Annotated in this window: 80 protein-coding genes; 7 read left to right on the top strand and 73 right to left on the bottom strand. The window is 71.0% G+C overall.

All coding sequences use genetic code 11. From position 1 onward, the window contains the following. A partial coding sequence (locus BIU90_RS13310) for a glycine C-acetyltransferase (protein ID WP_071300678.1) occupies nucleotides 1-1,181 on the bottom strand: 1,181 nt, incomplete at its 3' end. Further along, entirely contained in the window at nucleotides 1,182-2,243 is a 1,062-nt protein-coding gene (gene tdh, locus BIU90_RS13305; protein WP_071300677.1) for an L-threonine 3-dehydrogenase, read from the bottom strand. A gap of 103 nt (nucleotides 2,244-2,346) precedes the next feature. Between tdh and BIU90_RS13300 the strand changes: the two genes are divergently transcribed. After that, nucleotides 2,347-2,796, top strand: a complete 450-nt coding sequence (locus tag BIU90_RS13300) for a DUF4383 domain-containing protein (protein WP_071300676.1) — start codon at nucleotides 2,347-2,349, stop codon at nucleotides 2,794-2,796. Nucleotides 2,797-2,856: 60 nt separating this feature from the next. On the opposite strand, the gene BIU90_RS13295 is transcribed toward BIU90_RS13300, so the two are convergent. From BIU90_RS13295 to BIU90_RS13225, 15 genes are all read right to left on the bottom strand, one after another. Next, a complete protein-coding gene (locus BIU90_RS13295) occupies nucleotides 2,857-6,099 on the bottom strand; it encodes a hypothetical protein (RefSeq protein ID WP_071300675.1) in 3,243 nt (1,080 codons plus the stop codon). A 46-nt stretch (nucleotides 6,100-6,145) separates the two neighbouring features. Beyond that, entirely contained in the window at nucleotides 6,146-8,140 is a 1,995-nt protein-coding gene (locus BIU90_RS13290; RefSeq protein WP_071300674.1) for a hypothetical protein, read from the bottom strand. A gap of 9 nt (nucleotides 8,141-8,149) precedes the next feature. Continuing rightward, nucleotides 8,150-9,364: a methionine adenosyltransferase gene (gene metK / locus BIU90_RS13285; RefSeq protein WP_071300673.1), complete on the bottom strand. Its 1,215-nt coding sequence runs from the start codon at nucleotides 9,362-9,364 to the stop codon at nucleotides 8,150-8,152. A gap of 5 nt (nucleotides 9,365-9,369) precedes the next feature. Then, nucleotides 9,370-9,636, bottom strand: coding sequence for a DNA-directed RNA polymerase subunit omega (rpoZ, locus tag BIU90_RS13280; protein WP_056124209.1), 267 nt, complete (start codon nucleotides 9,634-9,636; stop codon nucleotides 9,370-9,372). Between the two features lie 55 nt (nucleotides 9,637-9,691). Next, nucleotides 9,692-10,603 (bottom strand): guanylate kinase, encoded by a 912-nt coding sequence (gene gmk, locus BIU90_RS13275; protein WP_071300672.1) that lies wholly within the window; start codon nucleotides 10,601-10,603, stop codon nucleotides 9,692-9,694. Beyond that, a complete protein-coding gene (gene pyrF / locus BIU90_RS13270) occupies nucleotides 10,600-11,493 on the bottom strand; it encodes an orotidine-5'-phosphate decarboxylase (RefSeq protein ID WP_254787052.1) in 894 nt (297 codons plus the stop codon). Before pyrF ends, gmk begins: the two co-directional genes overlap by 4 nt. An 11-nt stretch (nucleotides 11,494-11,504) precedes the next feature. Further along, on the bottom strand, nucleotides 11,505-14,798 hold the full coding sequence (gene carB / locus BIU90_RS13265) for a carbamoyl-phosphate synthase large subunit (RefSeq protein WP_071300671.1): 3,294 nt from the start codon (nucleotides 14,796-14,798) through the stop codon (nucleotides 11,505-11,507). Further along, nucleotides 14,798-15,997: a glutamine-hydrolyzing carbamoyl-phosphate synthase small subunit gene (carA, locus tag BIU90_RS13260; protein ID WP_071300670.1), complete on the bottom strand. Its 1,200-nt coding sequence runs from the start codon at nucleotides 15,995-15,997 to the stop codon at nucleotides 14,798-14,800. The genes carB and carA overlap by 1 nt, the downstream gene beginning before the upstream one ends. After that, nucleotides 15,994-16,539 carry a hypothetical protein gene (locus BIU90_RS13255; protein ID WP_071300669.1) on the bottom strand — a complete coding sequence of 182 codons (546 nt, stop codon included), beginning with the start codon at nucleotides 16,537-16,539 and terminating at the stop codon, nucleotides 15,994-15,996. Before BIU90_RS13255 ends, carA begins: the two co-directional genes overlap by 4 nt. Then, complete coding sequence (locus BIU90_RS13250; RefSeq protein ID WP_071300668.1) at nucleotides 16,536-17,897, bottom strand: dihydroorotase; 1,362 nt, start codon at nucleotides 17,895-17,897, stop codon at nucleotides 16,536-16,538. Before BIU90_RS13250 ends, BIU90_RS13255 begins: the two co-directional genes overlap by 4 nt. Next, nucleotides 17,894-18,874: an aspartate carbamoyltransferase catalytic subunit gene (locus BIU90_RS13245; RefSeq protein WP_071300667.1), complete on the bottom strand. Its 981-nt coding sequence runs from the start codon at nucleotides 18,872-18,874 to the stop codon at nucleotides 17,894-17,896. Before BIU90_RS13245 ends, BIU90_RS13250 begins: the two co-directional genes overlap by 4 nt. Further along, nucleotides 18,871-19,488, bottom strand: a complete 618-nt coding sequence (gene pyrR / locus BIU90_RS13240; protein ID WP_139195274.1) for a bifunctional pyr operon transcriptional regulator/uracil phosphoribosyltransferase PyrR — start codon at nucleotides 19,486-19,488, stop codon at nucleotides 18,871-18,873. Before pyrR ends, BIU90_RS13245 begins: the two co-directional genes overlap by 4 nt. A gap of 58 nt (nucleotides 19,489-19,546) precedes the next feature. Continuing rightward, nucleotides 19,547-19,999 carry a transcription antitermination factor NusB gene (gene nusB / locus BIU90_RS13235; protein WP_071300665.1) on the bottom strand — a complete coding sequence of 151 codons (453 nt, stop codon included), beginning with the start codon at nucleotides 19,997-19,999 and terminating at the stop codon, nucleotides 19,547-19,549. Further along, a complete protein-coding gene (efp, locus tag BIU90_RS13230) occupies nucleotides 19,996-20,559 on the bottom strand; it encodes an elongation factor P (RefSeq protein WP_071300664.1) in 564 nt (187 codons plus the stop codon). The genes nusB and efp overlap by 4 nt, the downstream gene beginning before the upstream one ends. Nucleotides 20,560-20,720: 161 nt before the next feature. Then, complete coding sequence (locus tag BIU90_RS13225; RefSeq protein ID WP_071300663.1) at nucleotides 20,721-22,412, bottom strand: AarF/ABC1/UbiB kinase family protein; 1,692 nt, start codon at nucleotides 22,410-22,412, stop codon at nucleotides 20,721-20,723. A gap of 445 nt (nucleotides 22,413-22,857) precedes the next feature. On the opposite strand from BIU90_RS13225, the gene BIU90_RS18765 reads away from it, so the two are divergent. Further along, nucleotides 22,858-23,025, top strand: coding sequence for a hypothetical protein (locus BIU90_RS18765; protein WP_175470218.1), 168 nt, complete (start codon nucleotides 22,858-22,860; stop codon nucleotides 23,023-23,025). Between the two features lie 10 nt (nucleotides 23,026-23,035). On the opposite strand, the gene aroB is transcribed toward BIU90_RS18765, so the two are convergent. The 9 genes from aroB to BIU90_RS13180 all read right to left on the bottom strand — a co-directional run bounded on the left by aroB (nucleotide 23,036) and on the right by BIU90_RS13180 (nucleotide 33,333). Further along, entirely contained in the window at nucleotides 23,036-24,118 is a 1,083-nt protein-coding gene (aroB, locus tag BIU90_RS13220) for a 3-dehydroquinate synthase (protein WP_071301029.1), read from the bottom strand. Nucleotides 24,119-24,129: 11 nt separating this feature from the next. Beyond that, the gene (locus BIU90_RS13215; RefSeq protein ID WP_302847397.1) at nucleotides 24,130-24,648 is read right to left on the bottom strand and encodes a shikimate kinase; all 519 of its coding nucleotides are present in this window, start codon (nucleotides 24,646-24,648) and stop codon (nucleotides 24,130-24,132) included. A 53-nt stretch (nucleotides 24,649-24,701) separates the two neighbouring features. Next, a complete protein-coding gene (gene aroC, locus BIU90_RS13210; protein WP_071300662.1) occupies nucleotides 24,702-25,922 on the bottom strand; it encodes a chorismate synthase in 1,221 nt (406 codons plus the stop codon). Between the two features lie 57 nt (nucleotides 25,923-25,979). Beyond that, nucleotides 25,980-27,518, bottom strand: coding sequence for an endolytic transglycosylase MltG (gene mltG / locus BIU90_RS13205; RefSeq protein ID WP_139195273.1), 1,539 nt, complete (start codon nucleotides 27,516-27,518; stop codon nucleotides 25,980-25,982). A 70-nt stretch (nucleotides 27,519-27,588) separates the two neighbouring features. Next, nucleotides 27,589-28,035 (bottom strand): Holliday junction resolvase RuvX, encoded by a 447-nt coding sequence (gene ruvX, locus BIU90_RS13200; protein WP_071300661.1) that lies wholly within the window; start codon nucleotides 28,033-28,035, stop codon nucleotides 27,589-27,591. 8 nt (nucleotides 28,036-28,043) lie between these two features. After that, a complete protein-coding gene (alaS, locus tag BIU90_RS13195; RefSeq protein WP_071300660.1) occupies nucleotides 28,044-30,701 on the bottom strand; it encodes an alanine--tRNA ligase in 2,658 nt (885 codons plus the stop codon). Between the two features lie 39 nt (nucleotides 30,702-30,740). Continuing rightward, nucleotides 30,741-30,923 carry a hypothetical protein gene (locus tag BIU90_RS13190; RefSeq protein WP_071301026.1) on the bottom strand — a complete coding sequence of 61 codons (183 nt, stop codon included), beginning with the start codon at nucleotides 30,921-30,923 and terminating at the stop codon, nucleotides 30,741-30,743. A gap of 132 nt (nucleotides 30,924-31,055) precedes the next feature. Next, the gene (gene rpsD / locus BIU90_RS13185; protein WP_071300659.1) at nucleotides 31,056-31,685 is read right to left on the bottom strand and encodes a 30S ribosomal protein S4; all 630 of its coding nucleotides are present in this window, start codon (nucleotides 31,683-31,685) and stop codon (nucleotides 31,056-31,058) included. Nucleotides 31,686-31,935: 250 nt separating this feature from the next. After that, complete coding sequence (locus BIU90_RS13180) at nucleotides 31,936-33,333, bottom strand: replication-associated recombination protein A (protein WP_083403993.1); 1,398 nt, start codon at nucleotides 33,331-33,333, stop codon at nucleotides 31,936-31,938. Between the two features lie 147 nt (nucleotides 33,334-33,480). On the opposite strand from BIU90_RS13180, the gene BIU90_RS13175 reads away from it, so the two are divergent. Both BIU90_RS13175 and BIU90_RS13170 read left to right on the top strand, forming a co-directional pair. Then, nucleotides 33,481-34,305, top strand: a complete 825-nt coding sequence (locus BIU90_RS13175) for a peptidylprolyl isomerase (protein WP_071300658.1) — start codon at nucleotides 33,481-33,483, stop codon at nucleotides 34,303-34,305. 112 nt (nucleotides 34,306-34,417) lie between these two features. Further along, nucleotides 34,418-35,650, top strand: a complete 1,233-nt coding sequence (locus BIU90_RS13170; protein WP_175470217.1) for a DUF349 domain-containing protein — start codon at nucleotides 34,418-34,420, stop codon at nucleotides 35,648-35,650. A gap of 111 nt (nucleotides 35,651-35,761) precedes the next feature. Here BIU90_RS13170 and BIU90_RS13165 read toward each other — a convergent pair whose 3' ends face one another. From BIU90_RS13165 to BIU90_RS13145, 5 genes are read right to left on the bottom strand one after another with little or no spacing between them, the layout of a single operon-like run. After that, nucleotides 35,762-36,733: a bifunctional riboflavin kinase/FAD synthetase gene (locus BIU90_RS13165; RefSeq protein WP_071301023.1), complete on the bottom strand. Its 972-nt coding sequence runs from the start codon at nucleotides 36,731-36,733 to the stop codon at nucleotides 35,762-35,764. 11 nt (nucleotides 36,734-36,744) lie between these two features. Next, nucleotides 36,745-37,188: a hypothetical protein gene (locus BIU90_RS13160; protein WP_071300657.1), complete on the bottom strand. Its 444-nt coding sequence runs from the start codon at nucleotides 37,186-37,188 to the stop codon at nucleotides 36,745-36,747. Nucleotides 37,189-37,233: 45 nt separating this feature from the next. Continuing rightward, on the bottom strand, nucleotides 37,234-37,599 hold the full coding sequence (locus BIU90_RS13155; protein WP_071300656.1) for a hypothetical protein: 366 nt from the start codon (nucleotides 37,597-37,599) through the stop codon (nucleotides 37,234-37,236). Continuing rightward, entirely contained in the window at nucleotides 37,596-38,534 is a 939-nt protein-coding gene (truB, locus tag BIU90_RS13150; RefSeq protein WP_071300655.1) for a tRNA pseudouridine(55) synthase TruB, read from the bottom strand. Before truB ends, BIU90_RS13155 begins: the two co-directional genes overlap by 4 nt. A gap of 37 nt (nucleotides 38,535-38,571) precedes the next feature. Then, a complete protein-coding gene (locus BIU90_RS13145; RefSeq protein ID WP_139195272.1) occupies nucleotides 38,572-39,018 on the bottom strand; it encodes a hypothetical protein in 447 nt (148 codons plus the stop codon). Between the two features lie 97 nt (nucleotides 39,019-39,115). Between BIU90_RS13145 and BIU90_RS13140 the strand changes: the two genes are divergently transcribed. After that, nucleotides 39,116-39,976 carry an A/G-specific adenine glycosylase gene (locus BIU90_RS13140; RefSeq protein ID WP_254787073.1) on the top strand — a complete coding sequence of 287 codons (861 nt, stop codon included), beginning with the start codon at nucleotides 39,116-39,118 and terminating at the stop codon, nucleotides 39,974-39,976. On the opposite strand, the gene rbfA is transcribed toward BIU90_RS13140, so the two are convergent. From rbfA to BIU90_RS13080, 12 genes are all read right to left on the bottom strand, one after another. Next, the gene (rbfA, locus tag BIU90_RS13135; protein WP_071300652.1) at nucleotides 39,973-40,422 is read right to left on the bottom strand and encodes a 30S ribosome-binding factor RbfA; all 450 of its coding nucleotides are present in this window, start codon (nucleotides 40,420-40,422) and stop codon (nucleotides 39,973-39,975) included. The two genes, BIU90_RS13140 and rbfA, sit on opposite strands and share 4 nt — an antisense overlap. Nucleotides 40,423-40,514: 92 nt before the next feature. Continuing rightward, nucleotides 40,515-43,334: a translation initiation factor IF-2 gene (gene infB, locus BIU90_RS13130; RefSeq protein WP_071300651.1), complete on the bottom strand. Its 2,820-nt coding sequence runs from the start codon at nucleotides 43,332-43,334 to the stop codon at nucleotides 40,515-40,517. Between the two features lie 74 nt (nucleotides 43,335-43,408). Continuing rightward, a complete protein-coding gene (locus tag BIU90_RS13125; RefSeq protein ID WP_083403953.1) occupies nucleotides 43,409-43,747 on the bottom strand; it encodes a YlxR family protein in 339 nt (112 codons plus the stop codon). Nucleotides 43,748-43,896: 149 nt separating this feature from the next. Next, nucleotides 43,897-44,895 carry a transcription termination factor NusA gene (gene nusA, locus BIU90_RS13120; protein ID WP_071300650.1) on the bottom strand — a complete coding sequence of 333 codons (999 nt, stop codon included), beginning with the start codon at nucleotides 44,893-44,895 and terminating at the stop codon, nucleotides 43,897-43,899. 175 nt (nucleotides 44,896-45,070) lie between these two features. Next, nucleotides 45,071-46,822 (bottom strand): proline--tRNA ligase, encoded by a 1,752-nt coding sequence (locus tag BIU90_RS13115; protein WP_071300649.1) that lies wholly within the window; start codon nucleotides 46,820-46,822, stop codon nucleotides 45,071-45,073. A 92-nt stretch (nucleotides 46,823-46,914) separates the two neighbouring features. Then, entirely contained in the window at nucleotides 46,915-48,045 is a 1,131-nt protein-coding gene (ispG, locus tag BIU90_RS13110) for a flavodoxin-dependent (E)-4-hydroxy-3-methylbut-2-enyl-diphosphate synthase (protein WP_071300648.1), read from the bottom strand. 64 nt (nucleotides 48,046-48,109) lie between these two features. Beyond that, nucleotides 48,110-48,649: a cysteine hydrolase family protein gene (locus tag BIU90_RS13105; RefSeq protein ID WP_083403952.1), complete on the bottom strand. Its 540-nt coding sequence runs from the start codon at nucleotides 48,647-48,649 to the stop codon at nucleotides 48,110-48,112. After that, the gene (locus BIU90_RS13100; protein ID WP_071300647.1) at nucleotides 48,646-50,115 is read right to left on the bottom strand and encodes a cytosine permease; all 1,470 of its coding nucleotides are present in this window, start codon (nucleotides 50,113-50,115) and stop codon (nucleotides 48,646-48,648) included. The genes BIU90_RS13105 and BIU90_RS13100 overlap by 4 nt, the downstream gene beginning before the upstream one ends. Nucleotides 50,116-50,160: 45 nt before the next feature. Continuing rightward, the gene (locus BIU90_RS13095; protein ID WP_175470216.1) at nucleotides 50,161-51,489 is read right to left on the bottom strand and encodes an RIP metalloprotease; all 1,329 of its coding nucleotides are present in this window, start codon (nucleotides 51,487-51,489) and stop codon (nucleotides 50,161-50,163) included. A 77-nt stretch (nucleotides 51,490-51,566) separates the two neighbouring features. Continuing rightward, the gene (gene dxr, locus BIU90_RS13090; protein ID WP_071300646.1) at nucleotides 51,567-52,655 is read right to left on the bottom strand and encodes a 1-deoxy-D-xylulose-5-phosphate reductoisomerase; all 1,089 of its coding nucleotides are present in this window, start codon (nucleotides 52,653-52,655) and stop codon (nucleotides 51,567-51,569) included. 2 nt (nucleotides 52,656-52,657) lie between these two features. Further along, complete coding sequence (locus BIU90_RS13085; protein WP_071300645.1) at nucleotides 52,658-53,620, bottom strand: FKBP-type peptidyl-prolyl cis-trans isomerase; 963 nt, start codon at nucleotides 53,618-53,620, stop codon at nucleotides 52,658-52,660. 6 nt (nucleotides 53,621-53,626) lie between these two features. Then, nucleotides 53,627-54,148: an OsmC family protein gene (locus tag BIU90_RS13080; RefSeq protein WP_071300644.1), complete on the bottom strand. Its 522-nt coding sequence runs from the start codon at nucleotides 54,146-54,148 to the stop codon at nucleotides 53,627-53,629. A gap of 158 nt (nucleotides 54,149-54,306) precedes the next feature. Between BIU90_RS13080 and BIU90_RS13075 the strand changes: the two genes are divergently transcribed. Then, nucleotides 54,307-55,293, top strand: coding sequence for an asparaginase (locus tag BIU90_RS13075; protein WP_071300643.1), 987 nt, complete (start codon nucleotides 54,307-54,309; stop codon nucleotides 55,291-55,293). Between the two features lie 23 nt (nucleotides 55,294-55,316). Here the strand turns inward: BIU90_RS13075 and BIU90_RS13070 are convergent, their stop codons facing one another. The 22 genes from BIU90_RS13070 to BIU90_RS12965 form a co-directional block, all read right to left on the bottom strand. Next, complete coding sequence (locus BIU90_RS13070) at nucleotides 55,317-56,045, bottom strand: hypothetical protein (RefSeq protein WP_071300642.1); 729 nt, start codon at nucleotides 56,043-56,045, stop codon at nucleotides 55,317-55,319. Between the two features lie 92 nt (nucleotides 56,046-56,137). Then, a complete protein-coding gene (locus tag BIU90_RS18760) occupies nucleotides 56,138-57,988 on the bottom strand; it encodes a hypothetical protein (protein ID WP_071300641.1) in 1,851 nt (616 codons plus the stop codon). Nucleotides 57,989-58,056: 68 nt separating this feature from the next. Continuing rightward, nucleotides 58,057-60,468 (bottom strand): transglutaminase domain-containing protein, encoded by a 2,412-nt coding sequence (locus tag BIU90_RS13060; protein WP_071300640.1) that lies wholly within the window; start codon nucleotides 60,466-60,468, stop codon nucleotides 58,057-58,059. Nucleotides 60,469-60,536: 68 nt separating this feature from the next. Beyond that, the gene (locus tag BIU90_RS13055) at nucleotides 60,537-61,949 is read right to left on the bottom strand and encodes a DUF58 domain-containing protein (RefSeq protein ID WP_083403949.1); all 1,413 of its coding nucleotides are present in this window, start codon (nucleotides 61,947-61,949) and stop codon (nucleotides 60,537-60,539) included. After that, nucleotides 61,946-62,917, bottom strand: a complete 972-nt coding sequence (locus BIU90_RS13050; protein ID WP_071300639.1) for a MoxR family ATPase — start codon at nucleotides 62,915-62,917, stop codon at nucleotides 61,946-61,948. The genes BIU90_RS13055 and BIU90_RS13050 overlap by 4 nt, the downstream gene beginning before the upstream one ends. Before the next feature lie 71 nt (nucleotides 62,918-62,988). After that, the gene (locus BIU90_RS13045; protein WP_071300638.1) at nucleotides 62,989-68,805 is read right to left on the bottom strand and encodes an Ig-like domain-containing protein; all 5,817 of its coding nucleotides are present in this window, start codon (nucleotides 68,803-68,805) and stop codon (nucleotides 62,989-62,991) included. Next, nucleotides 68,778-70,190 carry a serine/threonine-protein kinase gene (locus BIU90_RS13040; RefSeq protein ID WP_071300637.1) on the bottom strand — a complete coding sequence of 471 codons (1,413 nt, stop codon included), beginning with the start codon at nucleotides 70,188-70,190 and terminating at the stop codon, nucleotides 68,778-68,780. The genes BIU90_RS13045 and BIU90_RS13040 overlap by 28 nt, the downstream gene beginning before the upstream one ends. Before the next feature lie 130 nt (nucleotides 70,191-70,320). Beyond that, nucleotides 70,321-71,142, bottom strand: a complete 822-nt coding sequence (locus BIU90_RS13035; RefSeq protein WP_071300636.1) for a PP2C family serine/threonine-protein phosphatase — start codon at nucleotides 71,140-71,142, stop codon at nucleotides 70,321-70,323. Nucleotides 71,143-71,145: 3 nt separating this feature from the next. Beyond that, nucleotides 71,146-71,898 (bottom strand): FHA domain-containing protein, encoded by a 753-nt coding sequence (locus tag BIU90_RS13030; protein WP_071300635.1) that lies wholly within the window; start codon nucleotides 71,896-71,898, stop codon nucleotides 71,146-71,148. A 55-nt stretch (nucleotides 71,899-71,953) separates the two neighbouring features. Continuing rightward, on the bottom strand, nucleotides 71,954-72,508 hold the full coding sequence (locus BIU90_RS18400; RefSeq protein ID WP_071300634.1) for a DUF4192 family protein: 555 nt from the start codon (nucleotides 72,506-72,508) through the stop codon (nucleotides 71,954-71,956). A gap of 95 nt (nucleotides 72,509-72,603) precedes the next feature. Then, entirely contained in the window at nucleotides 72,604-73,365 is a 762-nt protein-coding gene (locus BIU90_RS13020; RefSeq protein ID WP_071300633.1) for a YaaA family protein, read from the bottom strand. Nucleotides 73,366-73,370: 5 nt separating this feature from the next. After that, the gene (locus tag BIU90_RS13015; protein ID WP_056124084.1) at nucleotides 73,371-73,634 is read right to left on the bottom strand and encodes a F0F1 ATP synthase subunit epsilon; all 264 of its coding nucleotides are present in this window, start codon (nucleotides 73,632-73,634) and stop codon (nucleotides 73,371-73,373) included. Between the two features lies 1 nt (nucleotide 73,635). Continuing rightward, a complete protein-coding gene (atpD, locus tag BIU90_RS13010; protein WP_071300632.1) occupies nucleotides 73,636-75,090 on the bottom strand; it encodes a F0F1 ATP synthase subunit beta in 1,455 nt (484 codons plus the stop codon). A 47-nt stretch (nucleotides 75,091-75,137) separates the two neighbouring features. Next, a complete protein-coding gene (locus BIU90_RS13005) occupies nucleotides 75,138-76,040 on the bottom strand; it encodes a F0F1 ATP synthase subunit gamma (RefSeq protein WP_071300631.1) in 903 nt (300 codons plus the stop codon). Next, nucleotides 76,041-77,669, bottom strand: coding sequence for a F0F1 ATP synthase subunit alpha (gene atpA, locus BIU90_RS13000; RefSeq protein ID WP_071300630.1), 1,629 nt, complete (start codon nucleotides 77,667-77,669; stop codon nucleotides 76,041-76,043). It abuts the gene before it with no gap. Nucleotides 77,670-77,775: 106 nt separating this feature from the next. Then, nucleotides 77,776-78,570: a F0F1 ATP synthase subunit delta gene (locus tag BIU90_RS12995; protein WP_071300629.1), complete on the bottom strand. Its 795-nt coding sequence runs from the start codon at nucleotides 78,568-78,570 to the stop codon at nucleotides 77,776-77,778. Nucleotides 78,571-78,572: 2 nt separating this feature from the next. After that, nucleotides 78,573-79,169 (bottom strand): F0F1 ATP synthase subunit B, encoded by a 597-nt coding sequence (locus BIU90_RS12990; protein ID WP_071300628.1) that lies wholly within the window; start codon nucleotides 79,167-79,169, stop codon nucleotides 78,573-78,575. Between the two features lie 9 nt (nucleotides 79,170-79,178). Beyond that, on the bottom strand, nucleotides 79,179-79,415 hold the full coding sequence (atpE, locus tag BIU90_RS12985; protein WP_027465781.1) for an ATP synthase F0 subunit C: 237 nt from the start codon (nucleotides 79,413-79,415) through the stop codon (nucleotides 79,179-79,181). A 60-nt stretch (nucleotides 79,416-79,475) separates the two neighbouring features. After that, complete coding sequence (atpB, locus tag BIU90_RS12980) at nucleotides 79,476-80,336, bottom strand: F0F1 ATP synthase subunit A (RefSeq protein WP_254787051.1); 861 nt, start codon at nucleotides 80,334-80,336, stop codon at nucleotides 79,476-79,478. A 104-nt stretch (nucleotides 80,337-80,440) separates the two neighbouring features. Continuing rightward, nucleotides 80,441-80,917: a hypothetical protein gene (locus tag BIU90_RS12975; RefSeq protein WP_071300627.1), complete on the bottom strand. Its 477-nt coding sequence runs from the start codon at nucleotides 80,915-80,917 to the stop codon at nucleotides 80,441-80,443. Next, nucleotides 80,914-82,146 carry an MraY family glycosyltransferase gene (locus BIU90_RS12970; RefSeq protein ID WP_071300626.1) on the bottom strand — a complete coding sequence of 411 codons (1,233 nt, stop codon included), beginning with the start codon at nucleotides 82,144-82,146 and terminating at the stop codon, nucleotides 80,914-80,916. The genes BIU90_RS12975 and BIU90_RS12970 overlap by 4 nt, the downstream gene beginning before the upstream one ends. Beyond that, entirely contained in the window at nucleotides 82,143-82,817 is a 675-nt protein-coding gene (locus BIU90_RS12965; RefSeq protein WP_071301017.1) for an L-threonylcarbamoyladenylate synthase, read from the bottom strand. Before BIU90_RS12965 ends, BIU90_RS12970 begins: the two co-directional genes overlap by 4 nt. A gap of 38 nt (nucleotides 82,818-82,855) precedes the next feature. Between BIU90_RS12965 and BIU90_RS12960 the strand changes: the two genes are divergently transcribed. After that, nucleotides 82,856-83,548, top strand: coding sequence for an HAD family phosphatase (locus BIU90_RS12960; RefSeq protein WP_254787050.1), 693 nt, complete (start codon nucleotides 82,856-82,858; stop codon nucleotides 83,546-83,548). A 28-nt stretch (nucleotides 83,549-83,576) separates the two neighbouring features. Here BIU90_RS12960 and prmC read toward each other — a convergent pair whose 3' ends face one another. The 8 genes from prmC to BIU90_RS12920 form a co-directional block, all read right to left on the bottom strand. Then, nucleotides 83,577-84,377: a peptide chain release factor N(5)-glutamine methyltransferase gene (gene prmC / locus BIU90_RS12955; RefSeq protein ID WP_254787049.1), complete on the bottom strand. Its 801-nt coding sequence runs from the start codon at nucleotides 84,375-84,377 to the stop codon at nucleotides 83,577-83,579. A gap of 98 nt (nucleotides 84,378-84,475) precedes the next feature. Beyond that, nucleotides 84,476-85,558 carry a peptide chain release factor 1 gene (gene prfA / locus BIU90_RS12950; protein ID WP_071300624.1) on the bottom strand — a complete coding sequence of 361 codons (1,083 nt, stop codon included), beginning with the start codon at nucleotides 85,556-85,558 and terminating at the stop codon, nucleotides 84,476-84,478. A gap of 3 nt (nucleotides 85,559-85,561) precedes the next feature. Further along, nucleotides 85,562-87,874 (bottom strand): transcription termination factor Rho, encoded by a 2,313-nt coding sequence (gene rho, locus BIU90_RS12945; RefSeq protein WP_071300623.1) that lies wholly within the window; start codon nucleotides 87,872-87,874, stop codon nucleotides 85,562-85,564. A gap of 187 nt (nucleotides 87,875-88,061) precedes the next feature. Then, nucleotides 88,062-88,973, bottom strand: coding sequence for a homoserine kinase (gene thrB, locus BIU90_RS12940; protein ID WP_071300622.1), 912 nt, complete (start codon nucleotides 88,971-88,973; stop codon nucleotides 88,062-88,064). Between the two features lie 65 nt (nucleotides 88,974-89,038). After that, a complete protein-coding gene (gene thrC / locus BIU90_RS12935; RefSeq protein ID WP_071300621.1) occupies nucleotides 89,039-90,118 on the bottom strand; it encodes a threonine synthase in 1,080 nt (359 codons plus the stop codon). Between the two features lie 55 nt (nucleotides 90,119-90,173). Next, on the bottom strand, nucleotides 90,174-91,481 hold the full coding sequence (locus BIU90_RS12930) for a homoserine dehydrogenase (RefSeq protein WP_071300620.1): 1,308 nt from the start codon (nucleotides 91,479-91,481) through the stop codon (nucleotides 90,174-90,176). A gap of 29 nt (nucleotides 91,482-91,510) precedes the next feature. Then, entirely contained in the window at nucleotides 91,511-92,932 is a 1,422-nt protein-coding gene (gene lysA, locus BIU90_RS12925; protein ID WP_071300619.1) for a diaminopimelate decarboxylase, read from the bottom strand. Nucleotides 92,933-92,999: 67 nt separating this feature from the next. After that, the gene (locus tag BIU90_RS12920) at nucleotides 93,000-93,764 is read right to left on the bottom strand and encodes an LmeA family phospholipid-binding protein (RefSeq protein WP_071300618.1); all 765 of its coding nucleotides are present in this window, start codon (nucleotides 93,762-93,764) and stop codon (nucleotides 93,000-93,002) included. Nucleotides 93,765-94,031 lie beyond the last annotated feature (267 nt).

The following is a 94,031-nucleotide window of genomic DNA, read 5'->3' as shown; positions in this document are numbered from 1 at the left end:
GTCGTCGTCGCTGCCGCCCGTGCCTCGGTGAACGCCCGCACGCAGGCGTCGATCTGCTCGTCCGTGTGCGCCGCCGAGAGCTGGACCCGGATCCGGGCCCGGCCCTTCGGCACCACCGGGTAGCTGAACGCGGTGACGAACACGCCGCGCTCCTGCATCTCAGCGGCCACCCGGGCCGTCAGGGCGGCATCGTGGAACATCACCGGGACGATCGGGTGCTCGCCCGGGAGCAGGTCGAACCCGGCGTCGGTCATCAGGCTCCGGAAACGCTCGGCGTTCTGCACCAGTCGAGCTCGGGCGTCGTCGGAGCGCTCGATGAGGTCGAGCGCCGCGACGGTGCCGGCGGCGATCACCGGTGCCAGCGAGTTCGAGAACAGGTACGGGCGGGAGCGCTGCCGGAGCAGGTCGACGATCTCCTGTCGTGACGCGACGTAGCCACCCGAGGCCCCACCGAGTGCCTTGCCGAAGGTGCCCGTGTACACGTCCACCCGGTCGGCGACCCCGCACAGCTCGGGCGTGCCGCGGCCGTGCTCGCCGACGAAGCCGATGGCGTGCGAGTCGTCGACGATGACGAGGGCGTCGTAGCGGTCGGCCAGGTCGCAGATCGCGGCGAGCGGGGCGATCGACCCGTCCATCGAGAACACCCCGTCCGTCACGATCGCGCGGAAGCGGGCGTCCCCGGCCGCCACGAGCTGCGCCTCGAGGTCCTGCACGTCGCGGTTGCGGTACCGGAAGCGCTGGGCCTTGCTGAGCCGGATGCCGTCGATGATCGAGGCGTGGTTGAGCTCGTCCGAGATGATCGCGTCCTCGGGCCCGAGCAGGACCTCGAACAGGCCGCCGTTCGCGTCGAAGCACGACGAGTACAGGATGGTGTCCTCGGTCCCGAGGAACGCCGACACCCGTCGCTCGAGGTCGAGGTGCAGGTCCTGCGTGCCGCAGATGAACCGCACGCTGGCCATGCCGTAGCCCCAGCGGTCGAGGGCGTCCTTGGCGGCGTCGACCAGGTCGGTCGAGTCCGCCAGGCCCAGGTAGTTGTTCGCGCAGAAGTTGAGCAGCCGGGCACCGTCAGCCTGGATCGACGCCCGCTGCGGCCCGGTGATGCCGCGCTCGTGCTTGGTCAGTCCTGCTGTCTCGATGCCCGCGAGCTCGCCCGCGAGGTGGTCCTTGATCGAGCCGTACATCTACATCTCCGTCCAGTCGATGACGACCTTGCCGCCGTCTGCGCTGCCTGCTGCGTCGAATGCCTGCTCCCAGTCGCGCGCCGGGTAGCGCGCCGTGACCAGCGACCCGATGCGGTCGCGGAGCGTGCTGCTCGTGGCGAGCATCGAGCTCATCGCCTGCCAGGTCTCGAACATCTCGCGGCCGTAGATGCCCTTCACCGTCAGCATGTGCGTGACGACGAGCGCCCAGTCCACCGCGATCGCGCTCGACGGCAGACCGAGCATCGCGATCCGGCCACCGTGGTTCATGTTCGCGACCATCGACGGCAGCGCGGTCGGGGCGCCGGACATCTCGAAGCCGACGTCGAAGCCCTCGCGCATGCCGAGGCCGTGCTGGGCGGCACGGATCGCGGCGGAGGCGGCGTCCGTGTCACCGCCGACGTCGACAGCCAGGTCGGCGCCCATGTCGGTCGCCATCGCCAGACGGTTCGTGCTGACGTCGGTGCCCACCACGAACCGGGCTCCGGCGTGGCGCGCGACGGCGATCGCCATCAGGCCGATCGGGCCGCAGCCCGTGACCAGCACGTCCTCCCCCACGACCGGGAACGCCAGCGCGGTGTGCACGGCGTTGCCGAGAGGATCGAAGAGCGCCCCGACCTCGGGGTCGACGCTGCCGTGGTGCACCCACACGTTCGCCCCGGGCAGGGTCAACAGCTCGGCGAAGGCCCCGTCCCGCTGCACGCCGACCCCTCGGGTGCGGATGCACATCTGGCGGCGACCGGCGCGGCAGTTCCGGCAGGTCCCGCACACGACGTGCCCCTCGCCGGAGACCAGGTCCCCCACGGCGACGTCGCGGACCGCCGAGCCGACCTGGACGACCTCGCCGCAGAACTCGTGCCCCGGCACCAGCGGCGCGACCACGGCCGACGCCGCCCAGTCGTCCCACCGCCGGATGTGCAGGTCGGTGCCACAGATCCCGGTGCGCAGCACGCGGATCAGGACCTCGTCGTCGGTCGGCACCGGATCGGGTCGTTCGGTCATCACCAGGCCGGGTGCGGCCTCGGGCTTGTACAACGCGCGCATGCGTCCACCTCGTCGTGGGTCTGCTGGTGGGCGACTCGTGACCGCCCACCCCCACCCTTCCACATCGGAACGGGTGCCCGGACGCATGGGTACGTTCGCATGCATGGCAGACGTCCTCACCTCCACCACCCGGTTCGCCGGTTCCTCCATCCAGAAGGCCACGCTCGTCGTCGGCATCGTGTTCCTGCTCGTCGGCATCGCGGGGTTCGTCCCCGGGCTGACCACCGGGTCGCTCGCCGGAGCCGGGCACGGGTCGATGGCCATGCTGCTCGGGCTGTTCCAGGTCTCCGTGCTGCACAACGTCGTCCACCTGTTGTTCGGCGTGGTCGGGCTGGTCGCGGCCTCGCGGTCGACCGGATCGCGGATGTACCTGGTGATCGGCGGGATCGTCTACCTGGTGCTCTTCGTCTACGGGCTCTTCACCGCCGGGCACGACTCGGGCGCGAACTTCGTGCCGCTCAACACCGCCGACAACTGGCTGCACCTGTTGCTGTCGGGCGGCATGGTCGCGCTGGGCGTGTTCCTGCCCCGGGTCGGGGCGCGCCGGGCCTGAGCGGGCGCGCCGGCGGCGGCAGCCGGGCGCCGGCCGAGACCGCGCGATGACGAGCGAGTCTCACAGGGGCTGTGCTGCAGTGTGGCCTGCTGCAAGGGGCATCCGCATGACGGTCCCTCGGTCGAGGTCAGAGAACACGAGTACGGTGCACGTCGTTGGGCGCTCCGTCAGGAAGGAACCCAGCTGAGCGACGGACTCGACGACCGGCAGATCCGGTCCTGAGAACCAACCCGCAGAAGCGAGGGGGAGCCGGAGCAGCGCACGGCGCAGGCCGTCGTCGAGGACGATGTCGACCCCGTCCGCTCCCACTCGCCATGACGCCGACGCCTTCGTCAGTTCGGTCGCACGTCCGACCTCGTCAGCGGTCGTCCCCCGCGCCCCGATCCACAGTTCGTGGTCGTGCACGCCTCGCACCGCGTCCACCAGGAAGGCCGGGGCACCACCACAAGCCGAACGTGCGTCGATGAGCCGGCCGACCGTTGCGATCGTCCAGTGGTCGAAACGCACGTCACGCACGAGCCCGGTCGGGACGAGCGCGGAACGGTCGACGGCTTCGAGGGCAGCCGACACTCGCCCGACAGCTCCGCGATCAGCAGCGAGCGCTGTCCGGTACAGCACGAGTCTGGCGGCATCTTGCGGGAGCTCCACACCGACACCGTCGATCTCCCTCGCCAGGCTCTGCGCCGCGGCGCGGGCCTCGGGTTCGCCTCCTGTGAGCGTCGCGGTGGTGGCCAGCTGCAGGATCGTGATGCCCGTTGAGACGAGCGTGCCAGCCCCGAGGCCCGATTCCACAGCAGACACGATCGCGCCGACGATCGCATCGCGAGCCTCGATCCACCTCCCGAGGAGTGCCAACGCCTCTCCCCGACCGGCTCGGAGCTGGACGGCGATGTATGCAGGAGGAGCGGACCGCAGTCGTTCTTCGATGATCGTCAGGGCCGCAGAACCGTCGCCGCGGCGCAGGTGACCCTCGATCTCTGCCTGGCCGTGGTGATCGGGAGTTGCCGTGCCGGACCACCGGACGAGCGCCGCCCGCCAACGTCCGACGGTCGCGGCGGTCGGCGACGAGCTGCTCATGGAGATCGCATCGATCACTTGTCGGAGCTGGAACGTCAGCTGCTGGAGTTCGGCTCCCTCGAGCAGCGAACGAGCCCGCTCGACCTGCTCGACAGCATCGTCGACGACCGCGATCTGGTCATCGGTGTCCACTCCGAGATGCAGGAGGACGACGCAGCGCTTCACCTGGATCTTCGCGCGGAGTGAGGGTGCATCGATCGCGTTGCGATCCAGCGTGGCGAGTTCCATCGCGAAGTACGCTCCGGCTGCGCGGAACTCGCCCGCGACCGAGAAGAACTCAGCGATGTTCCCGATGGTGAGGAGACCCCGATCGATGAGCAGCGCTGCCTCCGAGCAGCGGTCGATCGCGACCATCACTGCCGGCAGCGCGGCGCGAACGGCCGCGTACTGTTCGCGTTCGCTGTGCGACCGGACGAAGTCGTCGACCACGATCTGCGCCGCGACGGCGAGGCGCTCGAAGGAGCGCTGGTCGAGCTGCATCCGGACCAGGTAGAGCACCACTTCGTTCGTGTGCAGACGGTCAGCGAGCGCTCCGGACGATGTCGACCGCCGAGCCAGTGCGGTCGCGTGGAGCGGTACGCACGCATCGTCGACGTCGATCGGGTCCGGCGTCTCCGGTACCGTCAGCGACGCTCGGGATGTCGCCGCGGTGGTTGCGACGAGACGCATCGACACGCTCTCCGGGAAGAACGTCGCGGCTTCGAGGAGCGCACGTCCGGTCAGCGGGAGGTTCGCGTCCTGGGACCGTTCGAGTTCCTCCAGGGCGATGCGCACGGCAGCCAGGAGACTCGGGTGGCTCGCGTAGTCAGGCGGGACCAGTGCGCGGTCATCGATGATGCGCTCGCGGAGACGATCCAGATAGCCGACGGAACCATCAAGACCGTGCCCCGAGCGAGCCAGGTGGGCCGCGCCGAGCTCGATCGCCAACGGCCAGCGGCCGAGGTGTCGCACGAGCCGCTCGGCAGACTCCTTCGAGCGCTCGTCGAGGTCACGCATCGCCAAACGGTCGAGCAGCAGATCGGTGGCCTCGTCGTCATCCATCTCGGTGGCGCCGACCGGGTGCCAACGACTCCACCTCGTCGAGTCCACGGAGGTCGCGATGGCATCCATCAGGGCGGAGTCCGGAACCCACTGGGCCAGCGCCTCCCGCCCGGTCGCCCCGTCGAACACGACCAGCCAGGAAGCCGTTGACTGCTCCACGACACTCCGGAACGCGGCCGCAGGATCACGGTCTCCGAGCGCGTCGCCGAGGAACCCGCGGACATCAGCTTCGATCGTGGCCGGCGAGGTTGCGTCGATCCAGAGCCGTACGTCGTAGCGTCCCGCGTTCGCGGCCTCGTATGCGCGAGCGAGCGCGCTCTTGCCGATCCCGGAGAGCCCGGTGATGACCAATCGCCGCGTGGCACGCTCGACCGGCGGCCATGTGAGATGAGCCTCGACCGCCTGCTGCAGCGCCGTCCGGGTGATCGTCGGAACCGGGGGCGGCGATCCGATCGGCTTTCCTCGCTCATGCCGTCCGAGCACTGACGCGAGGACTGTGTCCTCCAGCATCACCAGACGCGTCACCTGGTCGCGTGACATCGACCGGTCTTCTCGACGGGCTGAGAGGCGCAACATCTCGGTCACGAGGTACTTCGTCAGAACTGTCGAGGCCTGCACGCCGACCGCCGATGCATTGTTGCGGCGCATCGCCGCTACTCGACGAGCGATGACGGGTTCCCCGAGAGCGTCGGGTCCGATGTGCTCCACCACTTCCACGCGACGCAGGCGCGCTCGTGCATCCGGACCCAGGCCACGCAGGATCCGCACAACCGAAGCAGCGGATCCGTGGGGCAGCTTCCCGACGAGATCGACGGCCGACATCGGCTCCCGAGAGCCATCGAACAGCGCCACCAGAGGACCGCAGGACGGCCCCAGCCTTCGGTTGGTGACGACGCGGTACCGCTCGGAATCGATCGCCACGAGACGAGCGGCGATCTCCAACAACTCGGCCACACCGACCGTGGCTCCGTCCGCGCCGTCGACCGCTGCCTTTGCCTGAACGACGAGCAAGTGGTTGCCGTCCGGATCGCGGATGGCGAAGTCCACGACGTCATCCGCCTCGGACTCCGAGTCGAACAGGAAGTCCGTCGTCGTGTCGAGGGCGTCGAGCACCGCGTCGAGTGCGGCCAAGTACTGGAAGCGCAGACCCGCTGCGGTCGCGACCCCACCCGATGCCGTCCCCATCAGTCCCCCATCGACTCCGCCCGTGGTCACCGTAGCGCAGTCAGGGTCAGACCTCGGAGAACGGCTCGGCGTCGTCGAGCCGGACCCGGAGCGTCGGTGCGGCACGACGCCGGTTGCCCCCGGGCAGCACGCGTCTGGTCGAGGACCGACGGATCACCTCGGCCTTGAGGGTCGCTGTCACCTCGGCCCCGTGGGCGTACGGGAAGCGCACGATCGCCCGCACCGTGCCAGCGGTCGAGCCCGACACCGGGTCCTCGACCGGGACCGGTCCGAGCACCGGCCCGACCAGCGCCTCGCCGAGTGCCTCGACCGCCGCGGTGACCGCCTGCTCCGTGCCGGTCAGCGTCGCGACACGGACCGCTGGCGGGAACAACAGCTCACGTCGGTCGGCGAGTTCGTCGTGCGCGGGGACGTCGAGCTTCCAGAGCGCCATCGCCGTGGCGAGTCGGCCACCGATGCCGACCAGGTACGTCTCCGCTCCCGGAGCGCCCTTGGCCGCCGCGTTCGTCCAGAAGCGCAGCACTTCCTCCTGCACCCGGAGCCCTTCCCGCGCGAGCATCCGTTCGCCGTCGAGCAGCAGGACGCAGGCGTAGCCGCCCGGCGTCGAGGGCTCGGCGCCGCGGGTGGCGACCACGACGACCGGCTTCGTCGGGACCTCGTCCACCGGGCGGGACCCGTCCGCGACGATGATCTGCGTCCCCGGGAACGCCCGCCCCAGTTCGTCCGCGGTCCGCTGTGCCCCCTGCCCGACCGGTTTGACCTTGCCGCCACCGCAGGTCGGGCAGCGGTACCCGACCGCCAGCGCGCCGCAGAACCGGCACTGCGGCACGGCGCCGTGGGTCGGGCTGCCGAGCGGCCCACCGCACACGCGGCAGTGCGCACGCTCGCCGCAGTCGGCGCAGACCAGCCCGGTGCCGAACCCGGGGTTGGCGACCTGGACCAGGACGGGGCCGGTCCGGCTGGCCTCGCGGGCGGCACGCCAGGCGCTGCTCGGGATCCGCGCCTGGGCGGCGAAGCCCTCCGCGGAGACCTGCTGCAGCGTCGGGATGACCTTGGGGACGGCGGCGCGGAGCGGGGTCACGTCGTCGAGCCAGTGCAGCTCGACGAGCCGCTGGACGTCGGTGCTGCGCGCGTGCGCCAGGAACAGCAGCGCGGCCCCGGACTGCGCCGCACGGACCAGGGCGACGTCCCGGGTGTGCACGTACGGGGCGCGCGGTTCGATGAAGGACGCGTCGCCGTCATCCCACATCGCGATCAGGCCGAGGTCGTCCGCGGGGGCGTACATCGCGGTGCGGTTGCCGATCGCGACGACCGCGTGGGTCCGTGCGCGCAGCAACGCCTTCGCCCGTTGGCCGTTGGTCTGCTTGGCGTCGAACCGGACGACCCGGTCCGAGGGCAGCAGCGCGTGCAGCGCCCGCTCGAGGTCTGTGAGGTCGCGGAAGTCGGGGACCGCCAGCACCGCGGAGCGCTCCCCCGCCACCGTGCGAGCCGCTGCCTGGGCGAGGGTCGCCGCCCACCCGGGCACCCACACCGGGTCGCCGCCCTCGACCTCGAGCTGCACCGGATGCGGGATCGCGGACACCGCGGCGCGACCGTTCGCGGCCAGGGTGTCCTCGACGACCCCGGGGGCGTACCCGGTCACGGCCGGGGCGTCCACCGGGTCGGGGACGTGGGCGGGGTCGCGTGCGAGCCAGGCCTTCTCGACCCGGACCTGGCGGGTCGGCACGGCCAGGCGCAGCACGTCGGACGCCACACCCGCGGCTCGGTCGGCGACGGCACGGGCGAGCTTCCAGATCTCCGGCGCCAGGACCGGCACCGGGCTGACGAGCGTCTCGATCGCGCTGAGTTCGCCGGGCCAGTCCCCCTCGGACACGACCTCGATCACGTAGGCGTCGGACATCCGGGCCCCGGTCCGCAAGGGGACCTTGACCCGGACGCCCGGAACGCAGTCGTCCTCGAGCTCGGCCGGCACCCGGTAGTCGAACAACCGGTCGAGCTGCGGGAGCGGCGAGTCGAGGACGACGCGCGCGACGGTGGTCACGCGGCTGCCTCAGACGGCAGCGGCGACGAGTCCTGCGGCCTGGCGGAGTTCCTCGACGCGGTCGAGCTGCTCCCAGGTGAACCCGGGCAGCTCGCGGCCGAAGTGGCCGTACGTCGCGGTCTGGGCGTACCGGGGCACGAGCAGGTCGAGGTCGCGGATGATCGCGGCGGGACGCAGGTCGAACACCGCCGTGATGGCGGCTTCGATCGTGGCGTCGTCGACGTGGCCGGTCCCGAAGGACTCGACGTACAGCCCGACCGGCTTCGCGCGGCCGATCGCGTACGCGACCTGGACCTCGAGGCGGTCGGCCAGCCCGGCGGCGACGGCGTTCTTCGCGACCCAGCGCAGCGCGTACGCGGCGGAACGGTCGACCTTGGACGGGTCCTTGCCGCTGAACGCGCCACCACCGTGACGGGAGGCCCCGCCGTAGGTGTCGACGATGACCTTGCGTCCGGTGAGTCCGGCGTCGCCCTGCGGTCCGCCGATCTCGAACCGACCGGTCGGGTTCACGATGACGTCCACGTGCGAGGCGTCGAGGTCGACCAGGTCGAGGACCGGGCGGATGACGTGCTCGGTGATCGCCGCGGTGAGCTCGTCCAGCGTCACCTTCGGGGAGTGCTGCGTCGACACGACGACGGTCTCGACGGTCTTCGGCACGACGCCGTCGTACCCGACCGTGACCTGGGTCTTGCCGTCCGGGCGCAGGAAGGACAGCTCGCCCGACTTGCGCACGGCTGCCAGGCGCTCGGCCAGGCGGTGCGCGAGCCAGATCGCCACCGGCATGTACTCGGGGGTCTCGTTCGTGGCGAACCCGAACATGATGCCCTGGTCACCGGCGCCCTGGCGGTCGAGCGGGTCGACTCCGGCACCGGAGCGGGAGTCGAGCGACTCGTCGACGCCCTGCGCGATGTCCGGCGACTGCGCGCCGATCGAGACCTCGACGCCGCACGTGGCGCCGTCGAAGCTGACCTCGGACGAGTTGTACCCGATGCCCGTGATGACGTCACGGACGAGCTTGGGGATCTCGACGTAGCCCGAGGTCGTGACCTCGCCCGCGACGTGCACCAGCCCGGTGGTCACCATCGTCTCGACGGCGACACGGGCGTGCGGGTCGACGGCCAGCAGCGCGTCGAGGATGGTGTCCGAGATCTGGTCGCAGATCTTGTCGGGGTGGCCTTCCGTCACCGACTCGGACGTGAACAGGCGCAGGGTGCTGGACGTCACCGGGCTCAGACGGTGGGCTGCGGCTGCTGCTTGGTGACGGTGAGCTTGTCCTCGTTGATCTCGTGGAGGGCCACCGACAGCGGCTTGTCGTCGATCGTCGAGTCGACGAGCGGTCCGACGTTGTCGAAGAGCGAGCCCTCGTGCAGGTCGGCGTAGTAGTCGTTGATCTGGCGGGCGCGCTTGGACGCGAAGATGACGAGCGCGTACTTCGACTCCACCTTGGACAGCAGGTCGTCGATGGGCGGGTCGATGATGCCCTGGGGGTTGGCCATGGTGTCTCCAGTCGACAGAAGATGGTGTGTGCCCGGTGAGCACGGGCGCCCCCGGCTAGGGCGCAGTGAACAAGTCTACGACTTCCTGTGCCGCGGTGCCGACATCGGAGTTCACGATGCGCACGTCGAACTCGTCCTGCGCGGCCAGCTCCACCTTCGCGGTCTCGAGTCGACGGGCCTGTTCCGCGGCGGACTCGGTGCCGCGGCCGATGAGCCGACGGACCAGCTCGTCCCACGTGGGCGGCAGCAGGAACACCAGGACGGCCTCGGGCATGGCGTCCCGGACCTGGCGTGCGCCCTGCAGGTCGATCTCGAGCATCACCTTGTCGCCGGCGTCGAGCGCGCGGTCGATCGGCGGCCGCGGCGTGCCGTACCGGTAGGAGTTGTGGACGGTGGCCCACTCGAGCAGTTCGCGGTCGCGGACCATGCGGTCGAACTCGTCGTCGTCGACGAAGAAGTAGTGCACGCCGTCGACCTCGCCCGGACGGGGCTTCCGGGTCGTGGCGGAGACGCTGAGGTTGACGTCCGGGTACTGCTCGCGGATGTACGCGCTGACGGTCCCCTTGCCGACGGCGGTGGGACCGGCGAGCACCACGAGCTTCGACGTCCCCCGCTTGCGTCCCCGGGTGACGAGCCAGTCCGACAGGGCACCGCGCTGCCGCGAACCCAGGCCGCCGAGCCGCTTGGACGGCGCGATGCGCAGGGTCCCCATGATTGACTCCGCGCGTGCGGGGCCGATGCCGTTCAGGCTGGTCAACAGGTCGCGGACCCGCAGGGACTTCTCGGCGGGGGCCTCCGCGTCGGCCCAGGCCGTCCGCGCGACGTCGAGCGCCGAGCGCTCCCCCGAGGCGACCGCGGCCTTCACGGCTGCCCGGGCGCGTCGCGCGGCCACGGCAGCCCGTGCCGCGGCGGCCCGGTCGACCTCGGGCGGGTTGCGATGGGCGGGCAGGTCGGCGCGGTCGCTCATGCCGCGGACCCGGTGGTCGCCAGTGCGGCACGGATGCGGTCGGCGCGGTCGGCGACGAGCGCCGCCACACCGTCGGGACCGTCGCCGAGCAGCCCACGGGACTCGCTCACGAGCACCTGCTCGGCGCGCGAGCCGTACAGCGCGCGCAGGTCCTCGATCCGGGCACCCTGCGCCCCGAACCCGGGTGCGAGCACCGGCGACGAGCCGATCTCGTCCTCGGTGATGCCGAAGTCCGTCAGGTCGAGGGTGGCGCCGAGCACGAGCCCGACGTCCCCGATGGTCGTCGCGTCCACGCCCGGGTTGTCGTCTGCCACGTCCAGAACGATACCGGCCGCCACGGTCCGCCCCGCGCGCGGCCCCTCGGCGAGCACCGCCGTCTGCAGCACCCGGGCCTCGGGGTTGCTCGTCGCGGCGAGGACGAACACGCCGGCATCGTTCGCCCGGGCGACGTCGAGCGTCCCCCGCAGCGACCCGTAGCCGAGGTACGGCGACACGGTCATCGCATCGGCCGCGAACGGCCCGTCCCGGTCCAGCCACGCGGTCGCGTAGTCGTCACCGGTCGTCCCGATGTCGCCGCGCTTGACGTCCGCGACGACCAGGAGGCCCGCATCGCGCGCCCGACGGATCGTCGCGTCGAGCGCACGGTAGCCGGCCACCCCAGCCGCCTCGAAGAAGGCGACCTGCGGCTTCACGACGGCGGCGCGGCCCGCGGCCGCGTCCACCAGGACGCGGCCGAACGCCGTCAGACCCGCTTCGTCGCGGCCGAGCCCCCACGCCGCCAGGGTGGCGACGTGGGGGTCGATCCCGACGCAGAGTGCCGAACGCGACCCGATGGCGGCGGCGAGCCGTACACCGAACGGGGTGGGGCCTCCCGTCAGTGCCGTGTCCACGGAACCGGGCGTCACCAACCCGCGCGCTCCAGCGCGTAGTCCTGCAGGCTGCGGACGCTGAGTGGCGTGCCGATCGTCTCGATCGCCGCGACGGCCGCGCCGAGCTGCGCGATCGTCGTGAAGATCGGCTTGTCCGCGGCGACCGTCGCCGCACGGATCTCGTAGCCGTCCGCGCGACCGGACGCACCGCTCGGGGTGTTCACCACGATGTCGACCGCGTTGCGCGCGAGCAGGTCGACCACGCTCTCGCCGCCCTGGCTGTACTTGCCGACCACGTCGACCAGGATGCCGTTCCGGCGGAGCACCTCGGCGGTGCCCTCCGTCGCGATGATCGTGAAGCCGAGCTGCTGCAGGCGGTGCACGGGCAGCACGACCTGGCGCTTGTCGGTGTCCGCGACGCTCACGAAGACCGTGCCGCTCGTCGGGAGCCCGCCGTACGCGGCGTCCTGCGACTTGAGGAACGCCCGCGGGAAGTCGCGGTCGATGCCCATGACCTCTCCGGTGGAGCGCATCTCCGGGCTGAGGACGGAGTCGACGACCTGACCCTCGGCGGTGCGGAACCGACGGAAGGGCAGCACCGCTTCCTTCACGGCGACGGGCGCCTGCGGCGGGACGAACGCGCCGTCCCGTTCCGGCAGCAGCCCCTCGGCGACGAGTCCGTCGATCGTGGTGCCGGTCATGATGCGCGCAGCGGCCTTGGCGAGGGCGATGCCGAGCGCCTTCGAGACGAACGGGACCGTGCGGCTGGCGCGCGGATTGGCCTCGAGGACGTAGAGCACGCCGGCACCGATCGCGAACTGCACGTTCAGGAGCCCCTGCACGCCGATGCCGCGGGCGATCTTCTCGGTCGCGTCGACGACGGCCTGGATCTCGGCGCGACCGAGGCCGACCGGGGGCAGCGTGCACGCCGAGTCGCCGGAGTGGATGCCCGCTTCCTCGATGTGCTCCATGATGCCGCCGATGTACAGCCGCTCACCGTCGAACAGCGCGTCGACGTCGATCTCCACGGCGTCGTCGAGGAACCGGTCCACCAGCAGGGGCAGGTCCGGGCCGATGATCGCCTGATCGGCCATCCGGTCGAAGTAGTCGGCCATCGCGGCGGAGTCGTAGACGATCTCCATGCCGCGGCCGCCCAGCACGAACGACGGGCGGACCAGGACCGGGTACCCGATCTCCTCGGCGACGGCGGTCGCGCTGGCCAGGTCGTGCGCCGTGCCGTTGCGCGGTGCGAGCAGCCCGGCCTGCTCGAGGATGGCGGAGAACTGCCCACGCTCCTCGGCGGAGTCGATCGCTGTCGGGCTCGTGCCGAGGATCGGGATGCCGGCGGCCTCGAGCGGCTTCGCCAGCCCCAGCGCCGTCTGGCCGCCGAGCTGCACCACGACGCCGACGAGCTCGCCGGATGCGGCTTCGGCCTCGATGACCTCGAGGACGTCCTCGGTGGTCAGCGGCTCGAAGTACAGCCGGTCCGAGGTGTCGTAGTCGGTCGAGACGGTCTCGGGGTTGCAGTTGATCATGATCGTCTCGAACCCGGCGTCGCTCAGCGCGAAGGACGCGTGCACGCAGGAGTAGTCGAACTCGACGCCCTGACCGATGCGGTTCGGGCCGGAGCCGAGGATGACGACCTTCTTGCGCTCGCTCGGCGCGACCTCGGTCTCGGTGTCGTACGACGAGTAGTGGTACGGCGTCAGGGCCGGGAACTCGCCGGCGCAGGTGTCGACCGTCTTGAAGACCGGACGGATGCCCGCCGCGTGGCGCTGGTCTCGGACGTCCTGCTCGGTCACCGTCGTGTCGCCGGTGCTCCGCAACGACGCGATCTGCGCGTCGCTGAAGCCGTGCTCCTTCGCCCAGCGGATCGTGTCCGCGTCGAGCGTCGCTGCGTCGCGCACCTCGGCCGCGACCTCGTTGATGAGCTGGATCTGGTCGAGGTACCACGGGTCGATCGCGTTCGCGGCGAACACCTCTTCCACGGTGGCACCGGCGTACATCGCCTGCTGCACCGTGACGATGCGACCGTCGGTGGGCACCTTCGACTTCTCGAGCAGCGCGTCCTTGTCGAGCTCGGCGGCCGGGGTGTCCCAGTGGAAGCTCGAGCCGCGCTTCTCCAGCGACCGCAGCGACTTCTGCAGGGCGGTGGCGAAGTTCCGACCGATGGCCATCGCCTCGCCGACGCTCTTCATCGTCGTGGTCAGCGTGGCGTCGGCGGCCGGGAACTTCTCGAACGCGAAGCGCGGGGTCTTCACCACGACGTAGTCGAGCGTCGGCTCGAAGCTGGCCGGGGTGACGCGGGTGATGTCGTTCTGGATCTCGTCGAGCCGGTACCCGATGGCGAGCTTCGCGGCGATCTTGGCGATCGGGAAGCCGGTGGCCTTCGACGCCAGGGCGCTCGAGCGGGACACGCGGGGGTTCATCTCGATGACGATGAGCCGACCGTTCGACGGGTCCACGGCGAACTGGATGTTGCAGCCGCCGGTGTCGACCCCGACGCGGCGGATGATGTCGATGCCGATGTTCCGCATGTTCTGGTACTCGCGGTCGGTCAGGGTGAGTGCGGGCGCCACGGTGATCGAGTCACCGGTGTGCACGCCGACCGGGTCGACGTTCTCGATCGAGCAGACCACGACCGTGTTGTCGTGGTTGTCCCGCATCAGCTCGAGCTCGTACTCCTTCCAGCCGAGGATCGACTCCTCGAGCAGGACCTCGGTCGTCGGGCTCGACTGCAGGCCGTCGCCGACGAACCGGACGAGCTCGGCCTCGTTGTACGCGAACCCGGAGCCGAGCCCGCCCATCGTGAAGGACGGTCGGACGACGAGCGGGTAGCCGAGGTCCTTCGCGTACTCCTTCGCCTCTTCCAGCGTGTGGGCGATGTGGCTGCGGGCGACGTCGGCGCCGGACTCGAGCACGAGCTCCTTGAAGAGCTGCCGGTCCTCGCCGCGCTGGATCGCGTCGACCTTGGCGCCGATGAGCTCGACGCCGTGCTTCGCCAGGATGCCGGCCTCGTCGAGGGCGATGGCGGCGTTCAGGGCGGTCTGGCCACCGAGCGTGGGCAGGACGGCGTCCGGCTGCTCGATGCGGATGATCTCCTCGAGCGAGGCGTTCGTGATCGGCTCGATGTAGGTCGCGTCGGCGAAGTCGGGGTCGGTCATGATCGTCGCCGGGTTCGGGTTGACCAGGATCACGCGGATGCCCTCGGCGCGCAGCACACGGCACGCCTGGGTGCCGGAGTAGTCGAACTCGGCAGCCTGGCCGATGACGATCGGGCCGGAGCCGATGACGAGGACGGAGGAGATGTCGGAGCGCTTGGGCATCAGTTCGCTTCCTTGGTGGTGTCGGCTGCAGGGGTCGTGGCGTCGGCGGTGGCGGCGTCGAGCGGCGCACCGTCCCGACGCGCGACGACCATGTCCCGGAAGCGGTCGAACAGGTACATGCTGTCGTGCGGCCCCGCGGCGGCCTCGGGGTGGTACTGCACGCTGAACGCGGGGATGTCGAGCGCCCGGAGGCCCTCCACCACGTCGTCGTTGAGCGAGTGGTGCGAGACCTCGACGCGACCGAAGCCCGCCGGGGACTCGATGACCTGCCCGAGCGGGGCGTCGACCGCGAAGCCGTGGTTCTGGCTCGTGATCTCGACCTTGCCCGTCGTGGTGTCGAGCACCGGCTGGTTGATCCCGCGGTGGCCGAAGGGCAGCTTGTACGTGCCGAAGCCGAGCGCACGTCCGAGCAGCTGGTTGCCGAAGCAGATCCCGAAGAACGGTCGCCCGTCCCGCAGGCTCTCCTGCAGCAGCGCGACCTGCGCGTCGCTGGCGGCCGGGTCACCCGGGCCGTTCGAGTAGAACAGGGCGTCCGGTGCGAGCGCGCGGATCGCCTCGATGGTGACGTCCTGCGGCAGCACGTGCACCTCGAAGCCACGCTGCGCCAGGTAGCGGGTGGTCGACGCCTTCACGCCCAGGTCGAGCACGGCCAGCGTGCCGATCTGCTCGCCCACGGCGGGCACGACGTACTCGGCGTCGGTCGAGACGGCGGCGGACAGGCTCTGCCCGGCCATCGCTGCCTGCTCACGGACCAGGGTCAGCTGCTCGTCGGCGGGGAGCGTGGCGTCGGGACCGCTGAAGACGCCGCCCTTCATCGCCCCGGCGTCCCGGATGCGCCGGGTGAGCGCGCGGGTGTCGATCCCGGAGATGCCGACGATGCCGTCCCGGACCAGGTGGTCGTCGAGCGAGGCGGTCGCGCGGTGGTTCGACACCACGCGGCTGGGGTCGCGGACGACGTACCCGGCGACCCAGATGCGCCGGGACTCGGGGTCCTCGTCGTTGACGCCCGTGTTGCCGATGTGCGGCGCGGTCTGCACCACGATCTGCCCGGCGTACGAGGGGTCGGTCAGGGTCTCCTGGTACCCGGTCATGCCGGTCGCGAACACCACCTCGCCGAGGGAGCGCCCGCGGGCACCGTAGGCCCAGCCGTCGTACCGAGTGCCGTCCTCGAGGACCAGCACGGCCCGTTCGCGTGTCATGAGTTCGTCCCTTCGCCCGCGGTGTGCGGGTGGTTGTGCTTCGTCGACAGCTCCTGCAGGGCGACGAGCGCTGCCGCGTCGTCCTGCGGGAACCGGAAGTAGGTGTCGAGGTCCGTCGCACCTGCGGCGCCGGTCGCCGTCCATCGCAGACGGACCAGTCCCCCGGGCTCGACCACGCGGTCGATGGCCCACGTCGCGCGGTCGGCGCCGCGCAGTGCGTCGGCGGCGACCCAGCGGTCGTCGGCCCCGGCCAGGTGCAGCACGACGCCCTCCGTGTGCACGCTCAGCCCGCCGCGGCCGCGGAAGCCGAGCCCGCCGGCGGTGATGCGTTCGAGCGGCTGCTCCGCGCGGGTCGTCGCGACGGAGAACCCGTCCCACGACCCGACGAGCGTGCCGGGGTGGTCCGGGACACGGACGGGAGGCACGGCCTCCGCCTGCCTGCGCACCCGCGTCCGCCAGGTGCGTGCCATGGCGACGAACAGCGCCACCACCGCGAGCAGGATGACGCCGCCGAGCAGCCAGCGTGCGGCGTCGCCGCTCATGCGCCCACCTGCTGCCCCCGCGCGGCGCGGGCGTTCGCCGCGACCGTCTCGGCGTCCACGAGCACGCCGTCCAGGACGGTCGGCTGGCCGTGGTGGAAGGTGGCGACGACGCGGCCCGGCAGGCGCATCCCCAGGTAGGGCGAGTTCTGCGACTGCCCGGCCAGGTCGGTGACCGCGAAGTCGCGCACCGCGGTGGGGTCGTACAGCGTCAGTTCGGCCGGAGCACCCGCGGCGACGGCCTGGCCGTGGCCCTCGACCTGCCCGATGCTGGCCGGGGCGCTCGAGAGCACCCGGGCGACGTCGGCCCAGTCCAGCCGGCCGTCCTCGACCACCGCGGCGTGCACGACGCTCAGCGCGGACTCGAGACCGACCATGCCGTTCGCGGCGGCCGGCCACTCGCAGCACTTCGCCTCGGCCGTGTGCGGGGCGTGGTCGGTCGCGACGATGTCGATCGTGCCGTCGGCCAGCGCGGCACGGAGGGCGTCGACGTCCTCGCGAGCACGCAGCGGCGGGTTCACCTTGTACTTGGCGTCGTAGCCGGGCGCACCGTCCACCCCGGCGATGAGGTCCTCGGTGAGCACGAGGTGGTGCGGCGTGACCTCGGCCGTGACGTCGATGCCGCGGGACTTCGCCCAGCGGATCACCTCGACGCTGCCCGCGGTCGAGACGTGGCACACGTGCAGGCGTGCTCCGACGTGGTCGGCGAGCAGGACGTCCCGGGCGATGATCGCCTCTTCCGCGACGGCGGGCCAGCCGGCGAGCCCGAGCTCCGACGACAGCCGGCCCTCGTTCATCTGCGCGCCGATGGTCAGGCGGGGCTCCTGCGCGTGCTGCGCCAGGACACCGCCGAAGCCCTTGATGTACTCCAGCGCCCGACGCATCAGCAGCGGGTCCGACACGCACGAGCCGTCGTCCGAGAAGACGCGGACCTTCGCGCGCGAGGTCGCCATCGCACCGATCTCGGACAGGTGCGTGCCCTGCAGCCCCTGCGACACGGCGCCGATCGGGCGGACGGTGACGTAGCCCGCGTCGTCGCCGAGGGCCTGCACCTGCTCGACGACCCCGGCGGTGTCGGCGACCGGGCTCGAGTTGGCCATCGCGTTGACCGCGGTGAAGCCACCGACCGCAGCCGCGCGGGACCCGGACAGGACCGTCTCGGACTCCTCGGCGCCGGGCTCGCGCAGGTGCGTGTGCAGGTCCACGAGACCAGGCAGGGCGATCAGGCCGTCCGCGTCCACGGTGGTGGCACCGGCCGTGTCGAGACCGGACCCGACCGCGGTGATGCGTCCGCCCTCCAGACGGATGTCGGCACGGGTGCCGTCGACCAGCTGGGCTCCGCGGATCAGGTGGGCGCTCATGCGGCGGGCTCCTTCGTCGTGGTCGTGTGGGCGGCGTTGTCCGACCCGGTCAGCGCCAGGTACAGGACGGCCATGCGGACGCTGACGCCGTTGGCGACCTGCTCGACGACGGTCGAGCGGGGGTCGTCGGCGGCGACGCCCGCGATCTCGAGCCCGCGGTTCATCGGGCCCGGGTGCATGATCAGCGTGCGTTCGGGCAGCCGCGCAGCGCGCGGCGCGGTCAGGCCGAAGTGCCGGGTGTACTCGCGCTCGTTCGGGAAGAAGGCGTCGTGCATCCGCTCCTGCTGGATGCGGAGCATCATGACGACGTCCGGGTCCTCGGCCAGCGCGGCGTCCAGGTCGTGGTGCACCGCGGCGCCGAACGGGCGGTCGACCGCCGGCAGCAGCGTGGGCGGCGCGACGAAGGTGACGTGCGCGCCGAGCGTGCGGAGCAGCCAGGCGTTGCTGCGGGCGACGCGGCTGTGCAGGACGTCGCCGACGATCAGGACGCGGACCCCGTCGAGGGCCTGCCCGCGACTCGCGGCGCCGTGGATCCGACGACGCATCGTGAACGCGTCGAGCAGCGCCTGGGTGGGGTGCTCGTGGGTACCGTCCCCGGCGTTGACGACCGGCACGTCGATCCAGTCGGCGTCGGCGAGGACCCGCGGGGCCCCGGAGGCGCCGTGCCGCATCACGATGCCGTCGATCCCCATCGCGCCGAGGGTCTGCACGGTGTCCTTGAGGGACTCGCCCTTGGAGACGCTCGAGCCCTTGGCGGCGAAGTTGATGACGTCGGCGGAGAGGCGCTTGGCGGCGGCCTCGAACGAGATCCGCGTGCGGGTGGAGTCCTCGAAGAACAGGTTGACGACGGTCTTGCCGCGCAGGGCGGGCAGCCGCTTGACCTCGCGGGTGTTGACCTCGGCCATCTCCTCGGCGACGTCGAGGATGTGGACGGCGTCGGCGCGGGACAGGTCGGCGGTGGACAGCAGGTGCTTCACGCGCTGGCCTCCTGCGTCTCCGGCTGTTCGGGTGCCTCGGGCTGTGCGGGTGCCTCGGGCTGCTCGATGACGACCTCGTCGGTGCCGTCCGTCTCCGTGAGACGGAGCGTCACGCGCTCGTCGGACGCGGTCGGCAGGTTCTTGCCGACGTGGTCCGCCCGGATCGGCAGCTCGCGGTGCCCCCGGTCGACCAGGACCGCGAGCCGGACCGCCCGCGGCCGACCGATGCCCTGCAGCGCGTCGAGCGCTGCCCGGACCGTGCGGCCGGAGTACAGCACGTCGTCGACGAGCACGACGACCTTGCCGTCGATGCCGCCAGCGGGGATGGTCGTGCGGTGTGGCGCCCGACCCATGCCGCGGCCGAGGTCGTCCCGGTGCATCGTGACGTCGAGGGTGCCGACACGCTCGGTGCCGATCCCGCCGCGGGCCGACTCCCACTCGGGCTCGATGTCGGCCAGGACCCGGCCGAGGCGCTCGGCCAGGACTGCTCCCCGGGTCGGGATGCCCAGGAGCACCAGGTCCGAGCCACCGTGGTTGGCTTCGAGGACCTCGTGTGCGATGCGTGTCAGAGCACGCGTGATGTCGGGGTGTTGCAGGACCGTTCTGGTACCCACGCCGACCTCCTTCCCCGCCTCTCTGGACGGCATTTAAAGGATGCTGACGTGGTCAACCCTAGCGGGACTCCTGGTCTCCTGCGACCGTCCGACCGGACGGTGCACGGCCCCCGGCGACGGCTCCGAGCACGCCGTTGACGAACCCGGCGGACTCCTCGGTCGAGAGCGACTGCGCGAGCTCGACCGCCTCGGAGATGGCGACGGCGTCGGGCACGTCCGGGTTGAACCGGAGCTCCCAGACGCCCATCCGCAGGATGCAGCGGTCGAGGACGGGCATGCGCGGGATGGACCATCCCTGGGCGTGCTCGACGATGACCGCGTCGATCTCGGCTCGGGCCTCGTCGACGCCGGTCACGACCTGGCGTGCGTAGTCCCAGCTGGACGCGCGCTCGGGCTGGTCGAGGTGCCGAACGGTCTCGGTCGCCAGGACGTCGGCGATCGGGAGCTCACGCACCTCGGCCACGTAGAGCATGTCGAGGGCGCGCTTGCGGGCCTTGGAGCGTGCGCTCATTCGTTGACGCGGCCGAGGTAGTTGCCGTCGCGCGTGTCGATCTTGACCTTGGTGTCGGTCTCCAGGTACAGCGGGACCTGGATCTGGTACCCGGTGGCCTTGATCGTCGCGGGCTTGGTGCCGCCGGACGAACGGTCGCCCTGCAGGCCGGGCTCGGTCTCGATCTCGGTGACGATCGACGTCGGCAGCTCGATGTAGAGCGGGTTGCCCTCGTTCATCGCGATGGTGACCATCGCGGACTCGAGCAGGAAGTTCTTCGCGTCGCCCACGACGGTCGCCGGGACCGGGACCTGGTCGTAGGTGTCGGTGTCCATGAACACGTAGGAGTCGCCGTCCTCGTAGAGGAACTGGTAGTCGCGACGGTCGACCGTGGCGGTCTCGATCTTCGCGCCGGCGTTGAACGTGCGGTCGACGACCTTGCCGGAGACGACGTTCTTCAGCTTGGTGCGGACGAACGCACCACCCTTGCCGGGCTTGACGTGCTGGAACTCGACGACCGACCAGAGCTGCCCGTCGATGATGAGAACGGCGCCGTTCTTGATGTCAGTGGTACTGGCCATGGGTGTCGATGTCCAATTCGTGTTGAGGAAGGAAGATGCGGGGCCGCTGGGCCCCGGACGAGTGTAGCCGACGGGGTCGGTCACACCGTCGCGGGGCCGGGCGCTCCTGTCGTCCGCGGTCGGTCCCGCCGTCGCGGGGCCGGTCGCTCAGTGGTCGGCGGTCAGTCCCGCCGTCGTGTCCGCCAGGCGTCGATCGCCGCCCAGCCGAGCAGGAACACGGTCGTGCCGCCGAGCAGCCCGCCCGCCGCAGCGGTGCTCAGGACCGCGGTCGGACGGGACGGCATCGTCAGGTACACGATCGACAGGATGCCCGCGCCGGAACCCAACAGCACCAGCAGGATGCGTCGGATCATCCCCGAGACCGTCCGGCGGTCGCGCTGGTCGGCGAGCAGTCGGATGTTCACCGACAGGCGGTTCTGCTCGATCGCCTCGCCGATCCGGTCGACTCGTCGCGGCAGCCGCCGGACCGTGGACACGAGGCCGAACAGCTCGCGCGCCGCGACGTCACGCAGCACACTGGGGCGGAGCTGGTCGCGGATCTGTTCCCGCGCCAGGTTGCGCGACTCGTCGAGCAGGTCGAACGAGGGCAGCAGCGTCCGGAGCGTCCCCTCGAAGATGGCCAGTGCCCGTGCGGCAGCGACGAAGTCCGGCGGCGGCTTCAGTCGGTAGCGGCCGAACACCTCCACCGCGTCGTCGACCGTCTGCACCCCGATGCGCGCACCGGGGCCGAGCTCGTCCGCGACGAAGCGCGCGATGTCCCGCCGGAAGTCGGGCTCGTCCTCGGCACGACGCACCGGCGCCATCCGGAGCACGGCGTCGGCGATCCGCGAGGTGTCGTTCTGGATGTACGCCGCGACGAGCTCCTGGACGACGTCGCGCAGCCCCGGGTCGAGCCGACCGACGGACCCGAAGTCGATGAGCGCCGGGCGTCCGTCGGGCAGGAGCAGGACGTTCCCCGGGTGCAGGTCGCCGTGGTAGATCCCGTCGAACACGACCTGCCGCAGGAACGCCCGCAGGATCGCCCGCATCGGCTCGTCGAGGTCCCGGTCCGCGCGCGACGCACGGACCGCGCTGAGGGTGTCCCCCTCGAGGAACTCCATCACGAGCACCCGTCGTCCGGACAGTTCCGGGTACGACGCCGGGAACCGGACCTCGTCTGGGCGGGCGCTGCGCTCCTGTGCGGCACGCAGGGTCTCGAGGTTCCGCAACTCCGACCGGAAGTCCACCTGCCGGATCAGGTCGTCGGCGTACTGCTGCGCGACGTCCTGCACCCCGACCTGGCGTGCCTCGATCGACGTGCGCGCCATGAACCGCACCACCCGGAGCGCGATGTCGACGTCGCGTCGGACAGCGTCGTCGATGCCCGGACGCTGCACCTTGACGGCCACCGCGGTGCCGTCGTGCAGCCGGGCACGGTGGACCTGGGCGATGGACGCGGCGGCGACCGGGTTCGGGTCGAGCGACTGGAAGAGCTCACCGACCGGCGCGTGCAGCTCGGTCGCCAGCAGCGCGGCGACCTCGGCCGGGTCCGCCGGGGTGACGCTCCCCTGCAGCCCCACCAGGCCCTCGGTCCACTCGTCCGGCAGCAGGTCGTCGCGCGTCGACAGCAGCTGCCCCATCTTGACGAAGCCGCCACCGGCTTCCTCGAGCGCCAGGCGGAGGTGCTCGGCCTGGCTGCGACGCAGGTCGGCGGTGTCCGGGTCGCGGGAGAAGTCGAGGCGGCGGAAGGGCACGAGGCCGTGGCGGCGGGCGATGGAGAGCAGCTCGGCGAAGCGGCGTGCGCGGGTCCGGAGGGTCCCTGCGTCGACGGCCGGCCCGCCGCCGAGGTCACTCAGACGGGGTGGGTTGGGCACGTCATCAGCATGCTCCCCCGGGCTGGGGTTCCGCAGGTGGCTCCTCCACAAGCCGGGAGGCCCGGGTCGTCGCCCACAGATCGCCTGGCGTCCGCCACGCTCCGGTTCTGGCACGCCACGCTCGTCCCATGGACACAGCCCTCATCGCAGCAACCATCGCGGCCGGAGCGGCAGTCACCGCTGCCGTCGTGAGCTGGGTCGCCGCTCACCAGTCACGCCGCTCACCGGTCACGCCGCTCGAGTGACCGCACCCATGCCCGGGACCGGATCACCTGGGCGATCAGGGCCGAACCCGGCTCTCCGGAGTACGACATATCGACGAGTGTGCTCCGCCGACTTCACCGCCTACGGTGGGCTCCGAAGGACGATCGCAAGCTCGCGATGACACTGATCACCCGCCAGGCTGCCGATGCCGACGGCGACGGCGAGCAGAAGGAGACGGACCGTGCTGAAGCGGAAGCCACTCGTCGTACCGACGGACGAGTTCGAACGGGAAGCCTTCGACAACGGCGCCACGCCGGAAGAACGGGCAGAGTTCGACAGGACGAACATCATCACGCTCTCGATGCACGTCAAGTGGTGGTGGCGGCGCCTGGTGCAGGTGCTGCGGTGACCCGCTCGGGCTAGACGCCGACCTCTTGGTAGGCAGTGAAGAGCAGGTGGTCCTCTGGCCCCTCGAGCGTGACCGGCTTGCCGACACCGTCCAACACGATGAACCGCAGCATCCCCGCGCGGGCCTTCTTGTCGCGCCGCATCGTCGCCAGCAGCGACTGCCAGCGGCCGAGCGGGTACGTCGTCGGCAGCGACAGCGACTCCAGGATCGCGCGGTGCCGGTCGACGGTGGCGTCGTCCAGGTGCCCGGTCAACCGCGCGAGCTCGGCGGCGAAGACCATCCCGACGGACACCGCGGCGCCGTGCCGCCACTGGTAGCGCTCGGCGTGCTCGATGGCGTGGCCCAGCGTGTGTCCGTAGTTCAGGACCTCGCGCCGCCCCTGCTCGGTGAAGTCCTCCGACACCACGCGGGCCTTGAGCTCGATCGCCAGCTCGACGACCCGACGGAACTCTGGCGTCGTCCAGTCCGTTGCCCGGTCGACGTCGGCCTCGATCACGTCGAGGATCTCCGGCACCGCGATGAAGCCGGCCTTGACGATCTCGGCGAAGCCGGTCAGGACGTCGTTCCGCGGCAGGGTGGCCACCAGGTCGAGGTCGACGACGACCGCCCGCGGTGCCGCGAAGGCCCCGACGAGGTTCTTGCCCTCGTTCGTGTTGATGCCGGTCTTGCCGCCGACGCTGGCGTCCACCATGCCGAGCACGCTGGTCGGGATCCCGATGAACGGCACACCGCGCAACCAGGTCGCGGCGACGAACCCGGCCAGGTCGGTCACGGCGCCGCCGCCCAGGCCGATCACGGCGTCGGTCCGGGTGAAGTCGGACTGCCCCATCACCTGCCAGCAGAACGCAGCCACCTCGACGCGCTTGGCGGCCTCGGCGTCGGGCACCTCGGCGATGAGTGCCTCGAGCCCGGCCTCGACCAGGAGCTTCCGCAGGTCCTCCGCACGCGCGCCGAGCGTGGGGGCGTGCACGATGAGCACCTTCGCGACCCGCGGACCCAGCAGCGCGGGCACGGACCCGAGCAGCCCGTTGCCGACCGCCACGACGTAGCCGTCCTCACCGCCGACGCGGATCTCGGTGGTGCCCTCGGGCAGGATCGACTCGGTCACGGTGCTCCTTCGGTGGTTCCCCGCACCCAGGCCACGACGTCGTCGACGACGTGCGACATCGGGCGGCGGGAGGTGTCGACGACGACGTGCGCGAGTTCCGCGTAGGTCGCGGCCCGCTCGTCCAGGATGGTCTGCCAGGCGTCGATGCCGCCGGCTGCGAGCAGGGGGCGGTCGGACCCGCTGATGCGTTCGGCGACGGCTTCGGGCGAGACGGTGAGCAGGACGACGCGTGCGCCGACCAGGGCGTCACGCGTGGCCGCGTGGGTGACGGCTCCCCCACCGACGGCGACCACGCCGCCGGTCTCGAGCGCCTGGCGCACGGCGTCGGCCTCGAGCTGCCGGAACGCCGGTTCGCCTCGGTCGGCGAAGATCGCCGGGATCGGGCCGTGCTGACGGACGATCAGGCGGTCGGTGTCGGTGAACGGGACGCCCAGGCGCTTCGCGACGCGCTTGCCCACGGTGGACTTGCCCGCGCCCATCGGGCCGATCACGACGACCGGCGTCGTGTCCGGCAGGTCCGGGCCGGGCCGATCGTGCCCGGCCGAGCCGCCGTCCGTCCCCGCTCCGCTCACCAGGTCGCGGAGGGGGCTGCCGGCTCCGTGCGCCGCGACCGCAGCGTCTCCGGGATCGACGCGAGGTACGCCTCCAGGTTGCGCTTGGTCTCGACGACGTTGTCGCCCCCGAACTTCTCGAGCACGGCATCGGCGAGCGTCAGGGCCACCATCGCCTCGGCGACGACACCCGACGCCGGGACGGCGCAGACGTCGGACCGCTGGTGGTGCGCCGAGGCGTCCTCGCCGGTCGCGACGTCGATCGTGTGGAGTGCGTGCGGGATCGTCGCGATCGGCTTCATCGCGGCGCGGACGCGCAGCACGGTACCGGTGGACATGCCGCCCTCGGTCCCGCCGGCACGGTCGCTCGTCCGGATGATCTCGCCGTCCTCGCGGTACAGCTCGTCGTGCGCCGCGGAACCGCGACGACCGGCTGTCGCGAACCCGTCGCCGACCTCGACGCCCTTGATCGCCTGGATGCCCATGATCGCCGCTGCGAGCCGCGCGTCGAGGCGCCGGTCCCACTGCACGTGCGAGCCGAGCCCCGGCGGGACGCCGTAGAACAGCACCTCGACCACGCCACCGAGGGTGTCGCCGTCCTTCTTGGCGGCCTCGACCTCGGTCACCATGCGCGCGGAGGTGTCCGCGTCGAAGCAGCGCAGCTGGTCCTCGTCGAGGCGGTCGACGTCGTCGGGCTGCGGGAGCGCGGTGCCGTCCGGCACGCGGACCGTCCCGACCTGCAGCGTGTGCGCCACCGAGCGCATGCCGAGTTCGGCGAGGAAGGCCTTGGCGACGGCGCCGAGCGCCACGCGGGCAGCGGTCTCGCGGGCCGACGCACGCTCGAGGATCGGTCGGGCCTCGTCGAAGCCGTACTTCTGCATCCCCACCAGGTCGGCGTGACCGGGACGCGGGCGGGTCAGCGGCGCGCTGCGGCCGCGCGAGAGCTCGGTCTGCTCGACGGGCTCGGGGTTCATGACCTCGACCCACTTGGGCCACTCGGTGTTGCCGATGCGGATCGCGATCGGGCTGCCCAGGGAGTACCCGTGGCGCACACCGCCGGAGACGTGCAGTTCGTCCTGCTCGAACTTCATGCGGGAGCCACGACCGTAGCCGAGCTTGCGCCGCGCGAGGTCGGTACGGATGGACTCGAACGACACCGGGACGCCGGCGGGCAGGCCCTCGAGCATCGCGATCAGTTCGGGTCCGTGGGACTCACCAGCGGTCAACCAACGAAGCATGGTGCCCATCCTCCCACAGGCGCCGTCTGCGTTGCGCGCCCGTGGGAGGCCTGGCCGCTACTGGTACGACGGGTTCGCGCGGAGCCACGCCTGGAACTGCTTGACGGCGTCCTGGTGCTGCGCGTAGGTGTCGGAGAACACGGTCTCCCCGGTCTCCAGGTTCACCGTCACGAAGTACAGCCAGTTGCCGTCCGCCGGGTGGGTGACGGCCTGGATGGCGACGTCGCCCGGGTTCGAGATCGGTCCGGGCGGCAGCCCTTCGTGCACGTAGGTGTTGTAGGGGTTCGAGGCGTCGTTGCGTTCGGCGTCGGTGGTCGTCACGCGGTGCGTGTTGCCCGTGCCGTACGCCACGGTGGCGTCGGACTGCAGCTTCATGCCCTGGTCGAGACGGTTCTGGAAGACCCGGGCGACCTTCGGGTAGTCCGCGGCCAGTCCGGCCTCGCGCTGCACCAGGGACGCGAACACGATGACGCGCTCCTGGTCGGCCTCGGCGACGCCGGCAGTCGCAAGGTGCTGCTTCATCGTGTCGACCATCGACTGGAAGTACTGCTTCGCCGTCCAACCCGGGTTGATCGGGTAGGTCGCGGGGAACAACCAGCCCTCGAGCGAGGTGACGCCGCTCGGCAGCCCGTAGGCACCGACCTCCTTCGCCGCGGACGAGACCTGCTCCTCCGACAGACCCGCCTTCGAGACCATGCCGGCCTCGATGTCCTTGAGCGCCGTGCCCTCGGGGATGATGATCGACGCCGTGACCCGGTTCGCCTTGTCCTGCAGGGCCGCGAGGGCGGCCTTGGAGCTCATGTGCTTCTTCAGCGCGTACGAGCCCGGCTGGAACTGCACGTCGGCCGAGGACAACAGCAGCTTGTAGAACGCGGTCGAGGTCTTGACGACCCCGCTGCGCTGCAGGGTCTTCGCGACGTCCTCGCCGATGTCACCCTGCTTGATCGTGATGGTGACCTTCGAGGTCCCGGAACCGGTGTAGTCGTCGGACTCCTGCGAACCGGAGATGGCCCCGACGATCTGCCGCACCTTCGGCGCGGCGAACGCGTACGCGCCGACACCTGCGGCCAGCACGAGCGCGACGATGACGATCCCCGCGATCAGCCCCGCACGCGATCGGCGTCGTGGCTCGCGCGGCGGCCGGGAGGATCGCCCGCCTCCGCCACGACGACCACCGCGTCCGCCTCCCGCGGCTCCACCGCCACCGCCGACGACCGCCCCGCCGTCGGCAGCGACGCCGTCGGCAGCGACGCCGTCGGACAACAGTGCGTGCACCTCGGGGTGGAGCGCGTCCTCGCCGTGCGCCTGGGGCGCGTCGGCCCGCGCCTGTGGCGCGTCGTCCACCGCTGGCGGCGCGTCGTTCGGTCCCTGCGGCGTCTCGCTCCGTGCCTGCGGCACCTGGGCCGTGGTGTCTGCCGCGTCAGCCTGCGCTGCGGACCGGGCCCGCGCCTCCCGGCGGGACATCGGCTGGGGCGCACCCGCTGCTGCCGGGGCGTCGTCTCGGTCGTCGGATCGGCCGTCGACGGGCTGCTTGCCCGGTCGCTCGGCGTCGTTGCCGGAGGCGATGATCGCGTTCCAGTCCAGGTCGTCTGCCAACGGTCCTCGGTCTCTCGGTGGGGGCGACTCCTCGGTGACTCCGTCGCTTCGGTGACGACGGGAGGGCAGCCTACTCGCGGAGCGTGGCCCCCGGAGGGGCGCCTGACGAACGCTCGTGATCGAGCGCATGTTGCAGAATGATAACAGCGGCCGCTTGGTCGATCACGGCCCGCGAGTTCTTCGTGTTCCGACCAGCCTGGTGCAGCCCACGCTGCGCCGTGACCGTCGACATCCGCTCGTCGACCAGCCGGACCGGTCGATGCGCTGCCAGCCGGTCCGCGAACGCCCGCGCATCCGCGGTGGAGGCGGTGTCCTCCCCCGACATCGACAGGGGCAACCCCACGACGAACTCGAGCACCTCGTACTCGTCAGCGATCGCCACGATCCGCGCGACGTCGGACGCCGCGTGCCGACGGACCGTCTCGACCGGGGTGGCGATCAGACCGTCCCGGTCGCACACGGCGACCCCGATCCGGGCCCGACCGACGTCGATGCCGAGCCGGCGCCCGGACCGCATCACCGCGGTCAGCCCGCGAGCCGAGCGGTGACCGCCCGGAGCGCTGCCGGCAGCGCGGACGCGTCCGTACCGCCGCCCTGCGCCAGGTCCGGCTTGCCACCGCCGCCACCGCCGAGCACGCCGGCGGCCTCCTTCGCGAGGGGACCAGCCTGCACACCGGCCGCGCGGGCCGCGTCGTTCGTCGCGACGATCACCGCGGGCTTGCCACCGACGACGCCGCCCAGGACGACCACGGCAGCGCCGTCACCGAGCTGCGCGCGGACACCGGTCGCCAGGGAGCGCAGGTCGTCAGCGGACTTCACGCCGTCGACGGACTCGGCGACGACCGTGGTCGTGCCGACGGTGGTGGCGAGCCTCGCGATCGCGGGGACGCGCTGTGCCAGCCCTGCCGACTCGAACTCGGCGATCCGCTTCTGGGCGACACGCAGGTCCTCCATCAGGGACTGCACGCGGCCGGGCAGGTCGTTCCGCGGGGCCTTGAGGGCGCTCGAGAGCTGCGACACGATCGTCCGCTCGACCGCCAGCTCGCGGAAGCCCTCGAGTCCGACCAGTGCCTCGACGCGACGGTTCGTCGACCCGACGCTCGCTTCGCCGACCAGGTTCACCAGGCCGACCTGCGCGCTCGAGGCGACGTGCGTGCCACCGCAGAGCTCGCGCGACCACGGGCCGCCGATGTCGACCATGCGGACCTCGGCGCCGTACTTCTCTCCGAACAGCGCCTGGGCGCCGAGCTCCTTCGCGGTGTCGAGCGGCAGGACCCGCGTCGAGACCTGCAGGTCCGAACGGATCGCCGTGTTGACGACCTCTTCGATCTCCGAGCGCGTGCTGATCGAGATCGGCTGGCTCCACGAGAAGTCCAGCCGCATGTAGCCCGCCTTGTTGTACGAGCCGGCCTGCAGCGCTTCGGGGCCGAGGATGTCGCGCAGAGCCGCGTTCACCAGGTGGGTGGCGGAGTGCGCCTGCGTGGCGCCGCGGCGGTACTCGGCGTCGACGACCGTCGTGGCGGCTGCACCGACCGCGACCTCGCCGGAGCGCACCTGCACCGTGTGGCTCCAGAGTCCGGAGACCGGGCGCTGCACGTCGAGCACCTCGAGGTCGAAGCCGTTGCCGACGATCGAGCCCTGGTCGGCGTCCTGACCGCCGGACTCGGCGTAGAGCGAGGTCTCGCTGAGGACGACCTCGGCGATGTCGCCGACCACGGCACGGTCGACGCTCGCACCGTCGACGATGATGCCGAGCACGGTGGACTCGGCCTCGAGGGCGTCGTAGCCCAGGAAGGTCGTCTCGCCCGCCGCGCGGAACGCGCTGTAGACGCTGAGGTCGGCCAGCGCGGTCTTCTTGCTCTTGGCGTCGGCCTTGGCTCGCGCACGCTGCTCGGACATCAGCGTGTCGAAGGCGCCGCGGTCGACGTGGACGCCGGCTTCCTCGGCCATCTCCATCGTCAGGTCGATCGGGAAGCCGAAGGTGTCGTGCAGCAGGAACGCGGTGTCCCCACCGATCGCCGGCTGGTTGTCCTGCTTCGCGCGGTCGACGGCGACGTCGAGGATCGTCGTGCCCTGCGCCAGGGTGCGGAGGAAGGTCTCCTCTTCCGCGTAGGCGATGCGCGCGATGCGGTCGTAGTCGCTCGCGACCTCGGGGTAGGCGTCCGCCATCGCGTCGCGCGAGGCGGGGAAGAGCTCGGGGAAGGTCGCGCCCTCGACGCCGAGCAGTCGCATCGCACGGACGGTGCGTCGGAGCAGGCGACGGAGGATGTAGCCGCGGCCCTCGTTCGACGGCGACACACCGTCGGCGATGAGCATGAGGGCCGAGCGCACGTGGTCCGCGATGACGCGCATACGGACGTCGTCCTCGTGGACCGCGCCGTACCGACGGCCGGAGATCGCCGACGCGCGGTCGAGGACCGGACGCACCTGGTCGATCTCGTACATGTTGTCGACGCCCTGCTTGATGAAGGCGACGCGCTCGAGCCCCATGCCGGTGTCGATGTTCTTCTTCGGCAGCTCGCCAGTGATGTCGAAGTCGACCTTCGACCGCACGTTCTGGATCTGGTACTGCATGAACACGAGGTTCCAGATCTCGACGTAGCGGTCGTCGTCGGTCGCCGGACCGCCGTCGATGCCGTAGGCGGGACCACGGTCGAAGAAGATCTCGGAGCAGGGGCCCGCCGGGCCGGGCTGGCCGGTCGACCAGTAGTTGGTGTCCTTGCCGAGGCGCTGGATGCGCTCGTCCGGCAGCGAGGAGTGCTGCTTCCAGAAGGCGATCGCCTCGTCGTCGTCCTCGTACACGGTGACCCACAGGTCGTCCGGCGAGAACCCGAGGCCGCCGTCGGACTCGGGCGACGTCAGGAACTCCCAGGCGTACTGGATCGCCTGCTCCTTGAAGTAGTCGCCGAACGAGAAGTTGCCGTTCATCTGGAAGAACGTGCCGTGCCGCGGGGTCTTGCCGACTTCTTCGATGTCGTTCGTGCGGATGACCTTCTGCACGCTCGTCGCACGGGGGTACGGCGCGGGGATGAGGCCCGTCAGGTACGGGATGAAGGGCACCATGCCGGCGACCGTGAACAGCAGCGACGGGTCGTCCGAGACGAGCGAGGCGGACGGGACGACGGTGTGGCCTCGGTCGCCGAAGTACTGGAGCCAACGGCGGCGGATCTCTGCGGTCTGCATGGTGCTTCCTGGTGACGAGAGGGCGGACTGGAGGACGTGTCAGACGTCGGTGCGGAGCTCGGCTTCGCGGGAGCGGTACCCGTCGGCCACAGCACCCCGGAACGCCCTGGACCGGGCGTCCACCTCGGCGAGGAACGTCGCACCGCCCGGGGTCCTGCTGACCCGGTGGGCGACGAGGAACCCGATGACGACGCCGACGGCGACGAAGAACAGCTGCTTCACGGTGGCTCCCTCCAACGCACGCCCGGGCGCGCGTCCGACCAGCTTAGCCGTCGGTCCGCAGACGCCGAACGGCGGGCCGCCCGTTGTGGACGACCCGCCGTTCAGGGTGCGCTGTGGATCAGCTGGAGCTGATCAGCGAGCTGCGTAGTACTCGACGACGAGCTGCACTTCACAGGTCACGGGGACCTCGGCACGCTTCGGACGACGGACCAGGCGGGCCTGGAGCTTGTCGATCTCGACCTCGAGGTAGCCCGGCACCTTCGGGAGGACTTCCTGGTGACCACCGGCGGCGGCGACCTGGAAGGGCTCGAGCGACTCGGAGCGCTGCTTGACGTGGATCAGCTGGCCCTCCTTGACGCGGAAGGAGGGGCGGTCGACGAGCTTGCCGTCGACCAGGATGTGGCGGTGCACGATCAGCTGGCGCGCCTGCGAGGTCGTGCGGGCGAAGCCGGCACGGAGCACGAGGGCGTCGAGGCGCTGCTCGAGCAGCTCGACCAGGTTCTCACCGGTCAGGCCGTTCGTCTTGCGGGCCTCTTCGAAGACGATGCGGAGCTGCTTCTCGCGGATGCCGTACTGGGCGCGCAGACGCTGCTTCTCACGGAGGCGGACGGCGTAGTCGCTGTCCGCACGACGGCGGGTGCGGCCGTGCTCACCGGGCCCGTAGGGGCGCTTCTCGAGGTACCGAGCTGCCTTCGGCGTCAGCGGGATGCCGAGCGCACGGGACAGACGGGTCTTGCTGCGGGTACGTGACTTGGTAGACACAGGGTCCTTTTCTCATTGATGACTGAACGGATCGCGGGTCTCGGCACGCGCACGGACCGACGGACCCCGCGACGGGATCCAGAGGGATGAGCCTGTGGGATCGGACGGCTACAGTCCGAACCTCTGTCCCCGTGCTGCCAGTGCATGCTGCACTGCGCAACACTCTGTCCCCGAACGCAGCCGCACGCGGGAACCAGGACGTAGGCCCGTCAACTCTAGCAGGGTCCGGGCCGGATGCCGAGCACCGTGGTCACTCGCCGCGGGTGATCTTCCGGAGGCGCTCCAGCCGCGGGCCGACCTCGCGCTCGTAGCCGTTCGCCGTCGGCGTGTAGTACTCGGTCCCCTGCAGGGCGTCCGGCAGGTACTGCTGCTTCGCCACCCCGTGGTCGGCGTCGTGCGAGTAGACGTAGCCCTTGCCGTGCCCGAGCCGCTTGGCTCCGGCGTAGTGGGCGTCCCGCAGGTGGTTCGGCACGACGCCCATCCGCCCGGCCTTGACGTCCGCCATCGCCTGGTTCACGCCGGTGTAGGCGGCGTTCGACTTCGGCGCGGTGGCCAGGTAGACGACGGCCTCGGCCAACGGGATGCGCCCCTCGGGCATCCCGATGAGCTGGACGGCCTGGGCTGCGGCGACGGCGATGGGCAGGGCCTGCGGGTCGGCCATGCCGATGTCCTCGGACGCGGAGATGATGATGCGCCGCGCGATGAAGCGCGCGTCCTCGCCGGCTTCGATCATCCGCGCCAGGTAGTGGAGCGCAGCGTCGACGTCACTCCCCCGGACCGACTTGACGAACGCGCTGATCACGTCGTAGTGCTCGTCACCCTGGCGGTCGTACCGGAGCAGCGCGCGGTCGACGGCCGCCGCGACGGTCTCCGCGTCGATCACCGGGACGCGGCCGGCGTCCTGCGGGTCGTCGACGGCGTCGTGCTCATCGTCGTCGTCCCGCGCGTCGTGCTGCAGGGCTCCTGCGGACGCGGCCGCGGCCTCGAGCGCGGTGAGGGCCCGACGGGCGTCACCGGAGGCCAGGCGCACGATGGCGGCGCGGGCCTCGTCCCCCAGGACGACCGAGCCGCCCAGCCCGCGCGGGTCCTCGACCGCGCGGTCGACGAGCATGCCGAGGTCGGTGTCGGTGAGCGGCTTGAGCGTGAGCAGCAGCGAACGGGACAGCAGCGGGGAGATGACGGAGAACGAGGGGTTCTCGGTCGTGGCCGCGATGAGGATCACCCAGCCGTTCTCGACACCGGGCAACAGCGCGTCTTGCTGGGCCTTGCTGAAGCGGTGGATCTCGTCGAGGAACAGCACGGTCGTGGCGCCGTACAGGTCGCGGTGTGTGAGGGCCTTCTCCATCACCTCGCGCACGTCCTTCACCCCGGCGGTGACCGCGGACAGCTCGACGAACTCGCGCCCGGACTGGCGGGCGATCGCCTGCGCCAGGGTCGTCTTGCCGGTGCCGGGAGGACCCCACAGGATGACGGACACCCCGCCGGGGTTCTCCCGCGTCCCGGTGGCGAGCTGCACGAGGGGCGATCCGCGACCGAGCAGGTGCTGCTGGCCCGCGACCTCGTCGAGGCTGGTCGGGCGCATCCGGACGGCGAGGGGTACGGAACCCTGAGCGAGCCCCGCACGCCCGCCGGTCGTGGGCGCGTTCATCCCCGAGCGGTCCGATGCCATGCCGTCAATCGTAGGTGCCGACTCCGACACCGGCCGTGCGCCGGGAGCGCGGCGGCGGCACACCGGCCACGCGGACCCGGTCCGATACGCTCGTCGCACACTGCGACGAGAGGGCAGACCAGCACCGTGGCACCGAAGAACCAGGCGCGCGAGAACCGCGAGGCCCGCGAGCGGCTCCGACTGTACGAAGCCCGCCAGGGCCTGCACGACCGGCAGCGACGCCGTCGTCGTCGCGACGACCTGCTCGGCATCGGCGCCCTGGTCGTCGTCGCCGCGCTCGCCACCGGCTCGCAGCTCGCCTTCGCCGGGTCGAGGCCGGCGCCGGACGCCAGCGCGAGCGCCAGTGCCAGCGCCAGCGCCACGGGTGCCCCCACGCCGTCGGCGAGTGCCACGGCCGCGAACACCGGAGACGTGCCGAGCAAGACCATCGCGGCCGACAGCACCTGGACCGGCTCCCTCACGCTGAACAAGGACGTCCGCCTGGGCATCGAGCTCGACGGCAAGGCGGCACCGCAGGCGGCCAGCGTCGAGATCGACCTGATCCGCAAGCAGTTCTACGAGGGCACGAAGTGCCACCGGCTCGCTGACAGTGCTGACTTCAAGTTCCTGCAGTGCGGTTCCGCGAACGGCGACGGCACGGGCGACGCGGGCTTCCAGTACGGACCGATCGAGAACACGCCGAGCAACGACGTCTACCCCAAGGGCACGATCGCCATCGCCCGGAGCTCGTCGACCTCGTCGCAGTCCACGCAGTTCTTCATCGTCTACGGCGACACGACGCTCGACGGCTCGACGGGCGGCTACACGGTCGTCGGCAAGGTCACCAGCGGGCTCGACGACCTGCAGCGCGAGATCACGTCGAAGGGCATCGCGGACGCGGGCGACGACGGCACGGGGACCCCGAAGGTCGCCACCACGATCACCGGCGCGACGATCGAGCGCGAGCAGTAGTCCACAGTCTCGTCGACCCGCGGGCCGCGCAGCCCGCCCGTGCAATAGGGTGGCCTCCTGACCGTACCGACGGTGACGTCGGTGATGCACGACCACGATCGAGGCGAGACCTGTGGGATCTGACGAAGCAACGACCTGGGGGCGGGTCGACGATGCCGGCACCGTGTACGTCCGGTACCAGGACACCGAACGTGTCGTGGGCGAGTACCCGGACGCCACCGCTGAAGAAGCGCTCGCCTACTTCGCGCGGAAGTACGCCGACCTCGAAGGCCAGGTGAAGATCGCCGAGCAGCGTGTCCAGCGCGGCGCCTCCGCGAACGACGTCGCCCGCACGGTCGAGCACCTGAGCGCCTTGGTCGCCGAAGCCCGCGTGGTCGGTGACATCAAGTCCCTCGAAGACCGCGTCGGCGCCCTGTCCGAGCAGCTCGGCTCGCTCACCAAGGAGCAGGAAGAGCAGGCCAAGCAGGCCCTGGCCGAAGCCCTGGCCTTCCGCACCGGCCTGGTCGAGGAAGCCGAGGCCCTGGCCGCGGTGGACCCGGCACGTGCGCAGTGGAAGCAGATCACCGCGCAGCTGGACGACGTCTTCGCCCGGTGGCAGCAGCACCAACACGACGGTCCACGGATCCCCAAGAACGACGCCAACGAGCTCTGGAAACGCTTCCGGTCGGCGCGCTCGACCGTCGACCAGCACCGTCGTGCGTTCTACTCCGAACTCGACGCGCAGCACCGTGACGCCCGGACGCGCAAGCAGGAGCTCGTGCAGCAGGCCGAAGCGCTCGCACCCCGTGGCTCCGACGCCATCCCCACCTACCGCCAGCTCCTCGACGACTGGAAGCGTGCCGGACGTGCCGGCAAGCGCCACGACGACGCGCTGTGGGCCCGCTTCAAGGCCGCCGGCGACGTGCTCTTCGAACAGCGCCACGCCGAGAGCGCAGCCGAGGACGAGGAGTACACCGCCAACCTCGAGGTCAAGCAGGCGCTCCTGACCGAGGCCGAACCGCTCCTGCAGCAGCGCGACCGCGTCGCCGCTCGCAAGACCCTGACCGACATCCAGCGCCGCTGGGACGAGGTCGGCCGGGTCCCCCGGGCCGACGTCCGCCGCATCGAGGACCGCCTCCGCGCCGTGGAGGACCACGTCCGTGGGCTCGAGGACGCGCACTGGCGTGAGTCGAACCCGGAACGCAAGGCCCGCACCACCGGTCTCGCGAGCCAGCTCGAGGACGCGATCGGCAAGCTCGAGTCGGAACTCGAGTCCGCCAAGGCCTCGGGCGACTCGCGCAAGATCAAGGACGCACAGGAAGCTCTGGACGCCCGCAAGATCTGGCTCGACGCCCTGGGTAGCTGACATCCGAGTAGCTGACATCCGAGCAGCTGACACCTCGGGCAGCTGACCCCACCGGCACAGACGGCACGACGAAGCCCCCGCATCCGGCAGGACGCGGGGGCTTCGTCGTGGTCAGTTCGGCTGGACCTGCGTGGGCATCCCCAGCAGCAGGCGGATGTCGAGGTCGTCCTGTCGCATCTGGCTCGCGAGTTCGTCCATCGACGAGAACTTCACCATGCCACGGACGTAGGCCACGAACAGGACCGAGATCGTGTCGTCGTACAGGTCGAGGTCCACGTCGAGCAGGTGTGCCTCGATCTGCTTCGCCGGCACCCCCTCGAACGTCGGGTTGTTGCCGACCGAGACCGCCGCCGGGTAGGTCGTCCCGTGGTGCAGGACGCGCGCGGCGTAGACACCGTCAGCGGGCACGAACCCCTCGCACGACGGGTCGAGGTTCGCGGTCGGGTACCCCATGGCGCGACCGCGCTGGTTGCCGTGCACCACCGTGCTGCGGACGGCGTGCTCGCGTCCGAGCAGCCGCGCGGCCTCGGCGACACGTCCGTCCCCGAGCAGTTCACGGATCCAGGTGGACGAGACCCGTCGCTCGCCGTCGGGGCGGACGTCGTCGACCAGGTCGACGTCGTCGATGAGCTCGACCGCGAACCCGTGCTGCGCGCCGAGCACGCGGAGCAGCGCGACGTCGCCGACGCCCTTCGCACCGAAGCGGAAGTCGCTGCCGACGAACACGAGCTGCGCGTGCAGGGTGTCGACCAGGATGCGGCGCACGAATTCCTCGGGCGACCAGGACTGCAGCTCGGCATCGAAGCGCAACAGCAGCGTCGCGTCGACCCCGATGTCCGCCAGCAGTTCCCGCCGTTGGGCGATGCTGGTCAGCGCCGGCGGGACCTTGGCGGGGTCGATGACCGTCAGGGGGTGCCGGTCGAAGGTGACGACGGTGGAGACGAGCCCCTGACGCGCCGCGGCCTGTTCGAGGTGGGCGATCACGGCGCGGTGCCCGACGTGCACCCCGTCGAACTTGCCGATGGTGACCGCGCTCGGCCCGAACCCCTGTGCGACGTCTGCGGCGTCCTCGTAGTACTGCATGACCGTCCCCACTACTCGCCGGCCACGGCGGGCTCGGTGTCGGCGACGGGAGCGCCAGCGGTCCGGTGGTGCTTGCGCAGCCACCAGAGCCCGGCGATCGGCAGCACGAGCGGCGCGAACGCGTACCCCAGCCCGTAGTACGACCAGATCGTCAGGTCGGGGAACAGCGCCCGGTCGAACAACGACAGCGTGCCGATGACGAGCACCCCCGTCATCTCGAACACGATGGTGACGCAGGCCACGCGGTACCAGAACCGGCCGGGCACGATGAGCGCGATCATGGCGACGATGTAGACGACCGCAGCGACGGCGCTCAGCGTGTACGAGAACGGGGCGAAGGAGAACTTCTCGGCGATCTGCACGACGCTGCGGCCGGTCGCGGCGAGGGCCAGGATGCCGTACACGGCGATGAGGACGCGACCGATGCCGGTCGCGAGGGAGGACTTGGTCGCCATTGCACCGATTCTACCGATGCCCGGCGACACCACCGACCGTGCGGGTCAGTTCAGGGCGAACCAGATCTGGTACATCCGGTAGACCATGACCGCGACGGTGAACGCGCCGGCCCCGAGCACGACGGTGCTCCACCGGGTGCGGTCGACGAGCGCCCACACGATCGTCGCGGGCGGGACCAGGAGCACGGACACCGCGTAGACCCAGAACTCGAGCACGTTGCCCTTCGGCGGGTTGCCCACCGCCGGGGCGACCAGCGAGACCACGAGCTGGGCGACGAGCAACAGCTCCACCAGGACCAGGGACCCGACGGTGTAGTCGTTGGGCTTCCACCCGACGAAGCCGACCACGACGGCGAACAGACCGACGACGACGGCGAGCACGAGCTGCACCCACATGAACCACTCGATCACGCTGTGGCCCCGTTCGTCGGGAAGTTCGTGATGACCCGGAGCAGCCCCCGCCGTACCGAGACGAGCCCGACGAGCCGGTCGTCACGGGCGGTGACCGCTGCCACGGGTCCGTCCGTGTCCGGGTGGTCGGCACTGATCCGCTTGCCGTCGGCCAGGTCCTTCGCGGCGATCGCGTCGAGGGCGACGACCGGGAAGAGCGCCCGCGCGATGTCTGCGGGACGGGCGAGCGCCGCATGGACGTCGACGGTGTCGTCCTCGAGGTCGATCGCATCGGCCACCGAGAACGGCCCGACCAGGGTGCGCCGCAACGCCGTCAGGTGCGCGCCGGTACCGAGGGCCGCACCGACGTCGCGGGCAAGGGCACGGACGTAGGTGCCGGAGGAGCAGGCGACGACGACGTCGAGGTCGACGACGGCGGTCTCGACCCCGTCCACGCTGACGACGTGGTCGTTCCGCCCCGTGATGTCGAACTGCGACACGGTCACCGAACGTGCCTTGAGGGTCACTTCCTCGCCCTTGCGCGCCAGGTCGTAGGCACGCCGTCCGTCGACCTTGATCGCGCTGACGGTCGACGGCACCTGCGAGATCGGACCGCGCTGCGCCGCCACGGCAGCCTCGACGGCGTCGTCGGAGACGTCGGCCTGCGCCACCCCGACCGCGGCGACCGGTGCGCCGTCGGCGTCGTCGGAGTCGGTCGCGACCCCGAGGCGGATGGTCGCCGTGTAGGTCTTGTCGAGCCCGACCAGGTGCGTCAGCAGCCGGGTGGACGGACCAGCACCCAGGATGAGCAGCCCGGTCGCCATGGGGTCGAGCGTTCCGGCATGCCCGATCTTCTTCAGACCGAGCCGCCGCCGGGCGATCGACACTGCCCGATGGCTGGAGATCCCCTGCGGCTTGTCGACGAGGAGGATGCCGTCGGGAGCGGTTTCGAGCACCCGAGGAGCGTACCAGCGACGCTGAGGTGAGCGCTGCTCAGCAGGCGTCGTTCCATTCGCGCCGCGGGTGCTCCGGGTCGGTCACGTCGAGCACCGCGGAAGCAGCGATCTTGACGTCGGCACGACGCTCGAGCCGGCCGGACTCCTGCTCCACCCACATCGACCAGCGCCACAGACCGCGTGCGCCGGCACCGAGGACACCGTGTCCGTGCACCACGAGCACGCCGTCACCGGCCCCGGTCGTCCGGAACGGGGCAACGAGGTCACTCCGGAGTCGGTCCGCGTCGGTCGTCGGCGCTGCGGCGGCCATGGCCGTGACCCCGTGCTGCGCGAACCCGTCGACCAGCCCGGCGGCGACGCGCTCGAGGTCGACGCCGTCCTGCCCGTCGACGCCGATGACGGTGCGGTTCGTGCCGACCTGCGCGATCACCTCGTTCGCGATCGCGGCCATCGTGTCGGTTGCTTCAGGTGCCCAGCGTGCCATGCACCCACCGTAGGCTGTCGTGGTGAACGCGAGCAGGGCCTCCCGACGGTCTGTGGACAACTCGTCGGACGGATCCCGTCCCGACATCGCCACCCCGCTGATCGCCTGGTTCCGCGCCGAGGCGCGCGACCTGCCGTGGCGTCGGCCCGGGTTCCCGGCCTGGGGCACGCTGGTCAGCGAGATCATGCTGCAGCAGACCCAGGTCGCGCGGGTGGTCCCCCGCCTGGAGGCCTGGCTCACCCGGTGGCCGACACCTCGCGACCTCGCCGAGTCACCTCCTGCCGACGCGGTGCGTGCCTGGGACCGGCTCGGCTACCCGAGACGCGCGCTCGCGCTGCACGCCGCGGCCACGGCGATCGCCGACCGGCACGACAACGTCGTGCCGCGGGACGTCGACGCCCTGCTGGCACTGCCGGGGATCGGCGACTACACGGCGCGCGCGGTCGCGGTGTTCGCGTACGGCGACCGGCACCCCGTCGTCGACGTCAACGTGCGACGCGTGCTGGCGCGTGCACTCCTCGGCGAGGGGCAGCCCGGCCCCGCGAACGCCAAGCGCGACCTGCCCCTCATGGAGTCGGTCCTACCGGAGGACCGCGACGCCGCCGCAGCGACGAACGCCGCCGTGATGGAGCTCGGCGCGCTCGTGTGCGTGTCCCGCTCCCCCGCCTGCGACGCCTGTCCGATCGCCGACCGGTGCGCCTGGCGCGCCGCCGGGTACCCGGAGCACGACGGGCCGCGCGCGCCGAAGCAGGCGAAGTTCGCTGGCAGCGACCGCCAGGTGCGCGGGCTGGTGATGGCAGAACTGCGCGCCAGCGACGTCCCGGTCACGCCGTCCGAGATCCGCCTGGTGTGGCCGGACGACGCGCAGCGCGACCGGGCGCTCGCGTCGCTCCTGCGCGACGGACTGGCCGTCGGGGACGACGCGAGCGGGTACCGGCTGCCAGACGGGTCCGACTAGGCGCGCGCCTCGGCGGCGTCGTCGTCCTCGTCGTCGTGCTTGTACGGGTCGGCGTCACCGGCGTACGTCGCCCCGGCCGAAGCGCTCCGGACGGCCTCGTCACGCTGACGGGCCTGCACGAGCAGGTCCTCCATGTGCGCTGACGTGTCCGGCAGGGCGTCGGCGATGAACTCGAGCGACGGGGTGAGCCGCGCCGTGATGTTCTTGCCGACCTCGGTGCGGAGCATGCCGGTCGCGGCCTTGAGTGCTGCGGCGGAGTCGGCGCGCTCCTCGTCGGAGCCGTACACGGTGTAGAACACCGACGCGTGCTGCAGGTCGCCCGTGACCCGGACGTCCGTGATGGTCACGAAGCCGAGTCGCGGGTCGCGCAGGCCCTTGTCGAGGCGACGGGCGACGACCTCCTTGATGCGGTCCGCCATCTTGCGTGCGCGCTGCGGGTCAGCCATGGGGTGCCTCCTGGGGGCAGGGGTTCTTCTGGTGGAACGGGGTCGGGCCCCGGCCTCCTGTGCAGGAGGCCGGGGCCCAGGTGGTCGTGCGACTAGTCGCGCGGCTTCTCGACGAGCTCGGTGGTCTCGATCTCGTCACCGATCTGGATGTCGTTGAACTTGCCCAGACCGATACCGGCCTCGAAGTCCGTGCGGACCTCGGTGACGTCGTCCTTGAAGCGACGGAGCGACTCGATCGCCAGTCCGTCGGCCAGGACCACGCCGTCACGGATGACGCGCGCCTTGGCGTTGCGCGTGATCGTGCCGGAGCGGACGATGACACCTGCGATGTTGCCGAACTTCGAGGACCGGAAGACCTCGCGGATCTCGGCGACACCGGACTGCACCTCTTCGTACTCGGGCTTGAGCATGCCCTTGAGGGACTGCTCGATGTCCTCGAGTGCGTTGTAGATGACCGAGTAGAACCGGACGTCGATGCCTTCACGCGCCGCACGCTCACGGGCCTTGACGTCCGGACGGACGTTGAAGCCGATGACGATGGCGTTGTCGATCGTGGCGAGGTCGATGTCCGACTCGGTGATCGCACCCACACCGCGGTGCAGGATGCGCAGCTGGACGCTGTCGTCCACCTCGATGTCGAGGAGCGACTGCTCGAGTGCTTCGACAGCACCGGAGACGTCACCCTTGATGATGAGGTTGAGCGAGTCGACCTTGCCCTCTTCGAGTGCACGGGTGAAGTCCTCGAGCGAGATGCGCTTGCGGGCCTTGGCCAGCTGGGCGTTGCGCTCGGCCGCTTCACGCTTCTCAGCGATCTGACGGGCGGTCCGGTCTTCTTCCGTGACGAGGAACGTGTCACCGGCGCGGGGCACCGAGGACAGACCCTGCACCTGGACCGGACGACTCGGGGTCGCCGCGGTCACGGGGTTGCCGTCCTCGTCCGCCATCGCACGGACGCGGCCGTAGGCCGTGCCCGCCACGATCGCGTCGCCGACGTGCAGCGTGCCGGACTGGATGAGCACCGTGGCGACTGCACCGCGGCCCTTGTCCAGACGCGCCTCGATCGCGACACCGCGGGCGTCCTTGTCGGGGTTCGCACGCAGGTCGAGCCCGGCGTCGGCGGTGAGCAGCACGGCGTCCAGCAGTTCCTGGATGCCGATGTTCTGCCGCGCGGACACGTCGACGAACATGACGTCGCCGCCGTACTCCTCGGCCACCAGGTTGTACTCGGTGAGCTGCTGGCGGACCTTGGCGGGGTTGGCGCCGTCCTTGTCGATCTTGTTCACCGCGACCACGATCGGCACGTTGGCCGACTGCGCGTGGTTCAGCGCCTCGATCGTCTGGGGCATGATGCCGTCGTCCGCCGCGACCACGAGGATCGCGATGTCCGTCACCTGCGCACCACGGGCACGCATGGCGGTGAACGCCTCGTGGCCCGGGGTGTCGATGAACGTGATCGGACGCTCGATGCCCTCGTGCTCGGCGACGATCTGGTACGCACCGATGTGCTGCGTGATGCCGCCGGCTTCGCCCTCGACCACCTTGGAGTTGCGGATGGCGTCGAGCAGGCGGGTCTTGCCGTGGTCCACGTGACCCATGACGGTGACGACCGGGGGACGCTGCTGCAGGACGGAGTCGTCCTCGTCGGCGTACTCCTGGTCGATGTCGATGTCGAAGCCCTCGAGGAGCTCGCGGTCCTCGTCCTCGGGCGAGACGATCTGGATCTTGTAGCCGAGTTCTTCGCCGAGGACCTCGAAGGTCGCTTCGTCGAGGGACTCGGTCGCGGTCGCCATCTCACCGAGGTGGAACAGCACCGTCACCAGGTTGCCGGGGCTCGCGTCGATCTTGTCCGCGAAGTCCGAGATGCTCGCACCACGACGCAGACGGACGACCGTGTTGCCGTCGCCGCGCGGGACCTGCACACCGCCGAGCGACGGCGCCTGCCGCATCTCGTACTCGGCGCGCTTCGTCCGCTTCGACTTGCGGGCACGGCTCTTGCCGCCACCACGACCGAACGCACCAGCGGTACCACCGCCGGGTCCACGACCACGGCCGCCGCCACCGGCGGGACGCGGGCCGCTGAACGCCGGACGCGGGAAACCACCGGCACCGCCGCCGGCACCGGGACGTGCGCCACCGGGGCCGCCACGACCGCCGCCACCCTGGCCCGGGCGCTGCCCGAAGCCATTGGGACGGTTGGCCTGACCGGGCCCACCCGGACGCGGAGCGCCGGGACGGGGTGCACCGGGGCGCGGGGGCTGCGGACGCGGGATGCCCGCGCCACCGCCAGCACCACCAGCGGGACGCTGGCCCATGCCCTGGTTGGACGCGAACGGGTTGTTGCCGGGGCGCGGCGGGCGCGAGCCCATGCCCTGGTTCGACGCGTAGGGGTTGTTGCCCGGACGTGCACCGGGCTTGGGGCCACCGGGCTTCGGGCCGGCCGCGGAGGGCTTGGCGCTGCCGGGCTTGACGGCGTCGGTCTTCGGAGCGTCGTCGGACGACTCACCCGTCGATGCGGCGGCCTTCTCGGCTTCCTTGGCCTTGCGTGCCGCCTCGGCCTCGGCCTGTCGCTGCGCGACGGACTTCGGGGCCGGGGTGACGGGGACGTCCGACTCGGCCGCCTGGGGGGCGACCTCGGGCTCGGGCTCCGGCGCCGGACGCTTGGGTCCGGGCTTCGGGCCACCCGGCTTGGGGGCGGACGACTTCGCCGCCGCGGGTGCGGGGGCTGCTGCCGGCTTGGCGGACGCCGAAGCGCCCTCTGCCTGCAGGGCGGCACGGAGCTTCCGTGCCACGGGCGGCTCGACACTCGAGCTCGGTCCCTTGACGAACTCGCCGAGCTCCTTGAGCTTCTCGAGTGCGGTCTTGCTGTCGACGCCGAGCTCGCTTGCGATCTCGTGTACGCGTGGTTTCGCCACTGTTCTCCTTCACGGGTCCCACCCCGTCAAGGGGCAGGACTCACTGGATGATGGGTCTCATTTCGAGCCGCTCATCAGTTGTCCATAAGCCGTTCAGCCTGTTCTGTCGTGTCCGGGCGCTCGCCCGCGTCGATCCGCTCCGCGTGGTTGGGTTCCACGTCGGCCAGTCGCCGCAGGTGTTCGAGCACCGCAGACGTGTCCGGTTCACGATCCAGCCGCAGCGCCCGGCGGAAAGCCCGGCGCTTGACGGCCATCTCGTACGCTTCGACCGTCGGTGTGAGCCACGCTCCCCGGCCCGGCATGACTGCCTTCGGATCCGCCACCACACGGCCGTCGCTCTGGGCGACGACTCGGAGGAGGGAGGATCGGGTTGCGCGACGACGACTGCCGATGCACGTTCTGACGGCGACCACTCTACTCCTTGCCTCCGTTGACCGCGATCCGGCACGCCCGGATCCGCATCGCCACGGGCGAAACGCCGGGCGCCGGCGCGATGTCGGCGTCTCTGATCAGGACTCGTCGTCGTCCAGGATCGAGCCCTGACGACCTGACGGGATGTCGATCAGGACTCGTCGTCGTCCAGGATCGAGTCCGGTTGGATGTCGATCCGCGCTCCGGTGAGCTTGGCGGCCAGACGCGCGTTCTGCCCTTCCTTGCCGATGGCGAGCGAGAGCTGGTAGTCCGGCACGAGGGCACGGACGGCCTTGGTGGAGGCATCGAGCACGAACGCGCTCGTCACCTTCGCCGGCGACAGTGCGCTCGCGACGAAGGTCGCCAGGTCCGGCGACCAGTCCACGATGTCGATCTTCTCGGCGCCGAGCTCGGTCGTCACGGCACGGACACGCGCTCCGAGTTCGCCGATGCAGGCACCCTTCGCGTTCACGCCCGGCTCGTTCGCCTTGACCGCGAGCTTGGTGCGGTGCCCGGCCTCGCGCGCCAGCGACGTGATCTCGACGACACCGGAGGCGATCTCCGGGACCTCGAGCGCGAAGAGCTTGCGGACCAGGCCCGGGTGCGTCCGGGAGACCGTGATCTGCGGCCCCTTGTTGCCGCGGCCGACGCTCGTCACGTACACGCGGATGCGCGAACCGTGCGTGTAGCTCTCGCCCGGGACCTGCTCTTCCGGGGGCAGGATCGCCTCGACGGTGCCGAGGTCGACGTGCACCATCTTCGGGTTCGGGCCCTGCTGGACCACGCCCGCGACGATGTCGCCTTCCTTGCCGCGGAACTGGCCGAGGATCTTGTCGTCGCCGATGTCGCGCAGGCGCTGGTTGATGACCTGCTTCGCTGCGAACGCCGCGATGCGACCGAAGTCGCTCGGCTGGTCGACGGCTTCGCCGATGACGGTGCCTTCGTCGTCGCGCTCGGGCACGAAGACGCTGACCTCACCGGTCTTGCGGTCGAGCTCGACGCGGGACTGTGCGTCGGCCGGCTCGCCGTTCTCGTCGGTGTGCTTGTGGTAGGCCGTCAGGATGGCCGACTCGATGATCTGGACGAGTTCTTCGAACGGGATCTCCCGTTCGCGCTCCATGAGTCGCAGGACTGCGAGATCGATCTTCACCGCGTGGCCTTTCCTATTCAGCTGAGTCGCTCCGGCGCGCTGGTGCCGCGCAGAAGTCGGCGTCCAGACTACCGCACTGCGGGTCGCGGCCCGCGCCCGAGACGGACGGGAGGCCCGGTGCCAGCTGGCACCGGGCCTCCTGTCCGGTGGGTGGTCACGTCGTCGACGCGAGCCGCTAGATCGCGCGGACCGCCTGCAGCAGCTCGGCGACCGGCACCTCGGTCCGCTCACCGCTCGCGCGGTTCCAGAGCTCGACGATCCCGTCGGCAGCCCCGCGGCCGGCGACGACCACGATCGGCATGCCGAGCAGCTCGGCGTCACGCAGCTTCACGCCGGGCGACACCTTCGGACGGTCGTCGTAGAGCACCTCGTAGCGCTCGGACTCGAGCGACTCGACGATCGTGGTCGCGAGGTCGTACGCGGTGGTGTCCCTGCCGGTCGCGACGATGTGCACGTCGAACGGCGCGACGTGCTTGGGCCACGCCAGGCCCTTGTCGTCGTTGTGCGCCTCGGCGAGGATCGCCAGGATCCGGGTGACACCGATGCCGTACGAGCCCATGGTGACGGTGGCGAGCTTGCCGTTCTCGTCCTGCACCTTGAGGCCGAGCGCCTCGGCGTACTTGCGCCCGAGCTGGAACACGTGGCCGATCTCCATGCCACGCGCGGTCTCGAGCGGACCGGAGCCGTCCGGTGCGGGGTCACCCGCGCGGACGTCGGACACCTCGGCCACGCCGTCGGCGACGAAGTCACGGCCGGCGACCAGGCCGGAGACGTGCACGCCGCGCTCGTTGGCACCGGTCACCCACGCGGTGCCGTCGACGACGCGGGGGTCCACGACGTACCGGATGCCGCTCGCGCTGTCCGCGCCGAGGACCTGCGGGCCGATGTAGCCCTTGACCAGGACCGTGTGCTTGCGGAAGTCGTCGTCGCCGGCGGCTTCGACCTCGGCCGGGGCGAAGGCGACCTCGGCCCGCTTGAGGTCGACGTCGCGGTCGCCCGGCAGCCCGACGACCACGATCTCGCGCGTTCCGTCCAGGTGGGTGAGCGCGAGCACGACGTTCTTGAGCGTGTCGGCCGCGGTCCAGGGTGCGCCGCCACGCGGGGCGACCTGGTTGGCGTGGTCGACCAGGGTCTGGATCGTGGGGGTGTCGGCCGTGGGCAGCACGACGGGCTCGGGCTGGCCCTCGATCGGCAGGGCGTCCGGCACCGGCGTGACGTAGGCCTCGACGTTGGCGGCGTACCCAGCGGCGCTGCGGACGAAGGTGTCCTCGCCCACCGCGATCGGGTGGAGGAACTCCTCGGACTTGGAGCCGCCCATCGCGCCGGCGTCTGCCTTGACGATCGCGTACTCGAGGCCCAGCCGGGCGAAGATCCGCTCGTAGGCGTCGCGCATCGTCTGGTAGCTGACGTCGAGGCCCTCGTCCGTGACGTCGAACGAGTAGGCGTCCTTCATCGTGAACTCGCGTCCGCGCAGCAGCCCCGCGCGCGGGCGGGCTTCGTCGCGGTACTTGTCCTGGATCTGGAACAGCGTGACGGGGAGGTCCTTGTACGACGAGTACAGGTCCTTCACCAGCAGCGCGAAGAGTTCTTCGTGTGTGGGCGCGAGCAGGTAGTCGGCGTCCTTGCGGTCCTTGAGGCGGAAGATGCCGTCGCCGTACTCGGTCCAGCGGTTCGTCGCCTCGTACGGCTCACGCGGCACCAGGGCCGGCAGGAGGACCTCTTGTGCGCCGGCGGCTTCCATCTCCTGTCGGATGATGCCCTCGATCCGGGCGCGCACGCGCAGCCCGAGCGGCAGCCAGGCGAAGATGCCCGGGGCCTGGCGACGGATGTACCCGGCGCGGACGAGCAGCTTCGCGCTCGTCACCTCGGCGTCGGAGGGATCGTCGCGGAGCGTACGGAGGAACAGATGCGAGAGCCGTGTGACCACGCAGCAAGCCTAGCGGCGCCCCGGGGTCCGGTCGGGTCCGGTGCGCGGCCTGTGGAGAAGTCGGCCGTCGTGGACGGCCGGACCGACAGGGGCTACGACGTGACGACGAGCGGCTTGCCGGTGCCGGCCGCCGGGCCCATCTCGTCGGCCAGGCGGTTCGCCTCGTCGATGAGCGTCTGGACGATCTCGCTCTCGGGGACCGTCTTGATGACCTGCCCCTTCACGAAGATCTGGCCCTTGCCGTTGCCCGACGCGACGCCCAGGTCGGCCTCGCGCGCTTCGCCCGGCCCGTTCACGACGCAGCCCATCACGGCGACGCGGAGCGGGACGGTCATGCCCTCGAGTCCGCTGGTGACGTCGTTCGCGAGCTGGTAGACGTCGACCTGCGCGCGGCCGCAGCTGGGGCAGGAGACGATCTCGAGCTTGCGCTCGCGCAGGTTGAGCGACTGCAGGATCTGCAGGCCGACCTTCACCTCTTGCGCGGGGGGCGCCGAGAGCGAGACACGGATGGTGTCACCGATCCCCTCGCTGAGCAGGATGCCGAACGCCGTGGCGCTCTTGATCGTGCCCTGGAACTCGGGGCCCGCCTCGGTCACGCCGAGGTGCAGCGGCCAGTCGCCCCGCTCGGCGAGCTGCCGGTAGGCCTTCACCATGACGATCGGGTCGTTGTGCTTGACCGAGATCTTGAAGTCGTGGAAGTCGTGCTCCTCGAACAGACTGGCTTCCCAGACCGCGGACTCGACGAGCGCCTCGGGTGTGGCCTTGCCGTACTTCTGCAGCAGGCTCGGCTCGAGCGACCCGGCGTTGACGCCGATGCGCAGGCTGACGCCCGCGGCCTTGGCAGCGGCGGCGATGGCACCGACCTGGTCGTCGAACTTGCGGATGTTGCCCGGGTTCACCCGAACCGCCGCGCACCCGGCGTCGATGGCCTGGAAGACGTACTTGGGCTGGAAGTGGATGTCCGCGATCACCGGGATCTGCGACTTCTTCGCGATGATCGGCAGCGCGTCGGCGTCGTCCTGCGTCGGGACGGCGACGCGCACGATGTCGCAGCCGGAGGCGGTCAGTTCGGCGATCTGCTGCAGCGTCGCGTTGATGTTCGTCGTCGGCGTGGTGGTCATCGACTGCACGGAGACGGGCGCGTCCCCACCGACCAGCACCTTGCCGACCCGGATCTGCCGGGACTTGCGACGCGGGGCGAGGGTTTCCGGGGCCTTGGGCATACCGAGATTCACAGCGGGCACGTCATGGACTCTACGCGCTCGACTGGACACCGCCGCGCGCCGCTCACAGGGTGTCGACGACCGTGACCAGCGGACCGTACAGCCGCATCGCATCGAGGGCGCGCTCGTGGTCGGCGTCGCTCGCTCCGGCGCAGGCCGACGCGACGACGGTCACGCGGACGCCCGCATCGGCCGCCGCCAGGGCGGTCGACAGCACGCAGCAGTCGGTCGAGACGCCCGTCAGGACCAGGTGCGGGTGCTCCCCCACGACGGCCTGGAGGTCCGTCCCCCACTTGCCGAAGGACGTCGCGGTGACGACGGGGCCGTCCAGGGCCGCGAACGGCTCCGTCAGGTCGTACAGCGGGTCGTCGTCGGGCACGAGCGCGAACGGCCAGTCGCGGTAGTAGTCGACCCAGGCACCGGCGGGCTCGGTCGGTGCGACGAAGCGCGTCCGCACGGTGCGACCGGCGAAGCGCGGCAGGAGTTCGGCGATCGCCGCCGATGCCCGCTCGTAGCCGGGCGTCGACCACGGGCTGTCGACGGTGAAGACCCGTTGCATGTCGATCACGACCAGCCAGGCGTCCGTGGTGTCGGGCGCCGTCACTGCTGCGCCTCCTGACGACGGATCGAGCCGCGGATGGCCAGGGTCCCGACGAAGCCGACCACCAGCGCCACCAGCACGCCGAGGTTCGCGTACGCCCAGGCACCGGTCCGGCCACCGAGGCCGAACGGTTCGAGCAGGTAGCCCTGCCAGTTGAGCCACGCCGGCACGCCGTAGGTGTTCGTGACGAGGCCCCAGCCGAGCGCGGTCCCGACGAGGACGAGCGCGATCGCACTCCAGCGGACGTCGCCGTACCGCCCGCGCCGGTCGTGCAGCTCGTCCTCGGCGTAGGCCCGCCGGCGCAGCAGCACGTCGGCGACGAACACCCCGGCCCAGGCGGCGACCGGGACGCCGAGCGTGACGAGGAACGCCTGGAACGGCGAGATGAAGTCGCTCGCGAAGAAGACGACGTAGACCGCTCCGGCGACCATGAACACCCCGTCGACCCCGGCGGCGACCGGGCGCGGGATCCGCACGCCCGCGCTGAGCAGCGCCAACCCGGACGAGTAGATGTCGAGCACGGCGCCGCCGACCAGCCCGAGGATCGCCACGACCGCGAACGGGATGAGGAACCACACCGGCAGCAGGGTCGTGAGCGCACCGATCGGGTCGGCGGCGATGTCGGTGTTCAGCTGCTTGGACGACCCGGCGAGCAGGACCCCGATGACGACCAGGATCGCCGGGGCGAGCGCCCCACCGAAGGTCGTCCACCCGACGACACCCCGTGTGGAGGCCGTGCGTGGCAGGTAACGGGAGTAGTCCGCCGCCGCGTTCACCCACCCGAGGCCGAACCCCGTCATGACGAGCACGAGCGCGCCGATGACCTGCTGCGCGCTGCCCGCCGGCAGGGCGCGCAGCGCGGCGAGGTCGATCGACGGCGCGGCGAGGGCGATGTACACGACGGTGAGCACCGCGGTGACGACGGTGATCCCGGTCTGCAGTCGCATGATGACGTCGAACCCGGCGACCCCGGCACCGATGACCAGCGCCGCGACGACCACGAGTGCGACGAGCTTGGTCACGACGCCGTCGTCCCACCCGAGCTCGCGGAAGACCGTCGACGTCGCCAGGACGGCCAGCGACGCCAGCGCCGTCTCCCACCCCACGGTGAGGATCCAGCTGAGGAACGACGGCAGGCGGTTGCCACGGACGCCGAAGGCCGCGCGGCTCAGCACCATCGTCGGCGCCGACCCGCGCTTGCCCGCGATCGCGACGACGCCGCACAGCAGGAAGGAGAACACCACACCGACGACCGTGACGACTGTCGCCTGCAGCAGCGAGATGCCGAACCCGAGCACGAACGACCCGTAGCTCAGGCCGAGGACCGAGATGTTCGCGGCGAACCACGGCCAGAACAGGCCACGAGGGCGACCCTTGCGCTCGGACTCGGCGATGACGTCGGTGCCCTGCAGCTCGACGGTGCGACGCTCGGCCGGTGCTGCGGTCCGGGTCTCAGGGGCTGTGCTCATGCGCTGAGCGTAGTGCGCAGGGAGCGGGGCGTCGGGCCGGCCGCGCTACCCGAACAGATTGACCGGGCGCACGATGTCCGCGTAGATCAGGAGCGCACTCATCCCCGCGAGCAACACCACGACGACCATCGTCAACGGCATCGTCTTCGCCAGGTCGATCGGACCCGGGTCGGCCTTGCCGACGAGCTTGAAGCTGCGACGCTTGACCGCCTCCCACAGCGCCCCCGCGATGTGCCCGCCGTCGAGCGGGAGGAGCGGGACCATGTTCAGCACGAACAGCCCGATGTTGAGCGAGGCCAGCAGACCCAGGATCGTGTAGATCTTGTCGACCACCGGAACGCCGCTCATCGACGAGACCGTGCCGATCGCACGGCCGACGCCGACCACCGAGACCGGGCTGTCCGCCGACCGGGCCTGCGAGCCGAAGGCCGCGTTCCACACCGCGACCAGGCGCTGGGGCAGGTCGATGATGAGGTGCGCCGACGCACCGATCTGGGCGCCGGTCGCGGGCAGCACCGCCGCGGGCGACTGCCGCACGAGGGTCTGTCCGATCGAGACGCCCACGACGCCGACCTGTTGGGTCTTCGCGGTGCCGTCCGCCTGCTCGACGATCTTGCCGGACGCGTCGTACACGTCACGGGTGGCCAGAGCCGGCGTGACCTGCAGGGTCTTCCGCGCGCCGTCACGCTCGACCACGACGCTCACCTGCTTGCCCGCGGACTTCTGGAAGGCGTCCGAGACCTGTGTGATGGTGGGGTCGTCGATCCCGTCGACCGCGACCACGACGTCACCGGACCGGATGCCGGCCTCCTTCGCCGGCGAGACCGCGTCGCCCGGCGAGCACTCGGTCGACTGGGTCGTCGGCAGGACGCAGTCGACGCTCGACGTGAAGGTCGTCGTCGGGGCGCCGAAGCCGACCAGCAGCACGCCGAAGAGCACGATGCCGATCACCAGGTTCATGGCGGGACCGGCGACCATCACGATGATGCGTTTCCACGGCGTCAGGCGGTAGAACGCCCGGGAGTCGTCGCCACCGGACTCGGCGATCTGCTCGGCGCTGGCCTGGCGGGCATCCTGCACGAACGCGCTGTACATGCCCGTGTTCGTGATCGCCCGACCCGACGCGCGGGGCTTGAGCATGCCGACCATCGAGATGTAGCCACCGAGCAGGATCGGACGGAGGCCGTACTCGGTCTCACCCCGACGGAACGACCAGATGGTCTTGCCGAAGCCGAGCGAGTACTGCGTCACCTTGACGCGGAACAGCTTGGCGAACGCGAGGTGACCGAGCTCGTGGAGCCCGATCGAGATCAGCAGGCCGATGATGAACACGACCACGCCGAGGACGAAGAGGAGCACGGTTCCGACGGTCACCGGAGCAGCGTACGGGACGCTGGCGATGAAGGAGCCGAGCGTGTGCTGGGTGGTGGGTCGGGCCTCCCGTCAGCGTCTCAGCGTGCGAGCGCGCGGTCCGCCGCGTCGCGTGCCCAGCGCTCGGCCGCCAGGACGCCCTCGAGGGACGACTCCTCCGGCGTGTGGGACTCGACCACGCGCTCGACCGTGTCCACGATGTCGAGGAAGCCGATGGCGCCGGCGTGGAACGCCGCGACTGCCTGCTCGTTCGCGGCGTTGAACACGGCCGGGTACGTCGCCCCCAGCACGCCGACGCGCTTGGCGAGGGCGACCGCCCCGAACGCATCGGTGTCGAGCGGCTCGAACGTCCACGTGCTGGCGGTCGTCCAGTCGAGCGGGACGCCGACCTCGGGCACGCGGTCCGGCCAGGCCATGCCGAGCGCGATGGGCAGGCGCATGTCCGGGGGTGACGCCTGAGCGATCGTCGAGCCGTCGGTGAACTCGACCATCGAGTGCACGATCGACTGCGCGTGCACCGTGACGTCGATGCGGTCGTAGGGCACACCGAACAGCAGGTGGGCCTCGATCACCTCGAGCCCCTTGTTGACCAGGGTCGCGGAGTTGGTCGTGACGACGAGGCCCATGTCCCACGTCGGGTGCGCGAGCGCCTGCGCCGGAGTGACGTCGCGGAGTTCCTCGCGCGAGCGGCCGCGGAACGGACCGCCGCTCGCGGTCAGGACGAGCCGGCGGACCTCCGCTGCCGTCCCGGAACGCAGGGCCTGGGCGATCGCGGAGTGCTCGCTGTCGACCGGGACGATCTGCCCGGGTGCAGCGGCGGCCTGCACGAGCGGACCGCCGACGATCAGGCTCTCCTTGTTCGCCAGGGCGAGGGTCGCGCCGGTCTCGAGCGTCGCCAGGGTGGGACCGAGCCCGACCGAGCCGGTGATCCCGTTGAGGACCACGTCGGCCTCGACGTCCCGGACCAGGCGTTCGGCGTCGGCGGCGCCGAGCGCGGTGGACCGGACGCCGAACGCCGCGGCCTGGTCGGCCAGGAGATCGGCGTTGCTGCCGGCGGTCAGGCCGACGACCTCGAAGCGCTCCGGGTTGCGGCGGACGACGTCGAGCGCCTGGGTGCCGATCGAGCCGGTGCTGCCGAGGAGGACGACGCGGCGGCGCCCGGATGCCATGGTCAGCCCTTGGCCAGGATGTCGACGACGAAGACGAGGGTCGAGTTCGCCGGGATGTTCGAGCCCTCCGGCGGCGTCGCTCCGTAGCCGTCCTCGGGCGTGACGACGATCATGACCTGCGAGCCGATCTTCTGGCCGACCAGACCGGTGACGAAGCCCTTGATGAGCGACCCCTCGGCGATGGTGAACGTGGTCGGTGCGCCCTTCGACCACGACGAGTCGAACTCCTTGCCGCCCTTGTAGAGCACGCCCTTGTACTGCACGAGCGCGGTGTCACCCTCGGCGATGGTCGCACCATCGCCCTGCTTGATGACCTCGGCCGTGGTCGTGGTCGGCGCGTCGACGTCCGGGATCGTGATCTCCGGCTCGCCGTCGGCCTTGTCCTTCACGGTCGGCAGCTTCGGGTCCTGCGTCTGTGGCGTCCCCGTCGACTTGGTCGGCGTCTGCGCGATGACGTCGGCCACGACGACGATGTCGCCGCCGGTGTTGAAGCCGAGCGCGCTCGATGCACCGACGGTCGCGATGCGGTCGCCGACGTGGGCACACGAGAGCAGTGCGCCGAACCCGCTGCCGCCCACCGAGAGCACCTGCGGGTTGCCCTGGTCGAAGCCGACCGTGCCGAGCTTCTTGGCGTCGGATGCCTGGTACACGCTGTAGGCGACCTGTGCGAAGTCGCCCTTCTTCAGGTCGGAGCCGCTGCCCTTGGTCAGCGTGGTGGCCTGCGGCGGGGTCGCCTTGAGTCCCTTGTCGAAGGTCACGGTCGGCGCGGTGGTGCCGCCGAAGTCGCCGGAGACGTCGATCGCCGCCGAGGACTTCCCCGGCTTGGGGCAGCTCGTGATGGCTGCGCTCGAGGCGCTGGCGGACGGGGACGAGGATGCGTCACTGGACCCGGAACCGGAACAGGCGGCGAGGCCCAGGACGACGGCGGGCACGAGGGCGATCGGGAGCAGACGGAGACGCTTCACGGGGAGTCAGTCTGCCGTACGCGGTGAAGAGTCGGCTCCGAGTGTGTCTGCGGAGTCCGGCACACGCACCCGGACGACCGCCTCGTGGTGGACCGGGAACGCCACGGAGCGGGCGATGAAGCAGAGCGCGTTCGCCTCTGCGTGCGCGGCTTCGGCGTCGGCGGTCCGGTCGGCTTCGGCGATCGTCACGACGGGGTGGAGTGTGGCCTCGGTCAGCTCACCCGAACCGTCGCGGTTGAGGCTGAGGGAAGCGGTCGCGTGGTCCTCGTAGGCCAGCACGGTGAATCCCCGGGTGACGGCGACGTGCAGGTAGCTCAGCATGTGGCACTGGGCCAGGGCAGCGGTGAGGAGCTCCTCGGGGTTCCACCGGTCACGGTCGCCCCGGAAGGTGGGGTCCGCCGAGCCGGCGAGGTCGTGCTTGCCCTCGGCACGGACGACGTGGTCGCGACCGAAGTCGCGTGGTCCGGTGGTGCCGGTCCCCCGGGCGCCGGTCCACTCGACGGTGACCTGGTAGGTGTGGTCGCGCATGCGGGACTCCTCGGACGGGGCGGGGACCGGGCGGATCCGGTGGATCGGGAGGACGGGTGGATCGCGGGGACCCGACGGGTCGGGTTGATCGCGGGGACCCGACGGGTCGGGTTGGTCGCGGGGACCGGGCGGATCCGCCTGATCGGTACGATCGCAGGATGAGCACCGACGTCCGTACTGACCGCCATCCTCTCACCGCGGAGGGGTCGGTCGAACTGGCGGTCCTTGAGCGGTCCGGGTTCGACGAGAGCCGACACGTCGGCGCTGGGATCGTCGTCGATGCGTCCGGCACGGTCATCGACGCGGTGGGTGACGTCAGCGCCAGCATCTACCCGCGGTCGACGATGAAGCCCTTCCAGGCACTCGCGATCCGGCGCAGCGGAGCGGTCTTCCGCGAGGAGGAGCTCGTCCTGACCACCGCGAGCCACGCGGGTACCCCGTCGCACCAGGCGGTGGTCCAGCGGATGCTGCACGCGTTCGACCACGTCGAGGACGACCTCGGTTGCCCTCCGGACATGCCGTACGACCGAGCGACGGCACGCGGGATGACCGAACCCCGGCGACTCACCATGAACTGCTCCGGCAAGCACGCGGGCATGCTCGCCGCCTGCCGGGTGAACGGCTGGGACGAGGCGACCTACCTCGACATCGACCACCCGATGCAACGCGCTGTGCGTGCCACCGTCGAGGACGCCACCGGCGAGGAGGTCGACATCGTCGGCATCGACGGCTGCGGTGCGCCGGTGTTCCCGCTGACGTTCGGGGCGATGGCGCGGGGCATCGCCGAGGTCGTCCAGCGGCAGGATGCCGACACGGCAGCGCTGACCGACGCCGTGCTCGCACACCCCTGGGCCATCGACGGGGTGGGACGAGCGAACACGGTGACGATCGAGCGCCTCGGTCTGGTGGCGAAGCTCGGTGCCGAGGGCGTCATGGTGATGGCCGCACCCGGCGGCGCTGCCGTCGTCGTGAAGGTGCTCGACGGGGCACTGCGCGCCGGGACCCTGGCGGCGCTGACGTTGCTGCAGCGGAACGGGGTGGTCTCGGCCGACGGTGTCGCGGACGTCCTGGCCACCACCGGCGAGCGGGTGCTCGGTGGCGGCGTGCCCGTGGGCGAGGTGCGCGTGGGGGCCGGTCTGCGCTGAAGCGCTGCCGGCCTGCAGGGCGCTCATGCTGCTCCGGAGGCTTCGAGCAGCGGCAGCGCCGGCCTGATGCGCTGCCCCGAGCGTGACCGCGGGTCGGTCCGGGCCACACAGCCGTAGCGCGTCACGTCGACCGTCGGGCCGTCCCGACGCGGCGCCGCGCCCAGGTCCGGCACCAGGATCACCGATGCCAGCCGCGCGCCCCAGGCATCGACCACGGCGGCGACCGCGATGCCGACGTCGAGTGCGGTCCCGGAGCGACGAACCGAACCCGGCAGCGGGCCGAGGTGCGCGAGGTCGTCCGCAGTGGCGACCCGGAGCTCGTCCGGGTCCGTCACGCCCCGGCACAGCGCGGCGACCGCGGCGAGGAACACCGCCTCGGCCACGGCGCCGTGCCCGATCACCACCAGTCCGGAGCGGGCATCGAGGATGACGTCCACCCCGTCGTCGGCGCGGCCCACCAGGAGCTCGCCCGGCGATCGGGAGCGTTCGACGGCCGATGGGTCCGACGGGTCGAGGGCCGACGGGTCGACGGCCGATGGGTCCGACCACGTGGCAGGGTCGATGACGTCGACCGGGACGCTTCCCTCGGCGGCGTTCGGCGTCGGCGCGCCCCGGACCACTGCTGCGAGCACTGCGAGCACCACGGCACTCGCGAGCGCCGTGGTGCGTGCGAAACCGCTGGTCGTGCCCGTGCCGACCGTCAGCAGTGTCGCGCCTGCCACCAGGCAGGCCCGCAGGACCAGGAGCGTCATGCACCGATCTCATCGCATCCACACCGGCGCCGGGACGACATCGGCGCCCACGGTGCAGGACCGCGGGCGCCGAGTGGCCTGTGGAGGAACAGCTACTGCACGAGGAAGAACTGCTCGCCGATGTCGACCCGGGCGCCGCGTTCGACCCGGTAGCGGCGGCCCGGCTCACACCGACGGATCGAGCCGTCGATGTGGCGGATGACCGATCCGTTGCCGGAGAAGCGATCGGACACCCAGAGGTCGTCGCCGTCGCGTCCGATCTCCAGGTGGGTCTTCGACACCGACTTGCCCGGGTCGTGGATCGTCAGCAGGTCGTCGAACCGTTCGCCCGGCTGCGGCCGCGGCAACCTGCCCAGCAGCCCGGTGCCGTGGACGCCCAGCCGTTCCCCGGTGCTGCAGTGCAGCAGGAAAGGCGCACGCGTCGGTGTCCTCGAGACGATGCGCGTCTGGTCGACGTCCTCGTCATCGTCGCCGGATGCGTCGACGTCTGCGCCTGCGCCTGCGCCTTCGTCGAGCTGGGCTGTTTCGTCGGCGTCACCGCTCGACGGCACCGATGCGACGGTCGGCAGGGGCAACGCGGGTCCGGGCATGTCCGGGATCGGCGGCAGCGGGGCAGCGGTCGGGGCAGCTGGTTGCTCCGGCGCAACGTCGTCCAGTTCCCACGCGGTCGGCGCTCGATGCCCCGCGTCCGCATCGCCCAGTTCTTCAGAAGGCGTCTCGGACCCGGACGGATCAGGAGCGCCCGACTCGTCGTCAGACTCCACGAGGCCGTCAGACTCGACCACGTCGTCCGGCTCGACCACGTCTTCCGGCTCCACGTCATTCGGCTCGACGAGGTCGTCGTTGTCCGGCTCGACGACGTCGTCCGGTTCGTCGGCGGACGTCGTCTGCGCGGCCCAGTCAGGCCGTGCGACCGGCAGCGGCACGACGGGCCCGGTGAACGCGGCCGTGACGGCAGGTCGCACGGCGCCGCACTCGTTGCAGAAGATGTCGTCGGGTTCGAGCTGGTGACCGCAGACGTGGCACGTCGTCGGGTGTGTCCCGGGCTGCACGAGCGGCGCCGGACGAGGGGGCCGACGGTCGACGAGCGGTTCGACCACCGCGGTGTCACCCGCCCGCGGCGCCTCGGGTTCCGGAGGCTCAGAGGCCACGCGGGCGTCCGTCTGTCCCACCGAGGTCGCAGCTGCCGTCACCTCGCCCGGTGCAGTGTCCACGGCAGACCCGTCAGCGACCGGAGAACGGTCATCGGTCGGCGCATCGGTCGTCGGCTCAGTGGACCCGTCCGTCGGCGCAGGGACTCCGGACGCCGTCTCGCGCTCCGGCGAGCCCGCGGTGTCGTCGCCGGCGCGACCGATCCACCAGGACGGCGCACTCGGAGCGGGAGTCGGGGCCTCCGGTGCGGCGGCCCAGAACGGCGCCGCCGGTGCAGCCTGGTCCACCGGGGCCACCGGGGCCACCGGGTCCACCGGGGCCACCGGGGGCGCGGGCGTGGGAGCGGGAGCACCGCTCGACCGGGGCGCGAGCCGCGTGACCTCGGGGTCGTCCTCGGGTGCGACTGTCTGTGCCGGCTGCGCGTCGGGGTCGAGGCTCGGCTCCGCAGGGACCGATCGCTGCGACGCCGGGTCCTGCTCGGGTCGTCGGGCTCCGGGCGCACCGGCCCACCCGTCCAGCCCGCTGCCGGCACCGTGCACGTGCGTGGGCGCGGACCGGGGTGCGAACGAGTCCGGGGTCTGCACCGGGACGGGGGCGACCTCACCCGAACGGCGGCGGTCCTCGCCAGTGAGCCAGGCGCGCGTCGCGGGGTCGAGCGTCGACTCAGGCAGCCAGGCATCGGCTGCAGGATCGCGACGATGCCCGTGCTGGTCAGGCTGCTGCAGCGGCGGCGGGGTGGCACGGTCGGTGGGCTCCGCAGCGGCAGGGCGGCGGTTCGCGGAGGTGTTCACGGCCCGACCGCACTCACCACAGAAGATCGCTCCGTCTGGCAGCACCGATCCGCAGTGTTCGCATCTGATCACAGGTTGCCTCTGTCCTCATCCGGCCCGAGGTGTCGCTCGGCGGGCCTCCGGACATCGTAGCCACCGTCCGCTCCGTGTCCGGCGCGCGCCACGTCCGCGGGGCGCGGAACCAGGCCCCGGAGCCGCTCGGCCGCGTTCGGCACCCGGATCGTGCGGAGCGACCGCGTGGAGACCAGGGTGCGCAGCCGTTCACGACGGGTCCGTCCGGACCGCAGGTGCCCGATCGCACTGTCCGTGGCGTCCCACATCCGGTCGGCGGCGCGCTCGTCGGCATCGCTCGGCCCGAACACGGCGCGGTCCGCCAGTGCCGCGAGTCCGGCCCCGCCGTCGCCGGGTGCCGTGACCGCCACCTCGCGCCGGGTCGCAGCAACAGGGATGTCCTGGCCGCGGTCGAGCAGGGCGTCCCTGTACTCGTCCCAGGCGCCGATGATCCGACCCCGAGCGGTCGCGGCCCGTCGGCGCCGACGCCGGCGCACCCGCTTGATCGCCACGATGACGATGAACGGCAGCAGGACGAGGGCGATGAACCCGAGGGTCCCGAGCACCCACGGCAGCGCCGCGAGCAGGATCTGCAGCCAGAGCGGCGGCTGGTCCGGCGTGTTCCGGTCGCTCTGCGGCGGCGCCTGCTGGTCCTGGTCCTGCTGCTCGACCGGTGGCGGCGGCACGACGGTCTCGGGGCGTGTGACCGGCTTCGGCGTCTGGCGCTGCTCGTCCGGGATCTGCCGGACAGCGGGGTTCGGGTTGATCGTGACCCAGCCCCACTGCGCGGTGTCGACCTCGATGCGCGCCGTCACGTCCGACCCACGGAACGTCGTCGTGCGCGCCGTCCCCGTCGCTCCCGCACTGGAGCCCGCGTCACCACCGGCAGCGAAGCCCATCACGACCCGCGTCGGGAACCCGATCTCCTCGGACATCAGGGCTGCCGCGACCGCGTACTGCTCCTGGTCACCGATCATCAACGGCGACGTCAGCAGCTCCTGGATCCGGTCCGCGCCGTGCCCCGACCGACTCGCACGGTCGTCGCCGACGCCGTGGCTGACGTACCCCCTGCTCTTGAGCGCCTGGATCACCGCGACGAGCTTCGCTCCGTCCGAGTCGGCCGTTCCGGCGGTCGACTCCACGGTGTCGCGCACGGCGTCCGGCACGTTCGTCGGCGACGGCACGGTGGCGTCTCCGGGCCGAGCGCTTGCGAGTTGGTCCTCGGACGGCTGGTCGGGCACGACGGCACGGAGGTCGTACCGGGTGCCCGCCGGCACACCGCCGACGACGGCGCCCGTCGCGGTCGACGCGTTGTAGAAGAAGGAACTGCGCGCGCGGTCCGCACCGCTGCCGCGGAAGTCGATCTGTTCGAGGTCACCGACCGTGGGCAGCCAGACCCCGCTGTACCCGTCCACCGTGACCCCGACGTCGACCGTGCTCCCCCGGACACCGCGCACGTCGACGGCGGTCGGCACCCGCTCGAACGTGCCGGACGGCGAGGCGCCGTCGGTCCCGCCCACGCGGTAGGTCACGCCGTCGTAGGTGTCGAGGGTCGCGATCCGGACGAAGCCGTTGCGTGGCAGTCCGGAGACCCGCAGCTGGGTCGTGTCCGCCTCGGAGGACTCCTCGTACGCGCGGAAGCCGCTGAGCGGGCTGACGTAGTCGCGCGGGTCGAAGGGCTTGACGACGTCCGTCCGCGCGACGGTCCGCGCGGTCGTGGGCGGCGCGACGAGCCCGAGGCCGGTCGCGACGACCGCTGCCGCCAGGATGGTCGCGCTCCCGACCAACGCCGGACGGACCACTGACCTCCGCACCGCGACCGGAGCGCCGATCGTCCGCGCGACGGCACTGGCCCGCCGCGCGTGCCGCACGGTGAGCGCCCACACGAGCGCGACCCCCGTCAGCGCGACCGCCAGGGCGATCGACGTGTCGAGACGCGTGGGACCGACCACGACACCGACCGCGAGCAGCACCAGCGCCGGGATGCTCGCGAGTTCCTGCCGGGAGGCCCGGGTCGCGCAGCTCACGCCGGTCACCGTGGCGACGAGCAGGGTCACGAAGAACGGCACCAGCAACGCCTCGTAGGTCCCGACCGGCAGGCTGATGGTGACGAGCCGCTTCCACCCCAGCGCGACGCCGGAGAACAGGTCGAGCAGACCCGGCCCGGTGGGCAGCAGCCCAGCCGCCTCGTCCGGCACGGCGGCCGGTACGCCGGTCACGACGAAGGCCGCGATCGTCGCGACGGCCACGACCGCGGTCGACGACCGGAACACCGCACCGAGCAGGGCGACCAGCGACCCGGCGACGACAGCGGTCACCCCGGCGACGACCATCCCCTGGTCGCGGTAGACCGGCCACCAGGCGACGCTCGCGACGGCGAGCAGCAGCCAGACGACGAGCGTGCCACCCGCCAGTCGGGTTGGCGACACCCGTGCGTCCCGACGGGCCTGCCGACGCGTGTCTCGACGCGGACGTGACGGAGCGAGGGGCGGGGCGCTCACACGGCCGCCGATCGGTGCAGGGCGAGACGGAGGTCGTCCAGGTAGCCGATGGTCATGACCGTCAGGCCAGGGATCCGGACGAAGCGCGGGACGGACTCGGGCTCGCAGACCACCGCGACGACCTCGACCCCGATCGGGAAGCGGGTCGCTGCCAGACGCAGTGCCGGCAGTTCGACGGCGGACCCGACCACGAGGAAGGCCACCGAGATGCCGGCCGTGTCGGAGCCGACGATGCGCGCGACCTCCGCGACGGGCAGGCAGGCGTCCGCCAGCGCGACCGAGGCGAACTCGTCGAGCAGTCGGGTCGGGGTGACCGTGGGCAGGCGGTGCACCGCGTACACCGGCCGCCGCGCGAACTCGGGCGTCCGCTGGGACACGACGACCGTGACCTCCCGGCCGTCGCGGATCGCCCGCGTGCCGAGGGAGGCGGCGGCACTCACCGCGAGCTCGAACTCCTCGTCGTCGGCGAACTCGCTCCGCGCCAACCCGAGCGCGACGACGAGGTGCGACCGCCGCGTGTCCTCGAACTGCCGCACCATGAGCGCGCCGGTCTTCGCCGTCGACTTCCAGTGCACCGTGCGCGGGTCGTCCCCGGGCATGTACTCGCGGATCGCGTGGAACGAGATGTCGGCCGGCGACAGGTCCGTCGTCGCCTGCCCCTCGAGGTCCCGGACCAGACCCGTGCTGGTCGACGGGATCGCCACCGTGCGCGGGTGCACGATGACCTGTTCGCGCGCGGTCCAGACGATCTCGCGGCGCACCAACCCGACCGGGTCAGCGCGGACGCCGGTGACGGGTCCGACGTCCAGGACACCGCGTCGCACCGTGGGGACCGGCACCGCTCGTTCGAACGTCGTGCGCGGCGCGATGGTCGGGATCGCGACGTCCACCAGGCCGGACCCGACAGGGACCTCCACCGTGACCGGTACCGACGGCAGCCGGGAGGGGTTCTCGGCCGTGACCGTCACACCGGCAGCGTCCCCCACCGCCACGCGCCGAGCCGGCGGACTCATCCGGATGACCAGGCGCGAGTGCCCGATCAGGGCGATCGCTGCGACCACGACGAGCAGGATGCCGGCGAAGCCGACGACCACGACCTCGCGCAGGCCGAACCGGTAGCCGACGACCACCGCGACGACCGTCAGGACCGCCACCGTCCATCCCAGGCCGGTGACCACGGACGAGACCGCGTCCCAGGAACGCGCCACGCTCCTCCAGGCCGTGCGCCACAGACGGACCGCACCGACGACCGCTTCGGCCGCCACCCCCTGTCGTTCCCCGACCAGGCGGGTCCGGACGTTGGTCAGCCCGGCGACCGTCCCCGTGCGCTCGTAGGCCGTGCCCGGACGACGCGACCGCGTCGACGAGGGACGGCGCGAGCGCGTGGAGACCGGTCGCCGGTCCGTCACGACGTGACCCGGTCGGCCGGGGGCGGGGTCTCGACGAGCAGCTGGGAGACGACACTCGACGTGCTCACGCCGTCGAACTCCGCCTCGGCGTCGAGGACCATGCGGTGCGCCAGGACCGGTTCGGCCAGTGCCTTGACGTCGTCGGGCGTGACGTAGTGTCGACCGCTCAGCGCGGCGAACACCCGACTCGCGCGCATCAGGCCCATCGCGCCGCGGACGCTCACGCCCAGTCGGACCTCGTTCGCCGCGCGGGTCGCGTCCACGAGTCGCGCGACGTAGTCCGCGATCGTGGCGTCGACGTGCACCGTGCGGGCGAGGGCCGCCATCTCGGTGATGGTCGCGGCGGGGACGACACTCGCGAGCGGGACCGAGGATGCGGGCGCCGACGAGGTCTCGAGGATCTTCACCGTCGCGGCGTGGTCCGGGTAGCCGATCGAGGTCTTCATGAGGAAGCGGTCCAGCTGTGCCTCGGGCAGCCGGTAGGTGCCAGCCTGCTCGACGGGGTTCTGGGTGGCGATGACCATGAAGGGGGCGGCCAGTCGGTGGTTGACGCCGTCGACGGTGATCGCTGCTTCCTCCATCGCCTCGAGCAGGGCGGACTGCGTCTTCGGGCTGGCGCGGTTGATCTCGTCCGCGAGCACGATGTTCGCGAAGACCGGGCCGCGGTGGAACTCGAACTCCTGGTTGCGCTGGTCGTAGACGCTGATGCCCGTGATGTCGCCGGGCAGCAGGTCGGGCGTGAACTGGATCCGGTTCGTGGAGCCTTGCACGCTCTGCGCGAGTGCGCGGGCCATGCTGGTCTTGCCGGTGCCGGGGACGTCCTCGAGCAGCAGGTGGCCCTCGCTCAGCATCGCGGTCACGGCGAGCCGGATGACGAAGGTCTTCCCGAGGAGCACCTGCTCGACGTTGGTCACGATGCGGCCGGCGACGTCGGCGAACCAGGTGGCCTGCTCGGGGGACATGCTCATGCGGGGAGTTCTCCTCGTTCGTTCACGGCGGTTCGCCGCTGTCATTCTCGCTGGGTCGAGCGGCTGGAGCGTCAGCCGCCTGCTGTGTCGTTTCCAGTGATGCTTCGCTCGGCGTAGCTGGGATCCGTCTTTCCGTTGACGGTCTGCTTCACCTGGACCGTCGCGTACCCGGCAGGAACGTTCGCGTTGGCGGCCCACGCGTTCCCGCTCGGATCGGTCTTGTCGCAGTCGTCGAAGACCAGACCGGGCTTGCAGAACGCGATCTGCTGCGCGGGCGACCCGTATCCGTTGTTGCTGTCGTCGATGACGAGCGCTTGTCCGACGGTCGCGGTGGTGATCGTGGCGCGTGTCGTGAACGCCGTCGCGGCCTTCGCAGTCGTCTCGGAGCAGTACATGTCGGGGAGCGCACACGTGCTCACGACGACGACCGTCGAACTGCCGTAGCCGACCCCGGCACCGAGGTCCGCCGAGCCCTGGAACGGCACAGGCGTGTTCCCGTTGATCGAGTAGTAGGTGTACTTGCCAGAAGCGGAGGCAGTGAGCCCGAGGTCCCAATCCGGGCTGAGGATGCCGTTCTGGGCGACAGTCACTGTCGCCGTGGGCGCAGGCGGAGTCGAGAAGCCTTGCACACCGGCGGCGTCCGATGCCGTGCAGAAGAACCCGTTGTCTGCAAGGGCGACGTAGACGTAGTCACTAGCGATCGAGTCCTTCGCCGTGGCGGCGTCCCAGACGAACTCCGAACCGGACGTCGAGCATCCTGGGGGGATCGGCGTTCCCGCGCGGTACTTCGCGATGCGCATGGAAGTTCCCGCTCCTCCCCAGTCGGACTCTGCCGCGTTGAGCGTCACTGAGGTCTGGCCGCCGTCGGGCGTTCCGTCTGCGGTGATGACCGGCTTGGCTGGCGCTCCCACAGCAGTACCCGTCGCCTGCGCTGAGTTCCACTGGACGACCGTGTTGTCGCGATCGGCACCGTTCCGCGCCGAGACCGCCACGGTGTAGGGCAGACCACTCTGCGCGCCCTGGAACGACGTGCTGGTCGAGACCCCGGTGTTCCGGGTGGTGGAGAGGCCTGGCCCCTGGATGGTGACGACGTAGTCATCGACGGGCGTTCCGTTGTTCGGCGTTCCGACGGCGTTCCAGGTGACGTCGAGCTGGTTCGGCGTCGACTTGTCCGCCACCACGCTGATGCCCTGCGGCGCCGCGGGGACGAAGTCGGCGCTCATCGGCGCGGACTGCTGCGACGCGGCCGACTGTCCGACGGCGTTCACGGCGACCACGGCGAACCGGTAGGAGGCCTTGGGGTCGAGGCCAGCGATCGTGCAGACAGTGGCGAGACCGCAGTCCTTCGCGACCCCGTTGCTCCCGGTGACCAGGTAGTCGGTGATCGGCGAGTTGTTGGCCTGCGGCGTCGACCACGTCAGCGTGACCTGGCCGCCGTCGTACGAGCCTGTCCTGGTCGGGGCGCCCGGCGCGTCGGGGACGTCCTGCACCGAGATGGTGACGTCGCCCCAGACGTACCGGTCCGGGTCGTTCGTGGCGTCGGCAACCTGGTACTGCAGGTTCGTGTTGACCGGCTTCGCACCGGCAGCGACCGACACCTGCAGGCGGGACTTGTCCGCACTGGGCGTGATCGTGACGCCGGACGGCAGACCACCGGCGAGCCCGCGGATCGCGACGACGCGCAGGGGCTCGGCGGGGAACGGGTTCGTGGGCTGGTCGTTCGCGAGCACGTCGATCGTGGTCGACTGCCCGCGTTTCGCGACCGCGCTGTCGGCACCGGGTTGGACGAGTGGCCGGTTCGAGGCGACGATGCCGACCGTCACGGAGCCGGAGCGTCCGGCGTTCGTCGCGTCGGAGACACCGATGCCGATCGACGCGGTGGTGTTCTTGGTCGCGGTGTCGGCCACGGCGATGGTCAGGCGCTGCCCGGAGACCGTCGCGGTCGTCCCGGCGGCCGGCTGGCTGACGACGGAGTACTTGAGCTCCGGCAGGTCCTGCGGGTACGGGTAGTCGGTCAGTCGGGACAGGTCGATGGTCCGCGACTCACCCGGCTGCATCTCGACGGACGACCCGGTGAACGCGGGTGGCTGGTTCGACCGCGGCTCGACCTTGATCGGCAGGACGAGGGTCGCCACGCGGCCCTTGCCGCCGTTCGCGTCCGACCCATCGGTGACCTCGAACGAGATCGAGGCGTTGCCGTAGTACAGCTTCGCCGAGGTGAACTGCAGCGTCGACTGGTCGACGGTCAGGTCGTCGCCGTTGGCGTGGGTCGCCTTGACGGTTCCCGGGTCGGTGATCTTCGCGGTCTGCCCGTTGGCCGTGACCACGTACTTGGCGAGCGGGATGCGGACGGTCGCCTCGCTCTTGACCGTGATGGCGCCGACGGAGCGGTCGATCTGCGGCAGCGCGTCGTCGAACCCGGGGACGTGGATGAAGCCGTACGACACGACGTCGGGGCGGTCCTTGCGTGCAACGGAGAACGGGATCACCTGGGAGTCGTTCGTCAGCGTGACGAGGACGCGTCCGTCGGCGGTCGGTCGGGCGTCGCCCCCGTAGCCGTCGACCACGCCGACGGTCAGGTCGGAGGTGGACCCCTCGGCGAAGAACACGTTCTTCAGCACGTCGACGGTCACGTTCTGCCGGTGCAGGATGTCCTGCAGGTCGAGCACCGTGTCGTCCACTTCTGGTCGGAGCGGCTGCGCGTCCTTGTCGACCGTGACGGTGAGGAACGCCGTGCTGGCGCCCCCGTTCTCGTTCGCTGCGGTGTAGAGCACGGCGAAGTCGCCACTGGTCGCGGACGCCGGCGGGGTGACCCGGATCTCCTGGCCTCGCAGCACCTTCGCGCGCACACCCGCTGCCGTCGGCTCGGCCTTGGACACCCGGAGCTGGCCACCCTCGGGGTCGGAGTCGTTCTGCAGCACCCGCACGGTCACGGATCCCCCGGGCCGGATCGTGACGTGGTCGGCCTCGGCGACGGGGTTGGACGCCTGCTCGGCGCGCGGGGCGATCCCGACCCGGATGGTGCCCGTCGCCCGGGCCCCGAGGGCGTCGACGACGGTGTAGGTGAACTCGTCGGTGCCGGCGGAGTAGTCGCCCGCCTCGTACGTGAGGGAGTCCGTGCCGACGTCGCTGACCGAGCCCTTGTCCGGGTTCGACGCGACGCCCACCAGCTGGACCGAGTCGCCGTCGGGGTCGATGCCGTTGAGCGGCACCGAGATGCGGACCGCCTGCCCGGCGACCACGCGTGCGGTGACCGTCTGCGGGACGGGCGGGTTGTTCGTGGCGGAGTCCTTCTCGCGCACCGAGATGGAGACGGCAGCGTCGGAGGTCTGTCCGTCCGGCCCGGCGACCCGGTAGACCGCGGTGTAGTTGCCCGGGGTCTTCGGAGCGAGGTACCGCAGGTGGTCGCCCGAGACGAACAGCAGCCCGCCGTCGCCGGGGACGTTCTGCACGAGGTCGGGCGCGAGCGTCAGCGGTTCGCCTTCGGGCTGGGTGTCGTTGGCCAGGACGTCGATGTCCGCGACGTCGCCGACGCGCACGGTGGCGCTGTCCGGTTGGGCGACGGGCGGTTGGATGCGTTCCGGCTTCGGGATCTCGACCACCGTGACCGTGCCGGTCGAGGACGCGAGCCCGTTCGACTCGGTGTACGTGAAGGTCACCGGCCCGTCGAGGGGTGCCGTCAGGGTCGTCCGGACCGTGTGCTGGTCGAGGATGCTCGCCTGCACGCCGGCGCCGCGGGCCGGTCCGTCCAGCGCGGTGACGAGCAGGACGCCGCCTGCGGGGTCGATGTCGGTCGCGGTGACGTCGGTGTCCTTCGTCGACAGGGTCGTGACGAAGACGGTCTTCGGCGTCGTGATCGGCGCGGTGGAGGCGTCCGGCGGCGCGAGGACCGTGATGCGGACCACCCCGCTCGCGGTCTTGGTGCCGTCGGTGACCGTGTACTCGACCTGGTGGTCCCCCACTGCCGAGCTGTCGACCCGGAACGTGCCGGCGTCGTAGCTCGGCGTGATGGTGACCCCGCTGGTCGAGGACACACTGGTGAGGGTCACGGCACCGTTCCCGCCACGGACGTGCTCGAGCGGTGTGACCGAGAAGGACTTGCCGGCGTAGCCCTGCACGGGGAACGCGTCGGCGCGCAGCGGGACGCTCCCCTGGGCGGCGACGTGCACCGTCACCGACCCGCGGCCGTCAGCGCGTCCGTCGCTCACGACGAGTTGGACGCTGCGGTCGCCGGTCCGGCCGCTGGTGTTCCGGAAGTCGAGCAGTCCGTCGGGCGTCGTCGAGACCTGGTCACCGTCGGATGCGGACGCGGACTTCAGGTAGACCGGGTCGCCGTCGGGGTCCACCCAGTCGCCCAGCACGTCGCTGGAGACGTGGCCGTTGCGCACGACGTCGGCGCTGGTGTCGCGGACCTGCCGTGGTGCGCTGTTCTCGGACTCGGGTCGGACCGACACGCGGACCTCGGCGGTCGCGGAACCGCCGTTGCCGTCGGTGATCGTGTACGGGAAGGTCACGGTGCCGCTCGCGGCGGCGCTGAGCGTGATCTGCAGGCGCTGGCCGTCGTCGACGATCGCGACCGAGCCTTCGGCCCGGTCGACCGACCCGACCTCGCTGATCACGATCGGGTCGCCGTTGGGGTCGTAGTCGTTGAGCAGGACCGGGAGGCTCGTGGTGCGTCCGGGACGCGCGCCCAGGTCGTCGTCGACCGCCACCGGCGGCTTCTGGTCCTTCTCGACCTGGGGGTCGTCGTCGGACACCTGCTCCTGCTGCTGGTCGTCGTCCCGCTTGATCAGGTCCGACCAGTTGTCGATGAGCTGGCCGCTGCGGTCGATCGCCCAGGACCGTCCGGTGGCCGGGTCGTTGGCCACGACCGTGTCGCCGTTGTGCACGATCGCCAGGGCGGCACCGCCCGGCATGCTGTCCAACTGCTGGAGTGCACGACCGTCGCACGTGTCGACGGCCTGGCCTCCGCTCCACGCCCCGTACGTGCAGGAGCCGTCGACGTAGGGACGGGCGGCGCGTCCGGAGACCTGGAGGGGCGTCGCGGTCGCCGACCCCGAGGGGGTCACCCGGACCATGCCGGCAGCCCCCGCCACCACGACCGCGTCCCCGTCGACCGACGAGTGCTGCAGCGCGGGGTCGGCACCAACGCGGCTGCCGAGGTCGACCGTCGTCCCGTCGACGGCGAGTCGGCCGTCGGTGCGGTCGAGGACGGCGACGTGCGAACCCACGGCCGCCACCTGGAAGTCGTCGGCACGGTCCATCCTGACCGACCACTTCTCGGTGACCGACATCGTGGCGCCGAGCTGGACGAGCGACGCAGTGGCCGTGCGCGGCGAGTAAACCGCCACGTGGTCATCGGACGCGTCGAAGACGGCGTCGGCCCCGAGCGTCAGGTCGGCCTTGGTCGAGGCGTCGAACTCGTCGAGCCGCCCGGCCGGGGTCGACCAGAGCTCGCCGGTCTCCTGGTTGCCGATGACGGCGGTGTCACCGGCGAGGAACACCTGCGGCGACCCGGAGGGCAGACTGACGGCGTCACCGACCGTGGCGTCGGCCACGTCGACCTTGGCGACGGTGCCCTTGGTCGCGTCGACGGAGTAGACCGTCGCCCCGCGCTGCACCACCGACAGTGCGTCGGAGGATGCCTCGACCGCGGTGTTGAGCTGCAGCACCGCGGTGTTCGCCCGGCCGACGGCGCCGTACTGCGCCGAGGGCACCCAGACCGTGCCGTCGCCCAGGTCGACGCGCTGCGTGTGGTAGCCGCTGGAGGCGAGGGCAGCGCCGGCCACCAGCGCCGTGACCAGCACCGAGGCGCCGACCGTGACCGCGGCGGACCGGTGCTGCGCGATGAACCGACGGATCACGAGCCGCTGCCGATCGTCGCGCACCGCTCGGCGCTGGCGACCCCGGTCTTGCCGTCACGGTTCACCGCGACGGAGACGCACTCCTCGTCGCCCTTCGACCCGGTCACCACGAACGAGGTTCCGGACTGCTGGCTGGAGGCACCGCCCGACGAGATGACGTAGGTGTCCCCGGCCTGGAGCCCGGGGTCCGACCAGCGGAAGGTCACGGACTCGCCGGAGGTCGTCGCACGGACGTCGGACACGGTCGGGATCGCGCCCGTGCCGGCCCGGGTGACGGCGAGGACGGTGGTCACCGCGAGGGCCGCGACGACGACGGCTGCCGCGGTGGAGACCCAGGCGACCGTCCGACGCGAGCGTCGGCGTGCGACGGTCATCGACCCGGTTCGGTGCACGGTGCCCACGCTGCGGGACCCCGTCGCAGCGACTCCGCCCTGCACCGGGCGCCGGGTGCGCCGACGCCGACCGACGCGCGACGGCGGCTGGAGGTCGCGCACCATCGTCCGGTCGCCCTCGGGCGTCGGCATCGCGACGGCCCAGGCCTCGACCGCGACGTCCGCCGGCGTCTGCGGGAGACCGAGTTCGGCCTGCACCTGCTGGAACCCGCGCACGAGCTCCATCACGGTGGTCGGCCGCTGCTGGACCCTCCGCGACATCGCGGTCGCGAGCAGGCGCTCGAGGGACGGTGGCACGTCGGTGCGGCCGGTGGGCTTGACCCCGCCCTTGTCGATGCGGGCCATCAGGTCCGACGCGCCGTTCTTGCCACCGAGGACCTCGAAGGGGCTCCGGCCGGCCACCAGGGAGAAGACCGTGGCGGCGAGCGAGTAGACCTCGGACTGGATCGTTCCGCGGGAGTCGTCGATCAGGACCTCCGGCGCGGACCACGGGATCGACATGCCGATCGGCTCGTCCGGGTCGGCTTCGCCGATGGTCGCCGCGATCCCGAAGTCCGACAGCACGGGGTTGCCGTACGCCGTCAGCAGGATGTTCGAGGGCTTGATGTCGCGGTGCAGGACACCTTCGCGGTGCGCGGTCTCGAGGGCCGCGCCGATGCGGATCCCGATCGTCAGGACCTCGGACACCGGGACCGGGGAGCGGCGGTAGCGCTCGCTGAGCGAGGACGAGCAGAGCTCCATCACCAGGTAAGGCCGGCCGTCGGAGGCGACGCTCGCCTGCAGCACGGTCAGGATCGAGGGGTGGGTGCTGAGCCGCGCCATGAGGTTCGCCTCGGCCTGGAACATCTGGCGGACGCGGTCGTCCACCACCTCGTCGAGGAGCACCTTGACGGCGACCTGTCGGCGCGGCATGTCCTGCTCGTAGAGGAACACGTCGGCGAAGCCGCCCGAACCGAGCACGTGCACGGGCGTGAACCCCGCGATGACCGGAGGCGTGGACGGCAGGCGTCGCGCCATGGTGCCCTTCCTCCCCGGCCGGCAGGGCCAGTCGATCGTCGCGGCCTTCCAGTGTACGGAGCCGTCCTCCGGCGGGGCCTTCCGCACCGGTGCACGGACAGCCCCGTGGTCCCCCAGTTCGGGGGCCGTGTCAGTGACGAGGCAGTGTGTCCTCGAGGTCGGCGTCGGCAGGTGCCCCTTCGACCTGCAGGACGACGACGGTCACGTTGTCCCGACCGCCGGCGACGAGCGCATCGCCCACCAGCCGCTCGGCGAGCTCCTGCGGGTCCTGCACCTTGGCCGCGATGCGGCTGATGCCGACGTCGCCGATCTCCTTGGTGAGTCCGTCGGAGCAGATGATGTAGCGATCGCCCGTGCGCAGCGGCAGCGTCCACCAGTCCGGCTCCGGCGGTTCACCGAAGCCCACTGCACGGGTGATGACGTTGCTGTCGGGGTGCGCTTCGGCGTCCTCGGCACGGAGGACACCGGCATCGACCATCTCCTGCACGACCGAGTGGTCGACGGTGATGCGGCTGAGGGTGCCGTTCTCGACGCGGTAGGTCCGGGAGTCGCCGACGTTGAAGACCAGTGCCGCGGGTTGCCCCTCGGCCGCGACCAGCGCCAGCCCGGTGACGGTCGTCCCGGCACCGATCGCGTTGCCGCCGGCAGCGCGTTCGATGTCGGCGGTGGCCAGCAGCAGCGCGTGCTGGATGGACGCCCGCGAGCCGAACGGGCCGTCCACTGCGTCGCCGAGTCGACGGACGACGGCGTCGCTCGCGCGGTCTCCGGCGAGGTGTCCGCCCATGCCGTCGGCGACGACGAAGAACGGTGCCTCGACGATGTAGCTGTCCTCGTTGTGGTCACGACGACGACCGATGTCGGTCGCGGCACCCCAGGAGAGGGTGAGCGTGGCGCCGCCCGCTCCGGGGACGTCGATGGCGTGGGCTGCGGCGGCTCGGCCGAGTTCGGTCACGGGTCAGGATCGCTCTCTGGGGGTTCGGGGCGTGCCGGTCAACTGCGTCGTGGGTGGTGCGAGGGGCGATGGGAAGCCGTCCGCGGGTGGTGCCACCCTGAGGTGCGGCGACAGGACCTCGATGGCGACGCCGTCCCCGATCTCGACCACCGTACCCGTCAGCGCCACGATCGACGCACCCGCGGGCATCCGGTAGGGCGGCGCCCCCGCGGGCCGGACGACGGTGCCGTTGGTGGAGCGGAGGTCGTCGACGACGGCGGCTTCACCCTCGGCGTGCACGAGCAGGTGTGAGGACGAGACCTGGCCGAGCGGCGACGGCACCGTCAGCAGCTGCGGTTCGGGACCGCGGACGATCCGGGGCAGTGCCGGTCGGCGGCCGATCACGACGGGGCGGTCGAGCCGGAGCACGCGGTCACCGATGCGGATCGAGGGCACCCGCTCACGGGGCTGCTGCGGCACAGGCGGAAGACCGCTCGGCAGGCCGGGCGGTTGCTCGGGGACGGCAGCCGGCCGGTGCGCGGTGGGCGTGGGGGCTGCGACGCCCAGACGCACGACCGTGTCCCCGAACGGGTCGGCGTTCCGCGGCACCGCAGCCCGCACCACCGTGTCGTCGAGGTCAGCGTCGAGATCGAGCTCGACGCCGGGGTCCGGCTGGGGGTCGACTCCTGCCTGCCCCGCCGAGCGGCGCGACCGTGCACGCAGGACCGTGTCGTCGGTCGCGGCAGCGCGGTCGGTGCGGTCGTCGTCCTCGTGCACGCGGTGCCCCTTCCTGCCGAGTCCCGACGAGCGTAGACGATCCCGTGCACCCCGATCACCCGTGCCACGCCGGAGCGCTGTCTGCGAGCACCGACCGCAGCACGAGCGCTGCCATCGGGTCGTGCGGATCGGTCTCGAGCGCATGCTGAGCACGGACCTCGGCACGAGGGCCCGAACCGAGCGCCCAGGCACACCACGCCCCGAGTGCGAGGGCACCGGCGACGCCGATCCGTTCGTCGTCCGGAGCACCCTGGGCACGCCAGGCGCGCCAGGTCGCGGCGCACCGCTCCCCCGCGACCCGCAGAGCCTCGGCATCCGGAGCGGGTCCGGAGCCACGCAGTGCGAGCGGCGGACCTTCGTGGATCGGGTCGTACGGACGGATCCGACGCGGTTCCGGCGCGTTCGGATCGGCGAGGTGCCGGACGAGCGCGATCCGGGTCGCGAGGGCGCCGCACGCGGTGGTGATGGCGGCGGCACCCGCCGACGACACGGTCGGCGGCCCTGGAGCCGTCAGCGCGACGGCCGCGGCCGGGAGCGTGACCGCCGCCGCGATCTCGCGTGGATGCCGGATGTACGGGTCAGTGGTCGACTGGACTGCGCCTGGGTTCATACCGACATCGAAGCGCGATCCGGGCCTCCAGTCGGGCGGGTCCCATCGACCTGTGGACGGCTGACGTAACCGACCCCGTTGTGGAGGACGGACCGTCACGCCGCTGGCGCCACCAGGCTCTCGGCGACCAGCTCCCACGTGCCGTCCACCCGTTCGAGCACCACGTCGAACGCGTTCGCCCACGCGACCAGGTCCGCCATGGACGCGATCTGCGCGTCCGTCGCCCCGAGCAGCGCGACCAGCCGACCCTTCGCGGTCTTGTTCCAGTGGTTCAGCGCCTTGCGGCGTCCGCTGCCATCGACGCTCACGACGCGCAGCACCACGGCCTCCGGCACCGGACCGAGTGCTCGGTACCCCTCCGACCGCAGGTCCAAGACCAAGCCGTCGGTCCGTGTGGCCAACGCCCGGGCAGCCGGAGCCGGCCAGTGCGACGCGAGCCGCACCGTGCCGAGACGCGAGTCGTGCGACAGCCGGTACGCCGGGATCGGGTCGCCCCCGCCGATCGGTCCGAACATCGCCGACTGCACCACGACGTGCTCGGACCACCACCGGCGCGTCGTCGCCGTGGCGGACCCGGCGTCCAGCGGGTCGTAGAGCACGCCGGTGTACCGCTCGATGGCCGGCAACGTCGGAGACGACTCGAGCGACAGGTTGCGCAGGCGCTCCGCGATCGACTTCGGGCCCAGCTTCAGCGCCGTCCGCGCGGTGGACTCCTCGGAACTGACGGAGCGGGCCGCGGTGATCACCGCGGCCCGCTCTGGGACCAGTTCCGGGAACGAGAGCGCACCCAGGTCGAGGGTGGAACCCGTGTCCCCGCCCTCCCGCTTCGTCTCCGACGGCGGGAGGAGGACGGTCAGTCCGGTCAGGACGCGAGCGCGGCCTGGCGCGCCACGATCGTGACCGTGTCGTGCTCGACGGAGAGGAAGCCGTCCTCGGCGTCGACCGCGACGGTGGAACCGTCGGCCCGCGTGATGCGGACCTGTCCCTGCGCGAGGATCGCGAGCATCGGCTCGTGCCCCGCGAGGATGCCGATCTGGCCCTCCGTCGTGCGTGCGACGACCATGGTGGTGTCGCCCGTCCAGACCTCGCGGTCCGCCGAGACGACACTCACGGTGAGACCCGCCATGTCAGCGGTTCTCCTTCTGGATCTGTGCCCACTTCTCTTCCACGTCGTTGATGCCACCGACGTTGAAGAACGCCTGGGTCGCAACGTGGTCGAACTCGCCGTCGGCGATGGCGCGGAAGGACTCGATGGTGTCCTTGAGCGGCACCGTGGAGCCCTCGACGCCCGTGAACTTCTTCGCCATGTAGGTGTTCTGCGAGAGGAACTGCTGGATACGACGAGCGCGCTCGACCGTGATCTTGTCCTCTTCGGAGAGCTCGTCGACACCGAGGATGGCGATGATCTCCTGCAGTTCCTTGTTCTTCTGGAGGATCTGCTTGACGCGGGTGGCCGTCTCGTAGTGGTCGGCGCCCAGGTACCGGAGGTCCATGATCCGCGACGTGGAGGTCAGCGGGTCGATGGCCGGGTACAGGCCCTGCGACGCGATCTCGCGGGAGAGCTCGGTCGTCGCGTCGAGGTGCGCGAACGTGGTCGCCGGCGCCGGGTCGGTGTAGTCGTCGGCCGGCACGTAGATCGCCTGCAGCGAGGTGATCGAGTGACCACGCGTCGAGGTGATGCGCTCCTGGAGCACACCCATCTCGTCGGCGAGGTTCGGCTGGTAGCCCACCGCGGACGGCATTCGGCCGAGCAGCGTCGAGACCTCGGAACCGGCCTGCGTGAAGCGGAAGATGTTGTCGATGAAGAGGAGCACGTCCTGCTTCTGGACGTCGCGGAAGTACTCCGCCATCGTCAGCGCCGACAGCGCGACACGCAGACGCGTCCCCGGCGGCTCGTCCATCTGGCCGAACACCAAGGCGGTCTTGTCGAACACCCCGGCTTCTTCCATCTCACCGATGAGGTCGTTGCCCTCACGGGTGCGCTCGCCGACACCGGCGAACACCGACACACCACCGTGGTCCTGCGCGACGCGCTGGATCATCTCCTGGATGAGGACGGTCTTGCCGACGCCCGCACCCCCGAAGAGGCCGATCTTGCCACCCTGCACGTACGGGGTGAGGAGGTCGATCGACTTGATGCCGGTCTCGAACATCGAGGTCTTGGACTCGAGCTGGTCGAAGGCCGGGGCCTTGCGGTGGATCGGCCAGCGCTCGGTGATCTCGAGCTTCTCGTCGGTGTTGAGCACGTTGCCCAGCACGTCGAAGACCTTGCCCTTGGTGACGTCACCGACGGGGACCGAGATCGGAGCGCCCGAGTCACGGACCTCCTGGCCGCGGACGAGGCCGTCGGTCGGCTTCAGGGAGATGGCACGGACGAGGTCGTCGCCGAGGTGCTGCGCGACCTCGAGGCCGATCTCCTGCGACGACTCACCGATGGTGATGGTCGTGAACAGGAGGTTGTACATCTCCGGGATTGCGTCGTGGGGGAACTCGATGTCGACGACGGGGCCCGTGACACGGGCGATCCGGCCGACACCGGGCGCCGACGACGTCTCGACCGCGGTGGTTGCGGTGTCGGTCATGGCTGGTGCCTTCCTGAGGGTGGGTAGGTGTCCGCGAACGACGCGGACTACTTCTTCTTCGACGAGAGGGCGTCGGCGCCGCCGACGATCTCGGAGATCTGCTGCGTGATCTCCGCCTGACGCGCGTTGTTCGCGAGTCGGGTGAAGTCACGGATGAGCGAATCCGCGTTGTCGCTGGCCGCCTTCATGGCCTTCTGTCGGGCGGCGTGCTCGGAAGCAGCCGACTGCAGCATGGCGTTGAAGATGCGGCTCTCGATGTAGACCGGGAGCAGCGAGTCGAGCACCGCGTCGGCGTCCGGCTCGAACTCGTAGAGCGGGAGCGGCTCGTCGTTCGTGGGCTCGTCGATGCCGTCCACGACCTCGAGCGGCAGCAGGCGCACGACCTGCGGCTCCTGCGTCGCGAGGCTGAGGAACCGGTTGAAGACGATGTGGATCTCGTCCACGCCGCCCTCGGCCGTGTCCTGCAGGAACTTCGCGACGACCGCGTCGCCGATCTCCTTGGCCGTGGAGAACTCGGGCTGGTCGGTGTTGCCGACCCACTGCTGCTCGGACGAACGCTCACGGAACGCGAAGTACCCGACGGCCTTGCGACCGACCAGGTAGTACACGACGTCCTTGCCCTCACTGCGGAGCAGGGAGGCGAGCTCCTCGCCCTGCTTGAGGACGTTCGTGCTGAACGCACCGTTCAGGCCGCGGTCCGAGGTGAACAGCACCACGGCGGCACGGGTCGACGACTCGGGCTCGGTGGTCAGCACGTGGTCGACGTTCGAGAACGTCGCCACGGCCGACACGGCCCGCGTCACGGCCCGCGAGTACGGACCGGACGCGGCCATGCGGGCCTGGGCCTTCTGGATCCGCGACGCCGAGATCAGCTCCATCGCGCGGGTGACCTTCTTCGTGGTCTTCGCCGACTTGATCCGCTGGCGGTAGACCCGGACCTGCGCTGCCATCTAGCGACGACCCTTGACGATCTGCTCCTGGTCGACGTCCTCCGCGTCAGCGGCCTGGACGTTCTCGGAACCGAGGGTCTTGCCGTCGCTGGTCTGGAAGCTCTTGGAGAACTCGTCGATCTGCTTCGACATCTCGGCGACGGTGTCGTCGCTGAGCTGGTTCGTCTCGCGCAGGGTGGTCAGGACGTCCGAGTTGCGACGCAGGTGGTCGAGCAGCTCCGACTCGAAGCGCAGCACGTCGGACACCGGGACGGTGTCGAGCTTGCCGTTGGTGCCGGCCCAGATCGAGACGACCTGCTCCTCCACCGGGTACGGCGAGTACTGCGGCTGCTTGAGCAGCTCGGTGAGACGCGCACCGCGGTCCAGCTGACGACGCGACGCCTGGTCGAGGTCGGACGCGAACATCGCGAAGGCCTCGAGGGAGCGGTACTGCGCCAGCTCGAGCTTGAGCGTGCCGGAGACCTTCTTGATCGACTTCACCTGGGCGTCACCACCGACGCGGGACACCGAGATGCCCACGTCGACGGCCGGACGCTGGTTCGCGTTGAACAGGTCCGACTGCAGGAAGATCTGGCCGTCGGTGATCGAGATCACGTTGGTCGGGATGTACGCCGAGACGTCGTTCGCCTTGGTCTCGATGATGGGCAGACCCGTCATCGAACCGGCACCGAGCTCGTCGGACAGCTTCGCGCAACGCTCCAGCAGACGGGAGTGCAGGTAGAAGACGTCACCCGGGTACGCCTCGCGCCCCGGCGGACGACGCAGGAGGAGCGACACGGCACGGTAGGCCTCGGCCTGCTTCGACAGGTCGTCGAAGATGATCAGGACGTGCTTGCCCTGGTACATCCAGTGCTGACCGATGGCCGAGCCGGTGTACGGGGCGAGGTACTTGAAGCCGGCCGGGTCGGAGGCCGGGGCGGCGACGATGGTGGTGTACTCCATCGCACCGGCGTCCTCGAGCGCACCCTTGACGGAGGCGATCGTGGAGCCCTTCTGCCCGATCGCGACGTAGATGCAGCGGACCTGCTTGTCTGCGTCGCCGGACTCCCAGTTGGCCTTCTGGTTGATGATCGTGTCGATCGCGATGGCCGTCTTGCCGGTCTGGCGGTCACCGATGATCAGCTGACGCTGGCCACGGCCGACGGGGATCATCGCGTCGATCGCCTTGATGCCGGTCTGCAGCGGCTCGTGGACCGACTTGCGCGACATGACGCCGGGCGCCTGCAGCTCGAGGGCACGGCGGCCTTCGGCTGCGATCTCGCCGAGGCCGTCGATCGGGGCGCCGAGCGGGTCGACGACGCGACCGAGGAAGCCGTCGCCGACCGGGGCCGAGAGGACCTCGCCGGTACGGGTGACTTCCTGGCCCTCTTCGACGCCGGCGAACTCGCCGAGCACGATGGCACCGATCTCGTCTTCGTCGAGGTTCTGGGCGAGGCCGAGCGTGCCGTCCGCGAAGCGGATGAGCTCGTTGGCCATGACGCCGGGGAGGCCTTCGACGTGGGCGATGCCGTCACCGGCGTCGGTGACGTGCCCGACCTCGGCCGTGGAGGCCTTCGTCGGCTCGTAGTTCGAGACGAAGTCCTTCAGGGCATCACGGATCTCATCGGGGCTGATGGTGATGTCTGCCATGGGATTTTCCTTGTTGGTTTCCGGGGCCCTGCGGCTCCGAGAGGGTGATGCTGCCCGGTGGGACAGCTCCCGTTGTGGACTTGGGGTGACGGGTTCGACCGTACGCTCAGCGCGCGAGCTGGAGACGGAGGTCGGCGAGGCGCGTGGACACGGTGCCGTCGATGACGTCGCCGCCGACCTGCACCCGGACCCCGCCGACGACCGCGGGGTCGACGACGTGGTTGACGATGATGTCCTTGCCGTACCGCTCCGACAGCCCTCGAGCGACCCGGGCCGCCTGTGCGTCGGAGAGCGGGGTCGCCGTGACGACCGTCGCCACGACCTTTGCCGCCTGGTCGGCCACGATGCGGGAGGCGTCGCGGACGAGCTCACCGATCCGGCGGCCGCGCGGCTGCTGGACCATGGCCGACAGGATCGTCACCGTCTGCGGCGACGACTTGTGACCGATGAGTCGCTCGACGAGCGCACCCTTCTGCTCCGGGCTGCCGAGCTTGGTGCCGAGCGCCAGCTCGAGCCCGGCGTCCGAACGGACCGCGGTCTCGAAGGCGAAGAGCTCTGCCTCGATCGACGTGCCGGAGTCGGCGGTGGCCGCGACGGCGCGGATGCCCGCGTCCTCGATGCCGGCGAGCAGGTCCTGCTGCGAGGACCACCGCGACCCGGCAACGGCGGTCAGCACGGCGCGCGCGGCGTCGGACTGTCCGGCGAAGACCCGGTCGATGACCGACTTCTTGCCGACGACGTCGGCGGTCGGGTCGGCCAGCAGCGTCAGGAGCTGCGGTGCACCGGCGACCACGCGCCCAGCGGCGAGGATCTCAGCGCCGCTCGCCAGGTCGGCGCTGCCGCCGAGGTCGGCGAGCACCGCCTGCGTCGACGAGAGCGCTGAACGGGTGGCACTGCGCATGCTCAGCGCTCCGTCTCGGCCTGCGACGAACCGGGCTGCGACGCCTGCACCTGGGACGCGTCGGCGTTCTTCGACGACTCGAGGTCGGCGAGGAAGCGGTCGACGACCGCGGTGGCCTTGGCGTCGTCCTTGAGGGACTCACCGATGACACCCGACGCCAGGTCGAGTGCGAGCGAGCCGACCTCGGTGCGGAGCGACTGGAGCGCGCTCTGACGCTCGGCCTCGATCTGCGCCTGGGCGTTCGACGTGATGCGTGCAGCGTCGGTGGCAGCCTGCTCGCGGACCTCGTTGCCGATGGCCGTGGCGTCCGCGCGGGCCTGCTCGCGGATGCGGGAGGCTTCGGCACGGGCGTCAGCGAGCTGCTTGTTGTACTCCTCGAGCGCGGCTGCAGCCTGCTCCTGAGCCGCTTCGGCCTTCTTGATGCCGCCTTCGATGGCCTCGGTGCGCTCATCGAGCATCTTCGTGATGCGCGGCGTGACGACACGCCAGAACACCAGGAAGATGATGACGAAGGCAACCAGCGACCACACGATGTCGTACACCGGGGGGATCAGCGGATTGATGTTCTCCTCCGCCGCGATGATGAGTGCGTGCTGCATCGAGGGACCTTAGTTGGTGAAGATGAAGTACGTGGCGATGCCGATGAAGGCCAGGGCCTCGGTGAAGGCGATGCCGATGTACATGAGGGTCGTCAGGCGGCCCTGGAGCTCGGGCTGGCGAGCGACGGACTCGATCGTCTTGCCGACGACGATGCCGACGCCGATGGCCGGGCCGATCGCAGCGAGGCCGTAGCCAACCGTCGCGATGTTGCCGTTGATCTCCGCGAGAACGGTCGTTGCGTCCACGTGTTTTCCTTTCGAGGTGCGGGTCCGACGGTTGCCGGTCCCGTAGGGGGTCAGTTGGGATCAGTGCTCGTCGGCCAGCGCCAGCTGGATGTAGACGGCGGTGAGGAGCATGAAGACGTAGGCCTGCAGCAGCGCGACGAGGATCTCGAAGAAGCTGAAGGCGATGCCGAACGCCAGGGTCCCGACGCCGAAGAACGCCAGCAGGCTGTGCGACTCGAAGAAGAAGAACCACGTGGCCGAGAAGAACAGGACGAGCAGCAGGTGCCCGACGACCATGTTCATCAGGAGTCGCAGCGTCAGCGTGATCGGACGGAGCACGAAGGTGGAGACGAGCTCGATCGGCGTCACGATGATGTACAGCGGCCACGGCACCCCGGGTGGGAAGAGCGAGTTCCGGAGGAACGTGCCCGGGTGCTTGCGGAGACCGGCGTAGATGAACGCGACGTACGCGACGATCGCCAGGATCATCGGCATCGCGATGCGGCTGGTGCCGGCGAGGTTCATGAACGGGATCAGACCCGTCAGGTTCATGAACAGCACACCGAAGAAGATCGTCGCCAGGAGCGGCAGGAAGCGCTTGCCGTCCTTCTCGCCGAGGTTGTCGAAGGTGTTCCGGCGCACGACGTCGAAGCCGTACTCGATGAACGCCTGTCCACGGTTCGGGACGAGCTTGAGGGCGCGGGTGCCCGCGAACGCGAAGACCAGCAGCACCGCCACCGCGATGAAGCGGATGATGACGACGCGGTCGATCTCGAAGGGCGTGCCCGCGAAGAAGATCGGGTCAGGGAAGAACTCCCCGATCGACGGACCATGGAATTCGGCGGCCTTGCTGCTCCCCGCCGCAACGGTGTTGGCCGCAGCGGTGAGGGACAGGGGAAGAGCGTGGGATAGCAGCGCTGTCTCCTGTGTCGGCGCGCGCACGTCATGGCACGCGATGGTGGACTGTGTGGAGGCTGTCCGCTCCGAGCGAGGCTCCGGACGCGGACGCAACAAACACTATCAGGTGAGAGAGCCTTCTCGGGCTCTCAGCCGCGTGGGTCGGCCTTCCCAGGATCGGCATCGCCCGGCAGGGGCACGTCGATCGGCACGCGGCCCTTGGCGATGACCGTCACGTCGATGACGAGCGAACCGATCACACCCACGATGATCGCGATCGCCAGCACGGGCGTGTTGACCCAGTCCCGGTCCTTCAACAGCACCAGCACGACGATGAACAGCACGAACTTGACCAGGAACATCCCCATGATCGTGCCGAAGAACGCGCCGGAGATCATCTGGCCGCCGGAGAACCGGATCGCCAGCAGCACGCTGACGGCGGTGAGCCCGCAGAACACGACGCTCATCACGGCGCCGATGAGCCCGCCGGCCAGTCCCGGTCCCCCGGCGACCAGGAAGCCGACGACGCCGCCGACCACCGCCAGGGCGAGGGCGAGCACGGCGCCCTGCACCAGGATCCGTCGGAAGAGCGGGCTGACGTGGTCGAGGCCGTGGGGCGTGGTCACGAGGGGTCTCCAGGAGTCGGGATGTCGCGGGTGGCGGCTGCGCGGTCGAGCGGGTCGTGTCGGGCATCGATCCGCCCGCCGGCGCGGTCGGCGGTCTGCGCGGCGATCTCGGTGCGCTTGCGGCCGAGGGGCGCGAACGTGGCGATCGCACAGACGCTGAAGCCGACCGCGACGAACGCCACGACCCACCACCACTGCACGAACAGGAAGAGCAGACAGCCGACCGCCACGGTGGCCGTCCACGCGTAGAAGATCAGCACCGCGTGGAAGTGCGAGTGCCCCATGTCGAGCAGCCGGTGGTGCAGGTGCTTCCGGTCGGCCGAGAACGGGGACTTCCCCGCGCTGAGCCGCCGGACCACCGCCAGGGCGAAGTCGAGCATCGGCACGATGAGGATCGCGAACGGCAGCAGGATCGGGATGAAGGCCGGCAGCAGGTCGGTGCGGGTGCGGACGGCGGCCGGGTCGATGTTGCCCGTGATCGAGACGGCGCTCGTGGCCATCAGGAACCCGACGAGCAGCGCGCCGGCGTCCCCCATGAACAGCTTGGCGGGGTGCCAGTTCAGCATGAGGAAGCCGAAGCAGGCGCCGACGAGCACCGCGGTCAGCAGCGACGGCAGGTTGAAGAAGAACTCGGTCTGCACGACCACGCGGTTGATGAAGAACGTGTAGAGGAAGAACACGCTGCCGGCGATGATCGCCACCCCCGCGACGAGTCCGTCGAGCCCGTCGATGAAGTTCACCGCGTTCATCACGAGCACCACCGCCAGCACGGTGAAGATCAGGCTCATGTAGCTCGACCCGACGCCGAGCGTGTTGCCGATCGGCAGCGACACGATCGCCACGCCCTGCCACGCCAGGATGCCCGCGGCGATGATCTGTCCCGCCAGCTTGGTCATCCAGTCGAGGTCCCAGATGTCGTCGGCGACACCGAGCACCACGATGATGGTGGCCCCCGCCAACACGGCGAGCACCCGTTGCGGCTCCGCGAACACGAGGCGGAAGAAGTCGATGCCCTGGATCTGCGGGAAGACGAACCAGGCGCAGAGCAGCGAGACGACCACCCCCAGGAACATCGCGATGCCGCCGAGCCGGGGCACCGGGGTCCGGTGCACGTCGCGCTCACGGACCTGCGGGTACCACTTGTACTTGACGCCCGCCTTCCAGAGCACCCAGCTGACCAGGAAGCTCACGACCGCGGAGATCGCCCCCGCCAGCAGGTAGTACTTCACGTGACGAGGTCGGCCCCCACGACCCGTTCGATCTCGGCGTCCGGGATCACCCCGTGGCGGACGATCCGCAGACCGTCACCGGTGGCGAGCCCCGTCGCGTCGACGATCGTCGACCCGGTGGACGCGGCGAAACCGTCGTGCGCGGCGAGCGAGCCACCGTCCAGGTACACCGCAACGCTGTCACCGAGCATCGCCTCGGCAGCGTCGACGTCCATCGCGGCGGGGTCGCCCGTGCTGTTGGCCGAGGACACCGCGAGCGGGCCCACCTCCTGCAGCAGCTCGAGGGCGATGCGCGAGTCCGGCATCCGGAGCGCGACGGTCCCCCGGGTCTCCCCCAGGTCCCAGTCGAGTGACGGCTGTGCCCGCAGGATGACGGTCAGTCCGCCCGGCCAGAACTCGGCGACCAGGTCGCGGACCTGCTGCGGCACCTCGCTCGCCAACGCGTCGAGCGTCGGGGGTCCCGGGATGAGCACCGGCGGCGGTGACTGCCGCGTGCGGCCCTTCGCGTCCAGCAGACGCTGCACCGCGTGCGCGTCGAAGGCGTCCGCCGCGAGACCGTAGACGGTGTCGGTGGGGACGACGACGAGTTCTCCCCGTCCGAGTGCGGCACGTGCGAGCCGCATCCCGGTCAGGAGTCCGTCGGGGTCGTTGCAGTCGTATCGGGATGCCATGACCTGCACGATGATAGTGCGACACAATGGGGCACATCGTGAACTCGACGCCTGCGCCCCGACTCCTGTTCCTCTTCGACATGGACGACGTCCTCGTCCGCTACGACTGGGAGACCCGCATGGCGGGCCTCACCGCGATCACCGGGCACGACCTCGGCGAGCTCCGGCGCCGCTGGTGGCTCTCCGGGAACGAGCAACGCGCCGAAGCCGGGGGCTTCGCCGACGCGGACGCCTACCTCGCCGCCTTCCAGCAGGCGATGGGCTGCACCGTCCCGGAGTCCGAGTGGGCGCGGGTGCGCGGAGCGGCGATGACCGAGCTGCCCGAGCGGATCGAGGCCGTCCGGATCGCCAGCGAGCACGGGCGTGTCGCCCTGCTGACGAACAACGGTCCACTGGCCGGCCGGTGGATCTCCACGTGGGCGCCGTCCCTGCCGCCGCTGTTCGGCGACCACCTCGACACGACGAGCAACTTCGGCGCCCGCAAGCCCGAACCCGAGGTCTTCGAGCGGGCGGTGGCCCACCACGGCGCGCGGCCGGAGGACACCTTCTTCGCCGACGACATGCCCGAGAACGTCGCGGGTGCACGCAGCGTCGGCATCCACGCGGTGCTGGTCGAGCACGACACCGACCTGCGGGTGGCGGTCCGCGCGTTCGTCGCCACCAAGGACGACCGGGAGGCCCGGCTGACGTCTTCGACGCCGGCCTCCTCCGCAGGCTCCGTCGGCGCGTAGACGCAACGCTTCGCGTCGCGCGTGATGTCTACGCGCGGGTCGCGGTGGTCGTGCGGTCGCGTCCCGTCAGGTCCTGGTGCGTCTCCGGGGACCGGAACCCCCGGCGCGACAGGACCGCGCGCACGGCTGCGCCCTGCGGTTCGGCGTGCTCGATGACGAGCAGCCCACCGGGGACCAGCAGGCGCCAGGCGGTCTCGGTGAGCGCCCGGACCGCGTCCAGCCCGTCCGCTCCCCCGTACAGCGCGAGCGCCGGGTCGTGGTCGCGGACCTCGGGGTCCACCGGCACGGCGTCGTCCGGCACGTAGGGCGGGTTCGACACGACGGCCGACACGGTGCCGTCGAGCTCCCCGAACGCATCGGCCAGGTCGCCCTCGACGAGCCGGACCGTGTCGCCGTACGCCGCCACGTTCCGACGGGTCCAGGGCAGTGCCTCGGGCGAGCGTTCGACGGCGTAGACGAGCGCGTTCGGCACCTCGGTGGCCATGGCGATCGCGATGGCACCGCTGCCGGACCCCAGGTCGACGGCGATCGGCTCGGGCACCGCGGTGGCACGGAGTGCGTCGATGCCGAACTGCACCACGCCCTCCGTCTCCGGACGCGGGACGAACACCCCGGGTCCGACTGCCAGGGTCAGCGCGCGGAAGTGCGCCTCGCCGGTGATGTGCTGCAAGGGCTCACGGGTGACGCGCCGCGCGATCGCCTGCCGGAACCGGTCGACGTGCTCCGCGGCGATCGCTCCCCCGGTCATCGCCCGGGCCTGGACGGCCCCGCGCGAGGTGTCGGTCGCCCACGCGAGCAGCAGTTCGGCGTCGACCTGCGGGGTGGGCACCCCGGACGCGCCGAGCGCCGCGGCCGCCTCCCTGAGGAGCCGGTCCGCGGCGAACGTGCGGGGCGTGTCGGGGGTGATCCGTGCCTCCTGGCCGGTGATCAGGCGTTCTGGTCGCCGACGGCGGCCAGACGTGCCTCTTCGTCCGCGCGGATGGCGGACTCGATGACCGGCTCGAGCGCGCCGTTCATGACGCGGTCCAGGTCGTACGCCTTGTACCCGGTGCGGTGGTCGGCGATGCGGTTCTCCGGGAAGTTGTACGTGCGGATGCGCTCCGACCGGTCCATCCCGCGGATCTGCGACCGACGCGCGTCCGACGCCAGCGCGTCGAGCTCCTCCTGCTGCTTCGCCAGGATGCGGGCACGCAGCACGCGCATCCCCGCCTCTCTGTTCTGCAGCTGGGACTTCTCGTTCTGCATCGCCACCGTGATGCCCGTGGGCAGGTGGGTGATGCGGACGGCGGAGTCCGTCGTGTTGACGGACTGCCCGCCGGGGCCCGACGAGCGGTACACGTCGATCTTCAGGTCGTTCTGGTTGATCTCGACCTCTTCCGGCTCGTCGACCTCGGGGAAGACGAGCACGCCGGTGGTCGACGTGTGGATGCGCCCCTGCGACTCGGTCGCCGGCACGCGCTGGACACGGTGCACGCCACCCTCGTACTTCAGGTGCGCCCACACGCCCTGCGCGGGGTCGGTGGAGTTCGACTTGATCGCGACCTGGACGTCCTTGTAGCCGCCGAGGTCGGACTCGGTGCGCTCGAGGAGCTCGATCTTCCAGCCCTTGGACTCGGCGTAGTGCGAGTACATCCGCAGCAGGTCCGCCGCGAACAGCGCGGATTCCTCGCCGCCCTCGCCGCCCTTGATCTCCATGATGACGTCGCGGCCGTCGTCCGGGTCACGCGGGACGAGCAGCCGCCGCAGGCGCTCCTGGCGTTCGGCGAGCGATGCCTCGAGCCCGGGGACCTCCTCGGCGAAGGCCTCGTCCTCGCGCGCGAGTTCCCGGGCGGCGGCGAGGTCGTCCCCCGCCGCCGTCCAGCCCTCGTACGCGGACTTGATCCGGTTCAGCTCGGCGTAGCGCCGGTTGACCTTCTTCGCACGGGCCGCGTCGGCGTGGAGCGCGGGGTCCGACAGCTGCTGTGTCAGGTCCTCGTGTTCCGCCAGCAGCCCTGCCACCGACTCGAACACGCGTTACTCCTGGTGTCCGGCGTGGTGCCCGGTCGCGGGGACCGACTTCTGCACCTGCACCAGGAACTCGACGTTCGACTGCGTCTCCTTGAGGTTCCGCAGGACGATCTCGAGCGCCTGCTGCGGGTCGAGCCCGGCCAGGGCCCGGCGCAGACGCCAGGTGATCTTGACCTCGTCGGCGGAGAGCAGCTGCTCCTCGCGACGGGTGCCGGACGCGTTGACGTCGACGGCCGGGAAGATCCGCTTGTCCGCCAGGTGGCGGTTCAGGCGGAGCTCCATGTTGCCGGTGCCCTTGAACTCCTCGAAGATCACCTCATCCATCTTCGACCCGGTCTCGACGAGCGCCGTGGCGAGGATGGTCAGCGAGCCGCCGTTCTCGATGTTGCGGGCGGCGCCGAAGAAGCGCTTCGCCGGGTAGAGCGCAGCGGAGTCGACGCCACCGGAGAGCACGCGGCCCGACGGCGGGGTGGACAGGTTGTAGGCGCGGCCCAAGCGGGTGATCGAGTCGAGCAGCAGGACCACGTCGTGGCCCAGCTCGACCAGGCGCTTGGCACGCTCGATGGCGAGCTCGGCGACGGTGGTGTGGTCCTCGGCGGGACGGTCGAAGGTCGAAGCGATGACCTCGCCCTTCACCGTGCGCTGCATGTCGGTGACCTCTTCGGGCCGCTCGTCGACCAGGACGACCATCAGGTGCGCCTCGGGGTTGTTCTTCGAGACGGCGTTCGCGATCGCCTGCAGCACGACGGTCTTGCCGGCCTTGGGCGGCGAGACGATCAGGCCGCGCTGGCCCTTGCCGATCGGCGACACCAGGTCGATGATCCGCGTGGAGAGCTTGGAGGGCTCGGTCTCGAGGCGCAGGCGCTCGTTCGGGTACAGCGGGGTGAGGTCCTGGAAGTCGACGCGCGCGGCGGCCTCGTCCGTCGACTGGCCGTTGATCGTGTCGATCTTGGCCAGGGCGTTGTACTTCTGGCGGCTCTGCTGCTCGTTGTCGCGCGGCTGCTTGATCGCACCGACCACGGCGTCGCCCTTGCGCAGGTGGTACTTCTTCACCTGGCCGAGGGACACGTAGACGTCGCTCGGTCCCGGCAGGTAGCCGGTCGTGCGGACGAAGGCGTAGTTGTCGAGGACGTCGAGGATGCCCGCGACCGGGATCAGGACGTCGTCCTCGGTGATCTCCGGCTCGAACTCGTCGTTCTGCCCGCCACGGCCGCGCTTGCGGTCACGCTGGCGGCGGCTGCGACCGTTCTCGGCCTCGTCCTCCTGGCGGCGCTGTCCGTCCTCACGCTGCGAGCGGGCCTCGGCCTGGCCGTTCTGCTGCTGGTTCTGGTTCTGGCTCTGGTTCTGCTGCTTCTGCTGGCCCTGCGCCTGCTTCTGCCGGCCGTTCTGCTGCTGGTTCTGGTTCTGCTGGTTCTGCTGGTTCTGCGACTGCTTCTGGTCGCCCTGCTCGTCAGCGGCGTTCTGCTGGCCGTCGGCCTGGTTCTGGGCACCGCGGCCCCCGCGGCCGTTCTGCTCCTCGGGCTGGTCGCCCTGCTGCTCGCCGGACTGGTCGGCGTTCTGGCCCCGTCCACGACCGCGGCCACGGCTGCGACGACCACGACGGGGTCCGCCGTCGGCGTCCTGCTGCTGGTCGCCGTTCTGGTCCGTGCCGTGCTGGTCGGTCCCGTCCTGGTCGGACGTGTCCTCGGCCGAGGTCGGCTGCCCGGCGGACTGCGGCTGCGCAGCCGACTCCGCGGGGGGCTGCTCGGCGTTCGCCCGGTCGGTGCCGGCCTGCTCAGCAGTGCTCTGCTCAGTGGCGGTGGCGGTGGCCTGGTCGACGGCGGGCTTCTGGCCGCGACGACGACGCTGGCCACCCGACTGTGCCGCTTGTGCGTCCTTCTCGGCGCGGACCTGGTCGAGGCCCGCGAGCAGGTCCTCGGTCCCGGTCTTGCCGTGGTTGGTGTGCTCCGCCGCGGTGGTGGGCGGGGTGGTGACGGTGCCGCCGGACGTCGCACGACGCGAGCGACGGGCACGCGACGGCGCCTCGGTCTCGGTGGTCGGCGCGGCGTCGGTCGCCTGGGCTGCCGGTGCGTCGGTCGCCGACGCTGCCGGCGCCTCGGTCGTCGACGCTGCGGGTGCCTCGGGCTCCGGCAGGGTCAGGGTGTCGGACGCGGCGGCGGGGCGCTTGTCCTCGATCGAGGCGATGAGGTCGCCCTTGCGGAGCTTCGAGAGCCCGGTGATGCCCAGGGCGGAGGCGATCCGCTGCAGCTCCGGGAGGCGGAGTGCGCGCAGGTCGCTGGGGATCTCCACCGAGTCGGTGGAGGTGTTGACGTTGGTCACGGTGCTGTGTTCCTTCCGAACCGCAGAGCGCGGAGAGTTTCCACCGACTTCCCGCGCGGATGCATGGCATCGGATTGCGACGGCCGCCGTTCAGACGACGGACCGGGAAGCGGTGATCTGAGGGAGATCACACCTGCGGACCGGGAGCTCGTGCTGGCCGTGGTTCGTGCCTGCGCGACGGGCGTCCTCAGTGGTCTGCCGGGTGCGCGTTCACTGTAGCACCACCGAGATCGACGGCCAGCATGAGCGGGCGCCAGGTGGTCTCGGCGTGTCGCGCGACGAGTTCGGCGGCCGTCAGGCGCTGTGCGGGGTCGGATCCGAGCACGAGCAGGCTCGGGCCGGCGCCGGACACGACGGCAGCGAGACCCTGCTGTCGGAGCAGTCGGATGAGCACGTCGGTCTCGGGCATGGCACTGGCGCGGTACGTCTGGTGCAGCCGGTCCTCGGTCGCCGCCAGCAGCAGCTCCGGACTCTGGATGAGCGCCGCCACCAGCAGCGCCGAGCGGGAGACGTTGAACGCCGCGTCGGCGTGCGGGACGCTGGCGGGCTGCAGGGAGCGTGCGAGCTTCGTCGAGAGGGTCGAGGTCGGCACGAAGACCACCGGCGAGACACCGCGGTGCACCAGGAGTCGCTTGTACGCCGGGCCGTCCGGGGTCATCCACGCGATCGTCAGGCCGCCGAACAGGGCCGGGGCGACGTTGTCCGGGTGCCCCTCCATCTCGGTGGCCAGGGTCAGCAGGGTCGCGGCGTCGAGGTCGACGATGCCCTCGAGCAGCCCGCGCGCGGCCATCAATCCCGCGACGATCGCCGCCGCCGAGGACCCCATGCCGCGACCGTGCGGGATGGCGTTCACCGCGGTGAGCTCGAGGCCGGGCTGCTCGACCCCGGCGTGGTCCAGACCCCGACGGATCGCGCGGACGACCAGGTTCGTGTCGTCGGTCGCGACCTCGCCCGCGCCGACGCCCTGCACAGCCACGGTCGCGCCGGGCTCCGGGCGGACCCGGACCTGCACGTCGTCGTAGAGCGAGAGCGCGAGTCCGAGGGAGTCGAAGCCCGGTCCGAGGTTCGCGGACGTGGCCGGGACGCGGACGTGGACCACCCGTCCGGCCGGTACAGCACTGCGGGCGGTGGTGCCCCGCTCCGGTCCGGACGAGCGGTCCTGGCTCACGCTGCGCCGACCAGTCCGAGCACGTCGGCGATCGCGGCGGTGTCGACGGGGACGCTGGTCGGGGTGACGTCGCCGCCGTCCTCGGTCTTGAGCGCCCACTGCGGGTCCTTGAGCCCGTGGCCGGTCACCGTGATGACGACCGTCGCGCCCTTCGGGACCTGCCCGGCGTCGGCGCGCTCGAGGAGCCCGGCGACACCGATCGCGGACGCGGGCTCGACGAACACGCCGACCTCGGCCGACAGGATGCGGTGCGCGGCCAGGATGCCGGCGTCGGAGATCGCGCCGAAGTAGCCGTCGGTCTCCTGCTGGGCCTCGAGCGCGTACTTCCACGACGCCGGGTTGCCGATGCGGATCGCCGACGCGATGGTCTCCGGGTGCGGGACGACCTCGCCGGAGACGATCGGCGCCGAGCCCGCGGCCTGGAAGCCGAACATCCGGGGCAGCTTGCTCGAGCGGCCCGCGGCGACGTCCTCGCGGTACCCGCGGGAGTACGCGGTGTAGTTGCCCGCGTTGCCGACCGGCAGGAAGTGGAAGTCGGGGGCGTCGCCGAGGACGTCGACGACCTCGAACGCGGCGGTCTTCTGGCCCTCGATGCGGTCGTTGTTGACAGAGTTCACCAGGTGCACCGGGTAGTTCGCCGCGAGGTCGCGAGCGATGTCGAGGCAGTCGTCGAAGTTGCCCTGCACCTGCAGCAGCTGGGCGTCGTGCGCCACGGCCTGGCTGAGCTTGCCCATCGCGATCTTGCCCTCGGGCACGAGCACCGCGGCGGTGATCCCGGCGTGCGTGGCGTACGCGGCGGCCGAGGCGCTCGTGTTGCCGGTGGAGGCGCAGATGACGGCCTTCGCACCGTGCTCGACGGCCTTGGAGATCGCCATCGTCATGCCGCGGTCCTTGAACGAGCCCGTCGGGTTCATGCCCTCGAACTTGATCCAGACCTGGGCGCCGGTGCGCTCGGACAGCCGCCGCGCCGGGATGAGCGGCGTGCCGCCCTCGCCCAGCGTGATGACGGGCGTGTCCGACGTCACGTCGAGTCGGTCGGCGTACTCGCGCAGGACTCCCTGCCACTGGTGGGCCATCAGGGTTCTCTCTCTGTCGGTGCTGGAGGTGGTGGTTGAGCGGGCGGGACCGGCGTCAGGCGCCGACGACGCGCAGGACGCTCGTGACCTCGGTCACGGTCGCCTCGGTGCGCAGTGCCCTGACGGTGTCGGCGAGGGCGGACTCACGCGCCTGGTGCGTGCCGATGACCAGGGTGGCCGTGCCGCCGTCGCCGTGGGCGCTCGACTGCTCGACGGTCTCGACGCTGACGCCGTGCGCCGCGAGGATGCCGGCGACGGTCGACAGCACGCCGGGGGCGTCGGCGACGAGCAGCGTGATCTGGTAGCTGGTGCGGACGGTGCCGATCGGGAAGACGGGGAGGTCGGACTGCGTCGACTCCGCGATGCCCGGGCCGCCGATGACGTGCCGTCGGGCAGCGGAGACCAGGTCACCGAGCACCGCCGAGGCCGTCTCGACCCCGCCGGCCCCGGCGCCGTAGAACATCAGGTCGCCGGCGGCCTCGGCCTCGACGAAGACGGCGTTCTTCGCGCCGTGCACGCTGGCGAGCGGGTGCGACTCCGGCACGAGCGCCGGGTAGACGCGGGCACTGACGCCCTCGCGCCCGTCGGCGTCGGTCAGGCGCTCGCAGGTCGCCAGGAGCTTCACGACGTGGCCCGCCTTGCGCGCGGCACGGACCTGCTCGATGGTGACCGACGTGATGCCCTCGCGGTGCACGGCGACGAGCGGCACCGAGGTGTGGAACGCGATCGAGGCCAGGATCGCGGCCTTCTGCGCGGCGTCGTAGCCCTCGATGTCGGCGGTCGGGTCGGCTTCGGCGTACCCGAGCTCGGTCGCGGTCGCCAGGGCGTCCTCGAACGTCGAGCCCTGGCGGTCCATCAGGTCGAGGATGAAGTTCGTCGTCCCGTTGACGATGCCCATGATGCGCTGGATGCGGTCGCCCGCGAGCGAGTCGTGCAGCGGCCGGATGATCGGGATGGCCCCGGCGACGGCGGCCTCGTAGTAGAGCTGTGCGCCGACCTGCTCCGCCGCGGCGAAGAGCTCCGGGCCGTGGGTGGCGAGCAGGGCCTTGTTGCCGGTCACGACGTCGGCGCCGGACTGCAGGGCCTGCAGCACGAGGGTGCGTGCGGGCTCGATGCCACCGATGAGCTCGACCACGATGTCCGCCCCCAGGATGAGCGATCCGGCGTCGGTGGTGAAGAGCTCGCGCGGCAGGTCGACGTCGCGCTGGGCGTCGACGTCGCGGACGGCGATGCCGACGAGTTCGAGGCCGGCTCCGGCACGCGAGGCCAGTTCGTCGCCGTGCTCGAGCAGGAGGCGTGCGACCTGCGAGCCGACCGAGCCGGCTCCGAGCAGCGCGACGCGGACGTTGCGGTATTCGATCATGTGGGACGTGTCTCCGGGATCTCGGGGGTTCACCGCACGGCACCGGGTGCGGCCGCGGGCGACACCCCGGTGTCGCGGGCGAGGAGGTCGTCGACGCTCTCGCCTCGGACGAGGATACGGGCTCGCCCGTCGGCGACCGCGACGACCGGCGGGCGTCCGACGTGGTTGTAGTTGCTCGCCAGGCTCCAGCAGTAGGCACCGGTGGCGGCCACGGCGAGCAGGTCGCCACGGCGCACGTCACCGGGCAGGTACTCGTCGTGCACCACGATGTCCCCGCTCTCGCAGTGCTTGCCGACGACCCGGGTCAGGACCGGGGACGCGTCCGACGTGCGGGCGAGCCGCGCGGTGTAGTCGGCGCCGTACAGCGCGGGGCGGGCGTTGTCGCTCATGCCGCCGTCGACGGAGACGTACGTGCGGGTCGCACTGCCGCCGTCGTCGGTCTCGAGCTGCACGGGCTTGATCGTGCCGACGCGGTAGAGCGTGACGCCGGCCGGTCCCACGATGTACCGCCCGGGCTCCACCGCGATCTCCGGGACCGGGATGTCCCGCTCGGCACACGCTTCGGCCACGATCGTCGCCAGCGCGTCGGCGATGTCCTCTGGTGCGAAGGCGGAGTCGGCCTCGGTGTAGTCGATGCCCCAGCCGCCGCCGAGGTTGAGTTCCGGCACGGGTCCGGAGCGCACCAGCGTCGCGTGCACGTCCATGAGCCGACGAGCGGCTTCGCGGAAGCCGGACTCGTCGAAGATCTGCGAGCCGATGTGGGAGTGCAGCCCGACGAAGGCCAGCGACGGGCGCGCGCGGATCGCCTCGGCCGCCTGCACCGCTTCGGAGAGCGGGATGCCGAACTTCTGGTCCTCACGCGCCGTGGCGAGGTACTCGTGCGTCGAGGCGTGCACGCCGCTGTTGATCCGGATGCGCACGCGCTGCACGACACCGGCGTCCGCTGCTGCGTCCGCGACCCGCTGCACTTCTTCGTGCGAGTCGAGGACGATCGTGCCCACGCCGACCTGCACCGCGCGGGCGATCTCGGCGTCGGACTTGTCGTTGCCGTGGAACCCCAACCGGCCCGGGTCGACGCCGCCAGCCAGCGCCACGGCGAGTTCCCCGCCCGTGCAGACGTCGACGCGCAGGTCGGCCTCGGCCATCCACGCCGCGACCTGCGTCGTCAGGAAGGCCTTGGCGGCGTAGTAGACGTGGGCGTGCGTGCCGATCCGCCCGAACGCCTCGGCGAAGGCGTCGCGGACCCGGACGGCCCGGGACTGCACGTCGTGCTCGTCGACGACGTAGAGCGGGGTGCCGAACTGCTCGACCAGGTCGTGCGCGGTGATGCCGCCCACCACCAGGGAGCCGTCGTCCGTCCGCGTGGCGGAGGCGGGCCAGATCCGCGCGCTCAGCGCGGAGGCATCAGCCGGGGACCGCAGCCGCGGCGGGGCAAGGGGGTTCTCGCTCACGGGACCCGATCCTACCGAGCCGGGGCGGGCCTCCCGTCCGGTGTTACGCCCCTGTGGAGAACGCGGGTCAGCCGCAGGAGCCGACCGTCTGCAGCCCCTGCTCGCTGAGCGGGAGCTCGTCGGCGGTGATGCGGACCTCAGCGCGGGAGGCCGTGACGTCGAGCGAGCGGACGCGCAGGGACTCCGGCAGGAACTGGGCGGTGCAGACCGGCACGGGCGTGTTCGTCACGCCGGGGATGCTGTCGACCTTGAGGTCGAGGGCCGAGTTCGTGATCCGGACCGCCTTCGGGGTGATCGTGATGCCCTTGCCGTCGGACTGCGCCGTGACCGTCCCGTTCGCCAGGTACGAGATGTCGTACCCGAGGACCGCGGTCGAGCCGGACAGCTGCACCCCGCCGTCGACGAGGGAGAGCCGGTCGAAGAGCGGGCTGTACCGCGCCAGGTCCTTGACACTGCCGGACGCCAGCGTGACCGTGCCGTCGACGTCGCGCACGTCGCCCTTGCCGTCGACCGGGACGTCGTGCACGGTGACGTCGGCCGCGAGCGGGACGCCGTCCACCGTGATCTTCGACGAGGCGATGTCGACGCGGTCGAGCGTGCCGCTGATGAGCTGCGGGATGACGATGCCGTCGGCGTGGGCCGTCACGGTGCCCTGCGTGCCCTGCGGCAGCGACTGCTCGACCTGCTGCGCGATGATCCGGTCGACGACGCCGCGCAGCACGAACTCGGCGACGACGACGAGCCCGGCGAGCACCACCACGATCACGAGGACGACGATCGTCGCGGTGCGCCCGGTACGGCGCGGCTTCGGGGCGGCGGTGGCGAAGGACATGGGTCCCACTGTGCCAGGGTGCGCCTGCCGCCAGCCTGGAGGCCGCGGTGCCGCCCGGCGGGCGGGCTGCGGCGCGGCGCGGCGCGGGCTGGGCGCGGCGCGGCGCGGCGCGGCGCGGGCTGGGCGCGGCGCGGTGCACTTTGCACCCCGATGCGGACATCGCACCCCGTCCTGTCGGGGTGCGATGTCCGCGCGGGGGTGCGATGCGCAGACGGATCCGCCTGGAGGCCGTGGTGCTGCCCGGCTGGCAGGCTGCGCGCTGCGCGC

This window comes from Curtobacterium sp. MCBA15_001 (assembly GCF_001864835.1).
In the GTDB taxonomy this organism is placed as follows: domain Bacteria; phylum Actinomycetota; class Actinomycetes; order Actinomycetales; family Microbacteriaceae; genus Curtobacterium.
The sequence above is the reverse complement of the archived record's forward strand: the minus strand, read 5'-3'. Positions and strand labels throughout refer to the sequence as shown.

What these genes read in the sequence shown, in the direction of transcription:
- tdh (WP_071300677.1), bottom strand. Translation starts at nt 2,243, where the DNA reads ATGCGCGCGTTGTACAAGCCCGAGGCCGCACCCGGCCTGGTGATGACC.
- BIU90_RS13300 (WP_071300676.1), top strand. Translation starts at nt 2,347, where the DNA reads ATGGCAGACGTCCTCACCTCCACCACCCGGTTCGCCGGTTCCTCCATC.
- BIU90_RS13295 (WP_071300675.1), bottom strand. Translation starts at nt 6,099, where the DNA reads ATGGGGACGGCATCGGGTGGGGTCGCGACCGCAGCGGGTCTGCGCTTC.
- rpoZ (WP_056124209.1), bottom strand. Translation starts at nt 9,636, where the DNA reads ATGGCCAACCCCCAGGGCATCATCGACCCGCCCATCGACGACCTGCTG.
- gmk (WP_071300672.1), bottom strand. Translation starts at nt 10,603, where the DNA reads ATGAGCGACCGCGCCGACCTGCCCGCCCATCGCAACCCGCCCGAGGTC.
- carB (WP_071300671.1), bottom strand. Translation starts at nt 14,798, where the DNA reads ATGCCCAAGCGCTCCGACATCTCCTCCGTCCTCGTCATCGGCTCCGGC.
- carA (WP_071300670.1), bottom strand. Translation starts at nt 15,997, where the DNA reads ATGACACGCGAACGGGCCGTGCTGGTCCTCGAGGACGGCACTCGGTAC.
- BIU90_RS13255 (WP_071300669.1), bottom strand. Translation starts at nt 16,539, where the DNA reads ATGAGCGGCGACGCCGCACGCTGGCTGCTCGGCGGCGTCATCCTGCTC.
- BIU90_RS13250 (WP_071300668.1), bottom strand. Translation starts at nt 17,897, where the DNA reads ATGAGCGCCCACCTGATCCGCGGAGCCCAGCTGGTCGACGGCACCCGT.
- nusB (WP_071300665.1), bottom strand. Translation starts at nt 19,999, where the DNA reads ATGAGCGCACGCTCCAAGGCCCGCAAGCGCGCCCTCGACATGCTCTAC.
- efp (WP_071300664.1), bottom strand. Translation starts at nt 20,559, where the DNA reads ATGGCCAGTACCACTGACATCAAGAACGGCGCCGTTCTCATCATCGAC.
- aroC (WP_071300662.1), bottom strand. Translation starts at nt 25,922, where the DNA reads ATGCTTCGTTGGTTGACCGCTGGTGAGTCCCACGGACCCGAACTGATC.
- ruvX (WP_071300661.1), bottom strand. Translation starts at nt 28,035, where the DNA reads ATGCGGTCCGGGCGCCGGCTCGGCATCGACGTCGGTCGGGCCCGGATC.
- alaS (WP_071300660.1), bottom strand. Translation starts at nt 30,701, where the DNA reads ATGCAGACCGCAGAGATCCGCCGCCGTTGGCTCCAGTACTTCGGCGAC.
- BIU90_RS13180 (WP_083403993.1), bottom strand. Translation starts at nt 33,333, where the DNA reads ATGAACGCGCCCACGACCGGCGGGCGTGCGGGGCTCGCTCAGGGTTCC.
- BIU90_RS13165 (WP_071301023.1), bottom strand. Translation starts at nt 36,733, where the DNA reads ATGCAGTACTACGAGGACGCCGCAGACGTCGCACAGGGGTTCGGGCCG.
- BIU90_RS13160 (WP_071300657.1), bottom strand. Translation starts at nt 37,188, where the DNA reads ATGGCGACCAAGTCCTCCCTCGCGACCGGCATCGGTCGCGTCCTCATC.
- BIU90_RS13145 (WP_139195272.1), bottom strand. Translation starts at nt 39,018, where the DNA reads ATGGCACGCTGGGCACCTGAAGCAACCGACACGATGGCCGCGATCGCG.
- rbfA (WP_071300652.1), bottom strand. Translation starts at nt 40,422, where the DNA reads ATGGCTGACCCGCAGCGCGCACGCAAGATGGCGGACCGCATCAAGGAG.
- ispG (WP_071300648.1), bottom strand. Translation starts at nt 48,045, where the DNA reads ATGCCCAAGGCCCCGGAAACCCTCGCCCCGCGTCGCAAGTCCCGGCAG.
- BIU90_RS13100 (WP_071300647.1), bottom strand. Translation starts at nt 50,115, where the DNA reads ATGAGCACAGCCCCTGAGACCCGGACCGCAGCACCGGCCGAGCGTCGC.
- dxr (WP_071300646.1), bottom strand. Translation starts at nt 52,655, where the DNA reads ATGGCATCCGGGCGCCGCCGCGTCGTCCTCCTCGGCAGCACCGGCTCG.
- BIU90_RS13080 (WP_071300644.1), bottom strand. Translation starts at nt 54,148, where the DNA reads ATGCGCGACCACACCTACCAGGTCACCGTCGAGTGGACCGGCGCCCGG.
- BIU90_RS13075 (WP_071300643.1), top strand. Translation starts at nt 54,307, where the DNA reads ATGAGCACCGACGTCCGTACTGACCGCCATCCTCTCACCGCGGAGGGG.
- BIU90_RS13070 (WP_071300642.1), bottom strand. Translation starts at nt 56,045, where the DNA reads ATGACGCTCCTGGTCCTGCGGGCCTGCCTGGTGGCAGGCGCGACACTG.
- BIU90_RS13050 (WP_071300639.1), bottom strand. Translation starts at nt 62,917, where the DNA reads ATGAGCATGTCCCCCGAGCAGGCCACCTGGTTCGCCGACGTCGCCGGC.
- BIU90_RS13040 (WP_071300637.1), bottom strand. Translation starts at nt 70,190, where the DNA reads ATGGCGCGACGCCTGCCGTCCACGCCTCCGGTCATCGCGGGGTTCACG.
- BIU90_RS18400 (WP_071300634.1), bottom strand. Translation starts at nt 72,508, where the DNA reads ATGAACCCAGGCGCAGTCCAGTCGACCACTGACCCGTACATCCGGCAT.
- BIU90_RS13015 (WP_056124084.1), bottom strand. Translation starts at nt 73,634, where the DNA reads ATGGCGGGTCTCACCGTGAGTGTCGTCTCGGCGGACCGCGAGGTCTGG.
- atpD (WP_071300632.1), bottom strand. Translation starts at nt 75,090, where the DNA reads ATGACCGACACCGCAACCACCGCGGTCGAGACGTCGTCGGCGCCCGGT.
- BIU90_RS13005 (WP_071300631.1), bottom strand. Translation starts at nt 76,040, where the DNA reads ATGGCAGCGCAGGTCCGGGTCTACCGCCAGCGGATCAAGTCGGCGAAG.
- atpA (WP_071300630.1), bottom strand. Translation starts at nt 77,669, where the DNA reads ATGGCAGACATCACCATCAGCCCCGATGAGATCCGTGATGCCCTGAAG.
- BIU90_RS12995 (WP_071300629.1), bottom strand. Translation starts at nt 78,570, where the DNA reads ATGCGCAGTGCCACCCGTTCAGCGCTCTCGTCGACGCAGGCGGTGCTC.
- BIU90_RS12990 (WP_071300628.1), bottom strand. Translation starts at nt 79,169, where the DNA reads ATGCAGCACGCACTCATCATCGCGGCGGAGGAGAACATCAATCCGCTG.
- BIU90_RS12965 (WP_071301017.1), bottom strand. Translation starts at nt 82,817, where the DNA reads ATGGCATCCCGATACGACTGCAACGACCCCGACGGACTCCTGACCGGG.
- thrC (WP_071300621.1), bottom strand. Translation starts at nt 90,118, where the DNA reads ATGGCCCACCAGTGGCAGGGAGTCCTGCGCGAGTACGCCGACCGACTC.
- BIU90_RS12930 (WP_071300620.1), bottom strand. Translation starts at nt 91,481, where the DNA reads ATGATCGAATACCGCAACGTCCGCGTCGCGCTGCTCGGAGCCGGCTCG.
- BIU90_RS12920 (WP_071300618.1), bottom strand. Translation starts at nt 93,764, where the DNA reads ATGTCCTTCGCCACCGCCGCCCCGAAGCCGCGCCGTACCGGGCGCACC.